Here is a 114,061-nt window from a genome sequence, read left to right as displayed (position 1 = left end):
CGAGATCGAGGTGCTCTACGGCGTCGTGCGCCGGCTGACCGAGTCCGGCGTCGCGGTCATCTACATCAGCCACCGCCTCGACGAGCTGTTCCGGATCGCCGACGAGGTCACCGTGATGCGCGACGGCGAGACCATCGGCACCTGGCCCATCGGGGAGCTCGACGTGCGCCGCATCGCCGAGCTGATGGTCGGCGGCGTCCTCGAGGACAGCGCGCCCCCGCGCACCGTGCCCGCGGGGGAGCCGCGCCTCGAGCTGGTCGGCCTGGGCCGCGACGGCGAGTTCCACGACGTCGACCTCGTCGTGCGGCCCGGCGAGATCGTCGGGCTCTACGGCCTCGTCGGCTCCGGCGTCGCCGAGATCGCCCAGGCCGTCTACGGCATCACCCACCCCACCTCCGGCGAGATGCGCGTCGACGGCCGGGCCGTGCGACCGGCCAGCCCGCGCCACGCCCAGAAGCTGGGCATCGCGCTGCTGCCCGCCAACCGCAAGGCGGAGGGGATGTTCTCCCACCAGGCGATCAGCTTCAACATCTCGGTGGGCCACCTGCCGCTGCTCTCGCGCTCGGGCTGGGTGCAGCGCCGCCGCGAGCGCCAGGTCGCCGACGACATGATCCAGCGGCTGGCGATCAAGACGCCCAGCCAGCGCCAGAGCATCGGTGCGATGTCGGGTGGCAACGCCCAGAAGGTCGTGCTGGCCCGCCAGCTCGTGCAGCGCCCCGAGGTGCTGGTCCTGGCCGAGCCCACCCAGGGCGTCGACGTCGGCGCCAAGGAGGAGATCCACCGCATCGTCACCGAGCTCGCCGACGAGGGCACCGCCGTGCTGGTGGTCACCTCCGACCTGCCCGAGGCGCTGCGCATCGCCGACCGCCTGCTCGTCGTGCGCGGCGGCACCACCACCCGCGAGTTCGGCCGGGGCGCGCGCCAGGTCGACGTCCTCGCCGCCGCCGCCGGCGCCGAGGACCCCGAGGACACCCGCCAGGAGGTCGGCGCATGAGCACCGGGACCCAGCCCGCACCCACGAGCCCCGCGACCGGGGGCCGCCGCGGCCGGCAGCGCATCATCGCGCCGGCCGTCTCCGGCCAGGAGGTCGTGCTGCTGGTCGTCATCGCCGCCCTGTGGGTGGCGCTGGGGATCTTCACGCCGGCGTTCCTCACCGGCGGCTCGATCCGGCCGCTGCTCATCGGCGTCGCCCCGATCGCGCTCATCGGCGTCGGCATGACCTTCGTCATCATCGCGGCCGGCATCGACGTCTCGGTCGGCAGCGGGCTGATGGTCTGCGGCGTGGTCACGGCCAAGCTGCTGGTCAACGCCGACCTGCCGCTGCTGCCCGCGATCGTGGTCTCGATGCTGGTCGGCGGCCTGCTCGGCCTGGTCAACGGGGTGCTGATCGCCTGGGGGCGGGTGCACCCGATCATCATCACCTTCGGGACGCTCAACATCTTCCAGTGGATCGGGCGCCAGGTCTTCGACTCCTCCACCGTCAACGGCATCCCCGGCACCTTCGACGTCTTCGGCCGCGGCGACGCCGGTCGCACCCTCGGCGTGCCGCACTCGTTCGTGCTGATGCTGGTCATCGCCGGCATCGCCTGGTGGTACCTGCGCCAGACCCCCGGCGGCCGCCACTACTACGCCATCGGCGGCGACCCGGTCGCGGCCGACCTCGCCGGCGTGAAGGTACGCCGCCGCACGGCGCTCGCCTACGTCCTCACCGGCCTCACCGTCGGCCTGGCCGCCGTGTTCACCATCGCCAAGGGCACCAGCACTCTCGACCAGTCGATCGGGTTCGGCCTCGAGCTGTCGGTCATCGCCGCCGTCGTCATCGGCGGCACCTCGATCGTCGGCGGCCGGGGGTCGGTGCTCGGCACCGTGCTGGGCGCGCTGCTCGTGCAGACCGTGACCTCCGGGGTCACCCAGCTGGGCTGGCCGAGCCAGCTCTCGAGCCTGTTCGTCGGCGTCTTCGTCATCGTCGCCGTCGGGGCCGATCTCGTCCGTGAACGTGCCAGGAGGGCCGCATGACCAGCACCTCGCCCGTGCCCACCACCACCTCGGAGCCCGGGGGCGACGCCCCGGCCACGCCTCCCGCCGAGCGCTCGCCCGGCATCGGCAGCAAGGTCCTCAGGGCCGTCCTGACCCAGCGCGAGATGCTGCTCGCGGTGCTGCTCGTCATCACCGTCGGCACCTTCCTCTACCTGTCGTGGGCGGGCTACCTCACCGCCAACTACGACCGCAGCTACATGGCCTCGGCGCTGATCGACCTGGTGCCGCTGGCGATGCTGGCCCTGGCCGAGCTGGTGGTCATCGTCAGCGGCCGCGGCGGCATCGACCTCTCGGTCGGCTCGATCGTCTCGCTCACCGCGATGGTCTTCGGGTTCGCCTACGGCCAGTGGGGCTGGTCGCTGCTCGCCTCGGTCGTCCTGGCCCTGGTGGTGGGCGCGCTCCTCGGCGCGGTCAACGGCGTGCTGGTGGCCTACCTCGGCTTCCCGGCGCTGATCGCGACGCTGGCGACGTACTACGCCTACGCCTCGCTGGCCGTGGTCATCAACGACCAGAAGCCGATCAGCGGCGGTGACATCGCCGCGATGTACTCCCTGACCCGCAGCGTCGAGATCCCCGGCCTGTCCGGCGTCGTGCCGCCCGTGCCGCTCGGGGTCTTCACCTTCCTGCTGCCGACCGTGGTCGTGGTCTGGCTCGTGGTCAACCGGCTCACCTACGGCCGCCGGCTCTTCGCGATCGGCACCAACGACGTCGCCGGCACCTTCAGCGGCGTCCACGTGGCCCGCACCCGGCTGCTGGCGTACGTCGCGGCCGGCGCGCTCTCGGGCCTGGTCGCGGTCTACCTGACCGCGCAGTTCGCCTCGGCCCGGCCCGACGCCGGCACCAGCGGCAACGGCCTGGCCCTGCCGGCCATCACCATCGCTGTCCTGGGCGGCGTCGCCATCACCGGCGGCATCGGCCGGGTCTCGGGCGTCGTGCTCGCGGCGCTTCTGGTGACCTGGCTCAACGCCGGGATCCTGCTCTACTTCGAGGGCAACCAGGGCACCCAGTTCCAGCTCCTCGCCCTGGGTGCGGTGCTCGTCTTCGCCGCCCTGCTCAACTCCTGGACGGTCCGACGCTACGGAGGCACCCGATGACCACGCTCCACCTGCCCGAGCTGGTCAGCGAGGAGCTGCTGACGCTCACCCGCGAGCTCGGCCGGCCCGACCGCGACCTGGTCATCCTGGCCGAGGGCAACACCTCGCAGCGCCTCGACGACGGTCGCGTGGTGGTCAAGGCCTCCGGCGCCCGGATGCGCGACGTCACCGCCGACGACTTCGTCACCGTCGACGTCGACCCCCTCGTCGAGCTGATCACCGACCCGTCCGCCACCCAGGCCGACCTGACCCGGGCGCTGGTCGCGACCGGCGTCGAGGGCGAGGGGGGAGCCCCGCGGCGCGGGTCCATCGAGACGCTGGTGCACGTGGCCGTCCAGGCGGTCGCCCCCGCGGCGTACGTCGGGCACACCCACCCCACCGAGGTCGTCGGCCTGCTCTCCAGCCCGGTCGCGGAGGAGGCGTTCGCGCGGGCGGCGTACTCCGACGAGGCGGTGGTGATCGGTCGGCCGCTGTTCGTGCCGTACGCCCAGCCCGGGATCGACCTCGGCCGGGTCTACCACCGCTGCCTGCTCGAGCACGTCGACCGCGAGGGCGCGCTCCCGCAGCTGGTGCTGCTCGCCAACCACGGGATCGTGGCGATCGCGCCGACCCCCGAGGGCATCGAGGGCATCTCCGAGATGGCGGTCAAGGCCGCCGCCGTGCGCCGGATCGCCTACAGCGTGGGCGGCCTGCGGGCCCTCAGCGACGAGGCGGTGGCGAAGTTCTTCGCCCGCGACGACGTCGCCGAGCGCCGCGGCAACCTCGCGGCCGGACGGCTCTGAGGTGACCACGCTGCTGCGGCCCGACCTGCGGGCGGTGTTCCTCGACGTCGGGGGCCCGATCTACGACGACGAGAACTTCGTGGCGGCCGTGCTGACGGCCCTCGACGAGGTCCGCGCGGAGCAGGGTCGCGGCCCCGTCGAGCGGGCCGACTTCCGCGCCGTCTACGACCGTGTCCGCGCCGCCCAGGGCGGGTCGCTGCGCGGTGCGCTCGCCGAGGAGCTGCTCGGCGACCGGGGGCTGCGCCAGGAGCTGCACGACCGGACCCGCGCCCACTGGGTCCACCCCGAGGGCACGATGCACGCCGACGTGCTGCCCTTCCTGCGGGCCGTGCACGGCCGCCTGACCGTGGCGATCGTGGCCAACCAGGAGCGCGCGGTGTGGGACGCGCTGCACCGCGACGGCCTCGGCGACCTCGTCGACGTGTGGGGGATCTCCGCGGTGGTCGGCCACGAGAAGCCGAGCCCGGAGTTCTTCGGCTGGGCCCTGGAGCAGGCCGGGGTCGCCCCGGAGCAGACCGTGCACGTCGGCAACCGGCTCGACACCGACGTCCGGCCCGCCCGGGCGCTGGGCCTGGCCACCGTCTGGGTGCTGCGCGGCGAGGCGCCCGACCACCCGACCCCCGAGCAGCTGGCCGAGCCCGACCTGGTCGTGCCCGGCCTGGCCGGCCTCGAGGACGCCCTGCTGAGTCCCGCGGCCCGACCATGAGCAGCGGCACCGGCGTCGTCCTCGGCGTCGACCTCGCGACCGCGGACGTCCGGGTGGTGGCCCTCGACGAGGAGGGTGCGGTCCTGGCCGAGCGCCACGCCGCCCTGCCGCCGGTGGTCACCGGCACCACGCCGTCGGGCGCCGAGGTGCGCGAGCAGCAGCCGTCCTACCTGTCGGTCGTGCTGCGCCTGCTCGCGGCCGTCGCGGCCGACCTGGCCGGGCGCGCCGCCGACGTCACGGCGCTCAGCGTCACCGGCACCTCCGGCACGCTCGTGCCCTGCGACCGCGCCGGGCGGCCGCTCGGGCCGGCGCTGCTCTACAGCGACGGCCAGGCGGTCGAGGAGGCGGACGCGCTGCGCGCCGCCGGCCTCGAGGCCACGCCGACCTCGCCGATGGCGCGCACCGGCCTGCTGGTGGCGCTCGGCGCCGAGCTGGTGCTGCACACCCCCGACGTGGTCCACGCCGGGCTGCTCGGACGGGTCGTGGCCACCGACACCTCCCACGCCCTCAAGGCCGGCATCGACCCCGTCGCCCGGACGTGGGACGCCCGCGCCCTCGAGGCGCTCCGGGTCCCGGCGACCGCGCTGCCCGACCTCGTCCACCCCGGCACCGTGCTGGGCCACCTGAGCGCCTCGACCGCCGCCGCCACCGGGCTGGGGGAGCAGGTCGCGGTCGTCGCCGGCATGACCGACGGCTGCACGGCCCAGGTCGCCGCCGGCGCGGTCGCGCCCGGCGACAGCGTGGGCGTGCTCGGCACCACGCTCGTGCTGAAGGCCGTCGCCGACCACCGGGTCACCGGCGTGGGCGGCGCGCTCTACAGCCACTACGCCCCCGACGGCTCCTGGTGGGCCGGCGGCGCCTCCAACGTCGGCGCCGGCCCCGTCCGCGACGAGCTCGGCGGCACCTCGCCGCGCGCGCTGGCCGAGCTGGAGCGGGCCGCGACGCTGGCCGGCCCGTCGTCGGCAGTCGTCTACCCGCTGCGCGGCACGGGGGAGCGGTTCCCCTTCGCCCGCCCCGACGCCCGCGGCTTCGTGCTCGGCGGCCCGGTCGAGGGGGTGGCGGCGTACCGCGCCTTCCTCGAGGGCGTGGCGCACGTCGAGCGGCTGGCGCTCGACGTGCTGCGCGAGCACGGCGTCGCGCCGACCCTGCACCACCTGGGCGGCGGCGGCTCGCGCAACCGGCTGTGGTCGCGGCTGCGTGCCACCGTGCTCGAGGTGCCCTGCGTGCTCGCCGGACGCGCCTCCAGCGCCCACGGTGCGGCCCTGGTCGCGCTGGCGAGCGCCACCGGCGAGCCCCTGGTCGACGTCGTCGCCCGGACCGCGACCACCGACCCCGACGACGTCGTCGACCCGCTCGAGGAGGAGCGCGAGCAGCTGCTCGACGGCTTCCACCGGCTCCGCGAGGAGCTCGACCACCGCGGCCTGCTCGACCCCCACGACCTCCCCGCACCCCGTCCCGCCTGAAGGAGCACCCATGCACACCGACCAGGTCCGCGCGACGCTCGCGCGACAGCACATCGAGACGCCCTCCTGGGCCTACGGCAACTCCGGCACCCGCTTCAAGGTGTTCGCCCAGCAGGGCATCCCGCGCGACGCCTACGAGAAGGTCTCCGACGCCGCGACCGTCCACCGCTTCACCGGCGTGGCACCCAGCGTGGCGCTGCACGTGCCGTGGGACCTCGTCGACGACTGGGGCAAGCTCCGCGCCCACGCCGAGGACGAGGGCGTCAGCCTCGGGGCGGTCAACCCCAACACCTTCCAGGAGGACGAGTACCGCCTGGGCAGCGTCTGCAACCCCGACCCCGCCATCCGGCGCAAGGCCCTCGACCACCTGCTCGAGTGCGTCGAGATCACCCAGCAGGTCGGCTCGAAGCACCTGTCGCTGTGGTTCGCCGACGGCACCAACTACCCCGGCCAGGACTCGATCCGCGAGCGCCAGGACCGGCTCTCCGAGGCCCTCGCCGCGACGTACGCCGCGATGCCGGAGGACATGACCATGCTGGTCGAGTACAAGTTCTTCGAGCCGGCGTTCTACCACACCGACCTGCCCGACTGGGGCACGTCGCTGCTGCACTGCCTGCACCTCGGACCGCAGGCCAAGGTGCTCGTCGACACCGGTCACCACGCGCCCGGCACCAACATCGAGATGATCGTGACCACGCTGCTGCGCGAGGGCCGCCTCGGCGGGTTCCACTTCAACAGCCGCTTCTACGCCGACGACGATCTCATGGTCGGCTCCGCGGACCCCTTCGGGCTGTTCCGGATCATGTTCGAGCTGGTGCAGTCCGACGCCGTCACCCCGGACGCCGGCGTGGCCTTCATGCTCGACCAGTGCCACAACATCGAGGCCAAGATCCCGGCCCAGATCCGCTCGGTGATGAACGTCCAGGAGGCGACGGCCAAGGCGCTGCTCGTCGACCTCGACGCCCTGCGGGAGGCCCGCGCGTCCGGTGACGTGCTGCGCGCCAACGGGCTGCTCATGGACGCCTACGCGACCGACGTGCGACCGCTCCTGGCACAGGTGCGCGAGGACCTGGGGATCGACCCCGACCCGCTCGCGGCGTACGCCGCCAGCGGCTACCAGCAACGCATCGAGTCCGAGCGCGTCGGCGGCGCCGCCGCGGGATGGGGAGCCTGACATGACCGAGACCACCCACGACGACCTGCCCACCGGGGTCCGCGAGCTGCTCGCGCGCTCCAACCGCCTCGGGTCGGACCCGACCGTGACCAACTACGGCGGCGGCAACACCTCGGCCAAGGTGCGCGCCACCAGCCCGGCCACCGGGCAGGAGATCGAGCTGCTCTACGTGAAGGGCTCGGGCGGCGACCTCGGCACGCTGCGCGCCGGCGGCCTCGCCGTCCTGGAGCGCGACCGGCTGGTCTCGCTCGACGCGGTCTACCGCGGCGTCGAGCACGAGGACGAGATGGTCGGGCTGTTCCCCTACTGCTCCTTCGGGCACGGCGGGGCCACGCCCTCGATCGACACCCCGATGCACGGCCTGGTCGACCTGCCCCACGTGGACCACCTGCACCCCGACGCCGTGATCGCGCTGGCGTGCGCCGCCGACGGTGAGGAGCTGGTGGCCAAGATCTGGGGCGGTGCCGTGGCCTGGGTGCCGTGGCAGCGTCCCGGCTGGGAGCTGGGCCGGTCGATGGCCGAGCTGTCGGCCGACCCCGACGTCATCGGCGCGGTCCTCGGCGGGCACGGCCTGACGGCGTGGGGCTCGTCCAGCGACGAGGTCGAGGAGCGGTCGCTGCGCATCATCCGCGAGGCCGCGGCGTTCCTGGAGCGCGAGTCGCGCGACGACCCGTTCGGCGCCGTGGTCCCGGGCCGCGAGGCCCTGCCCGAGGCGGAGCGGCGGGCGCGCGCCGCGGCGCTGTTCCCGCACCTGCGGGCCGTGGCCTCGGCCGACCGCCGCCAGGTCGGCCACTTCACCGACTCCGAGGCCGTGCTCGACTTCTGCTCGCGGGAGTCGCTGGAGCGCCTCGTCTCGCTGGGCACCTCGTGCCCCGACCACTTCCTGCGCACCAAGGTGCGCCCGCTGCTGCTCGACACCGCCGTCGACGCGCCGGTGGAGGAGGTCGTGGCCCGGCTCGGCGAGCTGCACGCCGCCTACCGCGAGGAGTACGCCGCCTACTACGACCGCAACGCCGGCCCGGCGACGCCGGCCATGCGCGGGGCCGACCCGGCGATCGTGCTGGTCCCCGGGGTCGGGATGTTCTCCTTCGGGGCCGACAAGCAGACCGCCCGGGTGGCGGGGGAGTTCTACGTCAACGCCATCCACGTGATGCGCGGCGCCGAGGGCGTCTCGACGTACGCCCCGGTCTCGGAGGCCGACAAGTTCGCGGTGGAGTACTGGCAGCTGGAGGAGGACAAGCTGGCGCGGCGGCCCAAGCCGAAGGCGCTCGCCGGCAAGGTCGCGCTGGTCACCGGCGGCGCGTCGGGGATCGGCCTGGCCACCGCCCAGCTGTTCGCCGAGCACGGCGCCAACGTCGTGGTCGCCGACCTCGACGCCGAGCGCTGCGCCTCGGTGGCGGCCGACCTCGGCAGCACCGACGTCGCCGTGGGGGTGGCGCTCGACGTCACCGACCCCGACGCGGTCCAGGCGGGGGTGGACGCGGCGGTGCTGGCCTTCGGCGGCGTCGACCTGGTCGTCAACAACGCCGGCATCACCCGCGCCGGCTCGCTGGCCGACACCTCGCTGGAGGACTGGGACCTGCAGTTCTCGATCATGACCCGGGGCTCGTTCCTGGTCAGCAAGGTCGTCGAGCCGGTGCTGCGCGCCCAGCGGCTGGGGGGCGACATCATCAACGTCTGCTCGAAGAACGCCGTGTTCGCCGGGCCCAACAACGTGGCGTACTCCTCGGCCAAGGCGGCCCAGGCCCACATGGTGCGGCTGCTCGCCGCCGAGCTCGGCGAGATCGGGGTGCGCGTCAACGGCATCAACCCCGACGGCGTGGTCCGCGGCAGCGGCATCTTCGCCGGCGGCTGGGGCGCCTCGCGGGCCGAGACCTACGGCGTGGCCGAGGAGGACCTGGGCAAGTACTACGCCCAGCGCACCGTCCTCAAGGTCGAGGTGCTGCCCGAGCACATCGCCTCGGCGGCGCTGGCACTGACCAACGGCACCCTGCCGATCACCACCGGCCTGGTCGTCCCCGTCGACTCGGGCGTCCCGCAGGCGTTCCTGCGATGACGGCCGAGCAGGGACCCCGCCACCGGCTCGGCATCCACTCGCTGGTGTGGGTCGGGGCCTGGTCGCCCGAGGAGGCGCGGCACGCCGTGTCCTCCTCGGCCGAGGCCGGCTTCGACCTGGTCGAGCTCGCGGCCCTCGACCCGTGGGCCTTCGACACCGACCTCACGGCCCGGCTGCTCGAGGAGCACGGCCTCGCGGCCGCGGTCTCGCTGGGGCTGGGGGAGGACACCGACGTCTCGAGCGAGGACCCCGAGCGGGTCGCGGCCGGGCGCCGGCTGCTGTCGCAGGCGGCCGACCTGGTGCGCGACGTCGGCGGCGACTACCTCGGAGGCGTGGTCTTCAGCCGGCTCGGGCGGTACGACGCCCCGGTCACCGAGCGTGGCCGGGCCCACTCGGTGGAGAGCATCGCGCTGCTGGCCGACCAGGCCGCCGCGTCCGGGATCACCATCGGCCTGGAGTTCTGCAACCGCTACGAGACCAACGTCCTCAACACCACCGCCCAGACGCTGCAGTTCATCGAGGACGTGGGACGCGACAACGTGGTGGCGCACCTGGACACGTACCACATGAACATCGAGGAGACGTCGTTCCGCGAGCCGGTGCTGGCCGCGGCGGCGGCGGGCCGCCTGGGCTACGTCCACGTGGGGGAGTCCCACCGCGGGCAGCTCGGCACGGGCAGCGTCCCGTGGCGGGAGTTCTTCGACGCCCTCGACGAGGTGGGCTACGACGGCACCATCACCTTCGAGTCGTTCTCCTCCCGCGTGGTGCACCCGACGCTCTCCTCGAACCTCGCCATCTGGCGCGACCCGTGGACCGACAGCGCCGAGCTGGCCCGGGGCGCCCGGAGCTTCCTGGCCGAGCACCTCGGCCACTGAGGCGAGGGGGCCTCGGGCGCCGAGGAGGCCGCCCCGGCGACCGTCTCGACGGGCGAGCGCGACGACATCGAGGCCACGGCGACGTACAGCTCGGCCGTCCTGGCGCCCCGTCGGCCGGTGTCGGTGCGAGGTGCAGGTCGTGGTGGTCGCCCCCTTCGAGACGGGCCTGACGGCCCTCCTCAGGGAGCGAGACGCTCGGGCCTGACGGCCCTCCTCAGGGAGCGAGACGCTCGGGCCTAACGGCCCTCCTCAGGGAGCGAGACGCTCGGGCCTGACGGCCATCCTCAGGGAGCGAGCAACCTCCGGCCCCCATGGAACGGACAGCTTTCGGTCCCTGAGGAGGGTCGCCCTGGCGACCGTCTCGAAGGGCAACGGGCGCGGACCCTCAGGCGTGCCGCGGTCCTGCGGGGCCGACCGGGACGTCGCCGGCGAGGGTGATGCGCCGCATGATGCGGATCTCGTCGTAGTCGCGGTTGGCGTAGTGCAGCGTGCTGCGGTTGTCCCAGATGCCGACGTCGCCGAGCTGCCAGCGGTGGCGCACGGTGAACTCCGGCTTGAGCAGGTGGGCGTAGAGCAGGTCGAGGATGGCCCGGCTCTCCGCGTCGGAGACGCCCACGACGTGCGAGGTGAAGCCGGGGTTGACGAACAGCCCCTTGCGGCCGGTCTCGGGGTGGACCCGCACGACCGGGTGCTCGACCGGCACCAGCTCGGTGACCTGCTCGCCGTCCCAGGTGTTGCCGCGGTTGCCGTGGCGGCGCAGGTAGGCACCCCACTCGCGCATGCCGTCGTGCACCGCGGTGAGCTGGTCGACCATGCCGCGCACGGGGGCCGAGAGCGACTCGTAGGCCTGCTCGGCGTCGACCCAGCTGGTGTCGCCGCCGTACGTCGGGAGCTGGACCGCGCGCAGGATCGAGCCGAGCGGCGGGCGCTCCATGAAGGTGACGTCGGTGTGCCACACGTCGGAGAAGGAGAACTCCGGGTCGGCGCTGTCGAGGTCGAAGATCTCGGGCAGCTCGACGGTGTCGCGCTGACCGACCACCGGGTGGCCCACGGTGACGTCGCCGAGGCGGCGTCCGAACTCGACCTGGTCGGCGTCGGTGAGGTCCTGGCCGCGGAAGAAGAGCACCTTCTGCTCGACGAGGGCCTGGCGCACGGCGTGCACCTGCTCGTCGGTGAGGTGGCGCAGGTCGAGGCCGATCACCTCGGCGCCGAAGCGAGGACCGAGCTTGTCGAGGACGAGGGGGGCCGCCGTGCGGGTCGGGCGGCTGGGTGCCTGGGTCATGGTGAGGACCTCCAATCGAGGGTAAACCTACTGATCTGATCAAGATACACGCATTGACCCGGACGGCGTGACCCGTCCACGACGGGGTGTCCCGACGCGGGCGCGGTCGCGCCTCCCTAGACTTCGGGTCACCCGACGAACGACGAGGAGGGTCCGGTGCGACTGGTCTCCACGGTCCGCGACGCGGTGCGCCAGCACCTGGTCGCCCGGACGGGCGGCATCGACCTCACCCGCCTGGACAAGGTCCCCGAGTCGCTCTCCTGGCCGCTGCAGCGCGAGGGCACCGCCCCGAGCGCCCGCCTGCAGGCCACGCGCAACGCCGACCCGGTGCAGCGCCTGGTCACGGTGCTGGGCCTCGAGGTCTGGCTGGTGACCGGCGACGCCGAGTCGCGCGCCGTCCTGGGCGACGCCACGTCGTACTCCACCGACATCCGGCCCTACCTGGGCCGCAGCGGCTCGCGCACGGACGGCGACATCGGGGGACTGGGCTTCACCGACCCGCCCGACCACACCCGGTTGCGGCGGCTGCTGACCCCGGAGTTCACGCTGCGCCGCCTGCAGCGGATGCGCCCGATCATCGAGCAGGTGGTCGAGCGCCAGCTCGACGAGCTCGCGGCCGGGGTCGGGCCCGACGGCGTGGCCGACCTGGTGCCGACCTTCGCCTTCCCGGTGCCGTTCCTCGTCATCTGCGAGCTGCTCGGCCTGCCCGACGAGAAGCGCGAGACCTTCCGCAGCCTGGCCACGGCCCGCTTCGACGTCACCGGGGGAGGCCCCGGCACCTTCGGCGCGATCGGCGGGTCGCGCGAGTTCCTGCTGGCCGAGGCCGCCCGGCAGCGCCACGAGCCCGGCCCGGGCCTGATCGGCCAGCTGATCCGCGAGCACGGCGACGAGATCTCCGACTTCGAGCTCGGCGGGCTGGCCGACGGCGTCTTCACCGGCGGCCTCGAGACGAGCGCCTCGATGCTGGCCCTCGGCACCGCGCACCTGCTCGAGCGCCGCGACCTGTGGGACCGGCTGGGGGAGGACCCCGCGCTGCCGGGGCCGCTGGTCGACGAGCTGCTGCGGCTGCTCTCGGTCGTGCAGGTCGCCTTCCCGCGCTTCGTCAAGGAGCGGGTCGAGGTGGGCGGCAAGACCATCCGCCCCGGCTCGGTCGTGCTGTGCTCGCTCCCGGCGGCCAACCGCGACCCCCACGTCGGGCGGGGCGACGACCTCGACCTGGGGTCGGCCTCGACGTCACACCTGGCCTTCGGCTACGGCTTCCACCGCTGCGTGGGCGCCGAGCTGGCCCGGATGGAGCTCAACGTGGCCTTCCCCGCGCTCGCCCGGCGCTTCCCCGACCTGGCCCTCGCGGTGCCCGCGAGCGAGCTCGACTACCGCGCGCTGTCGATCGTCTACGGCGTCGACTCGGTGCCCGTCACCCTCGGCTGACCGGCGCCGGCCCTAGGGCGCCAGGTCGCGGTAGGCCTCCGCCAGCCCGTCGGTGCCGGCCTTGAGGCGGGTCGTGTAACCGACGCGGGTCCAGGTCGGCCAGGTGAAGTCCAGCTGGGCCGGGGTGCCGTCGACGTCGAGCGACAGGTCGATGCCGTCGATGGTGACCCGCTCCGCCGGGCTGCCCTCGCCGAGCGCCAGTCGCGCCGACGGGTCGGCCAGGCCCAGCATCGACCACGGCAGCCGCACCTTCACCGTGCGGTGCGCGTCGTCGACCGTCCAGGTGGCCATCGAGTCGTAGTCGGGGTCCTCGGGGTCCCAGCTGCCGCGCACCAGCCGTCCGACCTGGTCGAACTCGGCGGGCCGGCCCTGCAGCGACCGGTTGGTGATGAGGGCGTAGTCGTGCCACTCCGCGTCGGCGTCGGGGCGGTACGGCACCCCGGGGGTGTCGAGCCGGATCGGGTCCAGGGCCTTGCGGACCTGCACCTGGGCGGTGTCGGCCTCGCGGTCCAGGCGCAGCCGGTAGTCGGCCCGCTCGGGGCCGGGCACCACGTCGGCGTCGAGGGCCAGGCGGGTCGGGGTGCGCTCGCGACCGGTGACCTCGAGGTGCACGAAGGAGTGGTCGCCCCACACGTGGACGTACTCCACCTCGCCGTCGGTCGGCACCAGCTCGGCCGCGGCGTCGGGCACCTGCTCGGTGTCGGTGGCGACCACGCCGAACCACTGCTCGTTGGTGAGCGGGTCGTGCCACAGCTGCCGACGCTCGGGGTCGGTGTGCTCCATCGTGTTCCAGGTCCGCTTGAACCACTCGTCCTCCCAGGAGAAGACGAACCCGCCCGCCAGCTTCAGCGACCTCATCATCCGCAGCATCGAGGCGTCCATGGCCATCGCCTCCTGCTCGGAGTGCGACCCCTGGTCGCGGCCGCGGGTGCCGTCGTGGGCGCTGCCGATCGAGGACGGCACGCCGAACTCGCTGACGACCAGCGGCATCCGCGAGGCGAAGTGGCGCTGCAGCGAGCGCAGGTAGCCGGCGTACCGGTCGGGCTCGCCCTCCCAGCGGGTGGCGTCGAGCCCCTTCTCGGAGCGCTGGAAGTCGGGGTAGTAGGGGTAGGCGTGGAAGCTGGCGAAGGTGCCGCCGGGCCACGCCCGCGTCGGCAGCAGGTGCATGGCGTCGACCGAGACGGCGTCCTCGCTGGCCAGCGGCTCGGTCGGGTGCCGCAGCGGGTCGGCGGTCGGCCAGTTGGCGGCGGCGATCGGGACGGAGACGCCCCGCTTCGCCTCGGCGGTGGCGAGCTGGTCCATGTGGCGCGCGATCCAGCGCTCGGTGGCGGTGGCGCCGCGCGGGGCGGCGAAGTAGCGCCCCGGGCGGTACGCCGCGCGCTTCATCGCGCGGTCGGTCTGGGCCACCCCGACCGGGTCCCACTCGACGCCCACGATCCACGACGCCACCCAGGGGGAGACGTCGGTGCGGTAGGTGCCGCCGGCGGCCCCCGGGACGGCCGGTCGGACCAGGTCGCCGTGGACGGCGTCGGAGACCTGCCGCAGCTCGCGGGTGAAGGCGGTGTCGATCGCGCGGGTGTAGAGCGTGCGGCCGGGCTGGTTGTAGTCCTCGAGCGGCAGGTAGACGCCCTGCACCAGGTAGAGCGGGCTGCTGGGGTGGGCCCGGTTGAAGCGGGCCAGCTCGTCGTAGAAGGCCGGCGGGTGCAGCGTGTAGCTGCGCACCACCCGGATGTGGAGCGCGTGCATCTGGGCGAACCAGCCGCGGTAGGTCGCGGCGTCGATGTGCTGGACCTCGCCGGGCTGGTGACCGGGGGTGGAGCTGCCCAGGTTGATGCCCGGCAGGAAGGTCTTGGCGCCCGAGCGGGTGTGCAGCGCGAACCCCCGTGGACCGGACTCGGCCAGCACCCGCAGGCCCTGGGCGCGCCGCGGTGCCGGCGCCCAGCTGGTGGCCGCGGGCGCGGCCCCGACGGACCCCGCGGACGGGGCGTCGTCGCCGGGGCCGGCGGCCCCGCAGGCGGCCAGCAGGGGAGCGAGGAGCAGCCCCGCCACGCCGGCTGCACCCACGGCACCCGCGCGGGGTCGACGCCACCGGGTCCCGGGTGGGTGCCTGGGTCTCGGAAAGCGCGTCATGGCGCCAACTTTAAGTGGTTTTGTCCGGGTGTGAACGGGGTTCGGTGCAGTCCAATCGGCGACTTGTCTAGACCGCGACGACACGCCCGTCGATTTGTTGTTCGTTCCTACTAGACCGCAGATGTGACGGCGGTTACGTTGTGCCGACCAACATTTACCGGTCGGTAGCGCAACGGTCACCTCGGAGTCACCCCGCGGCGCGCACCGGTCCGGTGCCCCTCTCCCTCATCGAAGGAGGCGATCTGCGTGAAGCGGATGCCTGTAGTTCTCGCCGCCGGGTCCCTCGGGCTCGCGCTCACCCTGACCGGCTGTGGCAGCAGCAGCGACAGCGGTGACAGCGGCAGCGGCGGCAGCGGTGCCGCCGCCGACGCCAAGATCGGCGTCATCCTCCCCGACACCGAGTCCTCGGTGCGCTGGGAGACCGCGGACCGTCCCGCCCTCGAGGCGGCCTTCAAGGACGCCGGCGTGGACTACGACATCCAGAACGCGCAGGGCGACGCCACCCAGATGCAGAAGATCGCCGACTCGATGATCACCAGCGGCGTGACCGTCCTGGCGATCGTCAACCTCGACAACGCGTCCGGTGCGGCCATCGAGGAGAAGGCCAAGAACCAGGGCATCGCCACGATCGACTACGACCGCCTCACCCTCGGCGGCTCCGCGTCGTACTACGTCTCCTACGACAACGAGAAGGTCGGCGAGCTCCAGGGCGAGGGGCTGCAGAACTGCCTCGGCCAGGACACCAAGGCCAACATCGTCTACCTCAACGGCTCGCCCGACGACTCCAACGCGACGGCGTTCGCCAAGGGTGCCCACACGGTCCTCGACGCCAACAGCAACTACAAGGTCGTCGCCGAGCAGGCCGTCCCGGGCTGGGACAACACCCAGGCCACCAAGATCTTCGAGCAGATGTACACCGAGAACAACGGCAAGATCGACGGCGTCCTCGCCGCCAACGACGGTCTCGGCGGCTCGGCGATCTCGATCCTGCAGAAGAACGGTGTCGCCGGCAAGGTCCCGGTGACCGGTCAGGACGCCACCGTCCAGGGCCTGCAGGACATCCTCGCCGGCACCCAGTGCATGACGGTCTACAAGTCCGCCAAGCAGGAGGCCGGCGCGCTGGCCGACCTCGCCATCGGCCTGGCCAAGGGCGACGAGCCCAAGGCCGACGGGTCGGTCACCGACTCCGAGGGCAAGCGCGACGTCCCCGCCGTGCTGCTCGACCCGGTCGCGGTCACCAAGGACAACGTCAAGGCCGTCATCGACGACGGTGGCGCCACGGCCGCCGACGTCTGCAAGGGCTTCGAGAAGGAGTGCACGGACGCCGGGATCAAGTGATCCAGTGATCCTCACCAGCTGACGCTGGGCGGGCCCGGTCCCCACCGGGGCCGGGCCCGCCCTCTGTCCGCCGCACCACCCCGCACCACCCGCACCGCGCCCCCGGCGCCGTGAGCCACCCGTCCCGCCCGTCCGTCCCGCCCCTCCCGCGGACCGACGGTCCCACCGCCCCGGAGGCGTGATGCCAGAACCACTGCTCGAGCTGCGTGGAGTCAACAAGAGCTTCGGACCCGTCCAGGTCCTCCACGACGTCAACTTCAAGGTCTACCCCGGCCAGGTCACCGCCCTCGTGGGCGACAACGGCGCCGGCAAGTCGACGCTGGTCAAGACCATCGCCGGCATCTACCGCGCCGACTCCGGCGAGTTCCTCTTCGACGGCAAGCCCGTCAGCATCCACAGCCCCAAGGACGCCTCGGCCCTCGGCCTCGAGGTCGTCTACCAGGACCTCGCGCTGTGCGACAACCTCGACATCGTCCAGAACATGTTCCTCGGTCGCGAGGCCCGCACCGGTGGCCTCATGCTCGACGAGCTCGGCATGGAGGAGCGGGCCCGCGAGACCCTCGCGTCGCTGTCGGTGCGCACCGTCAAGTCCGTGCGCCAGAGCGTCTCCTCGCTCTCCGGCGGCCAGCGCCAGACCGTGGCCATCGCCAAGGCGGTGCTGTGGAACTCCAAGGTGGTGCTGCTCGACGAGCCCACCGCCGCCCTCGGCGTCGCCCAGACCCGCCAGGTCCTCGACCTGGTGCGCCGGCTCGCCGACGCCGGTCTCGGCGTGGTGCTGATCTCGCACAACATGGTCGACGTCCTCGAGGTCTCTGACCGCATCACCGCGCTGTTCCTGGGGCGCGTCGCGGCCGACATCCCGGCCGCCGAGACCAACCACAGCCAGATCGTCGAGCTCATCACGGCCGGCCGCTCGGGCAACGTCGGAATCCCCGCCGCCACCGCGGCCGAGTCGGCCTGAGGAGGCAGACATGACCACCCACTCGGACAAGACCGCGGACCCCGGCGCTCCCGGCGCCGCCGGCACCGCACCCTCCGCCACCGGCACCGCCCCCACCCTCGCGGCCGCCGACTTCGCCAACGACAAGGCCAGCGCGTCGCTGGGGGAGTCCTTCCGCGACTACCGCGACCGCCTCCGCGGCGGCGACATGGGCGCCCTGCCCGCCGTCCTCGGCCTCGTCGCGCTGTTCATCGTGTTCTCCGCGCTGCGCCCCGACTCCTTCACCAGCGCGCTCAACATCGCCAACCTGATGACCCAGGCCTCGGCGATCTCGGTCCTGGCCATGGGCCTGATCCCGGTGCTGCTCCTGGGCGACATCGACCTCTCGGCCGGTGTCGCGGGCGGCATGGCGGCCGGCTTCACGGCCGTGGCCATCGACCGCAACGGCATCTCCTGGCCGCTGGCCGTGCTCATCGGCATCGCCGTGGGCGCCCTGGTCGGCCTCGCGATCGGCCTGCTGGTCTCCAAGCTGGGGATCCCGTCGTTCGTCGTCACGCTGGCCTTCTTCCTCGGCCTGCAGGGCGTCATCCTCAAGCTGATCGGCCTCGGCGGCACCGTCCCGGTGCGCGACGGCGTGCTGCGCGGCATCACCATCAAGTCGATGCCCCCGGTCGCCGGCTGGATCGTCGTGGTGGCGCTGCTCGCGCTCTACGGCGGCCTGCTGTTCTGGCGCCAGCGCCGGCTCACCCAGAAGAACCTGCAGCGTCCTCCGGCCTCGCTGGTGGCGGTCAAGTTCGGCGGGCTCGCCCTGGTCGTCGTCGTGGTGACCGTGATCCTGTCGCAGAACCGCAGCCGCGTGCCCACCTTCCAGATCGCCGGCATCCCCTACGCCGTGTTCGTCGTGGGCGCCCTGCTGATCTTCTGGACCTTCGTGTTCGGGCGCACCGCCTACGGCCGCCACATGTACGCCGTCGGCGGCAACACCGAGGCCGCGCGTCGTGCCGGCATCAACGTCGACCGGCTGCGGATGTCCGCCTTCGTCATCTGCTCCTCGATGGCGGCGATCAGCGGCATCATCACCGCGTCGTACGACGGCAAGGTCTCGCCCGGCTCCGGTGGAGGCAACGTGCTGCTGTACGCCGTGGGCGCGGCGGTCATCGGTGGCACCAGCCTCTTCGGCGGCAAGGGCCTGATCCGCGACGCCGTCATCGGCGGCCTCGTGATCGCCACGATCGACAACGGGCTCGGCCTGCTCAACCAGGCGGCGTACATCAACTACATCATCACCGGCAGCGTGCTGCTGCTCGCCGCCTCCGTCGACGCGGTCTCGCGTCGTCGCCGCTCCGCCACGGGGACGTGAGCGTGGCCGCCACGAGGCGGCGCGGGACGGGCACCAACCAGGAGGCTGTGCGACGGCACAACCTGGCCACGCTCCTCGGGCACGTGCACCACTCCGGTGGTGTCTCCCGCGCCCAGCTCACCGAGCGGATGGGGCTCAACCGCTCCACCATCGGTGACCTGGTGCGCGAGCTGGACGAGCTCGCGGTCGTCAGCCAGTCGGTGCCGGAGGCGGGGCTACACCCCCGCGCCGGCGCCGGCCGCCCCTCCCTCGACGTCAACCCCGACCCGGACTCCGTCTTCGTCCTCGCCGTCCAGCTGGGCGTCGACTCGATGGACGTCGCCCGGGTCGGGCTCGGCGGCGGCGTGCTGGAGCGGATCTCGCGCCCGACCCCGTCGGACCGCGACCCGGAGGTCGTGGTCGACGTGGTCGTGGAGATGCTGCGCCAGCTGCTGCGCTCGGCCGAGCCGGGCTCGCGGCTGGTCGGCATCGCCGCGGCCGTCCCGGGCGTGGTCAACGACGCCACCGGCCTGGTCCGCTTCGCGCCCAACCTGGGCTGGAGCGACGTGTCGTTCTCGCCGCTGCTGGCCAGCCGGATCGGCCTGCGGGTCCCCGTGCGGCTGGGCAACGACGCCGAGCTCGGGGCCCTGGCCGAGCACATCCGCGGCGCCGGCCGCCACAAGTCGCACCTGATCTTCCTCTCGTGCGACGTCGGCGTCGGCGGCGGCGTCATCGTCGAGGGCCTGCCGATGCGCGGGGCGAGCGGGTACGCCGGCGAGGTCGGCCACCAGCGCTTCGACAACGGCGGCGCCCGGTGCCGCTGCGGCAACACCGGCTGCTGGGAGACCGAGATCGGCTCCCACGCCGTCGCCGCGGCGGTCGGCTGCCCCGACGACGAGATCGACCGGCTGCCGGAGTACCTCCAGCCCGGCACCCGCGTCCCCCCGGAGCTGCGCCGCCTGGGCCGCTCCCTCGGCGTCGGCCTCGGCGGCCTGGTCAACGTCTTCAACCCCGAGGTCGTCATCCTCGGCGGCGTGCTGCGCTGGGTCTTCCCGCTGGTGCGCGACGACGTCCTGGACGCCCTCGACGCCTGGGCCCTCGAGGCCCCGGCCCGGGAGGCCCAGATCGTGCTCCCGTGGCTCGGCGGCGACTCGGTCATCGTCGGCGCCGCCGAGCTGGCCTTCACCGACCTGCTCGCCGACCCCGTCGGGGTGCTGGCCCGTGCCGAGGGTGCGCTCTCGACCGTGATGGGCGCCTAGGTCGGCGGGGTCACTGGACGTCCTTTTCGGTGACTGGACGTCCGTTGCAACACCCGTCCAGTCACCGATTACCCGGACGTCCGGGTGATCAGCGCGCCGGCAGCGACCGCCGCCCGGCGTACACGTCGTCGAGCGCGTCCAGGGCGGCACCGACCGAAGCGGCGTGGAGGCCGAGGCTGCTGAGCGCCACCCGCACGCCGGGGCCGGTGAAGCCGCGGGCCAGGGAGCGCTCGAGCGCGGGGACGAGCACGTCGCCGAGCGGCACGAAGGCGCCACCGAGGACGACCACCGACGGGTCGAGCCCGAGCACCAGGGCGGCGACGCCGCGCTCCATGGCCTCGGTGACCGGCCGCAGCAGGGTCTCGGCGTCGGGGAGGCCGGCGAGGCGGCGGGCGTACCCGACGGGGTCCTCGCCCGGATCGACCTCCAGCCCGCTCGCGGCGACCAGGGCCCGCTGCCCGGCCAGGGCCTCCCAGCAGCCCTCGCGGCCGCAGGCGCACGGCTGGGTGGTGCCGACGCGCAGGTGGCCGACCTCGCCGGCCAGCCCGCGGGAGCCGCGCAGCACCCGGCCCTCGGCCAGGATGCCGGCGCCGAGGCCGACGGTGCCGGTCAGGTAGACGAGGTCGCGGGTGCCGGCGGCGACGCCGCGCAGGCTCTCGGCGCGCACGGCGCAGTTGGCGTCGTTGTCGACGCTGACCGCCACCTCGGCGGACCCCGGGTCGTCCCCGAGCGCGTCGGTGAGCAGCGCCGCCAGGGGCACGTCGTCCCAGCCCAGGTTGGGTGCCTGCACGACCCGGCCGGCGGCCCGGTCGATGAGGCCGGGCACGGCGACGGTCAGGCCCAGCGGAGCCAGCCCCTGCCCGCGCGCCCGGTCGAGCTGCTCGCGGGCGAGGGCGACGACCTGCTCGACGGGCATCGTGGCCGAGGTGCGGGGGCGCTCCTCGAACCACAGCTCGCGGCCCGCGAGGTCGAGCGCGGTGACGGCGACGTAGTCGACGTTCACCTCGATCCCGAGGCCGGCGTGCGAGCGCCCGTCGAGCTCGACCGGGGTGCTCGGTCGGCCCCGGCCGGCCGCGGGGGACGCGGTGGCCTCGGCCACCGCGCCCAGCTGCTGCAGGTGGCCGACGATGGTGCCGACCGTGGCCTTGGCCAGCCCCGAGAGCCGGGCCAGGTCGGCCCGGCTCGCGGGACCGGAGTCGCGCAGCAGCCGCAGCACCGCGGCGGTGTTGCGGCGCCGCACGTCCTCGGTGGCCGCGGGAGCCGCGTCCACCAGCCGCAGCCCGGTGCCGCTCAGGAGCGGATGCCGTACAGGTGCTCGAGCGCCAGCTGGTCGAGGCGCTCGAAGGCCATCCCGCGGGCGCCGATGGTCTCGACGTCGGGGTCGGCGGCGTCGACCAGGGTCTGCCAGGTCTCGCCCTCGGCCAGCGTCGGCACCGACAGCTCGGGCAGGTGCGAGGCCTCGAGCGCGGCCTGGACCTCCGGGTCGGCCCGGAACGCCTGGGCCTTCTCGCGCAGAATCAGGTAGTTGCGCATGCAGGCCTCGGCCGAGACCCACACGCCGTTGTCGTCCTCGGTGCGCGGGGTCTTGAAGTCGAAGTGCACCGGGCCGTCGTACCCGCCGGCGAGCAGGGTGTCGACGATCCAGAAGGCGCCACGCACGTTGCCGGCGCCGAAGCGCAGGTCCTGGTCGTACTTCGGACCGTTCTGGCCGTTGAGGTCGATGTGGTAGAGCTTGCCCTGCCACATGGCCTGGGCGTAACCGGCGGCGGCGTTCATGCCCGCCATCTCCTCGTGGCCGATCTCGGGGTTCACGCCGACCAGCTCGGGCCGCTCGAGGCGCTCGATGAAGGCCAGGGCGTGGCCAATCGTCGGCAGCAGGATGTCGCCGCGGGGCTCGTTGGGCTTGGGCTCGATGGCGAAGCGGAGGTCGTAGCCCTTCTCGGTGACGTAGTCGCCCAGGACGTCAAAGGCCTCCTTGTAGCGGTCGAGCGCGACCATCACGTCCTTGGAGGCCTGCGACTCGGCGCCCTCGCGGCCGCCCCACGCGACGTACACCTTGGCGCCGAGCTCGGCGGCGAGGTCGATGTTGCGCATGGTCTTCTTCAGCGCGAACCGGCGCACGTCGCGCAGGTTGGAGGTGAAGGCGCCGTCCTTGAAGACCGGGTGGCCGAAGAGGTTGGTGGTGGCGGTCGTGACGACCATGCCGGTGTCGGTGAGCGACTTCTTGAAGGCGTCGAGGATCTTCTCGCGCTCGGCGTCCGAGGACCCGAAGGGCACCACGTCGTCGTCGTGGAAGTTGACGCCGTACGCGCCGATCTCGGCCAGCTTCTCGACCGCGCGCACGGGGTCCATGGCGGGGCGGGTGGGCTCGCCGAACGGGTCGCGGCCGGGGTACTGCACGGTCCAGAGGCCGAAGGAGAACTTGTCCTCGGGGACGGGCGTGTAGGTCATGGGGTGCCTTTCGGTGGGTCGTGCGGGGCGGTGGGGTGAGGGACGGGTGGGGCGTGGGGTGCAGGCGGCGGGTCAGGCGTGCCAGTCGGTGGTGCGCTCGCGCAGCCGGGCGTACGCCGCGGTGAGCTCGCCGGCGTCGGGGCCGGCCGACGGGTCGGCCAGCTCGGTGGCCGGGACCGGCCACTGCGGGGGCGCCTCGGTGCCGAGCAGGGCCCAGGCGGCCTGGCGGGCGGCGCCGAGGGCGACGTACTCGCCGGGCTCGGGCAGCGCCACGGGCACGCCGAGCACGGCGGGGGCCAGCGCCCGGACCGCCGGGTTGCGGGCGGCGCCGCCGATGAGCAGTGCGCGGGCGGGGGAGGCGTCGGACATGGCGTCCATGGCGGCCAGCGCGTCGGCCAGGCTCAGCAGCAGGCCCTCGACGTGGGCCCGGGCGAGGTCCTCGCGGGTGGTGCTGCTGGTGAGGCCGTGCAGGGTGCCGGTCGCGTCGGGGCGGGCCGGGGTGCGCTCGCCGTCGAGGTAGGGCAGCAGCGTCAGGCCGTGGGCGCCGGGGACCGAGGCCAGGGCCAGCTCGGCCAGGCCGGCGTGGTCGGTGCCGAGCAGCCGGGCGGCGAGGTCGAGGATGCGCGCGGCGTTGACGGTGCAGGCGAGCGGCAGGAACCGGCCGGTCGCGTCGGCGAACCCGGCCACCATGCCGGTGCCGTCGGCCGAGGGGCCGGACGCCACCATCGAGACCACGCCGGAGGTGCCGATCGAGACCGCGGCGTCGCCGGGGCGCAGGCCCAGCCCGAGGGCGGCGGCCATGTTGTCGCCGGTGCCGGGGGCGATGGCCACCGAGCCGTGGTGGCCGACGACCTCCGCCGGCTCCGCGACCCGGGGCAGCGCGAGCGAGCGGCCGGCGGCCTGCTCGAGCAGCTCGGGCAGCCAGGCGTCCTGGGCGGGGGAGAAGTAGCCGGTGCCCGACGCGTCGCCGCGGTCCGTGGTGGCCTCGTCGGGACGGCCGGCGAGGTGCCAGGTCAGGTAGTCGTGGGGCAGCAGCACCCGGTGGGCGCGGGCCAGCGCGTCGCCCGCGTGGTCGCGCATCCAGCGGAGCTTGGCGATGGTGATCGAGGCGTTGAGGACCGTGCCGGTCAGGTCGGCGCTGGCCTGGGCCCCGCCGAGCTCCTCGACGAGGTCGGCCGCGGCCCCGGCGCTGCGCATGTCGTTCCACAGCAGCGCGTCGTGGACCGGCTCGCCCTCGGCGTCCAGCACGACCGACCCGTGCTGCTGGCCCCCGATCGCGACGGCCTCGGCGCGGTCGAGCAGCGGCCCGGCCGCCTCGTCGAACGCCGCCAGCCAGGCCCGCGGGTCGACGGCCGTCCCCTCGGGGTGGCGGGCCGTGCGCTGCTCGACGACGGTGCCGTCCTCGGCATCCACCAGCAGCGCCTTGGTCGACTGGGTCGAGGAGTCCACACCGAGCACGAGAGCCATGGTCGGTAATTTATACGAGTCTTGAACTAAGTCAAGCGTGGGTGGGGGTTGGAGGGGTAGTCCGAGACGTTCGGCAGGTGAAAGGTCCGATTCGAGATGCCGAACGTCTCGGACTACCCCGCCACGGGCAGGAGACGCCCACCCCGGCCGACCCTCAGGCGTAGGTGGTCGTGCGCCGCCGCACGGGCCGCCCGATGCCGGCGCCGATGGCCTCGAGCTCCTCGACGGTCTTGGCGGAGCCGTGCTGGGAACCGGCCATCCGGGAGATGGTCTCCTCCATCAGGGTGCCGCCGAGGTCGTTGGCGCCGGCCCGGAGCATGGCGCGGGTGCCGTCGGTGCCGAGCTTGACCCAGCTGGTCTGGATGTTGCGGATCCGGCCGTGGAGCAGGATCCGGGCCATCGCGTGGACGGCGAGGTTGTCGCGCAGCGAGGGTCCGGGGCGCGCGACGCCGGCGAGGTAGATGGGCGCGCTGGTGTGCACGAACGGCAGCGGCACGAACTCGGTGAACCCGACGTCCCCGGCGGCCAGCGACTCGTCCTGGATCCTCGAGAGCACGCGCAGGTGGTTGACCCAGTGGCGGGGGTTGTCGACGTGGCCGTACATCATCGTGCTGGTCGTCGGGATGCCGACGCGGTGCGCGGTGCTGATGACGTCGATCCAGGTGCGGGTCGGCAGCTTGCCCTTGGTCAGCACCCAGCGGACGTCGTCGTCGAGGATCTCGGCGGCGGTGCCGGGGATGGTGTCGAGGCCGGACTCGCGGGCCTTGATGAGGAAGTCCTCGAACGACAGGCCGGTGCGGCTGGAGCCGTTGACGATCTCCATGGGCGAGAAGGCGTGCACGTGCATCTGGGGGACGCGCTTCTTCACCGCCGCGGCGAGGTCGAAGTACGCCGTGCCGGGCAGCTCGGGGTCGATGCCGCCCTGCATGCAGACCTCGGTGGCGCCCAGGCCCCAGGCCTCCTCGGCCCGGTCGGCGACCTGGTCGAGCGAGAGCGAGTAGGCGTCGGCGTCGGTGCGCCGCTGGGCGAAGGCGCAGAACCGGCAGCCGACGTAGCAGACGTTGGTGAAGTTGATGTTGCGGTTCACCACGTAGGTGACGTCGTCGCCGACGGTCTCGCGGCGCAGGTCGTCGGCGAGGCGGCAGACCTGGTCGAGCAGGTCGCCCTCGGCGGTCATCAGGGTCAGCGCGTGCTCGTCGGACAGGTTGCCCGGGTCGCGCTCGGCGGCCCGGAGCGCAGCCACGCCGTCGGAGGTGGCCCCCGCCGGGGCGGCGACGGGGGAGCCGGCCTGCTCGCGCAGCGACTCCCAGTCGCCGTAGACCTCGTCGAAGTCGGAGCGGCGGTCCTCGGAGCGGCCGGTGGTGTCGACCGAGGCGTGCAGGTCGATGCGGCCGGTGCCGGCGCCGGTGTGGGCGAACCCGCCGTCCGGCTCCTGCCAGGGCAGTCCGACCGGCTGCCGACGCCGCTCGACGACGTCGTCGTGGAGCAGGCCGTCGTCGCCGGCCAGGGCCGCGACGTGGCCCGAGACCCGGGGGTCGATCCACGGCTCGCCGGTCAGGGCGTACGACGGGTGCACGGTTAGCCGGGCCCGCAGCTCGAAGCCGGAGTCGGCGGTGACCTGGCGGAGCCGGTCGAGGCTGGGCCAGGGCCGCTCGGGGTTGACGTGGTCGGGCGTGAGCGGGGAGACGCCGCCCCAGTCGTCGACGCCGGCGCCCAGCAGCGCGCGGCACTCCGCGAGGTCGACCAGGTTGGGCGGCGCCTGCAGCCGGACCTGCGGGCCGAGCACGACGCGGGCCACCGCCAGCGTGGCGAGGTAGTCGTCGAGCGGCAGGTCGTCGCGGTGGCGCATCGCGGTGTCGGGCTTGGCGCGGAAGTTCTGGACGATCACCTCCTGCACGTGGCCGAACTGCCGGGCCACGCGGCGTACGGCGAACAGCGAGTCGGCGCGCTCCTCCAGGGTCTCGCCGATGCCGACCAGCACGCCGGTCGTGAACGGCACGGACAGCCGGCCGGCGTCCTCGAGCACCCGCAGGCGCACGTCGGGGTCCTTGTCGGGCGAGCCAAAGTGGGCCAGGCCCTTGGTCTCGAAGAGCCGCCGCGAGGTGGTCTCGAGCATCATCCCCATCGAGGGGGAGACCGGCTTGAGCCGGTTGATCTCCTCCCACGACATCACCCCGGGGTTGAGGTGGGGCAGCAGCCCGGTCTCCTCCAGCACCCGCACGGCCATCGCCCGCACGTAGGCCAGCGTCGAGTCGTAGCCCTGCTCGTCGAGCCAGGTCCGGGCCTCGGGCCACCGGTCCTCGGGCCGGTCGCCGAGGGTGAACAGCGCCTCGGCGCAGCCCAGCTCGGCGCCCCGGCGGGCGATGTCGAGGATCTCGTCGGGGGAGAGGTACGGCGCCTGGCCCTCGCGCTCGAGGTGACCCGGGGTGGTGACGAAGGTGCAGTAGTGGCAGCGGTCGCGGCACAGCCGCGTGACGGGCACGAAGACCTTGGGGGAGTACGTCACCACGCCCGGCCGGCCCGCCGCGACCAGGCCGGCGTCGCGCACCCGCGCCGCGACGGCGCACAGCCGCTCGAGGTCGTCGCCCCGGGCGGAGAGCAGCACCGTGGCCTCGGCCGGGTCGAGCGCAGCCCCGCGCTCGGCGCGGGCCAGGGCCCGCCGCAGCTGCTGCGGCGTCGGTGCCGGCGAGGAGGCCGGGTCGGACTGCTGGGTTGCCATCGCCTCCCAGGCTAGTCGCGGCCACCCCCGGAGGGTCAGGCCACCCACTCCTTGAGCCGGCGCACCAGCCCCACGGGGTCCTCGTCGACGGGGAGCACCTGCAGGTCGGTCACCCCGGCCTCGCGGTAGGCCTCGATGCGCTCGCGGACGTGGCCCTCCGGGCCGACCAGGTTGGTCTGCTCGAGCAGGGCCCGCGGCACGGCTGCCTCGGCCTCGCGCTTCTTCCCGGCCAGGAACAGCTCCTGGACCTGGTCGGCCTCGGCCTCGAAGCCGTACTGGCAGGCCAGCTGGTGGTAGAAGTTCTTGCCCTTCGCGCCCATGCCGCCGATGTAGAGCGCGGCGTGCGGGCGGGCCAGGTCGAGCCGGTCCTCGACGTCGTCGCCGACCGCGACCAGGCCACCGCCGACGACCTGGAGCGGCCCGAGGTCGGCCGAGCGGCGGGCGAACCCGGCGGCCAGGGCGTCGCCCCAGACACCGGCCGCGCCCTCGGGGCTGAAGAGGAACGGCAGCCAGCCGTCGGCGATCTCGGCGGTGCTCTCGACCGACCTCGGCCCCAGCGCCGCGACGTAGACGGGCACGCTGCTGCGCTCGGGGTGGGTGAGCATCTTCAGCGGCTTGCCGAGCCCGGTGCCCTGGTCGGCCGGCAGCGGCAGCGTGAAGCTGCGGCCGTCGTGGCGCACCACCTCGCGGCGCAGGGCGGAGCGGACGATCTCGATCGCCTCGCGGGTGCGGCCCAGGGGGCGGTCGTACGGCATGCCGTGCCAGCCCTCGACGACCTGCGGCCCGGACGCACCGAGGCCGAGGACGGCGCGGCCGCCCGAGACGTTGTCGAGGCCCGCCGCGGTCTGGGCGAGCAGGGTCGGCGTGCGGGAGTAGACGTTGAGGATGGCCGAGCCGATCCGCACCCGCTCGGTGCGCGCCGCGAGGTAGCCCATCAGGGTGGGCGAGTCGAAGCCGTAGGCCTCGGCGACCCAGATGGTGTCCAGGCCCGCCGCCTCGAGCGCGGCCACCTGGTCGGCGGCGGCGCGGGGGTCGCCGGAGTAGGACAGGATCGTCGAGAGCTGCATGGGGCGTGAGGCTAGTGCCTCACCCCTCGCGGGCGAGGCCCTCCACGACCTCGGCGCCGGGCAGCTGGGCCACGACGCTGCCGGGCAGCGCCAGCTTCGAGCCGCGGATGCCGCTGCCGATGACCGCGTCGGGGATCTCGACGACGCGCGCGTCGACCAGCAGCCGCCAGCCGTCGGGCAGGCCGACGGGCGTGATGCCGCCGTGCTCCATGCCCGTCTCGGCCACCGCGCGGTCGTGGTCGAGGAAGGACGCCTTGCGGACGTCGAGCAGCCGCTTGACCACGGTGTTGACGTCGGCGCGGGTGTCGGCGCGCACCAGGCAGGCGGCGATCCGCTCCTGGCCGTCGCGGCGGCCCATCACGACCACGCAGTTGGCGCTGGCCGCGAGCGGCACGGCGTACGCCTCGGTCATGGCGGCGGTGTCGGCCAGCGCGGGGTCGATGGCGGCGACGCGGACGCGGTCGGCGTGGGCGAAGGCGGCGAGCGCCTGCGCCACGGGCGGCCCGAGCAGGTCGGGGCGGCTCAGGGCGGGGACGAGGTCCAGGGATGCGGGCACGCCCTGCACCGTAACGAGGACGTTCTCCCCGTCGTCACCGGCCGTACACCTCGCCCGCGCACGCTCGGGGGCGTGGACTCACCCCTGGTCATCGGCCACCGCGGAGCGAGCGGTCACCGCCCCGAGCACACGGCGCTGGCCTACCGCCTCGCGTGGCGCAGCGGCGCCGACTCGGTGGAGCCCGACGTGGTCGCCACCCGCGACGGCGTGCTGGTGTGCCGTCACGACCTCGACCTGGAGAAGACCACCGACGTGGCCGACCGGCCGGAGTTCGCCCACCTGCGGCGCGAGCAGGTCGTCGACGGCGCGCGGGTCACGGGCTGGTTCGTCCACGACTTCGACCTCGCCGAGCTGCGCACGCTGCGCGCCCGCGAGCGCTGGCCCCGGCGCCGCCCCACGAGCGCGCGCTACGACGACCAGGTCGGGATCCTCACCCTGGCCGAGCTGCTCGACCTGCGCGCCCAGGAGTCGGCCCGCCTCGGTCGTCGCCTCGGCCTCCACGTCGAGCTCAAGCACGGCGCCCACCAGGCGCGCCTCGGCCTCCCGGTCGACGAGCTGCTGCTCGACCTGCTGCGCGAGCGCCACCTGACCTCGGCGCTGTCGCCCGTCACGGTGATGGCCTTCGAGACCCACCTGCTCAAGCAGCTGCGTGCCCGGGCCGACCTCGACCTGGTGCAGCTCGTGGACGCCGGCGTCAAGCTGCGCCGGCGCGGGCTGCACAAGCTCGCCGGCACCGTCACCGGCGTGGGCCTGCACAAGGACCACGTGCTGCGGCGCGACGAGCAGGGTCGCTACGACGGCCCCGGCGCCGCCCTCGACAAGGCGGTCGCCGCCGGCCTCGACGTCCTGGTCTGGACCCTGCGCAGCGAGAACCGCCACCTCTCCACCGACCTCCAGGTCCCCGGTCGGGGCCGCACCCACGGCCGCGCCGACGTGGAGGTCGAGCGCCTCCTCGGCCTCGGCGTCGACGGCCTGCTGACGGACTTCCCCGAGCTCGCCCACGGCGTACGCCGCGCCCGCGGCCTGGGCGTCGCCCGTCCCGCCCAGCTGGCCTGACCCCCCGCCGCAGCAGCCACTGGACGTCGTTTTCGGTGACTGGACGTCTGTTGCAACAGACGTCCAGTCACTGATCACCCGGACGTCCGGGTGATCAGCGCCGCTCCCGGCCCCGGCGTACGCCGCGCCCGCGCCCGCGGGCACCAACCGCCCGGCTGGCCTGACCCCCAGCCGCAGCGGCCACTGGACGGCCTTTTCGGCTACTGGACGTCTGTTGCAACAGACGTCCAGTAGCTGATTACCCGGACGTCCGGGTAATCAGCACCCTCCCCGCCCCCGAACACACGTCGGCCCCGCCCGGCAGGTGCCGGCGCGGGGCCAGGGGAGGCAAGGGGTCGGGCTACTCGTCCCGGAGCTCGCCGACGTCGTTGCGCAGCTGGCCGAGGATCCGGGTCAGCAGTCGTGACACCTGCATCTGGGTGACGCCGATGCGGCCGGCGATCTCGCGCTGGGTGAGGCCGTCGTAGAACCGCAGCGCGAGGATCTGGCGGTCGCGCTCGGAGAGGTGCTGGAGCACGGGCTGGAGCACCATGCGGGCCTCGGAGGCCTGGTGGTCCAGGTCGTCGAGGGGGAGCAGGTCACCCAGGCTGGTGAGGCCGTCGCCGCCGGCGGGGTGGTCGAGGGAGGCCGGCACGAAGCACCCGTCGCTGGAGAGCGCCTCGATGACCTGCTCGACGTCGTCGCCGAGCCGGTCGGCGATCTCCTGGGGCTGCGGCGAGCGGCCGAGCTCGTTGGCCAGCTCGGCGTCGGCGACGTTGATCCGGGCCTGCAGCTCCTGGATGCGGCGCGGCGGCCGGATCATCCAGCCGTGGTCGCGGAAGTGCTTGCGCAGCTCGCCGCGGATGGTGGGCACGGCGTACGACAGGAAGTTGTGGCCGGTCGTGACGTCGTAGCCGTTGGTGGCCTTCGTCAGCGCGAGCGCCGCCACCTGCTGCAGGTCGTCGAGGGGCACGCCGCGCGAGCGGTAGCGCTTGGCCTCGGAGTGGGCCAGGTCGAGGTGCAGCACGATCACCTCGTCGAGCAGCACCTGCCGCTCGGCCTCGGACATCGGCTCCAGCGCCCGGGTGAACAGCTCGCGGGTGCGCTCGGTGCGGGCGGCGCTGGCCGAGCTGCGCGCGGCCGAGATGCGGCTGCTGCGGCCGGACGTCGCAGGTGTGGGCCCGGCGCCGTCACCGGGGGTGGCGTCGACGTCGTCGGCCGCGGTGGCCGTCGGCTCCGAGCCGGGGGTGTCCAGCTGCTGCTCGGACGCCGCCCGGGACTGGAGGTCCTGGGCGTCGGCGTCCTGGGCGTCGACGAGGTCGACCACGTCGGAGGCGTCGAAGCTGTGCGCCTCGTGGGAGGGGGATCGAGGAGGAGACGTCGTGAGCGGGGGGCCCGACGACGAGGGAACTGTGGCGGTCATCCGCCCACCGACCTAGCTCTCCCGAACGGGAGACAGGGTCCGCGGGTGCGAGCACCCAGGTGTCAGGTCGTTGGTTTCAACCCCACGCCCTTTGTCGATACGACAACGCGTCATAGCAGCGTAACCCACCAGCCCGTCAAGACAACCCGCATCGCGCGACTTTCCCGGTCTGGACCGGTGCGGCCGTGTCGAGGCGTGGACTCACAGGCCCAGCGAGCGCCCGATGATCTCCTTCTGGATCTCGGTCGTGCCGCCGTAGATCGTCGAGATCCGGCTGTCGAGGTAGGCCTTGGCGATCGGGAACTCCATCATGTAGCCGTAGCCGCCGTGGAGCTGGACGCCCTGGTTGACCAGCTTGTTCTGCAGCTCGGTGGTCCAGTACTTCGCCATCGCGGCGTCGACCGCGGTCAGCTCGCCGGTGATGTGGCGGCGCAGGCAGTCCTCGAGGAAGGCCCGCGCGACCCTGGTCTCGGTGGCCATCTCGGCGACCAGGAAGCGGTTGTGCTGGAACTTGCCGATGGGCTTGCCGAACGCCTCGCGGGTGCGGGCGTAGGACAGGCACATCTCGACGATCGCCTCGCACGCCGCCACCGCCTGCGCCGCGATGATGAGGCGCTCCTGGGGCAGGTTCATCATCAGGTAGATGAAGCCCTGGCCCTCCTCGCCGAGGAGGTTCTCCTTGGGCACGCGCACGTCGGTGAACGACAGCTCGGCGGTGTCCTGCGCGTGGAGTCCGATCTTGTCGAGGTTGCGGCCGCGCTCGAAGCCCTCCATGCCGCGCTCGAGCACCAGCAGGCTGATGCCCTTGTGGCCGGCGTCGGGGTCGGTGCGCGCCACCACGATCACCAGGTCGGAGTTGATGCCGTTGCTGATGAAGGTCTTCGAGCCGTTGACCAGGTAGTGGTCGCCCTGGTCGACCGCGGTGGTGCGCACGCCCTGCAGGTCGCTGCCGGCCACGGGCTCGGTCATCGCGATCGAGGTGATGATCTCGCCCGACACGCACCCGGGCAGCCAGCGCCGCTTCTGCTCGTCGGTGCCCAGGCTGGTCAGGTAGGGGACGATGATGTCGGTGTGCACCGAGAACCCCGGGCCGCTCACGTTGGCCCGGGCCTGCTCCTCGGAGAGGATCACGTTGTAGCGGAAGTCGGCCACGCCCGGCCCGTCGTACTCCTCCGGGACGTCGAAGCACAGCAGGCCGGCCTCGCCGGCCTTGGTCCACAGCTCGCGCGGCACGATGCCGTCGCGCTCCCACTGGTCGTGGTGGGGGACGACCTCGCGCTCGTAGAAGGTGCGCGCCGTCTTGCGGAAGTCCTCGTGCTCGGCGGTGTAGAGGCGGGGGAAGGTCTCGGCCATGGGGTCCTCGCAGGTGGGACGGGGGAGCTCGATCACTGACAGCCCTACTGTTACAGCAGATGTGGCATCGAACAAGCCTCAGCGAGCCGGGTCGCGATGCTGCCAGTGCCACTGGCACAGTGGTGCGGTGAGCGCAGCAGCCCCCGATCCCGCCGGTCCGGCCGAGCAGGGCGGTCCCACCGCGACGGCCGACGCCGTCTACACGGTGGACGAGCTGGCGGCCGCGACCGGGCTGACCGTGCGGACCACGCGCTACTACGCCGGCCTCGGGCTGCTCCCGGCCCCGACGCGTCGCGGCCGGATGGCTTACTACACCCAGGAGCACCGCGCCCGGCTCGAGCTGATCCGTGCCCTCCAGGACCACGGGTTCACGCTGTCGGCGATCGAGAAGTACCTCGGCGGGCTGCCGGCCGACGCCGGCGTCGAGGACCTCGCGCTGCAGCGGGCGATGCTCACCTCGTGGGGCGGTGGCGCCCACGAGGTGCTGACCCGGCGCCAGCTCGAGGCGCGTGCGGGGCGGTCGCTCAGCGACGAGGACCTGACCCGGCTCCAGAAGATCTACGCCGTCCGGGCCTCGGGAGACCACTTCGAGCTGCTCCCGGCCTTCGACGTGGTGCTGCAGATGGCCGACCTCGACCTGCCCACCGACTCGATGGAGGAGGCCTCCGAGGCCATCAACCGCCACATGGAGTCGCTGGCCGACGAGCTCACCCTGATCCTGCGCCAGCGGGTGCTCAAGCCGTTCCGCGGCCGCGAGCACACCGGGGCCGACACCGCCGCCTTCGAGCAGACCATGGCGCGGCTGCGCCAGCTGACCCTCGAGGCGGTGGTGGCGGGCTTCCAGCGGGCGGCCAACGACGTCATCACCCGGTCGCTGTCCCGCACGTCGGGCGCACCCGACGGCCGCGACTGACTCAGGAGCGGGGCAGCACCGCCCAGAGCACGACGTAGACGATCGCGCCCACCGGGAAGGTGACCAGGACGGCGATCGCCGTCAGCACGCGGACCACCAGCGGGTCGATGCCGGCGTACGCCGCGACGCCGCCGCACACCCCGGAGACGGGGCCGCCCGGGGCGCGGGTGAGGCGGCGGTAGGAGGGCTGCTGGGGCTGGGTCTGGAACGGCTCGGTCATCGGTGCTCCTCGGGCTGCTGGGTGGGGAGGGTGCGCGTGGGGGTCAGGGGAGCGGTGTGCTCCAGGTCGTCGTGCAGGTCGTCGTGCAGGTCGTCGTGCCGGTCGGGCTCGTCCCACGGGTCGTCGTCGCGCCGGTCCTCGGTGGCCGGGGCGGCGGGGGTGGGGGGCAGCGCCTGGCGGCGGCGCCGGTTGCGGCCGCTGGCGAGGCTGGCCAGCAGGCCCAGGACGCCGGCGGCGACCAGGACGCCGGGCACCAGGAAGGCGACCTCGTCGGCGCCGATGGCGTCGCCGGCGACCAGGGCCCACACGGCGACGGTGCCGAGGAAGAGCAGCGCCATCACCAGGTGGGGGACCTTGACCGTGCGGTCCTGCGGGGGCCGGTCCGTGCGCTCGTCCATGGGGGTGCTCCTCGGGGTGGTGGGGTGGGTCGGGCTCGTGGGGCTCGTCGAGGTCACGGTGCTCAGCCGTTCTCGACCGTGATCTGGCCGGCGCGCGCGTCGACCTCGAGGTCCATCACCGGGGCGCCGTCACCGGTCGCGCCGCTCCCGCCCAGGGTGCGCCGCAGGGTGGGGTTGACGCCCTCGGCGAGCTGGCCGTCGACCGAGATGCTGCCGGCGTACGCCACCTCGGCGTCGACGCGGGCGACCACGCCCTCGGGGAGCAGCACCCGGGCCTCGCCGACGCCGACGTCGACGCGGACGGTGCGGCCGTCGAGGGCGGCGGGGTCGGGCAGGTCACGCAGGTCGAGGGTGAAGCGGCCGTTGCCGTCGGTGTACGCCGATCGCACGGCGCCCCCGTCGGTCGGCGCCACGTAGGTCTCGTCCGAGCGGACCGTCGAGCCGCCGGCGGCGTCGACGATGCTGGTGACCCCGAGCGCCAGGGTCGCCGCCAGGCCGAGGGCGACGAGGCCGCCGGGCCGGCCGACGAAGGCGCCGACCAGCAGCATCACGGCAACGACGCCGAGCGCCAGGGCGGCGTACGCCGAGACCAGGACCGACCCGTCGACGTCGACGATGCCGAGGACGCCGAGCGCGATCGCCACCAGCGCCACGGTGGGCCAGAACAGCAGCGGGCCGGTGCGGCGGGCGCGCGGCGGCGGGGGTGCGACGAAGGGCTGGGGCGGGGTGGGCCGTGCGGGCGGCGGGGTCCACGAGGCGCCCGACGCCCGGGCGGAGGCCTGGGTGGAGGCCTGGGTGGACGACTGGGTGGGGCCGGGCTGCCCGGCGACCGGGGCGGCCGGCCACGGCGCGGGCGGCACCGGGGCGCCGCGGTCGCTGCGCTGCCGGTAGGCGCTCACCAGGGCCACCACGACCAGCCCGACCACGATGAGGGGCAGCGGGAAGGTCAGGCCCCAGCCGTTGTCGGCGAAGGGCGTGCCCAGCACGATCAGCACGGCCAGCAGGCCGGCCGCGAGCAGCATCGCCCGGCGGCCGTCGGGGCCGATCTCGAGCGCCGCTCGGTCGCGGCCGTCCTCGGGGACGAAGATCCACGCCGCGACGTAGACGATCAGCCCGGCGCCGCCGAACAGGGCGGCGACGGCGAGCACCACGCGGACCACGGTGGGGTCGACGTCGAAGTGGCGGCCGATGCCGCCGGCGACGCCGCCGAGGTAGCGGTCGCCGGTCGTGCGGCGCAGCTGCCCGAGGTCGCGGACCCGGTCGCTGCCGACGTGGCGGTGCTCGCCGGTGGCCGGGGGCTGGTCCGGGGGGGTCGTGGTGGTGCTCGTCTGCTCGTCCATGTCCACCATCGTGGTCGCGCGGGGCCCGTCGCGGTATCGGGGACGACCCTGGTCCTGCCGGGGTCGGGGTCGGGGTCCCGCCTGAGGCGCCTCGGGGTCGTGGGGTGCCACGATGGGGGTGCCATGACGAGTCCTCCACCCCCCGTCGCCGCGCCCGGCCCGGCGGCGTACGTCCCGCGGCGGGCGCACCGCGCCACCGAGGACGCCGTCCTGGGCGGTGTCGCCTCCGGCCTGGCCCGCCACCTGGGCCTGCCGACCGTGGGGGTGCGGGCGGCGCTGCTCGTGCTCGTCGCGTGCGGCGGCTTCGGCGCGGTGCTGTACGCCGGCCTGTGGCTGGTGCTGCCGGCCCAGCGGTTCGCCGCCCCCGGCACCCCCGGGGGCGACGCGGCCACCCGCCAGGGACGTCGTACGACGAGCCGGGCCCGCCGCCTGGTCGACCACGGCCCGCTCGTGGCGGTGGGCGCGATCGCCCTGGGCGTGCTGCTGGCGATCACGCTGCTGACGGGGCGCACGCTGGCCGTCGCGCCGCTGGTGATCGGCGCCGGCGGCATCGCCGTGCTGTGGGTGCAGGCCGACCGGGCGCAGCGCGACCGGTGGCGCCACGAGGGCGCGCGGATCAACCCGGTGCGGGCCCTGGTCGGCGACGGCGGCTGGACGGCCTGGCTGCGGATCGCGGTCGGGGTGCTGCTGCTGATCTCGGCCGTCGTCGTGTTCGGGCTCCGCTCGGGCAGCCTCTCGGTCGCGCTCGACGTCGGGGTGGCCGCCGCGGTCGCCATCGTCGGCATCGGGCTGATGCTCGGGCCGTGGCTGCTGCGGCTGTCCTCCGACCTCAGCGAGGAGCGCGAGGCCCGGGTGCGCTCGGAGGAGCGCTCCGACGTGGCCGCCCACCTGCACGACTCGGTGCTGCAGACGCTCGCCCTGATCCAGCGCTCGGCGTCGGACCCCGCCACTGTCGCCCGGCTCGCCCGCGCCCAGGAGCGGGACCTGCGGTCGTGGCTGTTCTCCAGCGACGAGGTCGGCCCCACCACCCTGACCAGCGCCGTGCGCGAGGTCGCTGCCGAGGTCGAGGACGCCCACGGCGTGCCCGTCGACGTGGTCTGCGTCGGTGACGTCGAGCTGACCGAGCGCGACCGGCCGCTGGTGCTGGCCGCCCGCGAGGCGATGGTCAACGCGGCCCGGCACTCGGGCGCCGGTGCCGTCGACGTCTACGCCGAGGCCACGCCCGCCGCCCTCGAGGTGTTCGTGCGCGACCGCGGCCAGGGGTTCGACCCCGACCGCGTCCCCGAGGACCGGCAGGGCCTGCGCAGCAGCATCGTGGGCCGGATGACCCGCCACGGCGGCGACGCCGAGGTCCGCAGCACCCCCGGCCGCGGCACCGAGGTCCGGCTGTCCATGCCCCGGTCGTCCCCGACCGGTCCCACCGGCCCCGAGGCCCGTCGTACGCCCCAGGAGGGCTCGTGAGCACCCGCACCGTCGTGATCGTCGACGACCACGCCATGTTCCGCTCGGGCGTGCGCGCCGAGCTGGGCGCCAGCGTCACCGTGGTGGCCGAGGCGGCCGACGTCGACGAGGCGGTCGCCGCCGTGCTCGCCCACCGCCCCGACGTGGTGCTGCTCGACGTGCACCTGCCGGGCGGCGGCGGGGCCGAGGTGATGCGGCGCGCGGCCCTGGCGCCGCACCCCGACGGGGAGACCACCACCCGCTTCCTGGCGCTGTCGGTCTCCGACGCGGCCGAGGACGTGATCGGCACCATCCGCGCCGGCGCGCGCGGCTACGTCACCAAGACGATCACCGGGCCCGAGCTGGTGGCGGCCATCGACCGGGTGGCCTCGGGGGACGCGGTGTTCTCGCCCCGCCTGGCCGGGTTCGTCCTCGACGCCTTCGCCGGCACCATCGAGGTCGCCGCGGTCGACACCGACCTCGACCGGCTCACCGAGCGCGAGCGCGAGGTGATGCGCCTGATCGCCCGGGGCTACTCCTACAAGGAGGTCGGCGCCGAGCTGTTCATCTCCACCAAGACCGTCGAGACCCACATGTCGTCGGTGCTGCGCAAGCTCCAGCTCTCCTCGCGCCACGAGCTCACCCGCTGGGCCTCCGACCGCCGCCTGCTCTAGCGGGCCTCAGGAGTCGTGGCCGCGGCCCGACGCCGAGGTGGCGTCGGCGGAGGCCGCCGGGTCGGCGGTCTCGCCGGCGGGCAGCAGCGAGGCCCAGGTCGGGCGCCAGGCGGGGGTGCGCTGCTGCATCTCCCAGGTGAGGTCGCCGAGGGCCGGGCCCTGCGAGGGGTGGGTCGCGCGCCACCACGACGGCCAGCCGTCGAAGCACCGGTCGAAGTCGACCACGACGCCGTCGGAGACGACCCGGGCGAACAGCCAGGCGCCGTGGTCGGCGGCCGACTCCTCGCCGCGCAGCAGCTGCAGCACGGTCATCAGCGAGCGCCGGGCGGTGGCGGGCAGGCGGGTGCTGTCGACGGCCGGGACCAGCTGCTCCCGGCGCACCATCACGGCGTACTCGTAGGGGGTGGCGGGGCCGTGGACGGCGGCCCAACGGACCACCGACGGCGGCCGCTGCATCAGCATCCGGTCGGCCTCGGGGGCCTCTCGCATCTGGCGGTGGACCTGGTCGCGCAGCCGCACCGCGACGGCGCCCGGCGCCAGCAGCGGGGCCGGCGAGGCGGCAGCGCGGGCCAGGTCGAGCGCCGCGCGCACGTCGCGGGGCCGGGCCGGGCGCGACAGGTGCGCCTCGAGGCCGTCGGCCGACAGCGTGCCGGCGGCCACCCGGGAGGCCAGCCGGGGGTCGACGCTGAGCAGCGGCCGCAGCAGCTGCTCGACGCCCGGGTCGGCCACGGTCACCGCGGAGTCCCACTCGCCGTGGGCGTGCCAGGCCAGGAAGGTCGGGCGGCCCTCCTCGGTCGCGCCGCTCAGCGCCCAGGCGGGGGCGTCGCGGCGGGCGTCGGGCGGGGCCGGGGGAGCGTCGGCCGACCGGCCCCACAGCACGTGCCGCCGCAGCGAGCGCTGCAGCCGGAGCCAGGAGCCGTCGGCCAGGTCGAGGCGCACGACGCGGTGCTCGGGGTCGAACCCGCAGCGTGACCCGTCGGGAGGGGTCGGGCCGAGGGCGCGCTGGAGGACGGCGAGCGCGACCCACGACCACCACAGGTCGTCGGGCTCGGGGAGGCGCTCGGGATCCACGGGGACATTGTGCGCACCCCGGGGCCCCGCGTCACGACCCGCCGCGGAGCGAGACCGCACCGGGCCGTCGGGTCCGGAAGTCCTACTCCGCCACGGCGGCGAACGACGCGTCGATCAGCCACTCCACCGGGGCGCGGTCGTCGGTGTAGACGGGGCCGCCGTCGAGGCCGGGCTCGAGCCGGTCGGCGGCGGTGTCGGCCACCGGCCGGACGTCGGCGGGCAGGTCCGCCTCCCGCAGCTGCTCGCGGGGGTCGGCGTCGGAGGTGGTGGCCAGCAGCACGGTGTTGGTGTCGTCGACCGGGTCGCGCCACACGTTGGCCTCGCCGTAGACCGCGCGCATGGTGGCGGTCAGGACCTTCTCGAGGCGGTCGTTGCCGGGCACGTGCCCGACGTTGACGGTGACGGTGCCGCCGGGGTTCAGGCGGGCCCGGGTGACCTCGAAGAACTCCCGGGTGGTCAGGTACGCCGGGATGTAGGGCTGCCGGTAGGCGTCGAGCATGATGTTGTCGAAGGTGCGGTCGCTCTGCTGCAGCCACGGCCGTGCGTCGGCGGTGTGGGTGGTGATCCGGTCGCTGGTCATCCCGAAGTACTCGCGGCCGATCTCGCTCACCTTGTCGTCGAGCTCGACGCCGTCGACCCGGACGTCGGGGAAGTAGTGGGTCAGCCCGCGGGCCACGGTGCCGCCGGCGTTGCCGAGGATCGCGACGTCGGTCGGGCGGGTGTCGCTGGCGAACCCGGCCACGAGCATGGCGTCCCAGTAGCCGCCGAACAGGTAGTCGTCAGGCCGGTAGATGGAGTGGATGGCCTGGCCCTCGTTGAGCTCGAGCACCCGGGTGCCGGTGTCGGACTCGATGACGCGGGCGTACTGGTACTCCGTCTCGGCCTCGTCGATCACGCGGCCGGCGTCGGTGACGGTCTTGGTCGTGCCCGGGGGCACCACGATCAGCAGCGCGATGGCGGTGGTGACCACGATGCCGAGCACCCGGGCGGGGCCACGCAGCGCCGGCACGGAGACCAGCGCCAGCAGCAGCGAGAACACGAGGAAGGTCCGCTGGCTGCCGACCAGGGGGATCAGGACCAGGGTGGCGCCGAAGGTGCCGGTGAGGCTGCCGATGGTGCCGATGGCGTAGAGCCGGCCCGCGGTCTTGCCGGTGTCCTCGACGGCGTCGACCTTCAGCCGCACGGCGTACGGCGAGACCACGCCGAGCATCAGCACCGGCACGGCGATCATGGCGCCGACGCCGACCAGCGAGCCGAGGAACAGCCCGCCGGAGTACTCCGCGAAGGCGCGCACCGACTGCCGGAGGAAGGGTGCGGCCAGGAAGGGGACGGCCGCGAAGAAGACGCTGGAGGCCAGCACCCAGCGGGCCAGGCCCGACAGGGTGGGGTTGCGGTCGGCCAGCCGGCCGCCGAGGGCGTAGCCCACCGAGAGCGAGACCAGGGTGATGGCGATGGTGTTGGCCCACACGATGGTGCTGGCCCCGAACCACGGGGCGAGCAGCCGGGCGGCGGCGATCTCGGCGCCGAGGCTCGCGGTGCCGACCACGAAGACGATCAGCTCCAGCAGCCCGCGGGGAGGTCGGTGCGGGGTGGTGCCCGCGTCGGTCCTGGTCGCGCTGGTCGCCGTCACGCGGGCAACCTACCTGGGCGGCGGTGACGCCGAGCCCGTCGCGACCGGCCCCGGATCGACCCGACGGGCGGGCTGGCAGCGCGGGCACCAGTAGGTCGAGCGCTCCTGCCCGCGCGGCCCCTGGTCGCTGCGGCGCACGGTGGTGCCGCAGCGGGCGCAGGGCCCGCGGTGGCCGTAGACCCAGTAGCGGCGGCCCTGGGTGGTGGCGGCGCCGCCGGGTCCCCCGTCGCGGCGGCCCCGGGCGCCGGGGCGCGAGCGCAGGGCCACGGGGTCCTCGGTCGTCACCCGGAAGGGGCGGTCGCGGTTGGCCTCGAGCTGCTGCTTGGCCACCGCCACCACGGCCGCCAGGTCGGGGACCACGCCCACGGGGTCGGCCGGGTCGACGCCCGCCGCGAAGCAGACCTCGGACTTGAACACGTTGCCGATCCCGGCGAGCAGCCGCTGGTCGAGCAGGGCCTCCCCGAGCGGCCGGTCGGGACGGGCGGCCAGGCGCGCCACGGCGGCCTCGGCGTCCCAGTCGGGGCCGAGCAGGTCCGGCCCCAGGTGCCCGACCAGCCGGTCCTCGGCCTCCGTGCGGACCAGGTCGAGCAGCAGCGAGAACCCGACCGCCTCCGTCCCGCGGGTGCGCAGCACGACCCGGGCGGTGTGCCACGGCTTGCGCCAGCGGGCGCCGACCGGGTGCACCGACCAGGAGCCCTCCATCTTGAGGTGGCTGTGCAGCGTCAGCCCGGTGTCGAGGCGCACCAGGAGGTGCTTCCCGCGCGGCACCGTCTCGAGCACGGTCGCGCCCCGCAGGTCGACGGTCGCCAGCGACGGGATCCGCAGGTCGCTGCGGACCAGCTGCTGCCCGCTCAGCACCTGCAGCTTGCGCGCGGCGCGCACGATGCTGTCGCCCTCGGGCATCCTCAGCCCCGCACGCGCAGGCCGCGCGGGGTGGCGATGAACCCGGCCAGCTCCATCGCCCGGCGGACCGGCTCGGAGTCGTCGCCCAGGATGCTCGCGCCGTCGGCCTTCTCGACCACCAGGCGGCCCAGCGCACCGTCACGCACCGCCCGCCCGAGGGCCTCGATGGCCAGGGCCAGCAGCTGCTCGTCGGTGCGGTCGGCCCCGTCGGTGGCGAAGGTGAGCAGCGTCTTGCCGCCGCGCTCGACGTAGAGGGTCAGCTCGCCGTCGACCAGCACCACGACCGCGCCGGCCTTGCGTCCGGGCCGGTGGCCCGACTCCTGGGGCGGCCAGGGCAGCGCCGCGCCGTAGGGGTTGGCCGGATCGGTGGCGGCGAGCGCCACCGCCTGGGGCGGCACGGTGTCGCGGTCGCGCTGGGTGTCGCCGTGGGTGCGGAGCCGGTCGATCGCCCCGGAGGTGCCGAACTGGGCCGCGCCCAGCCCCTCCACGAAGTAGCCGCGGCGGCAGCGGCCGCTGTCCTCGAACGCCGCCAGCACCTTGTACGCCGCGGCGAACCCGCCCGGGGTCCGCTCGCTCATCACGGCACCGCGCGTCACGACGCCGTGGCGCTCCAGCAGGCTCTCGGCGATGGCGTGCATCCGCAGCGTGGGGTCCGTCTCGCGCTCGGGCAGCACGAACCAGCGCCCGGCCATGTCGGGCGGGGCCGCGCGCAGGGCGGCCGAGCTGAGGCGGGGCCGTCCGGGGCGGGCGCCACGGGTGCGGGGCGGCGTACGACGGACCTGGTGGGCGCTGCGACCGCTGCGGGTCAGCAGCCGCAGGGGGGCCAGGGTGTCGTTGCCCAGCCGGCCCGACCAGACCAGGTCCCAGATCGCGGCGGAGAGCGCCTTGTCGTCCGAGCTCCCGGCCGCCGTGGCCAGCTGGCGGAAGAAGAACGCGCCGCCGCCCTCCAGCGCGTCGAGCACGGCCTCGTGGCCGGGGGTGAGCTCCAGCTCGCCCACGTCGGGCAGGGTCAGCGGCGAGGAGTCGGCCAGGTGCAGCGAGACCCAGCCGTCGGCGCCGGGCAGGTCGCCGTGGCCGGCCCACACCACCTCGCCGGTGGAGGTCAGCTCGTCGAGCATGGCCGGCTGGTAGTCCGAGACCCGGGCCGGCAGCACCAGGGTCTCGAGCGCGCTGGCCGGCACCGCGCAGCCCGCGAGCTGCTCGACCACGGTCACGACGCCGTCGATGCCGCGCAGCCGGCTGGTCCGGCCGGTGGCCTGGGGGGACACGACGTGCTGCCAGGCGGGGGTGAAGCGGGCGAGCGCGGCTGGCTCGACGGGCTCGACCTCCTGGCGCAGCCGGGCGAGCGAGCGGCGCCGCAGCAGCCGCAGCACCTCGGCGTCGCACCACTCGGCGCCGCTGCCCTGGGGGCGGAACTCGCCCTCCATGACGCGGCCCTGGGCGGCGAGCCGGGCCAGGGTCTGGTGGCAGACCGCGACGCCGAGGCCCAGGCGGGCCGCGACCTCGGCGGCGGTGAAGGGGCCGTGGGTGCGGGCGTAGCGGCCGACCAGGTCGGCCAGCGGGTCCTCGACCGGCTCGGTGAAGACGTCGGGCACCCCCGGGGGCACCGGGACGCCGAGGCCGTCGCGCAGCCGGGCGACGTCCTCGACCACCGCGTGGCGCTGCTCGCCCGACATCAGCACGGGAACGACCCGGCGGGCGGAGACCAGCGACCCGATCCAGGTGGGCACCTGGTCGGGGTCCGAGCACCGGGCCCTGACCTCGTCGGTGGTGAGCGGGCCGAGCAGCCGCAGCAGGTCGGCGATGCCCTCGGCGTCCTTGGCCTGCCGGTGGGGCGCCAGCCGCTGCACCTCGGCCTCGACCTCGGCCAGCACCTCGGGGTCGAGGAGCTCGCGCAGCTCGGCGCGGCCGAGCAGCTCGGCCAGCAGTCCCTGGTCGAGGGTGAGGGCCGCGGCGCGGCGCTCGGCCAGGGGCGAGTCGCCCTCGTACATGAACGCCGCGACGTAGCCGAACAGCAGCGACTGCGCGAAGGGGGAGGGTCGCTGGGTCTGCACGTCGACCAGCCGCAGCCGCCGGTCGGCGATGCGCTGGTGCAGGGCCACCAGGGACGGCAGGTCGTAGACGTCCTGGAGCACCTCGCGGACCGTCTCGAGGATGATCGGGAACGACGGGTAGCGCGCGGCCACCTCGAGCAGCTGCGCCGATCGCTGCCGCTGCTGCCACAGCGGGGCGCGCCGGCCGGGGTCGCGTCGGGGGAGCAGCAGGGCGCGGGCGGCGCACTCGCGGAAGCGCGAGGCGAACAGGGCCGAGCCGCCCACCTCGTTGGTCACCAGCGGCTCGAGCTCGTCGGGCTCGAAGGCGACCAGCTCGGCCCCCGGCGGCTCCTGGTCGGTCTCGGGGATGCGCAGCACGATGCCGTCGTCGGTCGCCATCGCCTGGGCGTCGAGGCCGTAGCGCTCGCGCAGGCGCGCGTTGATGGCCAGCGCCCAGGGCGCGTGGACCGGGGTGCCGTAGGGGGAGTGGACCACCAGGCGCCAGTCACCCAGCTCGTCGCGGAACCGCTCGACGAGCAGCTGCTGGTCGTGGGGCACCGCGTTGGTGACCTCCATCTGCTCCTGGATCAGCGCGACGAGGTTCTGGGCGGCCCACTCGTCGAGCCCCGACGACCGGACCCGGTCGAGCGCCTGCTCGCGGGGCAGCGCCGACAGCTCGCGCGTGAAGGCGCCGATGGCCGCGCCCAGCTCGGCGGGACGGCCGAGGGTGTCGCCGGTCCAGAAGGGCAGCCGCCCGGGCTGGCCGGGCGCCGGCGCCACCAGCACCCGGTCGTGGGTGATGTCCTCGATGCGCCAGCTGGTCGTGCCCAGGGTGAAGACGTCGCCGATGCGGGACTCATAGACCATCTCCTCGTCGAGCTCGCCCACCCGCGAGGCCTTCTCGCCGACCAGGAAGACGCCGAACAGGCCGCGGTCGGGGATGGTGCCGCCGCTGGTGACGGCCAGCCGCTGCGCCCCGGGCCGGCCGGTCAGCTCGCCGCTGACCCGGTCCCACACCAGGCGCGGGCGCAGCTCGGCGAACTCGTCGCTGGGGTAGCGGCCCGAGAGCAGGTCGAGCGTCGCGTCGTAGGCGCTGCGGGGCAGCGTGGTGAACGGCGCGGAGCGGCGCACGACGTCGAACAGGTCGTCGGCCGACCACGCGTCCATGGAGGTCGCCGCCACGACCTGCTGCGCGAGCACGTCGAGCGGGCTGGCCGGCACGTGGAGCGCCTCGATGCCGCCCGAGCGCATCCGCTCGACCGCCACGGCGGAGGGGACCAGGTCGCCGCGGTGCTTGGGGAACAGCACGCCCCGGGAGACCTCGCCCACCTGGTGGCCGGCGCGGCCGACCCGCTGCAGCGCGCTCGCGACCGAGGGCGGCGACTCGATCTGGACCACGAGGTCGACCGCACCCATGTCGATGCCGAGCTCGAGGCTGCTGGTCGCCACGACGCAGGGCAGCCGCCCGCGCTTGAGGTCGTCCTCGATGATCGCCCGCTGCTCCTTGGAGACCGAGCCGTGGTGGGCGCGTGCGACCAGGGGAGCGGCGCCCTCGGATTGGCCCGACTGGGCCATCGTGTCCGCGGGGGTGCGGGTCGGGTCGGCGGCGTCCTCGGGGTCGAGGCCGGCCCGCTCGGCGGCCAGCTCGTTGAGCCGCGCCGTGAGCCGCTCGGCCAGCCGGCGGGAGTTGGCGAACACGATGGTGGAGGTGTGCTGCTCGACCAGGTCGAGCACGCGCGCCTCGACGTGGGGCCACAGCGACCCGGCCCGCGGGCCGTCGTCGCCGCCCTCGTCGCCGAGCTGGGTCATGTCCTCGACCGGCACCACGACCGTGAGGTCCCACTGCTTCTGCGACGGCGGTGCCACCACCTCGACCGGGGCCGAGCCACCCAGGAAGCGCGCCACCTCGTCGATCGGGCGCACGGTGGCCGAGAGACCCACCCGCTGGGCCGGCTTGTCGAGCAGCTCGTCGAGGCGCTCCAGGGAGAGCGCGAGGTGGGCGCCGCGCTTGGTGCCGGCCACCGCGTGGACCTCGTCGAGGATGACGGTCTCGACCCCGCGCAGCGCCTCGCGGGCCTGCGAGGTGAGCATCAGGAACAGCGACTCGGGGGTGGTGATGAGGATGTCGGGCGGCGAGGTCTGGATCCGGCGGCGCTCCTGCGCCGGGGTGTCGCCGGAGCGCACGCCGACCCGGATCTCGGGCACCTCGGCGCCGAGCCGCTCGGCGGTCTGGCGGATGCCGACGAGCGGGGCGCGCAGGTTGCGCTCGACGTCGACGGCCAGCGCCTTGAGGGGCGAGACGTAGAGCACCCGGCAGCGGTGCTGCTTGTCCTCGGGGGGCGGCGTGGTCGCGAGCCGGTCGATCGACCAGAGGAAGGCCGAGAGCGTCTTGCCCGAGCCCGTGGGGGCCACCACCAGCGCGTGCCGGCCCTGCGAGATCGCCTCCCAGGCACCCAGCTGGGCCGGTGTGGGTGCGGCGAAGGCCGCGCCGAACCACGCCTGGGTCGACTCGCTGAACTGGTGCACCTGCCCATCCTGCCGGAGGGCACCGACAGCCCCGGGCGAGGACGGGTCAGTCGGCGAAGCGCTGCTCGAGCGCGCGGACCTCCGGCAGGCCGATCAGGTCGGTGAAGTCGTCGAAGGTGGGCAGGGTGTCCATCACCGAGAGCGGCGAGCGCTCCTCGGCGATGGTGCGCAGCACGCCCTGGACGGCCGCGGTGGCCGCGAGCAGGGTGGCGATCGGGTAGAGCACGAGCGAGAAGCCGAGCTCGCGGACCCGCTCGAAGGGCAGCGGGGGCGTGCGGCCGCCCTCGGCCCAGTTGAACACGAGCGGGGCGACGCCGTGGAGCTCGCGGGCGACCGTGGCGATGTCGTCCTCGCTGGTCGGGGCCTCCACGAACAGCACGTCGGCGCCGGCGTCGGCGAAGGCCCGCGCCCGCTCGATGGCGTCGTCGAGGCCGTGGACCGCAGCGGCGTCGGTGCGGGCGACGAGCACCAGGTCGGGGTCGCGGCGGGCCTCGACGGCGGCCCGGATCTTGCCGACCATCTCCTCGCGCGGGACCACCACCTTGCCGCTCATGTGGCCGCACTTCTTGGGCATCACCTGGTCCTCGAGGTGCAGCGCGGCCACGCCGGCCTGCTCGTAGGCGCGCACGGTGTGGATCACGTTGATGGCGTTGCCGTAGCCGGTGTCGGCGTCGGCGATGACCGGCCGGTCGACGGCGTCGACGAGGCGCCGCACCTGGTCGACCATGTCGCCGGCGGAGAGCAGCCCGACGTCGGGGCGCCCGATCCGCGAGGCGCTGGTGCCGAAGCCGGTCATGTAGACCGCGTCGAAGCCGGCCTGCTCGACCAGCCGCGCCGACAGGGCGTCGTACGCCCCGGGCGCGATCAGGGGCTCGGGGCCGGCGAGCAGCTCGCGCAGCCGCGCGCGCGGCGTGCCGGACGGGGTCTCGGAGGTGCTGACCAGGTCTCCCACGACGGTTCCTCTCGACGAGCGCGACGCGCGGCCCCGCCCCGCACCGGGCCAACCTAGTGCGGGCACTGTCAGACCTTCCGATGACTTCGGCGGCCGGGACCGGTCTGAGGTGACGCACGGGCCGTCGGCGCCCGGTGGGAAGGTGGTCGCATGACGGACGCGGTGCGTGCAGAGGGCCTGGTCAAGACCTACGGCAAGGTCTCGGCGCTGGCCGGGCTGGACCTGGTGGTGCCCGAGGGCACGGTGCTGGGCGTGCTCGGCCCCAACGGGGCGGGCAAGACGACCGCCGTCAAGGTGCTCACCACCCTGGTGCGGCCCGACGCGGGCCGGGCCAGCGTGGCCGGGATCGACGTGCTGGCCGACCCGGCGGGGGTGCGGGGCCTGATCGGCGTCTCGGGCCAGTACGCCGCCGTCGACGAGTACCTCACCGGCTTCGAGAACCTCGACATGATCGGCCGGCTCTACCACCTCGGCGCCCGGGCCAGCCGCGCCCGGGCCCGCGAGCTGCTCGAGCAGTTCGACCTCGCCGACGCGGGCGACCGCGTCGCCAAGGGCTACTCCGGCGGCATGCGGCGCCGCCTCGACCTCGCGGGAGCGCTGGTCGCGCGGCCGCCGGTGCTGTTCCTCGACGAGCCCACCACCGGCCTCGACCCGCGCAGCCGCACCTCGATGTGGGAGGTGATCCGAGGCCTCGTCGCGGGCGGCACCTCGCTGCTGCTGACGACGCAGTACCTCGAGGAGGCCGACCTGCTCGCCGACAACATCGTCGTGGTCGACCACGGCCGCGTCATCGCCGAGGGCAGCGCCGACGAGCTCAAGGCGCAGGTCGGGGGAGAGCGGCTGCAGATCACCGTCAGCGACCCCGACCGGCTGGCCCGGGCCGAGGAGCTGCTCACGCCCCTGGCCGTGGGACCGGTCGTGCGGGAGGACGAGCGCCGCAGCCTGCTGGTCCCCGTCAGCGGGGGCGCCAGCCGGCTGGCCGACGCCCTGCGGCTGCTCGACACCGAGTCCGTCGCCGTGGACGACGTCGGGCTGCGTCGCCCCACCCTCGACGACGTCTTCCTCAGCCTCACCGGCCGCGACTCAGCGGCCGCCACCGAGCCCGGCCACCACTCCGACACGGAGGCCTCCGCATGAGCGCCCTGACCGCCTTCTCCGACGGCCTCGTCGTCGCCAAGCGCAACCTCATCAAGGTCAAGCGGGTCCCCGACCTGCTGGTCTTCACGACCCTGTCGCCGATCATGTTCGTGCTGCTCTTCGCCTACGTCTTCGGCGGCGCGATCGACCAGGGCGGCGACGGCAGCGGCTACCGCGAGTTCCTCATCGCCGGCATCTTCGCCCAGACCGTCGTGTTCGGCTCGACGATCACCGGCGCGGGCATCGCCGAGGACGTCCAGAAGGGCATCATCGACCGCTTCCGCACGCTGCCGATGTCGCCCTCGGCCGTGCTCTTCGGCCGCACCCTGTCCGACGTCGTCAACAACGTCATCGTGCTGGTGGTGATGTCGGCGACCGGCCTGCTGGTCGGCTGGCGGATCCGCGACGGGTTCTGGCACGCCCTGGTCGGCTACCTGCTGCTGCTCGTCTTCGCCTACGCCATCTCGTGGATCATGGCGCTGGTCGGGCTGCTGGTCCCCAGCCCCGAGGTCGTCAACAACGCCTCGTTCATCATCATCTTCCCGCTCACCTTCATCGCCAACACCTTCGTGCAGCTGGAGACCCTCCCCGGGCCGCTGCGCACCTTCGCCGAGTGGAACCCGATCTCGGCGGTGACGCAGGCGGCGCGGGAGAACTTCGGCAACGTGCCGCCCGGGGGAGGGCTCTCGACCCCGTCGTGGGCGCTGCAGAACCCCGAGCTCTACACCCTGATCTGGTCGGCCGTCGTGCTGCTCGTCTTCGTCCCGCTCACCTCGCGCCGCTACCAGCGCGCGACCAGCCGCTGACGCCGGTGGGCGCGAGCGGGCGCCGGGGGCGGCGGAAAAGCCGGTGCGGGCTGTCGGTGGGCGTGGCTAGGGTCGGTCGGCGTGACTGACTCCCACGCCGTCGCGGGCGACGCCATGATCCGGGCCCGCGGGCTGCGCAAGTCGTTCGGCGACTTCGAGGCGGTGACCGGCATCGACGTCGACGTCACCCGCGGCGAGGCGTTCGGCTTCCTCGGGCCCAACGGGGCGGGCAAGTCCTCGACGATGCGCATGGTCGCGGCCGTCTCGCCCGTCAGCGGTGGCGAGCTGCGGATCCTGGGCCTGGACCCGGCGACCGACGGCCCCGAGATCCGCTCGCGGATCGGGGTGTGCCCGCAGGAGGACACGCTCGACAACGAGCTCAACGTCTACGACAACCTCTACATCTACGGCCGCTACTTCGGCATCCCGCGCGCCGAGGTGCGGCGGCGGTGCGACGAGCTGCTCGAGTTCGTGCAGCTCACCGAGAAGGCGCGCGCCAAGGTCGAGGACCTCTCGGGCGGCATGAAGCGGCGCCTCACCATCGCCCGCTCCCTGGTCAACCGGCCCGAGGTGCTCCTGCTCGACGAGCCGACCACCGGCCTGGACCCGCAGGCCCGCCACGTCGTGTGGGACCGGTTGTTCCGGCTCAAGCAGCAGGGCGTGACGCTGGTGCTGACCACGCACTACATGGACGAGGCCGAGCAGCTCTGCGACCGCCTCGTGGTGATGGACAAGGGCCGGATCGTGGCGGAGGGGTCGCCGCTGCAGCTGATCAAGGAGCACTCCACCCGCGAGGTCGCCGAGCTCCGCTTCGGCACCGGCGAGCACGAGGAGGTCGCACCGAGGATCGCGGACCTCGCCGAGCGCGTGGAGGTGCTGCCCGACCGGATCCTGCTCTACGCCGCGGACGGTGAGGCCGCCATCGCCGCGGTCCACCGCCGCGGGCTCGACCCCGTGATGTCGCTGGTGCGGCGCTCCTCGCTCGAGGACGTCTTCCTGCGCCTCACCGGACGGACCCTGGTCGACTGATGAGCACCCGCACGCCGCCCCGCACGCCGGCCCCCCGCACCGCGTCCTCCCGCACCCTGGCCCCCCGCATGGCCGACTACTGGTGGACGGTCTACAAGCGCACCTGGAAGGGCAGCGTCGTCTCGTCGTTCGTGACGCCGCTGCTCTACGTCGTCGCGATGGGGGTGCTGCTGGGTGGGTTCATCCAGGGCGACCCCGACCAGCTCGAGGGGGCGACGACCTACCTGGCCTTCGTGGTCCCCGGCATGCTCGCCGCCCAGTCGATGCAGCTGGTCTTCGGCGAGCTGACCTACCCCGTGATGTCGGGGGTGAAGTGGCACAAGACCTACTTCGCGATGACGGCCACGCCGCTGGCGGTGCGCGACGTGGTGCAGTCGCAGGTCGCGTTCGTGCTGTTCCGGGTGGCGCTGACGTCGGCCGTCTTCTGCCTCGTGGTGGCGCCGTTCGGGGTGTTCGCGACCTGGTGGGGCGCGCTGCTGGCCTTCCTGGTGCAGCCGCTGGTGGCGCTGGCCTTCGCGACGCCGGTGTTCGCGCTCTCGGCCCACCTCAAGGACGAGACCGGGTTCTCGCTGGTGTTCCGGCTCGGCATGATCCCGATGTTCCTGTTCTCCGGCGCCTTCTTCCCGGTCGCCAACCTCTCGCCCGTGCTGGAGGTCCTGGCCCGGCTCACGCCGCTGTGGCACGGCGTCGACCTGACCCGGATGCTGACCGTCGACCGGTTCGACCCGCTGCTGGCGCTCGTCCACGTCGCCTACCTGGTCGGCCTGGCCGCCCTCGGCTACGTCCTGGTGCTGCGCTTCCTCGGACGCAGGCTCGCCTCGTGACGCCGGTGACGCGCGCCGCGGCGACCGCACAGGGCCACCGGCTGACCTCCCTGGGGGCGGTCGGGCTGCTGGTCCAGCGCAACTACGTCGTCTACCGCGGGGCCTGGTGGATCTTCCTGTCCGGCTTCCTGGAGCCGGTCTTCTACCTGTTCTCCATCGGCGTCGGCGTCGGCCAGCTGGTGCAGGGCTTCACCTTCCACGGCGAGGTCATCGGCTACGCCGCGTTCGTCGCGCCGGGGATGCTCGCGGCGTCGGCGATGAACGGCGCGCTGCTCGACTCGACGTTCAACTTCTTCTTCAAGCTGAAGTACGCCAAGACCTTCGAGCAGATGCTGGCCACGCCGCTGTCGACCCGCGACATCGCCCGCGGCGAGCTGGCGTGGTCGCTGCTGCGCGGCGGCGCCTACTCGCTGGCGTTCCTGCTGATCATGGTGGCGATGGGCCTGGTCGGCTCGTGGTGGGCGGTGCTGGTGCTGCCGGCCGCGCTGCTCATCGGGGTCGCGTTCGGGGCGGTCGGGATGGCGCTGACGACCTACATGCGGTCCTGGCAGGACTTCGAGTACGTCACCCTCGCGACGCTGCCGCTCTTCCTGTTCTCGGCGACCTTCTTCCCGGTGACGGCCTTCCCGGCCTGGCTGCAGTGGGTGATCGAGGCGACACCGCTCTACCGGGGCGTGGTGCTGGTGCGCGAGCTGACCACCGGCGTGCTGACGGTCGACTCGCTCGTCTCGGTGGTCTACCTCGGCCTGATGACCCTCGCCGGCATGCTCGTGGTCTCGCGCCGCCTCGACCGCCTGCTCCTCGGCTGAGGAGGGGGCGTGCCGCTGCTCGACCCGCTCCTGGCCCGCGTGCGCGCCGTGCGCGCCGAGGTGCGCGCCTGGAACGTCACCGCCCGGGAGGCGCACGACCACCACCCCGCCGACCGCCACGTGCCGCCCGGGGGTGCCCACTTCGTGCGGGCCGTCGACGTCGACGCCGACCCGGCGACGACCTGGCGCTGGCTGTGCCAGCTCAGCGTGGCTCCCTACAGCTACGACCTCGTCGACAACCTCGGCCGCCTCAGTCCCTCGAGCCTCACGCCCGGGGCGGAGCGGCTCGAGCTCGGCCAGCACTTCCTCATCGGCCCGGTCGTCGAGCTCGAGGTGGGCCAGCGGGTCGTCACCGCCGCCCGGGGCCTGGGCCGGCGGGTGTGCGGTCCGGTGGCGATGAGCTACGAGGTGGTGCCGGGACGCCTCACCCGCAGCCGGATCCTGGTCTGCCTGGCGGTGGGACCGCCGCGCGCGCCGCTGCGCGCGGCCGACCTCGCCTGGCAGCGGCTGCTGGGGGCCGGGGACCTGGTGATGATGCGCCACCAGCTGCACCGCCTGCGCGGGCTCGCCGAGGGCAGCAGCGACGGGTGACCGCGGGGTTGGCAGACTGCGGCCATGACTGACCGGCCCACGAGCCCGACCCCCCGCGTCGCCGTGATCGGTGGCAGCGGGTTCTACGAGTTCCTCGAGAACCCCACCACCGTCACCGTCGAGACGCCGTACGGCGCCCCCTCCGCCCCGATCGCGGTCGGCGAGGTGGCGGGTCGCCCGGTGGCGTTCCTGCCCCGCCACGGGAAGGGCCACCAGCACCCGCCCACCCAGATCCCCTACCGGGCCAACCTGTGGGCGCTGAAGTCCCTCGGTGTCGAGCAGGTGCTGGCGCCCTGCGCCGTCGGCGGCCTGCAGCCCGAGACCCAGCCGGGGACGCTCGTGGTGCCCGACCAGCTGGTCGACCGCACCACCCGGCGGGTGCAGACCTACGTCGAGACCGGGGCCTGCCACGCGCCCTTCGCCGACCCCTACTGCCCCGACCTGCGGGGCGCGCTGGTCGCGGCGGCGGGGGAGGGCACCCTCACCGAGGGCGCCATGGTCGTGATCGAGGGCCCGCGCTTCTCGACCCGGGCCGAGTCGCAGAGCTACGCCCGCGAGGGCTGGACCATCGTGAACATGACCGGTCACCCCGAGGCCGTCCTGGCCCGCGAGCTGGGCCTCTGCTACGCCACGATCGCGCTGGTCACCGACATGGACGCCGGGGTCAGCGCCGAGGAGTCGGTCGACCAGGCGCAGGTGTTCGCGCTGTTCGAGCGCCACATCGGGCGCCTGAAGGAGATGCTCGGACAGGTCGTGGCCGAGCTGCCCCCGGTCGGGTCCTGCGGGTGCGCCGACTGGCTGGCCGACGTGGACCTGCCCTTCGAGCTCCCCGGTCCCGACGCACGGACGGAGGTCTGAGGTGAAGGTCCTGCTGACCGGCTCCTTCGGCTTCATCGGCGCCGCCATCGACCGCCAGCTCACCGAGCGCGGCGACGAGGTCGTCCGGGTCGACGCCGTCATCCCCCAGGCGCACGACGGCACCGCGGAGGTGCCCGACGACGTCCACCGGCTCGACGTGCGCGACGCCGTCGAGTGGGCCTCGCTGCTCGACGGGGTCGACGTGGTCTGCCACCAGGCGGCCATGGTCGGCGCGGGCGTCACCGTCGCCGACATGCCGCTGTACGCCGGCCACAACGACCTCGGCACGGCCGCCCTGCTGGCCGCGATGCACGACCGCGGCGTCGACGCGCTCGTGATGGCCAGCTCGATGGTCGTCTACGGCGAGGGCCGCTACACCTGCGAGGAGCACGGCCGCCAGGCGCCCGGCGTACGCCGTCGGGCTGCGCTGGACGCCGGCGACTTCGACAACCACTGCCCGCACTGCGGGCGGGCGCTCGGCTGGGAGCTGGTCCCCGAGGACGCGCGGCTGGACCCCCGCAGCAGCTACGCCGCCAGCAAGCTCGCCCAGGAGCACTACGCCTACGCCTGGGTGCGCCAGGCCGGGGCGCGGGCCATCGGGCTGCGCTACCACAACGTCTACGGCCCCGGGATGCCCCGCGACACCCCCTACAGCGGGGTGGCGGCGATCTTCCGCTCCTCGCTCGAGGCCGGCCAGGCCCCGAAGGTCTTCGAGGACGGCGGCCAGATGCGTGACTTCGTCCACGTCGACGACGTCGCCCGGGCCAACCTCGCGTCGATCGACGCCGTGGTGGGCCGCGAGCCCGAGTCGTGGTCGGCGTACAACGTCAGCTCCGGCACGCCCGTGCCGATCCTGCGGGTCGCCGAGCTGCTCTCGCAGGCCGCCGGGGGAGCAGCTCCGCAGGTGACCGGCGACTACCGGCCCGGTGACGTGCGCCACGTGGTGGCCTCGCCCGAGCTGGCGGCGGCCGAGCTCGGCTTCCGCGCCCAGGTCACCCCTGAGCAGGGCATCGAGGAGTTCGCGTCCGCCCCGCTGCGCTGAGGCGTCGGCGGCGCGCTGGTCGGCGCGAAGAGCCACGCGGCTGGGGGCGTCCCACTACGTTGGTCGTCGTGGCTACCCCTGACGTGGTCTGTGACGTGGTGATCCCCTGCCGCGACGAGGCCCCCGCGCTGCCGGACCTGCTGGCCAAGGTGCCGGCCGGCTTCCGGCCCATCGTGGTGGACAACGGGTCGCGGGACGACACCGCCGAGGTCGCCCGCCGGCTGGGGGCGCTGGTGGTGGTCGAGCCGCGCCCCGGCTACGGCGCGGCGGTCCACGCGGGCATCGAAGCCGCGACCGCGGGGTACGTGGCCGTCATGGACGGCGACGGATCGATGGACCCTGCCCAGCTGCAGGGGCTGCTGGAGGAGGTCCGCAGCGGCCGCGCCGACCTCGCCGTGGGCCGCCGCCGCCCCGTCCGGGCCGGCGTCTGGCCCTGGCACGCCCGCCTCGGCAACAGCCTCGTGCTGTGGTGGCTGCGTCGCAAGATCGGGCTGCCGCTGCACGACATCGCCCCGATGCGCGTCTCCGGCCGCCAGGCCATGCTCGACCTCGGCATCGAGGACCGCCGCTTCGGCTACCCCGTCGAGCTGCTGCAGCGTGCCGGGCAGGCGCACTGGCGCTTCGTCGAGCAGGACATCGACTACCACCCCCGCGCCGAGGGCACGAAGTCCAAGGTCTCCGGCTCCGTCGTCGGCACGGTGCGCACCGCGCGCGACTTCGCCCGGGTGCTCTCGTGACCGGCGGCCACTGTCCGCCGGCGGTCGTGCTGGTCGTGGCCAAGGCCCCGGTGCCCGGCCGCGTCAAGACGCGCCTGGGCGCCGTCGTCGGCATGGAGGCGGCCGCCGACCTCGCCGCCGCCGCGCTGCTCGACACGCTCGAGGCCTGCTGGACGGCGTACGGCGCGGGGCGCTGCCACCTCGCGCTCGACGGTGACCTGGCCGAGGGGCTCCGCTCCGAGGACCTGCTCGCCGCCACGGCTGCCTGGACGGTCCATCCCCAGCGCGGCGAGGGTCTCGCCGAGCGTCTCGCCGCGGCCCACCGCGACGTCGCGTCCTCGGCCGGCGCCCCCGTGGTGCAGGTCGGCATGGACACCCCGCACGCCCCGGCTGCGGTGCTCCGCGGCGCGGGGGAGATGATGACCCACCAGGACGACGCGGTCCTCGGTCCTGCCCTCGACGGCGGCTGGTGGTTGCTCGGCGTAGCCGGCCCCCACCTCGTCGCCCACCTCCCGGAGGTCCCCATGTCCACCGACGCCACCGGCGTGCTGACCCGCGCCGCGCTCGAGCGCGCCGGCGCCCGGGTCCAGCAGGTCGACCCCCTGCGCGACGTCGACGAGGAGGCCGACGCCCTCGCGGCGGCGGCTGCCGCGCCCGACAGCCGGTTCGCCCGTGCGCTGGCGCACAGCCGGGGCGGGGTGGCCCGATGAGCACCGCCGAGTTCCTCCCGGAGTCCGAGACCCGGTCGCTGCGGGCCGAGGAGCCCCACGTCCACGCCACCTTCAGCGAGCTCTTCGCCGACGCCCTGCGCGGCGTGCCGTGCAGCGTGCGCGGGGTGTACGCCGACGAGGAGCTCCTCCCCGTCCACCACTGGCTGCGTCCCGCCGACCGCTCCGACCGCGCCCTGCTGCAGCTGTGCGAGGGCGCCACGATGGACGTCGGGTGCGGACCCGGCCGGATGAGCGCCTACCTGCGCGAGCTCGGCAACCACGTGCTCGCCGTCGACATCGTCCGCGAGGCCGTCGAGCAGGCGCGTCGTCGCGGAGTCCCGGCCCTGCGGCGCAACGTCTTCGACCCGATGCCCGGCGAGGGCCACTGGGACAGCGTGCTGCTCGCCGACGGCAACATCGGCATCGGCGGCTCCCCGATCGAGCTGCTGCGCCGCTGCGGCGAGCTGGTCCACCGGTCCGGCCGCGTCGTGGTCGACCTCGAGGCCCCGGGCACCGGCCTGCGCACCCACGAGGCGCGCCTGGTGAGCCAGGGTCGCCGCACCTCGCTGTTCCCCTGGGCCCAGGTGGGCACCGACGCCATCGAGCACGTGGCGGCCTCCGCGCACCTCGTCGTCGAGCGGCTCGGTGAGCACCACGGACGCTGGTTCGCCGTGCTCACCCACTAGGACCCCGGACCATGCCATCGATGGTGCCGATCCCGCGCGAGGAGTCGTTCAGCTCCCGGCTGCGTGACACCTCCGTCACGGCCCGGGTCGGCAGCTGGCTCGGCCTGTGCTTCGGCGTCTGCTTCCTCACCGGCCTCTACAGCCACTGGTACTACCTGGGCGCCGGCGGCCTCGTGCCGCCGACCGGCCCCACCTGGGGCTACCGCGTCACCCAGGGGCTGCACGTGCTGACCGGCATCGCGGCGATCCCGCTGCTGCTGGTCAAGCTGTGGTCGGTCTACCCGAAGCTGTTCGTGGCGCTGCCGCCGCTGCGCGACGTGCGCGCGGTCGTGCTCAGCGCCCTGGAACGGCTCTCGATCGCGGTGCTGGTCGCGGCCTCGGTCTTCCAGCTCGTCGTCGGCCTGGCCAACTCCGCGCAGTGGTACCCCTGGTCGTTCTCCTTCCGCGCCAGCCACTACGCCGGCGCCTGGGTGGCGATCGGCGCGCTGCTGGTCCACGTCGCGGTCAAGCTGCCGGCCATCCGCGAGGGGTACGCCGCACGGCTCGACGCCGAGCCGCCCTCGGGCACCACCGGTCCGAGCCGCCGCACCGTCGTGCGGGCCGCGCTGCTGGCCTCCGCGGTCGCCGTGCTCGCCAACGCGGGCGGCACGGTGCCGCTGCTGCGCCGGGTCTCGGTGCTGGCCGTCCGGTCCGGTGAGGGCCCCCAGGGCGTGCCGGTCAACCGCTCGGCCCAGGCCGCGGGGGTGACCACGACCGCGCGGGCCGAGGACTACCGGCTCACGGTCGCGGGTCCCGGCGGCGAGGTCGAGCTCACCCGGGCCGAGCTCGAGGCGATGGAGCAGCGCACCCACGACCTGCCGATCGCCTGCGTCGAGGGGTGGAGCGCCGGGGCGACCTGGACCGGCGTACGCCTGGGGGACCTGCTGGACCTCGTCGACGCCCCGGCCGACGCCGTGGTGCGGGTGCGCTCGCTGCAGACGCGGGGGTCCTTCGGGTCCTCGGAGCTGCCGCCGTCGTTCGCCCGGCACCCGCACACCCTGCTGGCGCTGCGGCTGCACGGCGAGGAGCTGAGCCTGGACCACGGCTACCCCTGCCGCCTGATCGCACCCAACCGCCCCGGCGTGATGCAGACCAAATGGGTCACCCGCGTGGAGGTGGTCGCGTGAGCGGCAGCGCCTCGCGCCGGGTGCGGCCCGAGGTGGCCGTGCGGGCCGTCGTGGGCCTGCTGGGCCTGGCCGCGGCGGCGTACGGCGCGGTGCTGCTGCTCGGGCTGGACGGCGCCGACCTGCTCGACACCGTGCTGTGGATGGCGGGCGGGGTCGTGCTCCACGACGCGGTCGTCGCCCCGCTGACGGTGCTCGCGACCGTGCTGCTGGTGCGGGTGGTGCCGGCGTCCTGGCGGACCTCGCTCACCGTCGGGCTGGTGGTCCTGCTGGGGGTCACGGCGACGGCGGTGCCGGTGCTGGGCCGCTTCGGCGCCCGGTCGGACAACCCGACCCTGCTCGACCGTGACTACACCGGGGGCTGGCTGCTGCTGGCCGCGGCGGTGCTGCTGCTCGCGCTGGTGGTGCCGGTCGTCGCGCGCCGGGTCAGAGCAGCTGGTGGACCAGGAGCCCCACGGCGCCGATGACCGTGCCGGCCACGGCGATCACGATCGGGCTGCGCCGGTCGCGCCCGGCCTCGGCCTGGGGACGTCGGGGCACCAGCGAGACCACCATCGCGACCAGGGCGAGCACGCCCACCAGGGACCCGACCACCGTCGGGACGCTGGGTCCCGAGCCGGAGCTGCTGACGGTGCCGGCGACGGTGTAGCAGACCGCGCAGGTGAGCGCGGCGGTGATGATGGCCGGGAAGGGGAGCGGTCCGGACCGCAGCTGCAGGAAGGCGGCGACCAGCAGCGCGACGGCGACGAGCACCACCACGACCGTTCCCAGCGACCCCATCGTGCTCCTCCCGGCAGTGGCCGGACCCGGCGTCCGGCCTGCCCATGGTCTACACGATCGGGGGTGGCGGCACGACCACCGGTGCCTCCGGTCGGGGCGGTGGGGGCGCTCTGGCAGCATCACCAGGGTGAGGCACACCGAGTTCTGGACGCGCATGGACGCCGCCCTCGGCGACGGCTACGCCCGGCTGTGGGCCGAGTCGCACGTGCTGGCCTCGCTCGGTGGCCGCAGCGCGACCGAGGCGCTGGACGCGGGGGAGGCGCCCAAGGTGGTGTGGCGCGCGGTGTGGGCCGAGCTCGGGCTGCCGTCCACCGACCGCTAGGCGGGCGTCCACCCAGCCGTCACGCAACCGTGATCCGCCAGGCCTCCCGGGCGGGGCGACGGCGCGGTTAGGGTCACCGGGTCCCGCTCGGGGATCCCACTCGGAGGATCAGGAGAACCAGTCCATGCCGCACCGCACGCGACGCCTCACCGGCGTCCTCGCCGCCGGGGCCCTGGCCCTGTCGACCCTGGCCACGCTCTCGACGCTCGGCGCGACCACGGCCGACGCCGCGAGCCAGGCGACGGCCAAGCCCGCCAAGCCCAAGCCGGGCAAGCCGAAGCCCGGCAAGCCCAAGCCCGGCCCCGGGTGGCCCGGTCAGCCCGGCCGCTACGAGAAGGTGCAGCTGCTGTCGTTCAACGACTTCCACGGCAACCTCGAGCCCCCGGCCGGGTCGAGCGGTCGCAACACCACCGGCTACACCGTGGCCGACGGCAAGCCCCCGGTGGCCACGACCACCGACGCGGGCGGCGCGGAGTACCTCGCCACTACGCTCGAGCAGGCCCGCCAGGGCCACCCGAACAGCCTCACCGTGGCGGCCGGCGACCTCATCGGCGCCTCGCCGCTGCTCTCGGCGGCGTTCCACGACGAGCCCGCGGTCGAGTCGCTCAACCAGCTGGGCCTCGACGTCAGCGCCGTGGGCAACCACGAGTTCGACGAGGGCTACCAGGAGCTCCAGCGGATGGCGGCCGGCGGCTGCCTCGACGACGGCGACGGCGCCAACAACCAGGACTCCTGCCCCGACGGCACCTTCGCCGGAGCCGACTTCGACTGGCTGGCCGCCAACGTGACGTACGCCGGCACCGGGCAGACGATCCTGCCGCCGTACGCCATCGAGCAGGTCGGCAAGGCCAAGATCGGCTTCATCGGCATGACGCTCGAGGAGACCCCCGACATCGTCACGGCCAGCGGCGTGGCCGGCCTGGAGTTCCACGACGAGGTGCAGACCGCCAACGCGCTGGTGCCGGTGCTGCGCCGCAAGGGCGTCAACGCCATCGTGGTGCTGGTGCACCAGGGCGGCACCCCGAAGAACGTCCAGCTCGGCACCGACCCGGCGACCGGCAAGCCCTACACGGTCGCCCCGGCGTACGACTACACCTGCGGCAAGGGTGGCTCCCTCGACCCGATCTCGCCGATCCTGCCGATCGCCGAGGGTCTCGACCCCGCCATCGACATGGTCGTCTCGGGCCACACCCACCAGCCCTACGTCTGCGACGTCGCGGACCCCGCCGGCAACCCCCGGCTCGTCACCTCCGCCTCGTCGTTCGGCCGCCTGGTCACCGAGACCAACCTGACCTACGACAAGGCCACCCGCGACATCGTCCGGGCGAGCGTCGAGGGCTCCAACCTGCAGGTCACCCGCACGGTGCCCAAGGACCCGGCGCAGACCGCCCTGATCGCCCGCTACAAGGAGCTGGTGCGCCCCATCGCCAGCAAGGTGCTCGGCACCATCGGGGCCGACGTCACCACCACCCCCTCGGCCACGGGGGAGAGCGCCCTGGGCGACCTGATCGCCGACGCCCAGCTCGCCGACGACTCGGTCGTCACGGGCGGCGAGGAGCCGGTGATCGCCTTCATGAACCCCGGTGGCATCCGCACCAACCTGGTCCGCGCCAACCAGGCGTACGACGAGCAGGTCGGCGAGGTCACCTACTCCGAGGCCTTCGCGGTGCAGCCGTTCAACAACTTCCTGGTCTCGATGAGCCTCACCGGCCAGCAGGTCTACGACCTCCTGGCCCAGCAGGTGACCGGCGCCAACGCGGCCAGCCGCAAGGTGCTGCAGGTCAGCGAGGGCTTCTCCTACCGGCTGACCCCGACCGGGGCGGCCGAGGGCAGCGTGACCCTGGACGGCACGCCGATCGACAAGGCGGCGACCTATCGCATCGTGACCAACAACTTCCTCTCCGACGGGGGTGACGGGTTCCCGGCGTTCAAGGACGGCACGGGCAAGTACTACGGCGGCCTCGACATCGACGCGTTCGCCGACCACCTGCAGTCGGTCTCGCCGTACACCCCGGGGCCGCTGGACCGGATCACGCAGTAGCCCCACCCGCTCCACGCAGCACCTCGCACGCCGGCCCACCGATCTCGGTGGGTCGGCGTGTCACGTTGGCGGTCGAACACGTGTTCGTACTACCGTCGTGTCCACAGGCAGGGGTCGGGACGTGGTTCTCCACAGCACGGCCAGCAGCACCGAGGACTGTCGGTGCCGGCCCCTAACGTCTGGCAGGACACGAGGTCAGACCCGCGCCGACCGGCGCACGAGAAACGAGGAAGTCCCATGGCTGCTGCCGCCAACAACCGTGACAAGGCGCTCGACGTAGCGCTGGCCAACATCGAGAAGCAGTTCGGCAAGGGCTCGGTGATGCGGCTCGGCGACGAGACCCGCGCGCCGCTCGAGATCATCCCCACCGGGGCGATCTCCCTCGACATCGCGCTGGGCCTCGGTGGTCTGCCTCGCGGTCGCGTCGTGGAGATCTACGGCCCGGAGTCCTCCGGCAAGACGACGGTCGCGCTGCACGCGGTGGCCAACGCCCAGGCCGCCGGCGGCATCGTGGCCTTCATCGACGCCGAGCACGCGCTCGACCCGGAGTACGCCCAGCGCCTCGGCGTCGACACCGACGCCCTGCTGGTCTCGCAGCCCGACTCGGGCGAGCAGGCGCTGGAGATCGCCGACATGCTGATCCGCTCCGGCGCGCTGGACCTGATCGTCATCGACTCGGTGGCCGCGCTCGTGCCCCGCGCCGAGATCGAGGGCGAGATGGGCGACAGCCACGTCGGCCTCCAGGCACGGCTGATGAGCCAGGCGCTGCGCAAGATGACCGGCGCGCTCAACAACTCCGGCACCACGGCCATCTTCATCAACCAGCTCCGCGAGAAGATCGGCGTCATGTTCGGCTCGCCCGAGACCACGACCGGTGGTCGCGCGCTGAAGTTCTACTCCTCCGTGCGCCTCGACGTGCGACGCATCGAGACGCTCAAGGACGGCACCGACATGGTCGGCAACCGGACCCGCGTCAAGGTCGTCAAGAACAAGGTGGCCCCGCCCTTCAAGCAGGCCGAGTTCGACATCATGTACGGCCTGGGCATCAGCCGCGAGGGCGGCCTGATCGACGTGGGCGTCGAGCAGGGCCTCGTCCGCAAGGCCGGCGCCTGGTACACCTACGAGGGCGACCAGCTGGGCCAGGGCAAGGAGAACGCCCGCACCTTCCTGCGCGACAACCCCGACCTGGCCAACGAGATCGAGAAGAAGATCCTCGAGAAGCTCGGCATCGGCGCCAAGGTCGACAAGCCCGCCGACGGGTTCAAGGCCGACGGCGGCATCGACCCCGACGGCATCGACTTCTAGTCGTGGTGGGGGAGCACGGCTCTCGGCGGGCCTCCCGCTCCCGGGGGCGGACCCCACGTGAGCCGTCCCCCGGGCTGGACACCGGTCCGGAGGCCGACCCCGAGTCGGTCGCCCGGACGATCCTGCTCAACCAGCTGACGGGCCGGGCCCGCACCCGGGCCGAGCTGGCGACCAAGCTGGCCGACCGCGAGGTCCCCGACGACGTCGCCGGTCGGCTGCTCGACCGCTTCACCGAGGTCGGGCTCATCGACGACGCCGCCTTCGCCCGCGACTGGGTCGAGCAGCGGCAGTCGGGGCGAGGCCTGGCCCGCCGGGCGCTGGCCCAGGAGCTGCGCCGCAAGGGCATCGACGACGAGGTCGCCCGCGAGGCGCTCGACGAGGTCGACGACGACGACGAGGAGCAGGCGGCCCGCCAGCTCGTGCGTGGCCGGATGCGCACGGTGGGCCGTCTCGAGCACGACAAGGCCGTACGTCGCATGGTGGGCATGCTGGCCCGCAAGGGCCACTCCAGCGGGGTCGCCTTCCGCGTCGTCAAGGAGGAGCTCGCTGCCCACGGCGTCGAGACCGCCGACGAGGGCCTCGACGGTCCGTGACGAGCAGCGTCGGCGTTCAGGCCGGCTGCCGGGCCGGCGAGGCGCGGCGGCGCCACCGGTCGGCGACCGTCCCGGCGTGCAACGTCCGCAGCAGTCGCTTCTCGACGAGCACGTAGAACACCAGCGCCCCCGCGACGGCTGCCACCAGCGCCAGCAGCACCACCGCGACCTGGGACGCAGTACCGCCCAGCGTCAGACCGGCCAGCCCCACCGTCAGCACCTTGAAGACCGCGACGTGGGTCAGGTAAAGCGAGTACGACACGTCCCCGAGGCCCACGAGCACGCCCGGCACCACCCAGCCGGAGCCGGCCTCCAGGCAGGCCAGCCCGTAGACGAGCAGCGTGAACGGGACCACCGTGACGATCACCACGGGCCAGTCCCCGTCGCCGGGGTAGGGGTCGGCCCCGAGCATGACCAGCGCCGCCAGGAGGACCGCGCCGCCGGCACCGAGGAGCGAGAGCGCCAGGGGCGCCCGGCGGTGGCCCGCGGCGAACAGCCCGCCGATGACCGCGCCGAGCATGAACTCGACGTTGAGGGGACTGGCCACGAGCTGCACCCACGGGTGCGTGGACGGCACCTGGCCCGCCGCCACGGTGACCATGCCCCAGACGGCCAGAGCGGGCAGCAGCGCCGCACGGGGGAGCAGCAGGGTGAGGGCGAGGACGACGTAGAAGTACATCTCGAACACCAGCGTCCACCCGACGAGCAGCAGCGGCAGCCCGTCCTGGGGCAGCAGCAGGAAGGACGCGAGCACGTCGGGCCGGTGCTCCTGGCTGTCGTTGACCAGGTCCGGCCGCAGCAGGTAGACCGCGAGGACGGCCGAGGTCACCACGAGGTAGGGCGGGTAGATCCGGGTGACACGCCGCCACAGGAAGTGGCGCGCTCCCGCGACGCCGTGGGGCACGCGGGCGGTGGTGACGAGCATGATGAAGCCGCTGATCACGAAGAACAGGTCGACGCCCGTCCGTCCCACCTCCTCGAGACGGACCCAGCCGGGTCCGCCCCCGAAGAGCGTGGCGTGCACGCCGCTGGTGCCGCCGACGTGGGCGAGGACGACCATGAAGGCCGCCACCGCACGAAGTCCCTGGATGTTCCTGACAGCCACTGGTTCCCCCCGAGGTCCCGAGCGCGTGGTGGGCGACCACGCTGAGGTCTCGCGAGTGTGGGCAGGTCAGGGCTGTGCCGGTGCGGCCCGCGGCGTGTCGGTCCCACGATGCGACCCTCCCGGGGAGGGGTCGTGTCCTTCCGTCTAGACCTCGTGCAGCGGCGCGGCGCGGACAGGCACACGATGGCCGGTCGGGCCGGGGCACCAGCCCGGAGCCGACCGGCGCGGTAGAGCTAGGACCCCGAGCCGAGCATCGGCTCCGGCCGGCGGTGCAGCCCCATGGCGGCGAACAGCTCGGCCTCGTCCTCGCCGAGCGTGCCGCACGCGTCGGCGGCGCGGGCCCAGCTGCGGTACATCGTGGTGTAGGAGAGCGCGTTGTGGACGTCGTCGCCCGAGGCCCACAGGCCCTCGCCGCCGTAGGTCAGCAGGGTGGTGCTCAGGGCGAAGTGCATCGACCCGTCACCGGGGTCGCGCAGCGTGTGACGGGTCTCCATCAGCACCCGGCCCTCGGTGAGGTCGAGGCGGTGCCAGACGGGATCCACGCTGGTGATGAGCGACCCCGGCAGCGTGCTGGTGCCGGTCGTGATCCAGGCCCGGAAGGGCTCGCGGCCGTGGCAGGGCGCGTGACCGTGGCGGCGGTAGACGACGTCCTCGCGGAACAGGTCGGCATAGGCGCCCCACTCGCCGCTGCGGTTGATCTCGGCGACCTCGCGAAGGTAGTGCTGCCACGCCTGCTCGAGCTCCCGCCGGTTGTGCACGGCCCCATCCAACCAGGGCGGTCGGCCCGTGGCGACCGTTTTGTCCCTTTCTGGCGGTTCCTCGCCAGAGGGCCGAGCCGGCCCCGGGGCCCATGGCGACCCCTGCGACAGCGGGGCCACGAGGGGTCCTAGAGTCGGCCGGCATGAGCCGCGTCCTGGACCTGCACCGCAAGAGCACCTCCCTGCCCGTGGTGGGCCCGCTGCTGGGGGAGCGGCTGTTCTCGTTCGCGTTCTCGCAGGTCGCGCCGTACTTCTGGAGCATCCGGCCGCGCTTCACCGTGATCGAGCCCAACCACGCCGAGGTCGTCATCCCCAAGCGGCGGGCGGTGAAGAACCACATCGGGACGGTCCACGCCATCGCGCTGTGCAACGGCCTGGAGGCGGCGATGGGCGTGCTCGCCGAGGCCAGCATCCCGGCCGACAAGCGCTGGATCCCCAAGGGGATGGAGGTCGCCTACACCGCCAAGGCCACCAGCGACATCACCTGCCACGCCGACACCGACCCCGAGCAGTGGACCGGCACCGACCCGGACGTGCCCGTGCGCGTCAAGGGAGTGCGCTCGGACGGCACCGTCGTCATCGAGGGCGTCATCCGGCTGTGGGTGACCCCCAAGCGCTGAGCCGCCTGCTCAGACCCCGCTGGGGGTGCCCTGCGCGCCTCCGGACGCCAGGGCGTTGGGCCCGACGCTGGTGGTGTCCAGGGTGGCGCGCTCGCCGACGTAGCGGCGCTGGACCCAGGTGGCGATGGCGGTCAGGACGAGGTTGACCGCGACGTACATCGCGGCGAGCACGAGCGCGGTCTGCACCTGGTTCTGGAACTCGGTGTAGATCGCCTTGCCCACCGCCGTCAGGCCCGGTGCGGCGATGTAGAAGCCGAGGCTGGTGTCCTTGAGGGCCACCACGCACTGGCTGATGATCGAGGGCAGCATGATCTTCACCGCCTGCGGCAGCAGGACCAGCGACATCACCTGCGACTTGCGCATCCCCAGGGCGTACGCCGCCTCCGCCTGCCCGGCAGGGACGGCGTTGATGCCCGCGCGGAACACCTCGGCCAGCACCGAGCCGTTGTAGAGCGTCAGCGCGATCACGACGCACCACAGCGCGCCGATGCCGTCGGCGCCGACGCCGTAGCTGAAGTAGAGGAAGACCATCAGCAGCAGCACCGGGACGGCCCGGAAGAACTCCACGACCAACCAGGCCGGTCCGCGGACCCAGCGCCGGTCCGAGAGCTTCGCGACGCCGAGGACCACGCCGAACACCACCGAGAAGACCACGGCCAGCGCGGCCATCTGCAGGGTGCGCAGCAGGCCGTCGAGGAGGGCCTGGAGGTAGGCCGGGGTGATGAACGGCTCCCACAGGACGTAGGCGAGCTGTCCCTTGGCGTCGAGGCGCAGCACCACGAGCGCGAGCAGGCCGAGCAGGGCGAGGACCGTGACGACCGAGTAGATCCGGTGGCGTCGCCGGGTGCGGGGGCCGGGGGAGTCGAACAGGACGTTGGCGCTCATGCGTGGGCCACCTTCCAGCGACGCTCGAGCCGGGAGGCCCCGAAGGACACGACCTCGACGAGCACGACGTAGCCGATCGCGAAGAGCAGGAAGATCGCCTCGCGCGCGTCGGCGTTGTTGTTGGTGAAGTAGCGCATCCGGGCGGTGGCCTCGAGCAGCCCGAAGGCGGCGGCGACCGAGGTGTTCTTCAGCAGCGCGATCATGACGCTGGCCAGCGGCGGGACGGTCGCGCGGAAGGCCTGCGGGAGGATGACCTCGCGCATGGTGCCGGCGAAGGTGAGCCCGATGGCGCGGGCTGCCTCGGCTTGTCCGAGGGGGACGGCGTTGACGCCCGAGCGGATGGCCTCGCACACGAACGTCGAGGTGTAGAAGCTGAGCGCGATGACGCCCTTGACGAGGAACGGGAAGTTGACGTCGATGCGCGGCAGCGCGATGAAGACGAAGATGAAGACGATCAGCAGGGGCGTGTTGCGCACCACCGTGACGTAGGTCGACACCGCCCCCCTCAGGATCGCGACGGGTCCCACGCGCAGCGCGCCGAGCAGGGTGCCCAGCACCAGCGAGATCAGGCCGGAGAGCAGGAACAGCTGGAGGGTCAGCCAGAAGGCGCGGAGCACCAGGTCGAAGTTGCTGAAGACGTCGTCCATGCGGGGCGGACCTCCTTCCTCGGTCGGTGGGTGGGGCGGGGGACGGCGGGGCCGCCCCGACGGTCCGGACTCGGCGACGGGGCGGTCACGCGGACCGCCCCGTCACCTCGTGCGGTGCGTGTCAGGCGTCGCAGGCGTCGAGCTTCGGCTGCTCGGGCGCCTCGGCGCCCGACTTGCCGAGCGTGGCGTCGAACGCCTTCTCCCAGTTGCCGTCCTCGAACGAGGTCTCGATCGTGTCGTTGATCCACTGGCACATCTCGGAGCTGTCCTTGCTGTAGCCCACCCCGTAGCGCTCCTCGGAGAAGGGCTCGCCGACGACCTCGAGCTCGTCGGGGTTCTGGGCGGCGTAGCCGAGCAGGATCGAGCCGTCGGTGGTCATCGCCTCGACGGTGCCGTCGAGCACCTGGTCGCGGCACTCGGAGTAGGTGTCGAAGCCGCGCGGCTTGGCGCCCTCGGCCTCGGCGTTGTCGAGGGAGGTCGACCCGGTCACCGAGCAGACCTCCTTGCCCTTGATGTCGGCCACGTCCTGGATGTCGCTGCCCTTCTTGACGAGCAGCTGCTGGCCGGTCACGTAGTAGGGCCCGGCCTGACCGACCACCTGACGACGCTCGTCGGTGATGGAGTACGTCGCGATGACCAGGTCGACCTCGCCCGCCTGGAGGTAGGGCTCCCGGTTGTCGGAGATGGTCTCCTTCCAGGTGATGCCGTCCTCGGGGATGCCGAGGGAGCCGGCGAAGATCTTGCCCATCTCGACGTCGAAGCCGGTCGGCACGTCGTCCGCCGCGCCCTTGAAGCCGAGCCCGGGCTGGTCGAACTTGACGCCGATGGTGATCTTGCCGGCGTCGGCGAGCTCCTTCATCTTGGTGCCGGCCTCGAAGCTGGAGGCGGCGTCCTTGTCGACCTCGACGTCCGCACCCCCCTGCGAGGACTGTCCGGCGTTGCCGCCGCAGGCGCTGAGCGCGAGGGCGAGCCCGGCGGTGGCGAGCACCGCCCTGGTCCTGGTGAATCGCATTGCTGTCTCCTTCTGTCCGGGCCGGTGACCCGATCCCTGTCCGGTGGTGGTGGCAGTGCTGCTGTCCCGAGAGAAGTGGGGGACGCCCGTGGCGCCGCTCAGTGGGTGAGGATCTTGCCGAGGAAGTCCTGGGCCCGCGCCGACCGCGGGTGGGTGAAGAACTCCTCGGGGGTGTTCTCCTCGACGATCGCGCCGTCGGCCATGAAGACGACCCGGTCCGCGGCGGTGCGCGCGAAGCCCATCTCGTGGGTCACCACGATCATCGTCATGCCCTGCTGGGCGAGGTCGACCATGACGTCGAGGACCTCCGAGATCATCTCGGGGTCGAGGGCCGAGGTGGGCTCGTCGAAGAGCATCGCCTTGGGCTCCATGGCCAGGGCGCGGGCGATGGCCACGCGCTGCTGCTGGCCGCCCGAGAGCTGGGCGGGGTACTTGTCGGCCTGGTGGCCCACGCCCACGCGGTCGAGCAGCTCGCGACCGCGCTCCTCGGCCTGCGCCCTGCTCCGGCCGCGCACCTTGATCGGCCCGAGGGTGACGTTCTCGAGGATCGTCTTGTGGGCGAAGAGGTTGAAGCTCTGGAACACCATGCCGACCTCGGAGCGCAGCGCGGCCAGGGCCTTGCCCTCCTGGGGCAGCTCCTGCCCGTCGAGGGTGATGCGGCCCTGGTCGATGGTCTCGAGGCGGTTGATGGTGCGGCACAGCGTCGACTTGCCCGACCCGGAGGGGCCGATCACCACGACGACCTCGCCCTTGTGGACGGTGAGCTCGATGTCCTGCAGGACGTGCAGCTGCCCGAACCACTTGTCGACGTGGTCGAGGACGATGAGCGGCTCGGAGGTCGCGGACGACGCGCGCCGGCGGCGTGCCGGCGGGGCGGTCGCGTCGGGGGTCTCGGGGTCGGTCATCCGGTGACCCTAGGGGGGCGGGGCGTCGGGAGTCGAGGTGAGCCGGGGTGGTGGGGTCGATCGTGACCGGGTGGTGACCTGCGGCGTGACGCGTGTCGCCCCGGTGTCCCACCGAGGTGGGTTTGTCCGCGCGACCCCCGGGCACTGGCAGGGGAGCCGACGATCCCCCGACACGAGGAGCACGACACGATGAGCAGCCTGGTGGGCACCCTGGTCCGCGGCACGATCTCCACGGCGTACGGCGCGGCGCGCCACCCCGTCTCCACCGCGACCCAGGCGGTCGGCCTGGCGCACAGCGCGGTCCGCCTCGGCCTGGGCGTCGTGCACGGCCGGATCCCGGGCGGCGAGCCCGCGAGCACCCCGCGCCCTCCGGCCCAGCGGCCCGACCAGCCCGGGCAGGCGTCGCCCTCCGGCTCGGAGCCGGCCGCCACGACCGCCACGACCGCCCCGTCCCGGCTCGAGGACGGGACCCCGATCCCCACGCCGGCCGAGGTGGCGGTGCGCGCGACCGGTCCGCTGCCGGGCGCGCCAGGCGAGGCCTTCGCGACCGAGCCCAAGGTCGCCAGCCGCGACGTCGCCCACGGCGGGTCCGCGACCGGCGACCGCGAGGCCGTCGAGGGGTTCCTCGAGGACATGGAGGCCGGCGAGCCCGAGTCGCCCATCGACGCGATCGGCTCCACGACCGGGACGCCCGAGCCCGGCGAGGAGGCGGCGGTGCTCTCCGAGGCCGAGACGCTGCAGCGCGGCGCCGAGCGCAACCCGGGGGAGTAGCCCGCCCGCCGCGACTCCGATTCGGGGCAGCGCCGGTGCCGCCGTACCCTGGGTGACTGTCATGGCTGAGCAACGCACCTACCAGGTCCGCACCTACGGGTGCCAGATGAACGTCCACGACTCCGAGCGCCTCACCGGCCTGCTGGAGACGGCGGGGTACGCCGCGGCGAGCGGCGACGAGCCCGCCGACGTCGTGGTGCTCAACACCTGCGCGGTCCGGGAGAACGCCGACAACAAGCTCTACGGCAACCTCGGCCACCTGGCGTCGGTCAAGAAGAGCCGACCGGGCATGCAGATCGCGGTCGGCGGCTGCCTGGCGCAGAAGGACCGCACCACCATCACCGACAGGGCCCCGTGGGTCGATGTCGTCTTCGGCACCCACAACATCGGCTCGCTGCCGGTGCTGCTGGAGCGGGCGCGGGTGGCCGAGGAGGCCCAGGTCGAGATCCTGGAGTCGCTCGACGTCTTCCCCTCGACGCTGCCGACCAAGCGCGAGTCGGCGTACGCCGCCTGGGTCTCGGTGTCCGTCGGGTGCAACAACACCTGCACGTTCTGCATCGTCCCGGCGCTGCGCGGCAAGGAGAAGGACCGCCGGCCCGGCGACGTCCTGGCCGAGATCGAGGCGCTGGTGGCCGAGGGCGTCAGCGAGGTCACCCTCCTGGGCCAGAACGTCAACGCCTACGGCGTGGAGTTCGGCGACCGGCAGGCCTTCTCCAAGCTGCTGCGCGCCTGCGGCGAGATCGAGGGCCTCGAGCGGGTGCGCTTCACCTCGCCGCACCCCGCGGAGTTCACCGACGACGTCATCGAGGCGATGGCCGAGACCCCCAACGTGGTGCCGTCGCTGCACATGCCGCTGCAGTCCGGCTCCGACGCCGTGCTCAAGGCGATGCGGCGCTCCTACCGCCAGTCGCGCTACCTCGGCATCATCGAGCGGGTCCGGGCCGCGATGCCCGACGCCGCGATCACCACCGACATCATCGTGGGCTTCCCCGGCGAGACCGAGGCGGACTTCGAGGCCACCCTCGACGTGGTGCGGGCCGCGCGGTTCGCCAGCGCCTTCACCTTCCAGTACTCCAAGCGCCCCGGCACCCCCGCCGCCGTGCTCGAGGACCAGGTGCCCAAGGCCGTCGTGCAGGACCGCTACGAGCGCCTGGTCGCCCTGGTCGACGAGATCGCCTGGGCCGAGAACCGCGCCCTCGAGGGCCGCGTCGTCGAGCTGATGGTCGCCGAGGGCGAGGGCCGCAAGGACGCCGCCACCCGCCGGCTCTCGGGCCGCGCCCGCGACAACCGCCTGGTGCACTTCACCCCGCTGGCGCCGGACGGCACCCCGGTCGACGTGCGCCCCGGCGACGTGGTCGAGGTCGAGGTCACCTACGGCGCCCCCCACCACCTCGTCGCCGACGGGCCGGTCCGCTCGCTGCGGCGTACCCGCTCGGGGGACGCGTGGGAGGCCCGCACCGCCGCGCCCGCCCCCACCGCCGGCGTCTCCCTCGGCCTGCCCACCGTCGGCGTCCCCGCGCCGCTCCCGGTGGTCGACGGCTGCTCACGCTGATCGGGGAGTCCTGCTGCCACCAGGTGGCAGCCAGGCTCCCCGGTGTGGTCGGGCGTCCACAGGTCGCAGATGGGACCTGGTCCGGGACGGTGGCCCGTTCCAGGCTGGTCGGGTGCCAGACGAGCGTGCCGACCTGCTGTGCCGGCAGGACGGCGTCGTCACGCGCGAGCAGCTGCGTGCCCTGGGCGCCGGCGAGCACGACATCCGGCGGTGGCTGCGCCGGCGTGACCTCGTGGTGGTCCATCCCGGCGTGTACGTCGACCACACCGGCCCGCTGACGTGGCGGCAGCGCGCGTGGGCCGCCACCCTGGCCGTGGGGCCGGCCGCGCTGCACGGGGTGTCTGCCCTGCGCGCGGCCCACGGTGTCGTGCGACCGGGTGGCCGCGAGGACGGCCCGATCCACGTGGCGGTCGAGCACGACCGGCGGGTGCGACCACCCGAGGGAGTGGTCCTGCACCGCACCCGAGGTCTCGGCGGGCGCGTGCGGTGGAGCGCCTCGCCGCCGTGCGTGCGCCCGGAGGAGGCGGTGCTCGACGTGGCCGCGGAGGCCCGCGACGACCACACCGCCGTGGCGGTGCTGGCCGACGCGGTCCAGTCGCGCGTCACGACGACGTCCCGGCTGCAGCAGGCCCTGGCGGGTCGGCCGCGGATGGCTCGGCGGCACTTCGTGGGGGAGGTCCTCGCCGACGTCGGCACGGGGGCGTGCTCGGTCCTGGAGCGTGCCTACCTGGTCGACGTCGAGCGGGCGCACCGCCTGCCCCGTGGCGATCGCCAGGCGCCCACGGTGGTCGGGCGGCCAGGGGCCAGGGACGTGACCTACCGGACCCGGGGTCTCGTCGTGGAGCTCGACGGCCGGCTGGGGCACTCGACGGCGGCCGACCGCGACCGTGACCTGCAGCGAGACCTCGACGCGGCGGCGTGTGCCGACCTGCGCACCGTGCGCCTCGGGTGGGGCCAGGTGCTGGGTCGGCCGTGTGCGACCGCCGGACTGGTGGCCACCCTCCTCGGCAGTTCGGTCACCCCGTGCCCGCGCTGCTCGACGACGGGGAGGACTGCTGCCACCGGGTGACAGTGATCCTCCCCGTCGTCGTGCGTGAGGTCAGGCGGGGGCTTCCTCGGTGGCGTCGACGTCGCGCTCGCCCTCGTCGGTCTCCTCGGGGTAGTCGATCTCGTCGGGGACCTCGCCGTCGGTCACCTGGGCCGACCGGGGCTGGTCGGGCGTGGTGGGCGGGAAGTCGTCGACGTCGGGCTGGATGGCGTCGGCCGGTCCGCCGGGGCCGGGCTCGGGGGCCGGGTCGACCGCGGGGGTGGGGGCCTCGGGCAGCTCGTCGCCGGTGCTGGTCACCGGTCGACCCCCGGGGTGCCACCGGGGGTGCCGTCGCCCATCGGGCCGGTGGGGGCCTTGGGCTCCTTGGCCGACGTCGGCGTGGCCGGGTCGCTAGGGCCGGCGGGGTGCTGGGTGCCGGTGCCGCTGGTGGGCGTGAAGCCGGTGCCGGTGGTGCCGCCGGTGCCCGTGGTGCCGAGGTCGTCGCCCTTGGTGCCGTCGAGGCCGTCGAGGCCCTGCTTGGCCTTGGCCACGCCCTGGCGGATCTTGTCCGAGTGCTTGCCGCCGGTCTTCTTGTCGACGGCGTCGGCGGCCTTGTCGAGGCCCTGGTTGATCTTGTCGCCGTGCTGGTTCACGGCGTCGCTCAGCTTCTTCTTCGCGTCGTCGAGAAAGCCCATCGCGATCCTCCCGGTGTGTGGCAGTGCTGTGCGCGGCGTACCCGCCGCTGGACCCCCCAAACTAGCGGTCGACACTAGGGGGGTGACCCCCTCCGCCCCGCCTCCCGCCGCGCCGGGCGCCGGCCTGCCCGTGGTGGCGGTCGTGGGGGCCACGGCGGCGGGCAAGAGCGACCTCGCGCTCGACCTCGCCGAGCGGCTGGGCGGCGAGGTGGTCAACACCGACTCGATGCAGCTCTACCGCGGCATGGACATCGGCACCGCCAAGCTGCCCGCGGCCGAGCGGCGGGGGATCGCCCACCACCTGCTCGACGTGCTCGAGGTGACCGAGCCGGCGAGCGTGGCGGAGTTCCAGGGCTGGGCGCGCGCGGCGATCGCGGACTGCCGCAGCCGGGGCGTGGTGCCGGTGCTGGTCGGCGGCTCGGCGCTCTACACCCGGGCCGTGCTCGACCGGTTCGAGTTCCCGGGCACCGACCCGGACGTCCGGGCGCGGCTCGAGGCCGAGCTCGAGGCCGAGGGGGCGCAGGCGCTGCACCGACGGCTGGCCGAGGTCGACCCCGCCGCGGCGGCCCAGGTGATGGCGAGCAACGGACGTCGCGTCGTGCGCGCGCTGGAGGTCGTGGAGATCACCGGCCGGTCGTTCACCGCCACCCTCCCCGTCCAGGCGTACGTCGACCCGCGCAGCGTCCAGGTCGGGGTCGACGCCGGCCGCGCGGTGCTGGACCGGCGGATCGGGGCCCGGGTGGACGCGATGTGGGAGGCCGGACTGGTCGAGGAGGTGCAGCGGCTGGTGGGCCACGGCCTGCGCGAGGGGCGTACGGCGGGCCGCGCGATCGGCTACCGACAGGTGCTGGACCTGCTCGACGGCGAGCTGACCGAGGCGCAGGCCCGCGAGCAGACGGTGACCGGGACCCGGCGCTTCGCCCGCCGCCAGGACAGCTGGTTCCGCAAGGACGACCGGGTCGCCTGGGTCGCCCACGACGACCCCGAGCGCGTCGACCGGGCGCTGGACGCGGTCGCCGCGACGGGCGCGCTCAGGTCCCGCTGAGCCGGTCGAGCTCGCGTGGCAGGTCGCGCATTCCCATGAGCGGGGAGAACACCACGATGGCCGCGGACAGCGCGCTGCCGGCGAGCGAGATCCAAAACACCGCCCGCACGCCGACGGCCTCGCCGAGGACGCCGCCGACGAAGGCGCCGACCGGCATCACGCCCCAGACGAGGAACCGGATGGAGGCGTTCATCCGGCCCAGGAGCGGCCGCGGGCACAGCCGCTGGCGGAAGCTGACCTGGGTGACGTTGTAGACGACCACGACGAAGGTCAGCACGAGGCTCGACAGCGTCAGGGCGACCATCGGCGGGATCACCGTGCCGGCGAGCGGCATCAGCGCCCCGGCCGGCAGCCAGAACAGCGTGCTGAGGGGGATGGTGCGGCCCTCGCCGACGACCCGGTTGATGGTGGGCGTGGCCAGCGCCCCGAGCAGCCCGCCGGCCGCACCGAGACCCATGGCCAGGCCGATGTGGCCCTCGTCGAGGTCGAGCTCGCGCAGGCAGAACAGCACGAGCAGGGCGCCGCTCATCGAGGAGAACAGGTTGCTCGTGCTGGTGCACGCCGTGATCCGCCACAGCAGCGGGTGCGAGAACACGAACGCCAGGCCCTCGCGCACCTCGACGACCAGCGGGCGCCGGTCGGCGCGGGGCGGAGGCGTGTCGACGTGGCGGATGCGCCGCACGAACAGCGCGGAGCCGAGGAAGCTCACCGCGTCGACCGCGACGGTGACGGGCGCGCCCACGGCCCGGATGAGCAGACCGCCGAGGCCGGGCCCGCCGATCTGCGCCACCGACTGCACCGCCTGCAGGCGGGCGTTGCCCGGCCCGATGTCGTCGGGCTCGACCAGGTCGGGCAGGTAGCTCTGGTAGGTCACGTCGAAGAACAGCGTCGCCGTGCCGACCACCAGCGCGACCACGAACATCTGCGGCAGCGTCAGCACCCCGGCCCACCAGGCCAGCGGCAGCGAGCCGAGGGCCAGCGCCCGGGTGACGTCGGCGGCGACCAGCACCCGCTGCTTGCGCCAGCGGTCGACCCAGGCGCCGGCGGGCAGCCCGATCACGAGGAACGCCAGGAACTCGCAGGTCGCCAGCAGCCCCATCTCGAAGGCGCTGGCGCCGAGCACCTTGACCGCGAGCACCGGCAGTGCCAGCACGCTCAGCTGGGTCCCGACCTGGCTGATGGCGTCGGCGAGGAAGAGCTGGCGGAAGTCGTGCTGGCGGAACAGGCTGGCGCGCCGGGTCGCGCTCGTGAGGCTCACCGGTGCATCGTGCGGAAGTGATTGGGAAAAGTCAATCAGTTAGCCTTCGCGTCATGGAGCCCGCGCCGCGTCCGGACCCGCCACCCGCGCCCCACGGCCGGCTGCCGGTCGGGACGCCCCGCCAGGCCTGGGGACGACGGCCCGCCGACGAGGCCGAGAGCCGGGCGCTGGCCTCGCCGCTGCGGCTGCGGATCCTGCGCCTGGCGCTGCACGAGCCGCGCACCAACGCCGAGCTCGCCGAGGCGCTGGGGATGCACCCCGCCTCGGTGCTGCACCACGTCCGGACGCTGGTCGACACCGGTTTCCTCGTCGCCCAGGAGGTGCGCCGCGGGGCCCGCGGCTCGCGGACCCGCCCCTACCTCGCCTCGGGCAAGTCGTTCTACGTCGACACAGGCGACCACGACCTGCGGACCGGCGGCCAGGACCTGCTCGTGACGACCTTCCTGCAGGAGGTGGCCGGGCTGCCGCCGGGCGCCCTGCAGACCTACCGGCTGGGGTTCCGGCTGGGGCCCGAGGACCTGGCGCGGGTGCGCGCCCGGCTGCACGAGCTGCTCGAGGAGGTCGCCGCGGCGCCGAGCGACCCCGACGGCGAGCCGTGGAGCCTGTTCGTCGGGCTGCACCCCGAGCCCGGGATGTCCGGTTCTGCGGGCGCGCAGGGTGGTGCACCACCTACCGTCGACCCATGACCGTGGAGCACGAGCTGCCCGTCCACCGCCCTCGCACGTCGGCCTGGACCGAGGTCGCCGACGTCGAGGAGCTCGAGGCGATCGTGGGCGTGCCGACCCCGGCCGCGGCCCACAAGGGCCGCCGGCGGCTGACCGACCTCGACGTCGCCTGGCTGCGCGCCGCGCCGTTCTGCGTGCTGGCGACGTCGTCGGCGGTGGGCGAGTGCGACGCCTCGCCGAAGGGCGACCCGGCCGGCTGCCTGGTCCACGTGATCGACGAGACCACCCTCGCGATCGCGGAGCGGCCGGGCAACCGCCGCGTCGACGGCTACCGCAACGTGCTGCAGAACCCCCAGGTCGGGCTGCTGTTCATGATCCCCGGTCGCGGCGACACGCTGCGCGTCAACGGGCGGGCCCGGCTGGTCAGCGAGGCGCCGTTCCTCGACGAGATGGTGGTCCGCGGCCACCGGCCTCGGCTGGCCCTGGTCGTGGAGGTCGAGGAGCTGTTCCACCACTGCGCCAAGTCCTTCCTGCGGGCCGGGCTGTGGGACCCGAGCACCTGGGACCCCGAGGCCGTCGTGCCGCGCCGCGCCGTGGTGGCGCACGCCCTCGAGCGGCCGGAGACCCCGGTCGCCGAGCTCGACGCCTACTACGGCCCGGCGTACGCCGAGCGCGTCTACGACTGACCCGCCACCGGTCCGAGGCTGAGCCCGCGGCCGGCCGGCTCAGCGACGGGCGACGAGGTAGCCGACCACCGCCGCCGAGGCGAGCAGCGACAGCGTCTCGCCGGTCGGGGCGGGCGCGACCAGCATCGGCAGGCTGGTGAGCAGCACGATGTCGAAGCCGCGCAGCGCGCTGCCGTAGAGGTTGGTCGGCACGCCCCCGGCCGGCGTCGAGACCAGGGGCCGGGAGTAGTCGGGCGGCCGTCCGGTCACCCAGCGCGCCGCAGCGGCCGTGGCGCCGGCGCCGATGGCCAGGCCGAGCAGCACGGTGTCGCGCACGGAGCCGCCGGCCACGTGGGTGGCCGGCCCCGTCGCCAGGCCGTACGCCGTCAGCACCGCGAGCGGGACGACCAGGTGGGCCGCCCGCGACAGGGCCGGCGGGAACGGCAGCGACCGCGCCATCGCCACCGATCGGGTCAGCACCCGCAGCCCGGTCAGCAGCGGCAGCGCCACCAGGAAGCCCACGAGCACGGCGACCACGACGGTCAGCCGGCCGGCACCCGACGCCGCGGCCGCCCACGGGACGACCACCACGGCAGCCACCCGCAGCAGCGAGGTCGGGCTGCGCCGCAGCCGCAGCAGGTCGCGGTGCACCAGCGCGAGCGGACCGCTGGGACCGCCGCGCCGGGGCACGACCGTGGCGCGGCGACGCCAGCGGTGGCCGAGCACGACGTCGTGCACCAGGGCCAGGTCGAGGTTGGCCAGCGCGCCGGACAGCCCGGGCGCCAGGCTGCCGCCGGGGGCCAGGGCGGTCAGCCGCATCGACGGCAGCCGGCGCACGGCGCGCCCCGCGGCGGCCAGGGCCAGCACGGCCAGCGCGACCACCGCGGGCCAGGCCCAGCCGGGCAGCCGGCGCACCGGCTCGAGGGACGGGACCACCCCGAGGGCGAGCGCGAGCAGCAGCCCGACCAGCCCGGCGGCGACCACGGCCTGGCCCGCGGCGGCGGTGCGCTCGCCCGGGGCGCCCGCGGCCTGGGTCGCGACCAGCAGCGCCAGGGTCGCGGCGGCCAGCAGCCCCCCGACGAGGGCCAGCACCAGCAGCGGGAGCCCGACGACCGAGACCAGCGCGAAGCCCAGCGCCGTCAGCGTCGCCCCGGCCGCGCCGCCCACCGCGAGGGTGGCCAGCAGCCGGGGCCGCAGCAGCGCGCCCCGGTCGAGGGGGGAGGGGAGCAGCCAGGACGAGACCGCCGGCGAGCTGTAGACCGGGCCGAACAGGCGACCCAGCACGACGACCGCCAGCAGCGCGGCCAGCACCGTCGCCCAGGGCAGCACGGTGCGTCCGGCACCGCAGCCCCGGCTGGTGCAGAAGGTGTCGGACAGGCGGCCCAGGTTGAGCACCACGTTGACGACCATCGAGCCGAGCAGCGCCGTCGAGAAGAGGGCGACGTAGGCGTCCTGCAGCACCTCCGACAGCGTCGCGTCGGCCCGGCCGCGCCGCCAGTGGCGCACCTGGGAGCGGAGCTCGCGGACCTCCGCGGCCGGCTCGTTCACGAGGGCCGGCCCAGCTCCAGGCTGCGGTCGGCGACCAGCTCGACCAGCCGCGGGGAGTGCGAGGCGAACAGCACCGCCAGACCCTCGGACTTCTCCCGCCGCAGCCTGGCCCCGAGCCACTCCAGGCCCTCGGTGTCGAGGCGCTGCTCGGGCTCGTCCAGCAGCAGCAGCCGGCGCGGGCGGACCAGGGCGGCCGCCAGGGCGAGCCGCCGCAGCTGGCCCGAGGACAGGGTGCCCGGCAGCTGCCCCGACTGGGCCACCAGCCCGACCTGGGCGAGGACGTCGTCGACGAGGTCGTCGGCGTCGGCGACCCGGTGGGCGCGCGCGAGCAGGTCGAGGTGCTCGACGACGGAGAGGTCGGGGAAGAAGTCCTGGTCGTCCATGACCACCGCGAGCGCGCTGCGCACCCGCGGGTCGCGCTCGTCGAGGGGGCGCCCGTCGAGCTCGACCGTGCCCGAGGTGGGCTCCTCGGTGCCGAGCACGCAGCGCAGCAGCGTCGACTTGCCCGAGCCGTTGGGCCCGGTCAGGGCGACCGCCTCGCCGGGCTGGACGTCGAGGTCGACCCCGTCGAGCACGACGGTCTCGCCGTGGCGGCGGGTCAGGCCCCGCAGGCGCAGGACGGGCACGCGGTCGGGCGCGGTCTTCGGCACCGGCCCAGTCTGGCCCCACCGCGTGCCGGTCCGACGCCGGGTCGCCGGCCGGTGGGGCGGACGTGACAGGATCGCGAGCCGTGAGCGAGTACTCCTTCGTCAAGGGCCACGGCACCGAGAACGACTTCGTCCTGGTGCCCGACGCCCAGGGCCGCCACGAGCTCACCCCCGAGCAGGTGGTCCGGCTCTGCGACCGGCGCGCCGGGATCGGCGCCGACGGCGTGATCCGGGTGGTCCGCACCGACGCGACCGACGACCCCGCGGCCGTCGCGGCCCGCGGCGAGGCGACGTGGTTCATGGACTACCGCAACGCCGACGGCTCGGTCTCGGAGATGTGCGGCAACGGCATCCGCGTGCTGGGCCGCTTCCTGGCCACCCACGCGGACGTCGACCCGCGCGACCCGCTGCCGGTCGCGACCCGGGGCGGGGTCAAGGTGCTGACCTTCGCCGACGGCCGGCACGACGGCGACGTCACCGTCGACATGGGCACGCCCGAGCTGCTGGGCGACACCGAGATCGGCATCGGCGAGCGCAGCTGGCCCGCGGTGCACGTCAGCATGGGCAACCCGCACGCCGTGGCGTTCGTCGACGACCTGGCCGACGCCGGTCCGCTGACCGAGGCGCCCCGCCACGACGCCGCCACCTACCCCGACGGGGTCAACGTCGAGCTGGTGGTGCGGCGCGGCGAGCACCACGTCGCCATGCGGGTCCACGAGCGGGGCTCGGGCGAGACCCGCTCCTGCGGCACCGGAGCCTGCGCGGTCGTGGTGGCCGCGGCGCGGGCCGACGAGGCGCCCCGCGGCACGGCGTACGCCGTCGACCTGCCCGGCGGCACGCTCAGCATCACCTGGACCGAGGACGACCGCGTGCTCATGACCGGGCCGGCCGTGCTCGTCGCCGAGGGCCTCACCGCGCTGTGACCCTCGTCGCCGCGTGACCCCGCCGCGGTCCTAGGATCCCGCGCATGGAGATCAACGCAGCCAGCGCCATCGTCACGGGAGCGGCCTCCGGCATCGGTGCCGCCGTCGCCCGCCAGCTCGCCGCCCGGGGCGCCCGGGTCGTCGTGGCCGACATCGACCAGGCCCGCGGGGAGGCGCTCGCCGCCGAGATCGACGGCGTCTTCGCCCCCGTCGACGTGACCCGCACCGAGCAGATCGTCGCCGCCATCGAGGAGGCCGAGCGCCTCGGTCCGCTGCGCGTCCTGGTCAACTCGGCCGGCATCGGCTGGGCGCAGCGCACGGTGGGGCGCGACGGCAGCTACGACTCCGCGGCCGACCTCGAGGCCTTCAGCCGGGTGGTCCGCATCAACCTCATCGGCACCTTCGACTGCATCCGGCTGGTCGGCACCGCGATCGGGCGCACCGAGCCGACCGCGTCCGGCGAGCGGGGGGCGATCGTCAACCTGGCGAGCGTGGCGGCCTTCGACGGCCAGATCGGCCAGGCGGCGTACTCCGCGTCCAAGGGCGGCGTCGTCGGCCTCACCCTCCCGGTGGCCCGGGACCTCGCGGCCGTCGGCATCCGGCTCAACACCGTGGCCCCCGGCCTCATCGACACCCCGATCTACGGCGAGGGCGAGGCGGCCGAGGCGTTCAAGGCCAAGCTGGGCGAGTCCGTGCTCTACCCCCGGCGCCTGGGCCGGCCCGACGAGCTCGCCAGCATGGTCGTGGAGTGCGTGACCAACTCCTACATGAACGGCGAGACCGTCCGCGTCGACGGCGGCATCCGAATGCCCCCGAAGTAGCTCGTGCTCCCCACCGAAGTCGATCAGACTTGGTGGGTCATGGTGTCGCGATGGATCCTCGCCCGCCCCTCCTGGCCGATGACCGCTCCGACGCCGGTGCTGGTGACCACCGGGGTCGGCCTCGCGCCGTCCTGCACCGCAGGACGTTGCTGGCGAGCGCCGCGGCGGGTGGGGTTGCCACCCTCGCGCCCTGGCGCGACGGGCCGGCCGTGGCGGCGGGCGAGGGTCCGATCCTCAGTCCTGGAGCGGGGCGGCCCCGGTCCGCCACGTCGAGGTGAGCCTCGACGGTCGGCCGCCGTTCACCTGGCGGTGGGCCGGTGGACACGCCGTCGCGGTGGGCTGCAGACATGACCTCCGCACCGTCCGGACCCTCCCGCCGACACCTGCTCGCCGGATCGGCCGGGCTGCTGGCCCTCGGGGCGGTGGGCTCGCCCGCCGAGGCGCGGGCCGTGGGGCGCACCGCGCCCGGCCAGCTGCGACGGGGGCTCGCGCTCACCGACGGCGTGCAGACCGGCGACGTGACCAGCCGGTCAGCCGTGCTGTGGGCCCGGGCGTCCGGGGAGGGCCGCCTGGTCGCCCGCGTCGGCAGCGGCCGGCAGCGGCGCGTGGTGCGGGGTCCCTGGGCCACCGTGCGCTCCGACCTCACCGCCCGCATCGAGGTGGCCGGGCTCGCGCCGGGACGCGAGCACCTCGCCGAGCTCTGGTTCGAGACGCCCGACGGCACCCGCGGCGAGGTGGGCCGCTCCCGGTTCGTCACGGCGTCGCACCGGCGCGAGGCGACGTCGTTCGTGTGGACCGGTGACACGGCGGGCCAGGGATGGGGGATCAACCCCGACCTCGGCGGCATGACGGCGTACGCCGCGATGCACGCGACGCGGCCCGACTTCTTCGTCCACGCCGGCGACACCATCTACGCCGACGGCCCGATCCTCGAGCGCGTGGTCGAGCCCGACGGCCAGGTGTGGCGCAACCTGGTGACCCCCGAGGTCTCCAAGGTCGCCGAGACGCTGGGGGAGTTCCGCGGTCGCCACCGCTACAACCTCCTCGACGACCACGTCCGCGCCTTCTACGCCGACACCCCCGTCGTGGCGCAGTGGGACGACCACGAGACGGTCAACAACTGGTGGCCCGGCGAGGTGCTCGACGACCCGCGCTACACCGAGAAGCGGGTCGACGTGCTGGCCGCGCGGGCCCGCCGTGCGTGGCAGGAGTACCAGCCGATCGCGGTCGGCCAGACCCGCGGCCGCGGGCGGACCGGCTTCGCCGAGGCACGCATCTACCGCAGGATCGAGCGCGGGGCCCACCTCGACGTCTTCTGCCTCGACATGCGCACGCACAAGTCCCCGAACACCGCCGGCCTGGAGGCCCGCGAGACCCCGATCCTGGGCCGGGAGCAGGCCGACTGGCTGGTGCGGGAGGTACGCCGCTCCACGGCCACGTGGAAGGTGATCTCGGCCGACCTGCCGCTGGGCATGGTCGTGCCCGACGGCACGGCGCAGGAGTCGATCGCCAACGGCGACCCCGGCGCACCTCTGGGGCGCGAGCTCGAGCTCGCCCGGGTGCTGCGCGGCCTCAGGGGCGTGCCCGGCGTCGTGTGGATCACCGCCGACGTGCACTACTGCGCAGCCCACCACTACAGCCCCGGGCGAGCGGCGTTCACCGACTTCGACCCGTTCTGGGAGATCGTCGCCGGGCCGATCAACGCCGGCACCTTCGGGCCCAGCCAGCTGGACGGCACCTTCGGGCCGGAGCAGGTCTTCGCCAGGGCGGCCGACTACCCCAACCAGTCGCCGCGCGGCGGCAACCAGTTCTTCGGCCACGTCGACATCGCCGCCGACGGGCTGCTCACGGTGTCGCTGCGCAACGCCGCCGGCACGGTGCTGTGGTCGCGCGACCTGGAGCCCGGACGCCACCGCTGAGGCCCCGCCCGCGGGGGACGAGCCCGCGGGGGACGACCCCTGGGGGACGCAGCCGCCTAGACGCCGTGGCGGGGGTTGCGGTCGCTGTCGTGGTCGTGGGTCCCGACCGGGTCGGGGTGGACCTCCGGACGCCCGTCGCGGGCCGATTGCTCGGGCAGCGGCTCGCCGTCGTCACCGGTGTCGGGGGCCTCGTCGGTGTGGGTCGGCGCCTCGTCGTATCGCACGCCGCGGTCCACGCCCCGGATCGACCCGGCCCGCTCGCTGCTGACGCCCATGCCGGAGTCGTGCTCGTCGGTCGGGTCGACGCTGTCGGCGCTCGGGTCGGACTCGGTCACCTCGGTGGCCGGGGTCTCGCCCGTGGCGGGGCCGGTCCGGTCGTCCGCGGGCCCGGTCACTGGCTCGGCTGCTCGGTCGAGGCCTCGGTGTTCTCCTGCTGCTCGGCCGTCTCCTCCGACGTCGTGTCGGGGTCGGGCTGCTCGTCCTCGACGGCGATGGTGCCGCCGGAGGTCGAGCCCGTCGCGGGGCCCTCGTCACCGGAGGCCTCGTGGCCGGCCGGCGGCTCGGTGCCCTGCCCGCCCGCGGCGAGGCCGGGGCCGTCGCCGTCCTCGGGGACGCCCGGGGGCGTCGACACCTCGGGACCGTCCGTGCCGTGGCCGCTGTCGGCGGGGGAGTCGCTCATGCGGTCCCGCGTACCCGGGCCCCGGCCCGCCAAACCGGGGCGGCAGGACGATTGCGGTCGTCGGTGCGGGGCACTTCAATGGCACGACGCGCCGTACCCCCGGCGCCGCTCTCGGGAGGCCCCATGTCGCGCCGCACCTCGTCCACCCGCCTCGTCGCCAGCGCGGCGGTGATCGCCACCGGCGTCGCCGGCCTCGCGCTCGCCCCGGCCGAGGCGGCCCCCGCTGCGGACGGGACGCACCGGGCCGCGCCCGCCCTCGCGGCCCCGTCGGGCGAGCGCGCCCGGCGCTACAACACCAAGACGCCCACCAGCGTCGGCTACGGCGGGGCCGTGACCTCGGTCGACCCCGAGGCGTCCCGGGTCGGGCTGCAGGTGCTGCGCTCGGGGGGCAACGCAGTCGACGCCGCGGTGGCCACGGCCGCTGCGCTGGGCGTCACCGAGCCCTACAGCGCCGGCATCGGCGGCGGTGGCTACTTCGTCTACTACGACGCGCGCTCAGGACGGGTCCGCACCATCGACGGACGCGAGACCGCGCCGGCCACGATGCCCCGCGACGCCTTCACCGACCCCGACACGGGGCAGCCCTACCGGTTCACCCCCGAGCTGGTCACCAGCGGTGTCGCCGTCGGCACGCCCGGCACGCTGGCGACCTGGAAGACGGCGGTCGACCGCTGGGGCAGGCGCAGCCTGGCCCGCGCGCTGCGGCCCGCCGCACGCCTGGCCGACCGGGGCTTCCTGGTCGACCAGACCTTCGCCGAGCAGACCGAGCAGAACCGCGAGCGGTTCTCCGACTTCCCCGCCACCTCCAAGCTGTTCCTGCCCGGCGGCCAGGCCCCCGAGCCCGGCACGGTGCTGCGCAACCGCGACCTGGCCGCGACCTACCGGCTGATCGCCCGCAAGGGCACCAAGGCGTTCTACACCGGACCGCTCGCCCGCGAGATCGCCCGCACCGTGCAGCGGCCGCCGACCGTCGCCGACCCCGAGCTGCCGGTCCCCCCGGGGTTCGTCACCACCCGGGACCTGGCGCGCTACCGCGTCTCCCACCAGGCGCCCACCCGGATCCGCTACCGCGGCTACGACGTCTACGGCATGGCGCCGTCCTCCAGCGGCGGCTCCACCGTGGGGGAGGCGCTCAACATCCTCGAGCGCTACGACGTCCCCGCCCTCGGCGACACCCAGGCGCTGCACCACTACCTCGAGGCCAGCGCGCTGGCCTTCGCCGACCGTGGGGAGTACGTCGGTGACCCCCGCTTCGTCGACGTCCCGCTGAACGACCTGCTCTCCGACCGCTTCGCCCGCGAGCGCGCCTGCGAGATCGACCCGGCTGCCGCCGCCACCAAGCCGGTCGACCCGGGCGACGTCAGCTCCTACGACGGAGTCTGCGCCGACGGCACCCGTCAGCGCCGGCCCGAGACCGACACCGAGAACATCTCCACGACCAACCTGACCGTGGCCGACCGGTGGGGCAACGTCGTGGACTACACCCTCACCATCGAGCAGACCGGCGGCTCGGGCATCACGGTCCCCGGCCGCGGGTTCCTGCTCAACAACGAGCTGACCGACTTCTCCTACGGCGCGACGTACGACGCGACCGACCCCAACCGGATCCAGCCCCTCAAGCGGCCCCGCTCGTCGATGTCGCCGACGCTGGTGCTGCGCGACGGGCGGCCGTTCCTGGCCCTGGGGTCCCCGGGCGGCTCGACGATCATCACGACCGTGCTGCAGATGCTCTTCAACCGCCTCGACCGTGGGATGAGCGTGCAGGAGGCGATCGCCGCCCCGCGCGGCTCGCAGCGCAACACCGCGAGCATCACCGCCGAGCCGGAGTTCATCGCCGCCTACGGGCCGGCCCTCGAAGCGCTCGGCCACAGGCTCACCCCCGCCGGCGACGCCTTCACCAGCGCCGCGCAGATCGGCGCCGCCACGGCGATCGAGTTCGGGTCGCGGGGCCGGCTGACGGCCGTCTCCGAGCCGGTGCGGCGCGGTGGTGGGTCGGCGCTGGTGGTGCGCACCCGGCGCTGAGCCGGGTGTGGGAGGTCGCGCCGCCGGTCAGTCGGTCGGGCGCAGCGGCGAGGGGGCGAGCGGGTCGTCCCCGTGGCCGGAACCCTCGCTCGGCAGGGCCGCAGCCAGGGCCACCGAGTCGACGGCGGCGGTGCCACCCGGCGCCGCACCCGCACCGGTCGCGACGTCCAGCGGCAGCGTGAGCACGATCGTGGTGCCCGGACCGCCCGGGCCCGCGGCGGTCCCCGGCCCGTCGTACGCCGCGATCCGGCCGCCGTGGCGGGTGACGGCCTGCCGGCAGATGGCCAGCCCCAGGCCGGTGCCGGGGTAGTCGCCGGTCGCGGCCGAGCGGAAGAAGCTGTCGAAGACCTTGCCGCGGTCGGCGCGGGGGATCCCGACCCCGTTGTCGACCACGCGGACCTCGAGGTCCTCGCCCACGACCTGGCCGGTGACGCGGACGTGGGGCCGCACGCCGGGGGCGACGTACTTGACCGCGTTGCCGAGCAGGTTGGCGAACAGCTGGCGCGTGAGCACCTCGTCGGCCCGCACCCGACCGAGGGGGCCGACCTGCACGAGGGGGCCGCCGGTCCCGTCGTCGGCCGGCGCGGGGCCGTCGTGACCCCGGTCGCCGCCCCCGAGGCCGAGGTCGCGCACGACGTCGACCAGCAGCGCGTCGAGGTCGAGGCAGGTGGGGTTCAGCTCGGCGCTGCCCGCCACGGTGTAGCCGAGCAGGTCGTCGATGAGCCGGTCCATCCGGGTCGCCGCCCCGTGGATCCTCTCCAGGCTGGCCAGGACCGCGTCGGCGGTGTCGTCCCGTCCCAGGGCCGCGAGCCCGGGGCGGGCCTCGGCGAGCTGGTCGCGGGCGACCTCGCCCCAGGTGAGGACCCCGGTCAGCGGGTTCTTCAGGTCGTGGGCCACCACACCGGCGAAGCTCTGCAGCACCCGGCTGTCGGCCCGCTCCCGGGTGACGTCGCGGAGCAGCACCACGGCCATCGGGTGCTCTGCGCCGGCCTCGTCGGGCTCGCCGTGGTGCAGCGGCACCGCCGTGACCGACAGGACGGTCTCGGCGCCGGTGAGCGGGTCGACCCGCACGACGTCGGTGGCCGGGACGCTCTCGCCGCGCAGCGCGCGGGCGTGCGGCAGCTCGCCGGGCGGCACGGCGCTGCCGTCGACGCGGGTGAGCCCGACGTCCGCGGGGTCGTGGACGTGGCGCCCGTCGGCGTCGGCGCCGCCGAGGGTGGCCGCCGCCGAGTTGGCCATCACGACGTGTCCCCACGAGTCGCTCACGCACAGCCCGTCGGTCAGGGCCTCGGTCACCGCGCCGAGCAGCCGCGCCCGGGCGGTGGCGCTCGACTCGGAGAGCCGCAGCTGCCGCGCGAGGGCCGCGCGCTCGGCGACCCCCAGGGCGAGCAGCAGCACCAGCGAGGTCGTCACGGCCGCGAACAGCTGCAGCGCCACCGCGCGCACGCTCGGGTCGGGCAGGGCCGCGAAGGGGCCCCAGCCGAGCAGGGTCACGACGACGGCGAGGGTCCCGAAGCCCAGGCAGTGCAGCGCGCCGACGCCGGGGACGAAGCGGAAGCCGATCCAGGCCGAGGTGACCAGCACCAGGTAGGTCACCGGCAGCTGCTGGTCGGCCCCGAAGACCAGGCTGCCGAGCCCGGTGGTGGCCAGCACGACCGCCGCGAGCTCGAGCCCGGCGCGGGCGCGGGGCTCGGCGGTCAGCGCGAGGCGCGGGGCGTCCGGATCCGGGCCAGGTCCGCGCAGGGCGAGCACGACGGCGACCAGGACGTAGAGGGCGCACGCGTTGCGGACCACCCAGACGGGGGTCGTGCTCCAGCTGAGCTCGCCCGTCAGCGCCCACGAGGCGGGGGTGCCGAGGGCCGACCCGACCACGGCGGCGCCGAGCGAGGCGGCGGCCAGGCGCAGCAGGTCGGCCGCCCGCTCGAGCCGGGGCCGCAGCGACGACGTCGGGCTGCGCCCCTCGGCCCGGGCCAGAGCCCAGCGCACCACGAGGGCCTGCACCAGGTTGGCGCCGGCGAGCAGCAGGGCCGCCGGCGGGCCCAGGTGCCAGAAGAACAGCGCGGTGGCCGCGGCCAGGAGCGCGCCGTCGAGCACGACCTCGCGGCGGGTGGCGCCGCGGAGCAGCCACAGCGCGGCCACGCCGGCGGCGGGCCAGAACAGCGCCAGCCCGGTCTCCGGGAGCACCACCAGACGCCCGAGCGCCATCACCGCGACGTAGAGCAGCGCCCACGCCAGCGAGCCGGCCGTGTGGCCGCGCACCGGTGCGCGGCGGAAGTCCGCCATGGCCCCAGTCTGAGGGGTGGGGGGCGCCACGTCTGCCGCACCACGAGGTGTGGACGAGAACTCGTTCGCACCCCAGACGGGGGCGGACTAACCTGGAGGGCGTATGACGAACGCACCCGAACCCTTCGACCTCGCCCACGAGCTGGCTGCCACGGCCACCTGGGACGAGGACCGCCACGACCACCCCACCCCTGTGGACCGCCCCGGCGGGCCCGACCGGTCCGACGAGCCCGCCCCGCCCGACACGTGGCCCGACGAGCGCGAGGAGACGACCGGCGAGGTCGACCTCGCCGCCCGCCACTCGCTGCGCCGCGTCGCAGGCCTGCGCACCGAGCTCGAGGACATCACCGAGGTCGAGTACCGCCAGCTCCGCCTCGAGCGCGTGATCCTGGTGGGCGTCTGGACCGACGGCAGCGTGCAAGACGCCGAGAACTCCATGGCCGAGCTCGCGCTGCTCGCCGAGACCGCCGGCTCCGAGGTGCTCGACGCGCTCTACCAGCGGCGCGACAGCCCGGACCCCGCGACGTACGTCGGCCGCGGCAAGGTGGAGGGCCTCGCCGAGATCGTCAAGGCGACCGGCGCCGACACCGTCATCTGCGACGGCGAGCTCGCCCCCAGCCAGCTGCGCAACCTCGAGGACAAGGTCAAGGTCAAGGTCGTCGACCGGACCGCCCTCATCCTCGACATCTTCGCCCAGCACGCGAAGTCGCGCGAGGGCCAGGCCCAGGTCGAGCTGGCGCAGCTGAGCTACATGAAGCAGCGGCTGCGCGGCTGGGGCGGCAACCTGTCGCGCCAGGCGGGTGGCCGGGTCGCCGGCGGTGCCGGCATCGGTGGCCGCGGACCCGGTGAGACCAAGATCGAGACCGACCGCCGCCGCATCAACACCAAGATCGCCAAGCTGCGGCGCGACCTGTCGCACATGAAGAAGACCCGCGACACCAAGCGCTCGGGCCGCAAGCGCCACGAGATCCCCAGCGTCGCGATCGCGGGCTACACCAACGCCGGCAAGTCCTCGCTGCTCAACCGCCTCACCGACGCCGGCGTCCTGGTCGAGGACGCGCTCTTCGCGACCCTGGACCCGACCACCCGCCGCACCGAGACCAGCGACGGCCGCGTCTACACCATGAGCGACACCGTCGGGTTCGTGCGCCACCTGCCCCACCAGCTGGTCGAGGCGTTCCGCTCGACGCTGGAGGAGGTCGCCGACGCCGACCTCGTCGTCCACGTCGTCGACGGCTCGCACCCCGACCCCGAGGGCCAGCTCGCGGCGGTCCGCGCCGTGCTCGCCGACATCGGCGCCGACAAGGTGCCCGAGCTGGTGGCCATCAACAAGGCCGACGTCGCCGACCCCCTGGTCATCGCCCGGCTCAAGCAGCGCGAGCCCCACTCCGTGGTCGTCTCCGCCCACACCGGCGAGGGCATCGCCGAGGCGTTGGAGGCCATCGAGGGCGAGCTGCCCACCCCGGCCGTCGAGGTCTCGGTGCTGCTGCCCTACGACCGCGGCGACCTGCTCTCCAAGGTGCACGAGCACGGCGAGGTGCTGGCGCTCGAGCACACCGGCGACGGCACCGTGCTGCAGGCCCGGGTCAACGAGGTGCTGGCCGGCGAGCTCGCGGCGTACGCCCCCGGAGCGGTGTCGGGCGCCTAGCCTGGCGCCTGTGCCCCACGACCCCACCCTCCCCGTGAGCCACCGGTCGTGAGGTCGGTGCTGCGCGGGGCGGCCGCGCTGCTGCTCGTGGGGCTGGTGCTGCTGCCCCTGCTGCGGACCGGCGACCCGGTGCCGGAGGCGCTGCGGGGCGCGACCGTGACCGACTACCGGGCGGCGTACGAGCTGGACGGGCGCGGCACCCTCAGCGCGGCCGAGACCCTCCGGGTCAGCCTCGGGGCGCCCCGGGCCGGCCTGGTCCGGGTCTTCGACCTCGCCGACCCGGGTGACGGCCGCGTGCGTCGGCTGCCGAGCGAGGTCACCGTCACCCGCGACGGGCAGGTCGAGGAGGTCGCGCTCGAGCGCACCGGGTCGACGTTGGTGGTGCGGGCGGGTGACCACGACCGGGAGCTGGGTGGCGAGCACGTCTACGTGCTGCGCTGGAGGATGCCCGGCGTGCTCGTCCCGGCCTCGGAGACCGACGACCGGGCCCGGCTGCGCCTCGACGCGCTGCCTGCGGGCTGGGGGATGCCGGTGCTGCGCTCGCGGCTCAGCGTCGACCTGCCCGGCCGTCCGGAAGCGGTGACCTGCCGCGTCGGCGACCGGGCCTGCCGGCCGCGGATCGGTGGCGCGGGCGTCGTCGTGACGACCGGGCGGCTCGACGCGGGTACGCCGGTGCGGCTCGACGCGGTCCTCGGCTCGCGCAGTCCGGAGGTCGAGCGGCTGCCGTGGCCGCTGCGGGTCACCCCCGTGCTCGGCGACCGCTGGTGGCCGCCGCTGCTCGTGCTCGTGCTCGCCGCGCTGGCAGCGTGGGCCGGGGTCCGGCTGGCCTCGCGACCGCGCGTGCGCCGGGCCCGGCTGGTGGTCCTGGGGGCCGTCCTGGCCACGGGCCTGGCCCTGGTGCTGGCGCCCTGGAGCCTGCTGGCGCTGGTCCCGGGCGGGCTGGCCCTGGGCTCGCTGCCGCTGCTGCTGCCGGCCCCGTCCACAGCCGGGGAGGGCCCGGGACGCCAGGCGCCCGCCGCGACATAGGGTGCTGCGGTGGTCGAGCAGCCGGAGGTCGGGACGAGCCGGGCGGCCGCCGACCCGGATGTCGCCGAGGTCCTCGCCGCTGCCGTGGCCGCGCTGGGAGGGCAGGAGCGCGCCGGTCAGGTCACCATGGCCGAGTCGGTGGCGCGGGCCCTGGAGACCGGGCGTCACCTGTTGGTGCAGGCCGGCACCGGCACCGGCAAGTCGCTCGGCTACCTGGTCCCCGCCCTGCTGCACGGCGACCGGGTGGTGGTCGCGACGGCCACCCTGGCGCTGCAGCACCAGCTCGTCGAGCGGGACCTGCCGGCGCTGACCGCGGCGGTGGGTGATCGGCTCGGGGCCGGTGACTCGTCGTTCGCGGTGCTCAAGGGCCGGTCCAACTACGCCTGCCTGCACCGCGTCCGCGAGGGCGTGCCCGACGACCAGGGGGCGCTCATCGACGCCGCCGACGTGGTCGAGGGCTCGCTGGGGGCCGAGGTGCTGGCGCTGCGCGAGTGGGTCGAGGACGAGGCCCGCGAGGGCGGCACGGGGGAGCGCGACCACGCCCCGCGCCACACCGACCGGGTGTGGCGCCAGGTCAGCGTCAGCCACCGCGAGTGCCTGGGTGCCTCCCGGTGTCCCTTCGGCCAGGAGTGCTTCGCCGAGCTGGCGCGCGAGCGGGCCCAGCGCGCCCGCGTGATCGTCACCAACCACTCGCTGCTCGCCATCGACGCCATCGAGGGCATCCCGATGATCCCGGCGTACGACGCGGTGGTGGTCGACGAGGCCCACGAGCTGGTGTCGCGGGTGACGCAGGCAGCCACCGACGAGCTGTCGGTGGGGGAGGTGGAGCGGACCTCGCGCCGCGCGGCCCGCTACGTCGAGGGCAGCCAGGCCGACGACCTCGGCGACGCCGCCGAGGCGCTGCTCGACGCCCTCGTCGAGGCGCCCGTGGGCCGGCTCGACGCCGTCCCGCAGGTGCTCGGCGACGCGCTGGCCCTGGTCCGCGACGCCGCGCGGGCCCTGATCAGCGCGCTGCCCAAGGAGCCCGCCATCGGCTCCGGCGAGCCCGCCGACCCGGGCGCCGCGCAGGCCAAGGGGTGGGCGCAGGAGCTGTTCGCCACCGCCGAGCGGATGGCTGCGGGCTCGGACCGCGACGTGCTGTGGGTCAGCGAGCGCGACCGGGTCCGCGGGGGTCACATGCTCCACGTGGCTCCGCTCGACGTGGCCCTGCCGATGCGCCAGGGACTGCTGGCCGAGAAGACGGCCGTCTTCACCTCGGCGACGCTGCGCCTGGGGGGCGACTTCGACGCCGTCGCCGGCTCGCTGGGACTGTGGGCCAAGGAGCGGGTGACGGCCGAGACGCCGGTCCCGGAGACGCGCGACGAGGACGACCTGACCCAGTCGTGGGAGGGCCTGGACGTCGGCTCGCCCTTCGACTACCGCCGGCAGTCGATCCTCTACGTCGCCCGCCACCTGCCCCAGCCGGGCCGCGACGGCCTGACGCAGCGCCACCTCGACGAGATCGCCGAGCTGGTCGACGCGGCCGACGGCCGCACCCTGGGGCTGTTCTCCAGCCGGCGGGCGGCCGAGGCCGCTGCGGAGCACGTGCGCGAGGTGCTGCCCCACCTGACGACGTTGGCGCAGGGCGACGCGCAGCTGCCCGAGCTCGCGCGGCAGTTCGTCGGCGACCCCCACACCAACCTGTTCGGGACCCTCAGCCTGTGGCAGGGGCTCGACGTGCCGGGGGACACCTGCCAGCTGGTGCTCATCGACCGGGTGCCGTTCCCGCGACCCGACGACCCGCTGATGTCGGCGCGCCAGCGGGCGGTCGACCAGCGCGGCGGCAACGGCTTCATGTCGGTGGCGGCCACGCACGCGGCGCTGCTGCTGGCGCAGGGCGCCGGCCGGCTGATCCGCACCACGACCGATCGGGGCGTGGTGGCCTGCCTCGACCCGCGACTGGTGACCGCGCGCTACGGCGGCTTTCTGCGGGCGAGCCTGCCCCCGATGTGGCAGACCGAGGACCCGGCGGTGGTGCGCCAGGCGCTGCAGCGGCTCAGCGGGGGCTGAGGCCCCCGCCGAGCAGACGGCTCACATGCGGCGCAGGACCGCGGTGACCTTGCCCAGGATCGTGGCGTAGGTGCCGTCGATGGGGTCGTAGGCCTCGTTGTGGGGCATCAGCCAGACCTTGCCGTCCTTCTTCTGGAAGGTCTTGACGGTGGCCTCGCCGTCGAGCATCGCCGCGACGACCTCGCCGTTCTCGGCGGTCGGCTGCTGGCGCACCACGACGTAGTCGCCGTTGCAGATCGCCGCGTCGACCATCGAGTCGCCCGAGACCTCGAGCAGGAACAGGGTGCCGTCGCCGACCAGCGACTTGGGCAGCGGGAAGATGTCCTCGACCCGCTCCTCGGCCAGGATCGGTCCGCCGGCGGCGATCCGCCCCACCATCGGGACCATCGTGGCCGTCGGCATGGCGTCGCCGGAGCCCGTGGGGTCGTAGGGGGACTCGTCGGCGCTGGCGATCGCCCGGCGCGCGGCCATCAGCTCGGGGATGAAGACCTCGAGCGCGCGCGGCCGGTTGGGGTCGCGCTTGATGAAGCCCTTCTGCTCCAGGACCCGCAGCTGGTGGGCGACGCTGGAGGAGCTCGTCAGGCCCACCAGGGTGCCGATCTCGCGGATGCTCGGCGGGTAGCCGCGCTTCTCGATCGACTCGCGCAGGGTGTTGAGGATGCGCTGCTGACGCGGCGTCAGTCCGGTCACGTCGGGCGCGGCGTCGGGGAGCTCCGAGACCGTGCCGCGGGTCGTGGTCTCGGTCTTCTTGCTGTCTGAGTCGCGCGTCGCCATGCAGGCAACGTAGTCCAGCAGGCGGCGGCACTTCAAACACCTGTTCGAAGTGCGTGTCGCGGCGCGTCGTCGGCGTGTCGCGTGATCCGTGGGGTGGGTGTGACGCACGAGGCGAACATTTGTTCGAGGAATGCTTGTGCGGCTCGAACACCTGCTCTAACGTCGTACACGTGTTCGATCGAACGTCTCTTCGAACCCGACGACGCCGAAGTGCTCCAGAGGCTGTCAGAGGTCGCCGCTAGACATGGTCCAGCACACAGCAGGGGTCGCCACCCACGTCGGGTCACGAGGACCCGGCACTTCCCCGAAAGAGGTTGATCGATGAGCACGCTGAGCATTGCCCCCGAGGTCGTCCCCACGTCCGGCACGACGGTCCGTCGCGCCGCCACGTCGCGGCACCTCCTTTCGGTCCCGTCCTTCGACTTCGCCTCGCCCGTCGAGGCCATCGGCCTCGAGCCGGCCGCCCGCGAGGTGGCCCCGGAGCTGCGCGTGGCCCCCGCCCCGGTGCCGCCGGTCGCCCTGGTCCCGGCCCAGCGCCACCCCGCGGTGGCCCCGGCCGCCGCCGCGGTCTCCCGGCACGCGGTGCGCCCGGCGCGGGCCGCCGTGCGCCTGACCCGCCGCGGTCGCGCCGTCATCACCCTCACCTTCGTCGGCATCGCCGTGGCCGCGCTCGTCACCCTCGGCGGCGGCTGGGCCGTGGCCAGCCTCGGTGGCGGCACCGCCGAGCCCGTGCGGACCGTCCAGGTCCAGCCCGGCGACACCCTCTACGACATCGCCAGCGACGTGGCCGCCCCCGGTCACGTCCGCGAGATGGTCTACGAGATCAAGGCCCTCAACGACCTGCCCTCCTCCACGATCTCCGAGGGCCAGAAGCTCGCCGTCCCCCGCGGCTGAGTCACCGGCCCGTCCGCCACGGGCCGCCATGACGTGCGACGACCTCTTCGACCCGGGTCGCCGCACGGGGGAAGAGACGGGGTGGGACCGCGCTGCGGTCCCACCCCGTTCGTCTGTCCTGGGGCCGCTGATTACCCGGACGTCCGGGTAATCAGTCACTTGGCGGGTGTTGCAACAGCCGTCAGGTAGCTGAAAAGGACGTCCAGTGGTGCCGAGCCGACGATGTCGTCGAACGGGCGGCCCCCTCGCTGAGCATCAACTGGGCCAACGTGTACGTCGCCATCACGGCCGACTCCAAGGCCGGGGGAGCGTCGTCCAGCACGAACGACCGCAGCGCGAGCAGCGTGTCCGACACGAGGAACGTCCAGCCGCCGGCCGCGAGCAGGCGTCGCGCGTCGACGGGCAGATCCGGGTCGAGGTGGGTGGTGGCGCCGGCGAGGACGGCGAGCAGCGCGGCGTACGCGAGGACGGGCGGGCCGAGCTCGGGCTGACGTCGGTGCGCGGCGTAGGCCAGGGGCGGTGCGGACACGACCCAGGTGGCGAGCGCGGCTCGCAGGCCGGGTGCCTGCCACAACGGTCGCGCGGCTCGCACCTGGTGCAGGCCGGCGAGGTACGCCGCGTGGCCGGCCGCAAAGCTGGCCATCCCCGCCAGGAACGGCGAGGTGCCCTTGCCGAGCAGGGCGACGTCCCCTCCCCACCCGCCGACCTGGGCCGCCAGCGTGGCAGTGCGCAGGGGCGACCCGGTGGCCCGGGGGTCGGTGGCGAGTGACGTGGCCAGCACGGGCATCAGCAACGGCTTGGTCCACCGGCGGGCTCCGACGTGGTCCGAGCGGCCGGCGAGCCAGGTGTCCAGCGACGCGACCGCCAGGTAGGCCAGCCGGGCACGGTGCGAGGTCCTGGTCGTCACGGGAGCAGTGTGGCCCCGCGAACCGCGCGGGACCAGCGCCGCGGAGCCCGTGGTCGGGCGCTGGTCAGCACGTCCTCAGCGCTGGCCCGACAGCGCCGGGCTGGCCTCGGCCACACGGAGCGGCGTCTGCGGCCCGGTCGTGGTGACGGTCCCGTCGACAGGCCGCAGCGGCCCGCCGTTGAGCGACCACTGCGCCGTCCAGGTGACCGTCACGCGGTGCTCGACGGTGACGCGGGCGTCGGCGTACCGGTGCACCACGTCCTTGCTCGGGTACGCCGCCCCCGGCGTCCTCGTCGTGCTGGTCGTCCCGTCGCCGTGGTCCCACACGAACGTGCTGGGCTCGATCTCCAGCCGGACGTCCTGCCCCAGCAGCGTGAGCTCGCGCGTCAGCGGCTCGGCCTGCGTGAAGAAGATGGTGTCGAAGTTGATGAGCGTCTTGTCGGCCGGCTGGCTCTGCGCCCGCAGCTCCGGCAGCGGGATCCTCCGGAACGCCGCCAGCACCATCGCATCGGTCACCTGGGGCGGGGGAGGGGCGGCGGCATTCGCCGCGGGAGCTGGCTCACCTGCTCCGGTGCACACGAAGCCCAGTGGGGTCTCACCAGCGGGGCTGATCTGCCACTGTCGGTACTGGGTGCTTCCCGGCGGACAAGTGTTGGGGCAGACGCCCGCGCCCGTGGCGGGATTCCCGACTCCTGAGTCGCAGGGGTTTCGGTAGTCATAGGTCACTATGGGCTGGCTGCTGTTCATCGCTGGCCTTTGCGCCCTTGAGATCTGAGGTGAAGCAGGGTTCTGCGAATCGATCAGTGATTGCTGCTTGGCCTCCTTGGTCCACGTTTCAAACGTGTTCGCCGGGCCTGGACGGACGTCCGTGTCGGCGGATGCAACTGGACAACATGCGAAGAGGAGCAGTGCCGTGATGTAGAGGAGTCGGCGCATCATGCTTCGGGATCCAAGGCTCCTACGCGCCACTCGCCGGCGATCCAACGAAGCTGAAAGGCCTTGAGAACGCGTTGTCCCCCTGGGGCCTTCTGAGTTGGGCTTCCAGCCTTGGGCTTGTACTCCTGAGGGGAATAGGCGACCCCTGCATCGATATATGCGATGTCACCCTGGATCGAATAGAACTTGAGGTAGCTCGGCTTCCACGCGCCGCCGCGGATGTATCCGCCTGACTTGTAAGTACGCTCGATTCCCCGCGCGATGGCCTCGCACTTAGTGCACTCGTCGGTGAACGTCTGTCGAAAGTTCGACACATCTCCGCTGTCCCCAGCGAAGGCCATGCTGGCCAAGAAGTAGGCGACCGTTGCTTTGGCGCCCGATTCAGACTTGGTCGACAGGCCTGCTGGAGGGGTCGGGGCCGCAGGCTCGGGGGTGGCGGTCTCCGTGGGGGGCGACGGCGTGGGCGCCGGGGCGGCCTCGGGAGGGCTCCCGCCGCACCCCGCGAGCACGGCCAGCGACACCACGCTCGTCACACTGGTCACCACGCGGCTCAGTCGACGCATCCTTCACCTCAACAGCTAGTCCCGAGAACGTCGAGACGGTATCTACCCAGGTCAGGGCGTCGCCACACCATCTTCCCGACCTGTGGACAACCTCGCGGGCGCAGCGTGCGGACAGACGATCAGTTCGCGGCCGGCGGCCGCTGGGCCACGCCTGGAGGGGCACCGGACGTGCCGAGCTGATCGTCGTCCGGCACGCTGACGACCGACCAGCAGCCAGCAGCCCGCAGCAGGGGCCTGGTCCTCAGCGCTCGAGCCGGCGGCGGCCGACCACGCGGGCGGGGGAGCGCGCCGCGGACCGCAGCCGGACGCCGAGCAGCAGCGCCGCGAGGAGCGAGGCGACCGCGCCGAGGAGGGCCACCACCAGGACCAGCCACGGGCTGCCGTCCCCGGCACGCAGCTCGCGACCGAGGTCGATGCAGACCGCGACGAGGACGAGCCACGCCGCGAGGGCCGCGAGGCATCCGAGGCCCAGCAGGGCGAGCCGGCGACGTCGCCGGCCGGCGCCCGGGCCGGGCTCGGCAGGGCGCCGGGTGCGCTCGGTGGCGCGGTGCCGCGCGGTGTCGCTCACGGCAGCCAGTGTGGTGGCTGACACTCCGTCGCGGTCCACAACCCCAGAACCGGGTGTGGAGGAGACGTCCGCACGGGTGACCTGGAGGTGGACACGCGGTGGACTACCGGACGCGCGCACCGAATTTCGAGACGGATCGCGGCGCTGACCTGCACGGATGACGGAACACGCCACAACCACCCAGATCGACACGCCGCGGTTGGTTGCACGGCGTCGGCGGCGCGGTCTACGGTTCACTACATCTAGTAGTTACACGGATGTAGTTATCCACATCTAGTCCCACAGGGCGGGTCGGGTTACTCACAGGGAACCCCCGTCGTCCACACGGAATCCACAGGCCTGACCACAGGTTGAACCCTCGAGAGGAGGGCCCGATGCACTGTCCCTTCTGTCGCAGCACCGACACCCGGGTCCTCGACTCGCGCGTCGCCGAGGACGGCACGGCGATTCGTCGCCGCCGCACCTGCCCGACCTGCGAGAAGCGGTTCTCCACGGTCGAGCAGATGCAGCTGGTGGTCTGCAAGCGCAGCGGGGCCACCGAGCCGTTCACCCGCGACAAGGCCGTCGCCGGGGTCCGCAAGGCCTGCAAGGGCCGCCCGGTCTCCGAGGGCGACCTCGCCCGGCTGGGCCAGGTCGTCGAGGACGTGCTGCGGGCCAACGGGCGCGCCGAGGTGCCGGCCCACGAGGTCGGCCTGGCCATCCTCGGCCCGCTGCGCGAGCTGGACGCCGTGGCGTACCTGCGCTTCGCCAGCGTCTACAAGTCGTTCCAGAGCGCCGCCGACTTCGAGAGCGAGATCGCGCTGCTGCGCACCGATCCGACTGTCAGTGGTCCCGGCCACGATGGGACCAGCGCCCCCGACGCGCTGGTCCCCACCCCTCAGCCCACGGGCTGACCACGAGCAGCCCCGTGCGCCGTGGGGAAGCGGCGCGCGGGGCCACCACGTACGACCAGATCCAGCACCACGAGCTACACCCATGACGACCAGCACGACGACGAGCACCACCACACCAGGGAGCAGGGGAAGATGACCGAAACGGTGAGCAGCACCGGCACAGCACGCGGACGACGCAAGGGTCTCAAGATCGAGCAGACCTTCTCGACGCCCGGCGTCCACCCCTACGACGAGCTCACCTGGGAGCGACGCGACGTCGTCCAGACCAACTGGAAGACCGGCGCGACCGTCTTCGAGCAGCGCGGCGTCGAGTACCCCGACTTCTGGAGCGTCAACGCCTCCACGATCGTCACCACGAAGTACTTCCGCGGCGCCGTCGGCACCGACAGCCGCGAGTGGAGCCTCAAGCAGCTCGTCGACCGGGTCGTGAAGACCTACGTCGCCGCCGGTCTCGAGCACGGCTACTTCGCCACCGAGAAGGACGCCCAGGTCTTCGAGCACGAGCTCACCTGGCTGCTGGTCCACCAGTACTTCTCGTTCAACTCGCCCGTGTGGTTCAACGTCGGCACGCCGAGCCCGCAGCAGGTCTCGGCCTGCTTCATCCTCTCGGTCGACGACTCGATGGACTCGATCCTCAACTGGTACAAGGAGGAGGGGTTCATCTTCAAGGGCGGCTCCGGCGCCGGCCTCAACCTGTCGCGGATCCGGTCCTCCAAGGAGCTGCTCTCCTCGGGTGGCACCGCCAGCGGCCCCGTCTCCTTCATGCGCGGTGCCGACGCCTCCGCGGGCACCATCAAGTCGGGCGGCGCCACGCGCCGGGCGGCCAAGATGGTCGTCCTCGACGTCGACCACCCCGACATCGTCGAGTTCGTCGAGACGAAGATGAAGGAGGAGGACAAGATCCGCGCGCTGCGCGACGCCGGGTTCGACATGGACCTCGGCGGCAACGACATCACCTCCGTGCAGTACCAGAACGCCAACAACTCGGTCCGCGTCAGCGACGAGTTCATGCGCGCCGTCGAGGACGGCACCGGCTTCGGCCTGCGGGCCCGCGACACCGGCGAGGTCATCGAGACCGTCGACGCCCGTGCGCTGTTCACCAAGATCAGCGAAGCCGCGTGGGCCTGCGCCGACCCGGGCCTGCAGTACGACGACACCATCAACGACTGGCACACCAACCCCGAGACGGGCCGCATCACCGCGTCCAACCCCTGCTCGGAGTACATGTCGCTCGACAACTCCTCGTGCAACCTGGCCTCGCTCAACCTGCTCAAGTTCCTCAAGGACGACGACACCTTTGACGCCCCGCTGTTCGCGCAGGCCGTCGAGCTGATCATCACCGCGATGGACATCTCGATCTGCTTCGCCGACTTCCCGACGGAGCCCATCGGCGAGACCACCCGCAACTACCGCCAGCTCGGCATCGGCTACGCCAACCTCGGCGCGCTGCTCATGGCCATGGGCCTGGGCTACGACTCCGACGGCGGCCGCTCCATGGCGGCGACCATCACCTCGCTGATGACCGGCGTCTCCTACAAGCGCAGCGCCGAGCTCGCCGCGGTCGTGGGCCCGTACGCCGGCTACGCCCGCAACGCCGACGCCCACAAGCGCGTCATGCGCAAGCACCAGGCCGCCAACGACGTCGTGCGCACCCTGCACGGCACCGACGCCGCCGTGCACAAGCTGGCCACCCAGGCCTGGGCCGACGTCCAGAAGCTGGGCGAGAAGAACGGCTTCCGCAACGCGCAGGCCTCCGTGCTCGCGCCCACCGGCACCATCGGCTTCATGATGGACTGCGACACCACCGGCATCGAGCCGGACTTCTCGCTGGTCAAGTTCAAGAAGCTCGTCGGCGGCGGCTCCATGCAGATCGTCAACCAGACGATCCCGCGGGCGCTGAAGAAGCTCGGCTACCAGACCGAGTCCATCGAGGCGATCGTCGAGTTCATCGCCGACAAGGGCCACGTCATCGACGCGCCCGGCCTCAAGACCGAGCACTACGAGATCTTCGACACCGCCATGGGCGCGCGCTCGCTCAAGCCCATGGGCCACGTCCGGATGATGGCGGCCTGCCAGCCGTTCCTGTCCGGCGCGATCTCGAAGACGGTCAACCTGCCCGAGTCGGCGACCGTCGAGGAGATCGAGGACGTCTACCTGCAGAGCTGGAAGCTCGGCCTCAAGGCGACCGCGATCTACCGCGACAACTGCAAGGTCGGCCAGCCCCTCTCGGACGGCAAGTCCGACCAGGCGAAGAAGGACCAGGGCCAGAGCGTCGACGCCCCCGTGGTCGAGACCAAGGTCGTCGAGGTCCACAAGCCGTTCCGCAAGCGCCTGCCCAAGAGCCGTGCCTCGCTCACCACCAGCTTCACGGTGGGTGGCGCCGAGGGCTACATGACCTCCGGTGCCCACGCCGACGGCGAGCTCGGCGAGGTCTTCCTCAAGCTCGGCAAGCAGGGCTCGACCCTGGCCGGCGTGATGGACGCCTTCTCGATCGCGGTCTCGATCGGCCTGCAGTACGGCGTCCCGCTGGAGACCTACGTCTCGAAGTTCACCAACCTGCGCTTCGAGCCCTCCGGCATGACCGACGACCCCGACATCCGGATGTCGCAGTCGCTCATGGACTACGTCTTCCGCCGGCTGGCGCTGGACTACCTGTCCTTCGAGGAGCGCTCGATGCTCGGCATCTACTCCGCCGAGGAGCGCCAGCGCCACCTCGAGACCGGCTCCTACGAGCCCCTGGAGGAGACCGGTGGGGCGGCCGAGCTGAAGATCGCCGAGGCCGCGCCGCAGGAGAAGGGCACCGGCAAGGACGTCGACAACCGCGCCGACGACCTCGAGACCAAGGACACCCACGGCGCCGAGGCCCGCGAGGTCCCCGCCAAGGTCACGAGCCACGAGGCCCGCACCTCGGCCGAGCTGCTCGAGAAGATCACCGGCAGCGCCATCGACTCGCCGCTGTGCATGACCTGCGGCACCAAGATGCGCCCGGCGGGCTCCTGCTACGTCTGCGAGGGCTGCGGCTCCACCAGCGGCTGCAGCTGACCGACGCCCCACGACGCCGGCCCGGTCCCTCCACGCGGAGGGGCCGGGCCGGCGTCGTACGTCGGCCGCGCCAGAGGTATCTGTGCCGAGGCCCGCCGTCCCCTGTGGGTGACGACCCCCATGCGACGGAGGCGCTGCGATGGCGACCCGCTTCAACCCACCTTCCACCTGGCCCGTCCCTCCAGAGGGCTGGAGCCCGCCGGCCGGCTGGCAACCGGACCCCTCGTGGGGGCCGGCGCCGCCGGGTTGGCCGCTGTGGGTCGACGACGAGCAGACGCCACGTCGGGGCAGGCGCCGGGCGCTCGCTGCCGCAGCTGTGGGCGTGGCCGTCGCCGGAGCGGTCGCGCTGCTGCACGCGATCGGGGCCACGTCCACGACGGAGCCGTCGGTGATCGGCCCGTCGCGGGCCGCGACCGACGCGAGCGGCACCCCGGCATCGCCTTGCCCCTCGACCGGCACGTCGTGCAGCACCAGGCGCTACGGCAGCGACCTCGGGGCCGCCGAGGAGTGGCTGACCGGGCTCGACCGTGGTGCGGGTGGACTCCTGCAGAAGACGGCCGGACCCGGCGGCCTGGTCGGGGGCGAGGTCGGCAGTCCCCGGCCGATGGCGGCAGCCTCCACCGACCTGCAGCTGGACGAGCTGGTGCGCCGGGAGCGGTCCTGCGCGGTCTACCGCGACGCCCCGCACCAGGTGGCGGTCGTGACCGACGCCGAGGACGCGGTCGCGGCGTACGTTATCGCCAACGAGGTGGTGGAGACACCCGAGGAGCTCCGGGTCGGTGCCAGCCTGGACGACCTGCGCGCCACCTACGCAGAGCTCCAGGTCGAGCAGGCCGGTGACGGTGGTTGGTTCGCGCTGACTGCGCCGCAACGTCGGTGGGACGACGTCGCTGACCAGGAGTACGACGCGTCCATGGCCTTCTGGGTCGGCAGCGACGAGCGGGTCCAGCTCTGGGCGGTGGGCAGGACCGAGTACGTGACGAGTGCCGACCTGTGTCCGGAGGCGGGGTCGTGAGGGAGCGGCACTTCAACCCGGCCCCGGGCTGGCCGGCACCGCCGCAGGGCTGGACGCCGCCCGCCGACTGGCAGCCGGATCCCGCGTGGCCGCCCGCTCCCGCCGGGTGGGTCTGGTGGGTGGACGGCGAGGGCCCCGACGAGCCCGCGAGGTCGGTGCAGCGGCGCGGCTACCAGCTGGGGTGGGTGGTGACCTACTGGTCGGCGACGGGCCTGAGCCTGCTGTTCCTGCTGCTGGCGGTGACGACGCCGGACGTGCCCGGCTCCACCGTCGCGGCCCTCGGGTTCGGCAGCACCGCAGCCCTCGCGGGGAGCACGCTCGCCACCCTGCTCCGGCGTGCCGGGGTGGCGGCGATCGACTTCGACGACGCGACGGCGCCGATGCGCGTGCTGGCCGCCGCCTGGGCGGTGCTCCTGGTCGCGATGCTGGTCGCCGTCGCGGTGGGCACCGGGTGGGGCGCGCGCGACAGCGCAGGACCGGAGGCGACCAGCTCCGTGCTGTCGGTCGCGGACCGGGTGGCGGCCCAGATCTTCGGGGTGGCCGCGCTGTTCGTGGTGGTGGGCGACGGCTACACCAAGCACCGCCGGCTGCTCGGACGGGCGTGAGCCGACAGCGCGGCCCCGGCGGGCTCAGCGCAGCACGGCCCAGGCGATCAGCTGGTCGATGCGCCGCACGTCGGCACCCTTGCCGACGTTGATCTTGATGTGGCCCGCCCGGGTCCACAGCTCGATCTCGGCGTTGACGTCGAGCAGGCCGTGGGCGTTCTCCGACGACCACATGTTGATGGCGCTGTAGGGCAGCGAGTAGATCTCGACCTTCTTGCCGCGCAGGCCCTGGGCGTCGCGGACGATGAGCCGCTTGGTGGTGAAGATGGCGGTGTCGCGGAAGGTGCGGAACGCCGTCACCGCCTGCTCGCCCTCGACGAGGACGCCCTGGACGTCGTCGGGCACGGGCACCTCGTTCATGAGCGTCCACGCCGTGATCGATGCGGTCTCCACGGTTCCTCCTCCGGTCGGGAGCACGGAGGCTGGCACGTCCGGTGGCCGATGACCAGGGGTGTCCGCGGGCCGGAGCGCGTGGACCGTGGAGGAGCCGGTCAGGCGGGGCGGGGGAGGTGGCGCTCGGACTGCTGCTGGCGCTCGGCCTCGACCTCGGCGCGGGCGTTCTTGCGCGCCCGCGCGAAGTAGGTCTTGGGGTCGCGCAGGATCTGCTCGACGCGCTCGTCGAGACGCTTGCCGGGGATCTTGATGGCCACGGTCACCCTCCTGTCCGTCACTCCAGTGTGCCCCAGTGGTGGGGCCGAATCTAGGTGGAACCACCGACACCGGTTCACGGGATGCTCAGCGCGACCGCGAGCACCCCGGCCATCAGCCGCAGCAGGGCCATGTCCTCGACGTCCAGCGTGCCGGGCTCGACGGCGTCCAGCGTCAGCATGCCGTACGCCGTGTCGCCCGCGATGACCGAGACGGAGATGAACGTGCGGTAGTCGCGCTCCTTCGACAGGTCCCACCCGGGCGGCGGGTCGGCCTCGACGTCCTCGCACAGCAGGTCCTCGTCGGCGAGGACCAACCCGATCGCGGCGTCGCCCGAGGGGGTGCCGGCCACGAACGTCGTCGTGGGGGAGCCGGACCGGCCGGCCGCGGAGTCGGGCTCCAGCGTGGTCGGGGGGCCGGCGTCGAGGCGGAACCAGCAGGCCCGGGCGCGGTCGGGGCCGATGAACTCGGCGGCGGTCAGCAGCACGAGCGGCACCGCCTGCGCGCGGCGCTGCTCGCGCACGGTGACCTCCTCCTCGAGCGCGATCGTGCCGAGCAGCCGCAGGATCGGGTCGAGCGCGTCGTTGAGCGCCACCCGGGTCTCGACGCGGGCCTCGAGCTCGCGCTCCTCGGCGGTCGCCTCGCTGCGCACGGCGACACGCTGGCGCCACAGCGGGACGCCCGCGGCGGTCGCGGTGGCGAGGATCTGGGTGACGACCAGGACGGCGAACCAGCCGCCGTTCGCCGTGCGCATCAGCGACGCGGCCAGCGGCGAGGCCGCGGCGGCGAGCACCACCACGACCAGCCACAGCGGCAGGCGACCCCGCCCACCGTCGTCCTGCGCCACGCCGACCACCCCTTCCCGAGGTCCTCATCATCACAGCCGGGTCGGACAGCCCGCGGCGGTGAGACACGGTCCGCTGGTCCTCCAAGTCCATCGGTACGGTGGTCATTCGGACCCTCCACCTCTCGGGAGCGCCATGTCCACCTCCACCAGCGGCACCGCCACGCCGACCCGTCTCGACCGCGTCCTGGGCACCGTCGAGCGCGTGGGCGACAAGGTGCCCCACCCGTTCGTGCTGTTCGCCTACCTGCTGGTGCTGGTCGCGGTGGCCAGCACCGCGCTCGACCTGGCCGGCGTCAGCGTCACGGTGCCCGGGTCGGACGACGCGACGCCCGTGCAGGGGCTGCTGACGCCCGACGGGATGACGTGGCTGCTGACCAGCTTCGTCGAGAACTTCACGAGCTTCCCGCCGCTGGGCAACGTCGTGGTGATGCTGCTCGCGGTCGGCGTGGCCGAGCAGAGCGGGCTGCTGAAGGCGGCCATCACGGCGTCGTTCTCCCGCGCCCCGGCCTGGGCGCTGCCGTACGTCGTGGCCCTCGTCGCCGCGCAGGGCCACGTCATGTCCGACCCCTCGATGATCGTGATCCCTCCGCTGGCCGCGCTGGTCTTCCTCGCGGCCGGGCGCCACCCGCTGGCCGGCATGCTGGGCGCCTTCGCCTGCACCACGGCCGGCTACTCCTCGGGCATCCTCATCGGCTCCCTCGACGCCCTGCTCGCCGGCATCACCACCAGCGCCGCGAAGATCGTCGACGGCCTGGAGACCACGCCGGTGACGATCGCGAGCAACTGGTGGATCTCGATCGCCACCGGCATCCTGCTCCCGCTCGCCGGAGGCTTTCTCATCGACCGGGTCATCGAGCCCCGGCTGCCGGCGTACGACGTGCCCGACGGCGACGAGCACACCCGGCTCGACGCCCGCGAGCGTCGTGGCCTGCTCGCCGCCGCGCTGGTCGGACTGGTGCTGCTGGTCGGCGCCTTCACGGCCTGGCTGGTGCCGGGCAGCCCGCTGCGCGGGGAGGGCGGCGACCTGGTGCCCTCGCCGTTCCTCGACGCGATCGTGCCGATGCTGGCGATCCTGTTCCTCGCCACCGGCACCACCTACGGCGTGGTCACCCGCGCGGTCGCGAAGGCCGCCGACGTGCCGGAGATGATGACCGAGGCGATGCGCGGGCTGGCGGGCTACGTGGTCTTCATCTTCATCGCGGCCCAGGTCATCGCGATCTTCACCTGGAGCGGCCTCGGCACGGTCATCGCCGTCGAGCTCGCCGAGGGCCTCGACGCGGTGGGCATCACCGGCTTCGGCGCCGTCATGGGGCTGGTGCTGATCGCCGCCGTCATCAACCTGTTCATCACCTCGGGCTCGGCGATGTGGGCGCTGATGGCACCGGTGATGGTGCCGACGTTCGCCCTGGTCGGGCTGGAGCCGGGGTTCGTGCAGGCGGCGTACCGCATCGGCGACTCGGTCACCCAGGTCATCACGCCCCTCAACCCCTACCTGATCGTGCTGCTGGGCTTCGCCCGCCGCTACGAGCCCGGCCTGCAGTTCGGGGCCCTGATGGCGCGGATGGCGGTCTTCGTGCCGGTGTTCTTCGTGGTCTGGGTCGCGGCGCTCGCCGTCTTCTACTTCACCGGGACCGACGTGGGTCCCGGGATGCCGATCCGCCTGCCCCAGAACTGACCCACCACCACGAGGAGACCGATGCCGCTCGACACCGTGGCCCTGCGCCGCGAGTTCCACGCCCACCCCGAGACCGCGTTCCGGGAGCTGCGCACGACCGCTCGGGTCGCCGAGGTGCTCGCCGACCTGGGGCTCGAGCCGCGCACGGGGGCGGGGGTGATCGAGCGCGAGGGCGTCGTCGACCACCCCGACGACGCCACCCTCGACGCGGACGCCGAGCGGGCCGTGGCGACCGGTGCGCAGCAGTCGTGGGTCGAGGTGGTCCGGCGCGACGGCAGCGCCTTGGTCGTCGACGTCGAGGGCAGCCGTCCCGGACCCGTCTGGGGCCTGCGCTTCGACACCGACGCGCTGCCGATCGTGGAGTCCTCCGAGGCCTCCCACCTGCCGCAGGCCCAGGGGTTCCGCTCGACCTTCGAGCGCGGCATGCACGCGTGCGGGCACGACGGGCACGTCGCGATCGGGCTCACGCTGGCCGAGCGGCTGCAGCGCGACCGCGACTTCGCCGGGACCGTCCGGTTCCTGTTCCAGCCCGCCGAGGAGGGCGGCCGCGGCGCCCGGGCGATGCTGCGCGGCGGCGCCTTCGAGGGCGTCGACCGGTTCGTCGCGCTGCACCTGGGGCTCGACCTGCCGCTGGGGCACGTGGTCGGGGGAGCGGTGGGCGCCTTCGCCACCACCAAGCTCCGGGCCCGCTTCACCGGTGTCGCCTCGCACGCCGCGGCCGCCCCCCAGGACGGGCGCAACGCGCTGGCGGCGGCCGCGGCCGGCACCCTCGCGGTGCTCGGCCAGCCCCGCTGGTCGACGACCGACACCCGTGTCAACGTCGGCACCCTGCACGCCGGCGACGGGGTCAACATCGTCCCCGCGTGGGCCGAGCTGACCGCCGAGACGCGGGCGCTGGACGCCGCGGTCCAGGAGGAGCTCTCCGAGCGGGTGACGCAGGCGCTGCGCGGCGCCGCGGCGGCGTACGGCTGCGAGGTGGAGGTGGTGCGCACCGGCGGCTCGGCGGTGATCCAGTCCGACGAGGAGGTCGCGGGTGCGGTCGCGGACCACGCCCGGGCGCTGGGCCTGGGCGCCGAGACCTTCGGTCCGATGGGCGGCAGCGACGACGCCAGCCTCTTCCTGGCCGACGCGCAGCGGCGCGGGGGCGTGGGCACCTACGTGATGGTCGGGGCGGACAACCCGGCCCCCCACCACCACCCGCTCTTCGACGTCGACGAGGCCGCCCTGGGGCACGCCACCGACCTGCTGGAGCGGCTGCTGCGCCAGGGGTGAGGCCGCGGGCTGCGGGCCGGTGCAGACCACGCCCGGGGGCCCGTTGACGAGCCCCGTCGTGGGCGACGACAGTCACCCTCCTCGCCGTCGCGGATCCCGTCGGCGGGCCGCAGCACAGCCAGGCACCACCGGGGGAGGAGCGCGGCCATGACGACCACCACGGTCTCCGGCGTCGACGTACGCGCGCTGCTGCTGGTGCACGACGCGCTGCGCCGGGAGTACCGCTGGATGCCCGACCTGGTGCGGGCCGTGCACGCCGACGACACCTCGCGGCTGCTCGTCGTCGCCGAGCACGTCCGGTGGGTCGGCCGGCTGCTGCGCCACCACCACGAGGTGGAGCAGCGGCTGCTGTGGCCGGCGCTGCTGCCCCGGCTCGCGGGGGCCGGGCGCGTGGTCCGCCGGATCGAGGAGCGGCACACCGAGGTGCTGACGGCCGACGTGCGGGCCGGCGAGGCGGTCGCGCTGTGGTGCGCGGAGGGGTCCGGCCGGTGCCGCGACTCGCTGGCCGACGCCCTCGAGGCCGTGGGCGAGGTGCTGGTCGCCGCGCTGGCGCTCGAGGAGGCCGAGCTGCTGCCGCTCGCGCGCCGCCACCTGACGCCGACCGAGTGGGTGCGGCTCGGCGAGCAGAGCGTCGGCGGTCTCGACCCCCGCCAGCTGCCGCTGGTGATGGGCCTGCTGATGCACCAGGCCGACCCCGAGGTGATCCGGGGCCTGCTCGGCCACGCACCGCTGCGGGTGCGCCGGGTGCTGCCCCAGGTCGCGCCCCGGGCCCGCGACCGCTACGTGCGCCACGTCTACGGCGGGACCGACCTCTCCCTGTGAGCCCTCCGGGGCGGTCGGGCAGGCTGGAGGTCCTCAGAGGGCCGCCCCGCGTGGCCGTCCGCCTCGACGTCCGGGAGCCACCGTGTCCTTCTCGTACCTGTCCCACCTCGAGTGCTCCGCCACCGGCGAGCGCCTCGACGCCGACGTCGTGCAGGGGGTCAGCGCCGCGGGCAAGCCGCTGCTGGCGCGCTACGACCTCGACGCCGTCCGGCAGGCGGTGACGCCCGAGGAGATCGCCTCGCGGCCGCACGACCTGTGGCGCTACCACGAGGTGCTCCCGGTGCGGGACCCCGCGCACGTCACCAGCCTCGGCGAGGGCATGACGCCGATCGTCCCGCTGCCGACGTACGGCGCCGCGATCGGCCTGCCCCACCTGGTGATGAAGGACGAGGGGCTGGTGCCGACCGGGTCGTTCAAGGCGCGCGGTGCGGCGGTCGGGGTCAGTCGCGCCCGCGAGCTCGGGGTGCGGGCCGTGGCGATGCCGACCAACGGCAACGCCGGCGCCGCGTGGAGCGTGTACGCCGCCCGCGCCGGGATGGGCAGCCTCATCGTGATGCCGGTCGACGCGCCGGAGATCACCCGCCGCGAGTGCGTGGTCGCCGGGGCCGAGCTCTACCTCGTCGACGGGCTGATCAACCACGCCGGGGCCCTGGTCAAGGCGGCCGTCGAGGAGCGCACCGGCTACCAGGAGGTCTCGACGCTCAAGGAGCCCTACCGGATCGAGGGCAAGAAGACGATGGGCTACGAGATCGCCGAGCAGCTCGGCTGGGAGGTGCCCGACGTCATCCTCTACCCGGCCGGCGGCGGGGTGGGCCTCATCGGCATCCACAAGGCGATGAAGGAGATGCAGGAGCTCGGCTGGATCGGGGAGCAGCTGCCGCGCCTGGTGTGCGTGCAGTCGACCGGCTGCGCGCCGCTCGTCGACGCCTTCGACGCCGGCCTCGACGAGAGCACCCTGGTCGAGGGCACCCACACCCTGGCCTTCGGCATCAACGTGCCCAAGGCGCTCGGTGACTTCCTGGTCCTCCAGGCGGTCCGGGAGTCCGGCGGCACCGCGATCGCGGTCAGCGACGAGACCATCCTGGAGGAGGTCGGCGCGCTCGCCCGGTCCGAGGGCGCCTGGATCTGCCCCGAGGGCGCGGCCTGCATGGCGGCGGCCCGGGAGCTGCGCGCCAGCGGCTGGATCGGGGAGCAGGAGCGCGTGGTCGTGCTCAACACCGGCACCGGTCTGAAGTACCCCGACACCGTCGGCGTCGACGTGCCGGTGCTCGCCCGCGACGGCCGGGTGCCCCCGGCCTGAGCCGACGCCGGGCCCCGCGACGGGCGTGACGGTCGTCGCACCCTGGCCCCGGTGTCGGTGCCCACGTCTAGATTGGTGGCTCCACCACCGGGGGGCGCAGATGAGCAGAGGCTTCGACGAGACGGTCGAGCGTGCCTGGCAGCAGTTCGAGCGGGACCTCGACGAGCGTCTCGAGGCACTGCCCGCCGACCTCGTGGTGGTCGGGCCCGTGGGCCTCGACGAGTCCGAGCAGCCCAGCCTGCGCGTCCAGGTCCTCGACGACCTCGTCCACGTCGAGGCCGTCCGCAACCTGCTGGGCGACCGCGACCACCTGTTCTCGGCCGAGCAGCAGCGCGCGCTCACGGCCCTGGGCTGGGAGGCGCCCGACCACGTCGACCACCCCGCGTGGTGGATCGGGGGCCTCCTCGACGACGCCGAGTCGCTGTGCCGCGTCCTGGCCGACACCTGGCGCTCGGTCTTCGGGGTGCTCCACCCCGGCTTCCTCGAGGTGGTCGACCCGGGCGCCCAGCCGCCGGACGCGGACGTCGACGAGATCGCCCAGCCCGACTCGCGCGAGGCGCTGGTCGAGCTGGTGGCGGCCTCGCTGGTCCCGACCTACGGGCACGACGTGAAGCGCGACGACGACGGCGACTTCCCGGTCTTCACGGGCGTGGTGCCGGTGTGGATCCGGGTGCTGCAGGACCGGCCGGTGCTGCGGTTCTTCAGCCACGTCGTGTGCGACGTCGGCAACCCGGCGCAGGCCCGGATCGAGATCGAGATCCTCAACCGCCAGGTGCCGCTGCTGAAGTTCCAGCTGGCCGGGGACACCGTGCTGGCCTCCTACGAGCTGCCCGCCGACCCCTTCGTGGCCCGCCAGGCCGTCGGCGTGCTCGAGCAGGTCTCCGACACCCTCAACGAGCTCGCCACCGACCTCGCCGACCGCGTGGGCGGGCAGCTGTTCTTCGACGCGGTCGAGGAGTCGACCGACGAGGAGTGACCCCTCGTCGGGGCCCGTGCGGGCCTCCCGCCAGCCCGGTGTCCGCCCGGGTGACCGGCGTCACGGCGGTCCGGCAGGATGACGCCATGGCATCCGAGGCACAGACCGGTCCCGCGTCCGACGTCCCACCCGGGGGTGGGCCGGGGCCCGGATCCGCGGGTCACGGACTCGTCTTCCCCGCCGACGACCACGGTCGGCGCAGCACCTCGGACGTGGGCCGGGCGGTGGTCGCCGACGCGCTGCGCGCCGCCGACCCGACCGGTGCCCGGGCGGCCGAGCAGGAGACCGCGTGGCGCACGGGCTACCTGCCCCACTTCCGTCGCCTCGTCGAGGCCGGGCTGGCCTCGCCCGAGGCCGCCGTGGGCATCGCCCGCGACGGCCTGGACTCGCTGCACGAGCGGATGCGCGTGGTGGACGACACCGGGGAGGAGCAGCGGCTGGCGAGCTGGCCGGCCGCGGCCGGCGGGGCCCTGCGCGGCGTCGAGGTCGTGGGCCAGGGCGAGGTCCAGCCCGAGCTGGTGCTGCCCTTCCACGGCGAGCGGCTGCGCCGCTCCGGGCTGCAGCGCCGGGTCGCGGCCTGGGTGGAGGCGGGCGTCGTGGAGCCCAGCGTGGGGCAGGCCGTCGACGAGGTGGTCGCCCACCCCGAGTGGCTGCGCCTGGAGGGCCACACCGTGGCCGTGCTGGGGGCGGGCGCCGAGATGGGGCCGCTGCCCTCGCTGATGCGCTGGGGGGCGCGCGTGGCCGCGGTCGACCTGCAGCGCACCGAGCTGTGGGAGCGCGTCCTGACCCAGGCCCGCAACGGCGCCGGCACCCTGGTGGTGCCGACCGCCGCCGACGACGCGGGCGTGCTGGAGCAGGCGGCGGGCGTCGACCTGCTCGCGGGCGTGCCCGCGCTCGAGACCTGGCTGGCCGAGCAGCCCGGCACCCTGGTGGTGGGCAACTACGTCTACGCCGACGGCGCCACCAACGTGCGGGTGAGCATGGCGGTCGACGAGCTGACGCGCCGGCTGCTGGCCGACCGCGGCGACACCGCGCTCGGCTTCCTGGCCACCCCGACCGACGTCTTCGTGGTGCCGGGCGAGGCGGTCGAGCACTCCACCCGCGCCTACGACGGTCGCTCGGGCCGGTCCAAGACGCTGGGTCGTCCGCTGCGGACGCTCTCGGGAGGCCGGCTGCTGCGTCGGCAGTACGTCGCGGGCTCCGACCCCGGCGTCAACGACTCGCTGGTGCCGCAGCAGGGGCCCAACTACGCGCTGGCCAAGCGGCTGCAGCGCTGGCGGGCGACGGTGTCGCGCCACGACGGCGTGACGGTGTCGATGAACGTCGCGCCGCCCACGCGGACGCGGTCAGTGGTGAAGAACCGTGCGCTCGCGGCGGCGTACGCCGGGGCGCACCGCTTCGGCGTGGAGGTCTTCGAGCCGGCGACGTCCAACGTGCTGATGGCGGCGCTGCTGGTGCACGACCTGCACACCGGGGGAGGCCCGCGCCACGACGCGCCGTGGCAGGACGAGGCGCACGCGGCCGCCCACGGCGGCCTGTGGCGCACGGCGTACGCCCCGAGGAGCGCGCTGGGCCTCGCCGCCCTGCTGGGGTACGGCGCGGCGCGAGGCTGACCCAGGAGGACCGGCCCTGGCGCGGGGGATGCCAGGGCCGGTCCGGTCCGGGGGGTGGTGTCAGCGGACGCCGATCTTGCGGGAGCAGGACGGCCAGGCGCCCCAGCCCTGCGAGGCCTTGATCCGCTCGGCGACCTTGACCTGCTCGCGCTTGGTCGCCTGGTGGGGCAGCCGCGCGAAGCGGGCGCCACCGTGGCCGCGCCAGGTGGAGGGGCTGATCTGGAGGCCGCCGTAGTAGCCGTTGCCGGTGTTGACGTGCCAGCGGCCGGTCGACTCGCACCAGGCGAGGCGCTCCCAGGTCCGCATGGTGGCGGCCTCGGAGGGGGCGGAGACGAGCACGGGGGTCAGCGTCACCAGGGCAGCGGCGAGCGACAGGGAGAGCTTGCGCATGACTGTTTCCTCCACGCGCCTGCGAGGTTAGCTGTCGGGTTCGGGCCGGAGAGCCCGGTCACGTGACGTGACTTCACCCCGAGGACCGCGTGCGGTCCGGGAAACGTGTGGGTTCCCCGCTCCTGCCCGATGAGTTCGGTGGCACCACCCGCGCGGACAGGACTCGGCGGTCGCGGATGGCGCGTCCCCACGGCTGAGGACGCGCCACCCTAACCCGACTCCGGGCGTCTCGTCTCGCTCAGCCGCGGGCGGGCTCGAGCTGCTCGTCGGTGGCCGCGTGGGCGCCCGGTGTGGCGGGGTCGGCGGTCTGGACCGCTCGCGCCGCCCGGAGCTTCTCGCCCTCGACGTCGACCCGGGGCAGGATCCGGTCCAGCCAGCCCGGGAGCCACCAGGCCTTGTCGCCCATGAGGTACATCAGCGCGGGGATCAGGGCCATCCGCACCACGAAGGCGTCGAAGAACACCGCGGCGGCCAGCGCGAACCCGATCGACTTGATGAGGGAGTCGGGCTGGAGCATGAAGGCGGCGAAGACCGAGATCATGATCGTCGCGGCGGCGACCACCACGCGGGCGCTGTTGCGGAACCCGTCGACCACGGCCTCCCGGGCGGTGGCGCCGTGCACGAACGCCTCGCGCATCCGGGTCACCAGGAACACCTGGTAGTCCATCGCCAGCCCGAAGACGATCCCGATGACGATGATCGGCATGAAGCTGACCAGCGGCTGGCCCTCGACCAGGCCGAAGAGCCCCTCCTGGAAGACCAGGACCGTGGCGCCCAGGGTGGCCAGCACCGAGAGCAGGAAGCCCAGCGTCGCCGTCAGCGGCACCAGCACGGAGCGGAAGACGAGCATCAGCAGCACGAAGGCCAGGCCCACCACGATCACGAGGTACGTCGGCAGCGCGCTGGTCAGCCGGTCGGAGACGTCGGTCTGGATGGCGGTGATGCCGGTGACGCCGACCGTGGTGCCCGACTCGTCCTCGATGCCCGACTGGCCGTCGCGCAGGTCCTGGAGGAGCTGAGTGGTGGCCTCGTCGTCGGGACCGCTGGACGGGGTGACCAGCACCTGGGCGCCGCTGGAGTCCTGGTTGGTGGCGACCACCTGGGCGTTGGCGACGTCGTCCTGCTGCGAGGCCCAGGCGGCGACCTGGCCGAAGGCGGCCTGCTTGGCCTGGGCGTCGCCGGGCACGTCGCGGGCGTCGACGACGAGCAGCAGCGGGGCCTCGCGGCCGGGGCCGAAGGCGTCGCTGACCAGGTCGGAGGCGCGGCGCTGGGTGGTGTCGGCGGCGGCCGAGGAGTCGGTCGGCAGGGCGAGCTGCATCGAGCGGACCGGCAGCGCCAGCGCCCCCAGGCCGATGACGACCAGGAGGGCCACCGCGACCGGCGTGCGGCCCACGAGGCGGGCCCACCGGACGCCGTTGTTGAGCGCCAGGCCGTCGGCGTCGCGGGGGTCCTGGCGACGGCGGACCTGACCGCCGAAGGCCTTCGACCTCAGCAGGCCGAGCAGCGCCGGCAGCAGCGTCAGGGCGACGAGCACGGCCATCAGCACGGTGCCGGCCGCGGCCAGGCCCATGCTGGTGAGGAACGGGATGCCCACGACCGAGAGCGCCGACAGCGCGATCAGCACGGTGAGGCCGGCGAAGACCACCGCGGAGCCGGCGGTGCCGACGGCGCGTCCGACGGCCTCCTGCCGGTCGTCGGTGTCGAGCAGCTCGGTGCGGTAGCGCTGCAGGATGAACAGCGTGTAGTCGATGCCGACCGCCAGGCCGATCATCGTGGCCAGGATCGGCGTGGTGGTGCCGATGGTGGTGAACGCCGTGGCCAGGCTGATGCCGAGCAGGCCCAGGCCCACGCCCACCAGGGCGGCCAGGATGGGCATGCCCGCGGCCACGAGCGAGCCGAAGCTGATCACCAGCACCACCAGGGCGACGGCGATGCCGACCAGCTCGCTGGTGCCGCCGGTCTCGGGGATCGCCTGCATCGCCGAGCCGTTGACCTGGGCGTCGAGGCCACCGATGCGGGCGCTCTCGAGGGTGTCGAGCAGGGCGTCGCGGGTGGCGGGCTCGACGTCGGCGACGGTGTCGACGTCGAAGTTCCACGAGATGGTGCCGACCCGGCCGTCCGAGCTCAGCGGCAGCAGCTCGCGGGCGTTGGCCTCGGCGACCCTGCGGGGCTGGCCCGCCTCGACGGCGCCCATCACGGCCTGCCGGAACTGCCCGTCGGCGGCGGCCACGGGGTTGACCAGCTGCGGCTCGGCGGGCATCTGGGGCAGCTGCTGGAGGTCGGCGACGAGCGCGTCGACCTTGGCGGCGTACGCCGGGGTGCGCAGCGTGCGCCCGTCGGGCGCCGAGACCACGACGGTGACGCTGGCCAGGTCCTCGGCGTCGGGGGTGTCGGGGAAGAGCTCCTTCTGGAGGTCCTGCGCCTGGAGCGAGGGGATGCCGGGGATCGAGAAGGTGTCGACCATGGGCTTGGAGATCGACGTGGCGAGCACGCCGATCCCGATCAGGGCGACCAGCCAGGCCGCGACGAAGACGGGCCAGCGGCGGAAGGCGGTGCGGCCGAGGCGGTAGAGCAGGGTGGCCATGTCTCTCCTCGTGAGGACGGGCGGCGGACGGTCTGTGGGGGAGCGGGCGGTGCGGGAGCGGGGCTAGGCCAAGAGCTCGTGTGCGGTGCGCAGCGTGCTGGTGAACAGGGGGCCGAGCTCCTCGCCGTGCTCGCCGGTGAGGTAGCGGTCCATGGCGACGTGGACGCAGGTGAGGACCAGGGCCAGCGCGACGTCGAGCCGCGCCCGGTCGAAGCGGTCGCCCTCGCGCTGCTCGACGTAGCCGATGCACGACTCGACGAGCTCGTGCATCCGCTGCAGCCCCAGCTGGATCAGCCGGGGGTTGCGCTGCATGACCTCGCGGCCCAGCGCGACCTCGTCGGGGCGCTCCGGCTGCTCGCGCAGCACGCGCAGCACGATCTCGGCGAGGTCGTCGACGAGGCTGCCGTGGGGTCCGCCGGCCACGAAGTCCGCGACGTCGTCGTCGCGGAAGGCGGGGATCGTCCCCAGGACGGCGTCGTCCTTGCCGGGGAAGTAGTTGAAGATCGTGCGCCGCGACACGCCGGCCCGCTCGGCGAGCTGGTCGAGGGTGAAGCCGTCGACACCGTGCTCGAGCGCCAGGCGGCGGGCGTGCTCGGTGAGCCGGCGAGCCGTCTCCCAGCGGCGCGACCCGGGGGCCGCGGCGAGGTGATGTGCACTCTGACTCACAGAGTGCATTTTGCACTCTGCCTGGCCAGGGTGCAAATCCGTGGCTGGTGACGGGTGCCACTGGCAAAAGCCGATAAAGTCAGTAGAGTTGGTCGGGAAGACTGCCGAGCTGAGGAGACCGCATGACGCTCGCCCTCGAGACCGACCCCCGCCCCGGTGCCGAGGCGCGCGGGTCCGTGGCGCAGGTGCTGGGAGCGCTGGCCGACTGCCAGGTCGTGGTCTACCGGGCGCTGGCCGACGAGCTGGGGATCGCGCTCGACGGCGTCGAGGTGACGGTGTCGACCACGCCGGCGGCCGGCGGTGCGGGGCAGGACGTCGGCCTCGAGGTGACGCTGAGCGGCCCGGAGACCGAGGAGCGGTACGCCGAGCTGCGGGCCGCCGTCGACGCCCGCGGGCCGGTGCTCGACCTG

General features: G+C 73.9%; 105 protein-coding genes and 1 riboswitch (2 of these 106 cut by a window edge). Of the genes, 61 read left to right on the top strand and 44 right to left on the bottom strand.

The features are described from left to right. The 9 genes in view from BLU55_RS08905 to BLU55_RS08865 are tightly spaced (at most 10 nt apart) and all read left to right on the top strand, a layout consistent with a single transcriptional unit that may run on beyond the window. A protein-coding gene (locus BLU55_RS08905; protein ID WP_197681139.1) for a sugar ABC transporter ATP-binding protein crosses the window boundary here: on the top strand, nt 1-994 show its 3' portion. Its footprint begins 575 nt before the window's first position; 994 of the gene's 1,569 nt are visible here — the last part of the coding sequence; its start codon lies off the left edge, out of view; the stop codon is at nt 992-994. Next, nucleotides 991-2,016, top strand: coding sequence for an ABC transporter permease (locus tag BLU55_RS08900; protein WP_091728613.1), 1,026 nt, complete (start codon nt 991-993; stop codon nt 2,014-2,016). Before BLU55_RS08905 ends, BLU55_RS08900 begins: the two co-directional genes overlap by 4 nt. Further along, the gene (locus tag BLU55_RS08895) at nt 2,013-3,131 is read left to right on the top strand and encodes an ABC transporter permease (RefSeq protein ID WP_091728610.1); all 1,119 of its coding nucleotides are present in this window, start codon (nt 2,013-2,015) and stop codon (nt 3,129-3,131) included. The genes BLU55_RS08900 and BLU55_RS08895 overlap by 4 nt, the downstream gene beginning before the upstream one ends. Continuing rightward, nucleotides 3,128-3,913: a class II aldolase/adducin family protein gene (locus BLU55_RS08890; protein ID WP_091728607.1), complete on the top strand. Its 786-nt coding sequence runs from the start codon at nt 3,128-3,130 to the stop codon at nt 3,911-3,913. The genes BLU55_RS08895 and BLU55_RS08890 overlap by 4 nt, the downstream gene beginning before the upstream one ends. Nucleotide 3,914: 1 nt before the next feature. Then, nucleotides 3,915-4,619, top strand: coding sequence for an HAD family hydrolase (locus tag BLU55_RS08885; RefSeq protein WP_197681138.1), 705 nt, complete (start codon nt 3,915-3,917; stop codon nt 4,617-4,619). Then, entirely contained in the window at nt 4,616-6,082 is a 1,467-nt protein-coding gene (locus BLU55_RS08880) for an FGGY-family carbohydrate kinase (protein WP_091728603.1), read from the top strand. The genes BLU55_RS08885 and BLU55_RS08880 overlap by 4 nt, the downstream gene beginning before the upstream one ends. Before the next feature lie 10 nt (nt 6,083-6,092). Further along, a complete protein-coding gene (gene rhaI / locus BLU55_RS08875; protein ID WP_091728600.1) occupies nt 6,093-7,256 on the top strand; it encodes an L-rhamnose isomerase in 1,164 nt (387 codons plus the stop codon). A gap of 1 nt (nt 7,257) precedes the next feature. Beyond that, a complete protein-coding gene (gene rhaD, locus BLU55_RS08870; protein WP_091728597.1) occupies nt 7,258-9,312 on the top strand; it encodes a bifunctional rhamnulose-1-phosphate aldolase/short-chain dehydrogenase in 2,055 nt (684 codons plus the stop codon). Continuing rightward, on the top strand, nt 9,309-10,187 hold the full coding sequence (locus tag BLU55_RS08865) for a sugar phosphate isomerase/epimerase family protein (RefSeq protein WP_091728591.1): 879 nt from the start codon (nt 9,309-9,311) through the stop codon (nt 10,185-10,187). The genes rhaD and BLU55_RS08865 overlap by 4 nt, the downstream gene beginning before the upstream one ends. Nucleotides 10,188-10,572: 385 nt before the next feature. On the opposite strand, the gene BLU55_RS08860 is transcribed toward BLU55_RS08865, so the two are convergent. Next, nucleotides 10,573-11,469 (bottom strand): TauD/TfdA dioxygenase family protein, encoded by an 897-nt coding sequence (locus BLU55_RS08860; protein ID WP_091728588.1) that lies wholly within the window; start codon nt 11,467-11,469, stop codon nt 10,573-10,575. A 156-nt stretch (nt 11,470-11,625) separates the two neighbouring features. Between BLU55_RS08860 and BLU55_RS08855 the strand changes: the two genes are divergently transcribed. Next, the gene (locus BLU55_RS08855; RefSeq protein WP_197681137.1) at nt 11,626-12,897 is read left to right on the top strand and encodes a cytochrome P450; all 1,272 of its coding nucleotides are present in this window, start codon (nt 11,626-11,628) and stop codon (nt 12,895-12,897) included. Between the two features lie 12 nt (nt 12,898-12,909). Here BLU55_RS08855 and BLU55_RS08850 read toward each other — a convergent pair whose 3' ends face one another. Further along, a complete protein-coding gene (locus BLU55_RS08850) occupies nt 12,910-14,946 on the bottom strand; it encodes a hypothetical protein (RefSeq protein WP_091728584.1) in 2,037 nt (678 codons plus the stop codon). A gap of 336 nt (nt 14,947-15,282) precedes the next feature. Here BLU55_RS08850 and BLU55_RS08845 point away from each other — a divergent pair, with 336 nt between their 5' ends. The 4 genes from BLU55_RS08845 (at nt 15,283) to BLU55_RS08830 (ending at nt 19,903) form a co-directional block, all read left to right on the top strand. Continuing rightward, complete coding sequence (locus BLU55_RS08845; RefSeq protein WP_091733653.1) at nt 15,283-16,365, top strand: sugar ABC transporter substrate-binding protein; 1,083 nt, start codon at nt 15,283-15,285, stop codon at nt 16,363-16,365. Between the two features lie 181 nt (nt 16,366-16,546). Further along, entirely contained in the window at nt 16,547-17,326 is a 780-nt protein-coding gene (locus BLU55_RS08840) for an ATP-binding cassette domain-containing protein (protein ID WP_172833890.1), read from the top strand. Nucleotides 17,327-17,336: 10 nt separating this feature from the next. Beyond that, nucleotides 17,337-18,665 (top strand): sugar ABC transporter permease, encoded by a 1,329-nt coding sequence (locus BLU55_RS08835; RefSeq protein WP_091728579.1) that lies wholly within the window; start codon nt 17,337-17,339, stop codon nt 18,663-18,665. A gap of 2 nt (nt 18,666-18,667) precedes the next feature. Next, nucleotides 18,668-19,903 carry an ROK family protein gene (locus BLU55_RS08830; protein ID WP_157682808.1) on the top strand — a complete coding sequence of 412 codons (1,236 nt, stop codon included), beginning with the start codon at nt 18,668-18,670 and terminating at the stop codon, nt 19,901-19,903. 88 nt (nt 19,904-19,991) lie between these two features. On the opposite strand, the gene BLU55_RS08825 is transcribed toward BLU55_RS08830, so the two are convergent. The 6 genes from BLU55_RS08825 to BLU55_RS08800 all read right to left on the bottom strand — a co-directional run bounded on the left by BLU55_RS08825 (nt 19,992) and on the right by BLU55_RS08800 (nt 28,163). Next, nucleotides 19,992-21,173, bottom strand: a complete 1,182-nt coding sequence (locus tag BLU55_RS08825; protein WP_157682807.1) for an ROK family protein — start codon at nt 21,171-21,173, stop codon at nt 19,992-19,994. A gap of 20 nt (nt 21,174-21,193) precedes the next feature. After that, nucleotides 21,194-22,354 carry a xylose isomerase gene (xylA, locus tag BLU55_RS08820; protein ID WP_091728573.1) on the bottom strand — a complete coding sequence of 387 codons (1,161 nt, stop codon included), beginning with the start codon at nt 22,352-22,354 and terminating at the stop codon, nt 21,194-21,196. Nucleotides 22,355-22,426: 72 nt separating this feature from the next. After that, nucleotides 22,427-23,821 carry a xylulokinase gene (gene xylB / locus BLU55_RS08815; RefSeq protein WP_091728570.1) on the bottom strand — a complete coding sequence of 465 codons (1,395 nt, stop codon included), beginning with the start codon at nt 23,819-23,821 and terminating at the stop codon, nt 22,427-22,429. Between the two features lie 154 nt (nt 23,822-23,975). Further along, nucleotides 23,976-26,540, bottom strand: coding sequence for a bifunctional FO biosynthesis protein CofGH (locus tag BLU55_RS08810; protein ID WP_091728568.1), 2,565 nt, complete (start codon nt 26,538-26,540; stop codon nt 23,976-23,978). Nucleotides 26,541-26,575: 35 nt separating this feature from the next. After that, complete coding sequence (locus BLU55_RS08805; RefSeq protein ID WP_091728565.1) at nt 26,576-27,607, bottom strand: LLM class F420-dependent oxidoreductase; 1,032 nt, start codon at nt 27,605-27,607, stop codon at nt 26,576-26,578. A gap of 19 nt (nt 27,608-27,626) precedes the next feature. Then, complete coding sequence (locus BLU55_RS08800; protein ID WP_197681136.1) at nt 27,627-28,163, bottom strand: YbaK/EbsC family protein; 537 nt, start codon at nt 28,161-28,163, stop codon at nt 27,627-27,629. 72 nt (nt 28,164-28,235) lie between these two features. On the opposite strand from BLU55_RS08800, the gene BLU55_RS08795 reads away from it, so the two are divergent. Then, a complete protein-coding gene (locus BLU55_RS08795) occupies nt 28,236-29,219 on the top strand; it encodes a glycerophosphodiester phosphodiesterase family protein (protein WP_157682806.1) in 984 nt (327 codons plus the stop codon). Between the two features lie 340 nt (nt 29,220-29,559). Here BLU55_RS08795 and BLU55_RS08790 read toward each other — a convergent pair whose 3' ends face one another. Both BLU55_RS08790 and BLU55_RS08785 read right to left on the bottom strand, forming a co-directional pair. Next, a complete protein-coding gene (locus tag BLU55_RS08790; RefSeq protein WP_231917119.1) occupies nt 29,560-30,621 on the bottom strand; it encodes a sigma-70 family RNA polymerase sigma factor in 1,062 nt (353 codons plus the stop codon). A 201-nt stretch (nt 30,622-30,822) separates the two neighbouring features. Continuing rightward, nucleotides 30,823-31,974, bottom strand: coding sequence for an acyl-CoA dehydrogenase family protein (locus tag BLU55_RS08785; protein WP_091733646.1), 1,152 nt, complete (start codon nt 31,972-31,974; stop codon nt 30,823-30,825). Nucleotides 31,975-32,101: 127 nt separating this feature from the next. On the opposite strand from BLU55_RS08785, the gene BLU55_RS08780 reads away from it, so the two are divergent. Continuing rightward, nucleotides 32,102-32,887, top strand: a complete 786-nt coding sequence (locus BLU55_RS08780; protein WP_231917118.1) for a MerR family transcriptional regulator — start codon at nt 32,102-32,104, stop codon at nt 32,885-32,887. Nucleotide 32,888: 1 nt separating this feature from the next. On the opposite strand, the gene BLU55_RS08775 is transcribed toward BLU55_RS08780, so the two are convergent. The 3 genes from BLU55_RS08775 to BLU55_RS08765 all read right to left on the bottom strand — a co-directional run bounded on the left by BLU55_RS08775 (nt 32,889) and on the right by BLU55_RS08765 (nt 34,845). Beyond that, a complete protein-coding gene (locus BLU55_RS08775; RefSeq protein WP_091728558.1) occupies nt 32,889-33,107 on the bottom strand; it encodes a PspC domain-containing protein in 219 nt (72 codons plus the stop codon). Then, nucleotides 33,104-33,505 carry a hypothetical protein gene (locus BLU55_RS08770; RefSeq protein WP_091728556.1) on the bottom strand — a complete coding sequence of 134 codons (402 nt, stop codon included), beginning with the start codon at nt 33,503-33,505 and terminating at the stop codon, nt 33,104-33,106. Before BLU55_RS08770 ends, BLU55_RS08775 begins: the two co-directional genes overlap by 4 nt. A 62-nt stretch (nt 33,506-33,567) precedes the next feature. Further along, nucleotides 33,568-34,845 (bottom strand): PspC domain-containing protein, encoded by a 1,278-nt coding sequence (locus tag BLU55_RS08765; RefSeq protein WP_172833889.1) that lies wholly within the window; start codon nt 34,843-34,845, stop codon nt 33,568-33,570. Between the two features lie 123 nt (nt 34,846-34,968). On the opposite strand from BLU55_RS08765, the gene BLU55_RS08760 reads away from it, so the two are divergent. Further along, nucleotides 34,969-36,306: an ATP-binding protein gene (locus BLU55_RS08760; protein ID WP_091728550.1), complete on the top strand. Its 1,338-nt coding sequence runs from the start codon at nt 34,969-34,971 to the stop codon at nt 36,304-36,306. Next, the gene (locus BLU55_RS08755; protein WP_091728548.1) at nt 36,303-36,959 is read left to right on the top strand and encodes a LuxR C-terminal-related transcriptional regulator; all 657 of its coding nucleotides are present in this window, start codon (nt 36,303-36,305) and stop codon (nt 36,957-36,959) included. The genes BLU55_RS08760 and BLU55_RS08755 overlap by 4 nt, the downstream gene beginning before the upstream one ends. A gap of 6 nt (nt 36,960-36,965) precedes the next feature. Here the strand turns inward: BLU55_RS08755 and BLU55_RS08750 are convergent, their stop codons facing one another. The 5 genes from BLU55_RS08750 to BLU55_RS08730 all read right to left on the bottom strand — a co-directional run bounded on the left by BLU55_RS08750 (nt 36,966) and on the right by BLU55_RS08730 (nt 46,074). Continuing rightward, entirely contained in the window at nt 36,966-38,030 is a 1,065-nt protein-coding gene (locus tag BLU55_RS08750; protein WP_091728545.1) for a hypothetical protein, read from the bottom strand. An 82-nt stretch (nt 38,031-38,112) separates the two neighbouring features. Further along, nucleotides 38,113-39,660, bottom strand: coding sequence for a spermidine synthase (locus BLU55_RS08745; RefSeq protein WP_231917117.1), 1,548 nt, complete (start codon nt 39,658-39,660; stop codon nt 38,113-38,115). Between the two features lie 9 nt (nt 39,661-39,669). Beyond that, nucleotides 39,670-40,563: a DNA-formamidopyrimidine glycosylase family protein gene (locus BLU55_RS08740; RefSeq protein ID WP_091728543.1), complete on the bottom strand. Its 894-nt coding sequence runs from the start codon at nt 40,561-40,563 to the stop codon at nt 39,670-39,672. A gap of 2 nt (nt 40,564-40,565) precedes the next feature. After that, nucleotides 40,566-45,122, bottom strand: coding sequence for an ATP-dependent helicase (locus BLU55_RS08735; RefSeq protein ID WP_091728540.1), 4,557 nt, complete (start codon nt 45,120-45,122; stop codon nt 40,566-40,568). A gap of 46 nt (nt 45,123-45,168) precedes the next feature. Next, a complete protein-coding gene (locus BLU55_RS08730) occupies nt 45,169-46,074 on the bottom strand; it encodes an isocitrate lyase/PEP mutase family protein (protein WP_091728537.1) in 906 nt (301 codons plus the stop codon). A gap of 150 nt (nt 46,075-46,224) precedes the next feature. On the opposite strand from BLU55_RS08730, the gene BLU55_RS08725 reads away from it, so the two are divergent. The 13 genes from BLU55_RS08725 to BLU55_RS08665 all read left to right on the top strand — a co-directional run bounded on the left by BLU55_RS08725 (nt 46,225) and on the right by BLU55_RS08665 (nt 56,912). After that, entirely contained in the window at nt 46,225-47,211 is a 987-nt protein-coding gene (locus BLU55_RS08725; protein ID WP_091728535.1) for an ATP-binding cassette domain-containing protein, read from the top strand. Then, nucleotides 47,208-48,017, top strand: coding sequence for an ABC transporter permease (locus BLU55_RS08720; RefSeq protein WP_091728532.1), 810 nt, complete (start codon nt 47,208-47,210; stop codon nt 48,015-48,017). Before BLU55_RS08725 ends, BLU55_RS08720 begins: the two co-directional genes overlap by 4 nt. A gap of 81 nt (nt 48,018-48,098) precedes the next feature. After that, a complete protein-coding gene (locus tag BLU55_RS08715) occupies nt 48,099-49,046 on the top strand; it encodes an ABC transporter ATP-binding protein (RefSeq protein ID WP_456237709.1) in 948 nt (315 codons plus the stop codon). Next, the gene (locus BLU55_RS08710; RefSeq protein WP_091728530.1) at nt 49,046-49,870 is read left to right on the top strand and encodes an ABC transporter permease; all 825 of its coding nucleotides are present in this window, start codon (nt 49,046-49,048) and stop codon (nt 49,868-49,870) included. Before BLU55_RS08715 ends, BLU55_RS08710 begins: the two co-directional genes overlap by 1 nt. Continuing rightward, complete coding sequence (locus BLU55_RS08705) at nt 49,867-50,679, top strand: ABC transporter permease (RefSeq protein ID WP_231917116.1); 813 nt, start codon at nt 49,867-49,869, stop codon at nt 50,677-50,679. Before BLU55_RS08710 ends, BLU55_RS08705 begins: the two co-directional genes overlap by 4 nt. Before the next feature lie 9 nt (nt 50,680-50,688). Beyond that, nucleotides 50,689-51,270 (top strand): hypothetical protein, encoded by a 582-nt coding sequence (locus BLU55_RS08700; protein WP_091728527.1) that lies wholly within the window; start codon nt 50,689-50,691, stop codon nt 51,268-51,270. Between the two features lie 24 nt (nt 51,271-51,294). Further along, the gene (locus tag BLU55_RS08695; RefSeq protein WP_091728525.1) at nt 51,295-52,128 is read left to right on the top strand and encodes an S-methyl-5'-thioadenosine phosphorylase; all 834 of its coding nucleotides are present in this window, start codon (nt 51,295-51,297) and stop codon (nt 52,126-52,128) included. Between the two features lies 1 nt (nt 52,129). Beyond that, complete coding sequence (locus BLU55_RS08690; protein ID WP_091728522.1) at nt 52,130-53,170, top strand: NAD-dependent epimerase/dehydratase family protein; 1,041 nt, start codon at nt 52,130-52,132, stop codon at nt 53,168-53,170. 68 nt (nt 53,171-53,238) lie between these two features. Then, nucleotides 53,239-53,907: a glycosyltransferase family 2 protein gene (locus BLU55_RS08685; RefSeq protein ID WP_197681135.1), complete on the top strand. Its 669-nt coding sequence runs from the start codon at nt 53,239-53,241 to the stop codon at nt 53,905-53,907. Continuing rightward, nucleotides 53,904-54,596, top strand: a complete 693-nt coding sequence (locus BLU55_RS08680) for a TIGR04282 family arsenosugar biosynthesis glycosyltransferase (protein ID WP_197681134.1) — start codon at nt 53,904-53,906, stop codon at nt 54,594-54,596. Before BLU55_RS08685 ends, BLU55_RS08680 begins: the two co-directional genes overlap by 4 nt. Next, nucleotides 54,593-55,282, top strand: coding sequence for a methyltransferase domain-containing protein (locus BLU55_RS08675; RefSeq protein ID WP_091728517.1), 690 nt, complete (start codon nt 54,593-54,595; stop codon nt 55,280-55,282). Before BLU55_RS08680 ends, BLU55_RS08675 begins: the two co-directional genes overlap by 4 nt. A 20-nt stretch (nt 55,283-55,302) precedes the next feature. Next, entirely contained in the window at nt 55,303-56,448 is a 1,146-nt protein-coding gene (locus tag BLU55_RS08670) for a molybdopterin-dependent oxidoreductase (protein WP_091728514.1), read from the top strand. Then, nucleotides 56,445-56,912, top strand: coding sequence for a hypothetical protein (locus BLU55_RS08665; protein ID WP_091728512.1), 468 nt, complete (start codon nt 56,445-56,447; stop codon nt 56,910-56,912). The genes BLU55_RS08670 and BLU55_RS08665 overlap by 4 nt, the downstream gene beginning before the upstream one ends. Here the strand turns inward: BLU55_RS08665 and BLU55_RS08660 are convergent. Next, nucleotides 56,872-57,225: a hypothetical protein gene (locus tag BLU55_RS08660; RefSeq protein ID WP_157682805.1), complete on the bottom strand. Its 354-nt coding sequence runs from the start codon at nt 57,223-57,225 to the stop codon at nt 56,872-56,874. The two genes, BLU55_RS08665 and BLU55_RS08660, sit on opposite strands and share 41 nt — an antisense overlap. A gap of 127 nt (nt 57,226-57,352) precedes the next feature. On the opposite strand from BLU55_RS08660, the gene BLU55_RS08655 reads away from it, so the two are divergent. From BLU55_RS08655 to BLU55_RS08640, 4 genes are all read left to right on the top strand, one after another. Next, nucleotides 57,353-57,547 (top strand): DUF3046 domain-containing protein, encoded by a 195-nt coding sequence (locus tag BLU55_RS08655; RefSeq protein ID WP_091728506.1) that lies wholly within the window; start codon nt 57,353-57,355, stop codon nt 57,545-57,547. A gap of 124 nt (nt 57,548-57,671) precedes the next feature. Further along, the gene (locus BLU55_RS08650) at nt 57,672-59,588 is read left to right on the top strand and encodes a bifunctional metallophosphatase/5'-nucleotidase (RefSeq protein ID WP_091728503.1); all 1,917 of its coding nucleotides are present in this window, start codon (nt 57,672-57,674) and stop codon (nt 59,586-59,588) included. A gap of 237 nt (nt 59,589-59,825) precedes the next feature. After that, nucleotides 59,826-60,893, top strand: coding sequence for a recombinase RecA (recA, locus tag BLU55_RS08645; protein WP_091728500.1), 1,068 nt, complete (start codon nt 59,826-59,828; stop codon nt 60,891-60,893). Between the two features lie 2 nt (nt 60,894-60,895). Beyond that, on the top strand, nt 60,896-61,486 hold the full coding sequence (locus tag BLU55_RS08640) for a regulatory protein RecX (RefSeq protein WP_231917115.1): 591 nt from the start codon (nt 60,896-60,898) through the stop codon (nt 61,484-61,486). Between the two features lie 16 nt (nt 61,487-61,502). Here BLU55_RS08640 and BLU55_RS08635 read toward each other — a convergent pair whose 3' ends face one another. Then, a complete protein-coding gene (locus tag BLU55_RS08635; protein ID WP_269457943.1) occupies nt 61,503-62,591 on the bottom strand; it encodes an acyltransferase family protein in 1,089 nt (362 codons plus the stop codon). Between the two features lie 233 nt (nt 62,592-62,824). Further along, complete coding sequence (locus tag BLU55_RS08630; protein WP_091728494.1) at nt 62,825-63,349, bottom strand: hypothetical protein; 525 nt, start codon at nt 63,347-63,349, stop codon at nt 62,825-62,827. A gap of 143 nt (nt 63,350-63,492) precedes the next feature. Here BLU55_RS08630 and BLU55_RS08625 point away from each other — a divergent pair, with 143 nt between their 5' ends. Beyond that, entirely contained in the window at nt 63,493-63,969 is a 477-nt protein-coding gene (locus BLU55_RS08625; RefSeq protein WP_091728491.1) for a hotdog fold domain-containing protein, read from the top strand. Between the two features lie 9 nt (nt 63,970-63,978). On the opposite strand, the gene BLU55_RS08620 is transcribed toward BLU55_RS08625, so the two are convergent. From BLU55_RS08620 to BLU55_RS08605, 4 genes are all read right to left on the bottom strand, one after another. Then, nucleotides 63,979-64,854, bottom strand: coding sequence for an amino acid ABC transporter permease (locus tag BLU55_RS08620; RefSeq protein WP_091728488.1), 876 nt, complete (start codon nt 64,852-64,854; stop codon nt 63,979-63,981). After that, nucleotides 64,851-65,501 (bottom strand): amino acid ABC transporter permease, encoded by a 651-nt coding sequence (locus BLU55_RS08615; RefSeq protein WP_091728485.1) that lies wholly within the window; start codon nt 65,499-65,501, stop codon nt 64,851-64,853. Before BLU55_RS08615 ends, BLU55_RS08620 begins: the two co-directional genes overlap by 4 nt. 121 nt (nt 65,502-65,622) lie before the next feature. After that, entirely contained in the window at nt 65,623-66,513 is an 891-nt protein-coding gene (locus BLU55_RS08610) for a glutamate ABC transporter substrate-binding protein (RefSeq protein ID WP_091728482.1), read from the bottom strand. A gap of 98 nt (nt 66,514-66,611) precedes the next feature. After that, a complete protein-coding gene (locus BLU55_RS08605) occupies nt 66,612-67,418 on the bottom strand; it encodes an amino acid ABC transporter ATP-binding protein (RefSeq protein ID WP_091728479.1) in 807 nt (268 codons plus the stop codon). A 189-nt stretch (nt 67,419-67,607) separates the two neighbouring features. Between BLU55_RS08605 and BLU55_RS08600 the strand changes: the two genes are divergently transcribed. From BLU55_RS08600 to BLU55_RS08590, 3 genes are all read left to right on the top strand, one after another. Further along, a complete protein-coding gene (locus tag BLU55_RS08600) occupies nt 67,608-68,189 on the top strand; it encodes a hypothetical protein (RefSeq protein ID WP_091728476.1) in 582 nt (193 codons plus the stop codon). A gap of 61 nt (nt 68,190-68,250) precedes the next feature. Then, on the top strand, nt 68,251-69,741 hold the full coding sequence (gene miaB, locus BLU55_RS08595) for a tRNA (N6-isopentenyl adenosine(37)-C2)-methylthiotransferase MiaB (RefSeq protein WP_091728473.1): 1,491 nt from the start codon (nt 68,251-68,253) through the stop codon (nt 69,739-69,741). Between the two features lie 112 nt (nt 69,742-69,853). Further along, a complete protein-coding gene (locus BLU55_RS08590; protein WP_157682803.1) occupies nt 69,854-70,810 on the top strand; it encodes a type IV toxin-antitoxin system AbiEi family antitoxin domain-containing protein in 957 nt (318 codons plus the stop codon). A gap of 30 nt (nt 70,811-70,840) precedes the next feature. Here the strand turns inward: BLU55_RS08590 and BLU55_RS08585 are convergent, their stop codons facing one another. Both BLU55_RS08585 and BLU55_RS20150 read right to left on the bottom strand, forming a co-directional pair. After that, on the bottom strand, nt 70,841-71,086 hold the full coding sequence (locus BLU55_RS08585) for a hypothetical protein (RefSeq protein ID WP_091728471.1): 246 nt from the start codon (nt 71,084-71,086) through the stop codon (nt 70,841-70,843). Beyond that, entirely contained in the window at nt 71,083-71,463 is a 381-nt protein-coding gene (locus BLU55_RS20150) for an antitoxin (RefSeq protein WP_091728468.1), read from the bottom strand. The genes BLU55_RS08585 and BLU55_RS20150 overlap by 4 nt, the downstream gene beginning before the upstream one ends. 82 nt (nt 71,464-71,545) lie before the next feature. Between BLU55_RS20150 and miaA the strand changes: the two genes are divergently transcribed. After that, nucleotides 71,546-72,508 (top strand): tRNA (adenosine(37)-N6)-dimethylallyltransferase MiaA, encoded by a 963-nt coding sequence (miaA, locus tag BLU55_RS08575; RefSeq protein ID WP_091728465.1) that lies wholly within the window; start codon nt 71,546-71,548, stop codon nt 72,506-72,508. On the opposite strand, the gene BLU55_RS08570 is transcribed toward miaA, so the two are convergent. Then, a complete protein-coding gene (locus BLU55_RS08570; protein ID WP_091728463.1) occupies nt 72,495-73,766 on the bottom strand; it encodes an MFS transporter in 1,272 nt (423 codons plus the stop codon). The two genes, miaA and BLU55_RS08570, sit on opposite strands and share 14 nt — an antisense overlap. Before the next feature lie 53 nt (nt 73,767-73,819). Here BLU55_RS08570 and BLU55_RS08565 point away from each other — a divergent pair, with 53 nt between their 5' ends. Together BLU55_RS08565 and BLU55_RS08560 are read left to right on the top strand one after the other, a co-directional pair. After that, entirely contained in the window at nt 73,820-74,452 is a 633-nt protein-coding gene (locus BLU55_RS08565) for a helix-turn-helix domain-containing protein (protein ID WP_091728460.1), read from the top strand. Continuing rightward, the gene (locus BLU55_RS08560) at nt 74,449-75,117 is read left to right on the top strand and encodes an MSMEG_1061 family FMN-dependent PPOX-type flavoprotein (protein WP_091728457.1); all 669 of its coding nucleotides are present in this window, start codon (nt 74,449-74,451) and stop codon (nt 75,115-75,117) included. The genes BLU55_RS08565 and BLU55_RS08560 overlap by 4 nt, the downstream gene beginning before the upstream one ends. A gap of 39 nt (nt 75,118-75,156) precedes the next feature. On the opposite strand, the gene BLU55_RS08555 is transcribed toward BLU55_RS08560, so the two are convergent. Together BLU55_RS08555 and ccmA are read right to left on the bottom strand one after the other, a co-directional pair. After that, a complete protein-coding gene (locus tag BLU55_RS08555) occupies nt 75,157-76,644 on the bottom strand; it encodes a DUF6297 family protein (protein ID WP_091728455.1) in 1,488 nt (495 codons plus the stop codon). Continuing rightward, nucleotides 76,641-77,294, bottom strand: a complete 654-nt coding sequence (gene ccmA, locus BLU55_RS08550) for a heme ABC exporter ATP-binding protein CcmA (protein WP_231917114.1) — start codon at nt 77,292-77,294, stop codon at nt 76,641-76,643. Before ccmA ends, BLU55_RS08555 begins: the two co-directional genes overlap by 4 nt. An 80-nt stretch (nt 77,295-77,374) precedes the next feature. Between ccmA and dapF the strand changes: the two genes are divergently transcribed. The 3 genes from dapF (at nt 77,375) to BLU55_RS08535 (ending at nt 80,954) form a co-directional block, all read left to right on the top strand. Continuing rightward, nucleotides 77,375-78,214 (top strand): diaminopimelate epimerase, encoded by an 840-nt coding sequence (gene dapF, locus BLU55_RS08545; RefSeq protein ID WP_091728450.1) that lies wholly within the window; start codon nt 77,375-77,377, stop codon nt 78,212-78,214. Nucleotides 78,215-78,258: 44 nt separating this feature from the next. Next, the gene (locus tag BLU55_RS08540) at nt 78,259-79,035 is read left to right on the top strand and encodes an SDR family NAD(P)-dependent oxidoreductase (RefSeq protein WP_091728447.1); all 777 of its coding nucleotides are present in this window, start codon (nt 78,259-78,261) and stop codon (nt 79,033-79,035) included. Nucleotides 79,036-79,382: 347 nt separating this feature from the next. Then, nucleotides 79,383-80,954 carry an alkaline phosphatase D family protein gene (locus BLU55_RS08535; RefSeq protein ID WP_091728444.1) on the top strand — a complete coding sequence of 524 codons (1,572 nt, stop codon included), beginning with the start codon at nt 79,383-79,385 and terminating at the stop codon, nt 80,952-80,954. Between the two features lie 56 nt (nt 80,955-81,010). Here BLU55_RS08535 and BLU55_RS08530 read toward each other — a convergent pair whose 3' ends face one another. Both BLU55_RS08530 and BLU55_RS08525 read right to left on the bottom strand, forming a co-directional pair. Beyond that, the gene (locus tag BLU55_RS08530) at nt 81,011-81,349 is read right to left on the bottom strand and encodes a hypothetical protein (RefSeq protein ID WP_091728441.1); all 339 of its coding nucleotides are present in this window, start codon (nt 81,347-81,349) and stop codon (nt 81,011-81,013) included. Next, the gene (locus tag BLU55_RS08525) at nt 81,346-81,633 is read right to left on the bottom strand and encodes a hypothetical protein (RefSeq protein ID WP_091728439.1); all 288 of its coding nucleotides are present in this window, start codon (nt 81,631-81,633) and stop codon (nt 81,346-81,348) included. The genes BLU55_RS08530 and BLU55_RS08525 overlap by 4 nt, the downstream gene beginning before the upstream one ends. A gap of 123 nt (nt 81,634-81,756) precedes the next feature. Between BLU55_RS08525 and ggt the strand changes: the two genes are divergently transcribed. Continuing rightward, nucleotides 81,757-83,655, top strand: coding sequence for a gamma-glutamyltransferase (gene ggt / locus BLU55_RS08520; protein ID WP_091728436.1), 1,899 nt, complete (start codon nt 81,757-81,759; stop codon nt 83,653-83,655). Between the two features lie 27 nt (nt 83,656-83,682). Here ggt and BLU55_RS08515 read toward each other — a convergent pair whose 3' ends face one another. Then, nucleotides 83,683-85,938: an ATP-binding protein gene (locus BLU55_RS08515; protein WP_091728432.1), complete on the bottom strand. Its 2,256-nt coding sequence runs from the start codon at nt 85,936-85,938 to the stop codon at nt 83,683-83,685. Between the two features lie 103 nt (nt 85,939-86,041). Here BLU55_RS08515 and hflX point away from each other — a divergent pair, with 103 nt between their 5' ends. The 3 genes from hflX to BLU55_RS08500 are packed head-to-tail and all read left to right on the top strand — an operon-like array spanning nt 86,042 to nt 90,661. Next, on the top strand, nt 86,042-87,586 hold the full coding sequence (gene hflX, locus BLU55_RS08510) for a GTPase HflX (protein WP_172833888.1): 1,545 nt from the start codon (nt 86,042-86,044) through the stop codon (nt 87,584-87,586). A gap of 48 nt (nt 87,587-87,634) precedes the next feature. Continuing rightward, on the top strand, nt 87,635-88,612 hold the full coding sequence (locus tag BLU55_RS08505; protein ID WP_157682802.1) for a DUF2207 domain-containing protein: 978 nt from the start codon (nt 87,635-87,637) through the stop codon (nt 88,610-88,612). A gap of 9 nt (nt 88,613-88,621) precedes the next feature. Continuing rightward, entirely contained in the window at nt 88,622-90,661 is a 2,040-nt protein-coding gene (locus tag BLU55_RS08500) for an ATP-dependent DNA helicase (protein WP_407938415.1), read from the top strand. 21 nt (nt 90,662-90,682) lie between these two features. On the opposite strand, the gene lexA is transcribed toward BLU55_RS08500, so the two are convergent. Beyond that, nucleotides 90,683-91,435, bottom strand: coding sequence for a transcriptional repressor LexA (gene lexA / locus BLU55_RS08495; protein WP_091728427.1), 753 nt, complete (start codon nt 91,433-91,435; stop codon nt 90,683-90,685). A gap of 321 nt (nt 91,436-91,756) precedes the next feature. On the opposite strand from lexA, the gene BLU55_RS08490 reads away from it, so the two are divergent. After that, nucleotides 91,757-92,329 (top strand): LysM peptidoglycan-binding domain-containing protein, encoded by a 573-nt coding sequence (locus tag BLU55_RS08490; RefSeq protein ID WP_091728424.1) that lies wholly within the window; start codon nt 91,757-91,759, stop codon nt 92,327-92,329. Nucleotides 92,330-92,510: 181 nt separating this feature from the next. Here the strand turns inward: BLU55_RS08490 and BLU55_RS08485 are convergent, their stop codons facing one another. The 4 genes from BLU55_RS08485 to BLU55_RS08475 form a co-directional block, all read right to left on the bottom strand. After that, on the bottom strand, nt 92,511-93,236 hold the full coding sequence (locus BLU55_RS08485; RefSeq protein ID WP_091728421.1) for a lysoplasmalogenase: 726 nt from the start codon (nt 93,234-93,236) through the stop codon (nt 92,511-92,513). A 75-nt stretch (nt 93,237-93,311) separates the two neighbouring features. After that, nucleotides 93,312-93,752: a hypothetical protein gene (locus BLU55_RS08480; RefSeq protein ID WP_157682801.1), complete on the bottom strand. Its 441-nt coding sequence runs from the start codon at nt 93,750-93,752 to the stop codon at nt 93,312-93,314. 419 nt (nt 93,753-94,171) lie between these two features. Further along, entirely contained in the window at nt 94,172-94,717 is a 546-nt protein-coding gene (locus BLU55_RS19440) for a DUF6318 family protein (protein WP_157682800.1), read from the bottom strand. Between the two features lie 259 nt (nt 94,718-94,976). Next, nucleotides 94,977-95,303, bottom strand: coding sequence for a hypothetical protein (locus BLU55_RS08475; RefSeq protein WP_091728414.1), 327 nt, complete (start codon nt 95,301-95,303; stop codon nt 94,977-94,979). A gap of 374 nt (nt 95,304-95,677) precedes the next feature. Between BLU55_RS08475 and nrdR the strand changes: the two genes are divergently transcribed. The 4 genes from nrdR (at nt 95,678) to BLU55_RS08455 (ending at nt 100,858) form a co-directional block, all read left to right on the top strand. Further along, nucleotides 95,678-96,196 (top strand): transcriptional regulator NrdR, encoded by a 519-nt coding sequence (gene nrdR / locus BLU55_RS08470; protein WP_091728412.1) that lies wholly within the window; start codon nt 95,678-95,680, stop codon nt 96,194-96,196. Between the two features lie 132 nt (nt 96,197-96,328). Then, entirely contained in the window at nt 96,329-99,238 is a 2,910-nt protein-coding gene (locus BLU55_RS08465) for a vitamin B12-dependent ribonucleotide reductase (protein WP_091728410.1), read from the top strand. A 322-nt stretch (nt 99,239-99,560) separates the two neighbouring features. Beyond that, nucleotides 99,561-100,253: a hypothetical protein gene (locus BLU55_RS08460; RefSeq protein WP_157682799.1), complete on the top strand. Its 693-nt coding sequence runs from the start codon at nt 99,561-99,563 to the stop codon at nt 100,251-100,253. Further along, the gene (locus tag BLU55_RS08455; protein ID WP_157682798.1) at nt 100,250-100,858 is read left to right on the top strand and encodes a hypothetical protein; all 609 of its coding nucleotides are present in this window, start codon (nt 100,250-100,252) and stop codon (nt 100,856-100,858) included. The genes BLU55_RS08460 and BLU55_RS08455 overlap by 4 nt, the downstream gene beginning before the upstream one ends. Nucleotides 100,859-100,882: 24 nt before the next feature. On the opposite strand, the gene BLU55_RS08450 is transcribed toward BLU55_RS08455, so the two are convergent. The 3 genes from BLU55_RS08450 to BLU55_RS08445 form a co-directional block, all read right to left on the bottom strand. After that, nucleotides 100,883-101,251, bottom strand: a complete 369-nt coding sequence (locus BLU55_RS08450; protein ID WP_091728402.1) for a PH domain-containing protein — start codon at nt 101,249-101,251, stop codon at nt 100,883-100,885. Nucleotides 101,252-101,349: 98 nt separating this feature from the next. Continuing rightward, nucleotides 101,350-101,508: a hypothetical protein gene (locus BLU55_RS19435; RefSeq protein WP_157682797.1), complete on the bottom strand. Its 159-nt coding sequence runs from the start codon at nt 101,506-101,508 to the stop codon at nt 101,350-101,352. Nucleotides 101,509-101,582: 74 nt separating this feature from the next. Beyond that, complete coding sequence (locus BLU55_RS08445; protein WP_157682796.1) at nt 101,583-102,353, bottom strand: GAF domain-containing protein; 771 nt, start codon at nt 102,351-102,353, stop codon at nt 101,583-101,585. 133 nt (nt 102,354-102,486) lie between these two features. On the opposite strand from BLU55_RS08445, the gene BLU55_RS08440 reads away from it, so the two are divergent. The 6 genes from BLU55_RS08440 to BLU55_RS19430 all read left to right on the top strand — a co-directional run bounded on the left by BLU55_RS08440 (nt 102,487) and on the right by BLU55_RS19430 (nt 110,011). After that, nucleotides 102,487-104,028, top strand: coding sequence for an AbgT family transporter (locus BLU55_RS08440; RefSeq protein WP_091728395.1), 1,542 nt, complete (start codon nt 102,487-102,489; stop codon nt 104,026-104,028). Nucleotides 104,029-104,049: 21 nt separating this feature from the next. After that, entirely contained in the window at nt 104,050-105,300 is a 1,251-nt protein-coding gene (locus BLU55_RS08435) for an amidohydrolase (RefSeq protein ID WP_091728392.1), read from the top strand. A 147-nt stretch (nt 105,301-105,447) separates the two neighbouring features. Next, the gene (locus BLU55_RS08430; RefSeq protein WP_091728390.1) at nt 105,448-106,122 is read left to right on the top strand and encodes a hemerythrin domain-containing protein; all 675 of its coding nucleotides are present in this window, start codon (nt 105,448-105,450) and stop codon (nt 106,120-106,122) included. 82 nt (nt 106,123-106,204) lie between these two features. After that, nucleotides 106,205-107,422 carry a threonine synthase gene (locus BLU55_RS08425; RefSeq protein WP_091728387.1) on the top strand — a complete coding sequence of 406 codons (1,218 nt, stop codon included), beginning with the start codon at nt 106,205-106,207 and terminating at the stop codon, nt 107,420-107,422. A gap of 100 nt (nt 107,423-107,522) precedes the next feature. Next, nucleotides 107,523-108,398, top strand: coding sequence for a T3SS (YopN, CesT) and YbjN peptide-binding chaperone 1 (locus BLU55_RS08420; protein WP_091728384.1), 876 nt, complete (start codon nt 107,523-107,525; stop codon nt 108,396-108,398). Between the two features lie 86 nt (nt 108,399-108,484). Further along, entirely contained in the window at nt 108,485-110,011 is a 1,527-nt protein-coding gene (locus BLU55_RS19430) for a hypothetical protein (RefSeq protein ID WP_197681133.1), read from the top strand. A 60-nt stretch (nt 110,012-110,071) separates the two neighbouring features. Here the strand turns inward: BLU55_RS19430 and BLU55_RS19425 are convergent, their stop codons facing one another. From BLU55_RS19425 to BLU55_RS20005, 3 genes are all read right to left on the bottom strand, one after another. Beyond that, entirely contained in the window at nt 110,072-110,401 is a 330-nt protein-coding gene (locus tag BLU55_RS19425; RefSeq protein ID WP_157682795.1) for a transglycosylase family protein, read from the bottom strand. A 1-nt stretch (nt 110,402) separates the two neighbouring features. Further along, nucleotides 110,403-110,552: riboswitch (cyclic di-AMP (ydaO/yuaA leader) on the bottom strand. 87 nt (nt 110,553-110,639) lie between these two features. Further along, complete coding sequence (locus BLU55_RS08410) at nt 110,640-112,985, bottom strand: MMPL family transporter (protein WP_091728382.1); 2,346 nt, start codon at nt 112,983-112,985, stop codon at nt 110,640-110,642. Nucleotides 112,986-113,048: 63 nt separating this feature from the next. Next, on the bottom strand, nt 113,049-113,651 hold the full coding sequence (locus tag BLU55_RS20005) for a TetR/AcrR family transcriptional regulator (RefSeq protein ID WP_157682794.1): 603 nt from the start codon (nt 113,649-113,651) through the stop codon (nt 113,049-113,051). A gap of 122 nt (nt 113,652-113,773) precedes the next feature. Between BLU55_RS20005 and BLU55_RS08400 the strand changes: the two genes are divergently transcribed. Further along, nucleotides 113,774-114,061, top strand: partial view of an OsmC family protein gene (locus tag BLU55_RS08400; protein ID WP_091728377.1) — the 5' portion only. It continues 12 nt past the right edge of the window; 288 of the gene's 300 nt are visible here — the first part of the coding sequence; the start codon lies at nt 113,774-113,776; the stop codon falls past the right edge of the window.

The organism is Nocardioides scoriae (assembly GCF_900104965.1).
Classification (GTDB): Bacteria; Actinomycetota; Actinomycetes; order Propionibacteriales; family Nocardioidaceae; genus Marmoricola; species Marmoricola scoriae.
The sequence above is the reverse complement of the archived record's forward strand: the minus strand, read 5'-3'. Positions and strand labels throughout refer to the sequence as shown.

Coding starts and splice junctions, on each gene's coding strand:
- nrdR (WP_091728412.1), top strand. CDS start 95,678: ATGCACTGTCCCTTCTGTCGCAGCACCGACACCCGGGTCCTCGACTCG.
- lexA (WP_091728427.1), bottom strand. CDS start 91,435: ATGGCGACGCGCGACTCAGACAGCAAGAAGACCGAGACCACGACCCGC.
- BLU55_RS08725 (WP_091728535.1), top strand. CDS start 46,225: ATGACGGACGCGGTGCGTGCAGAGGGCCTGGTCAAGACCTACGGCAAG.
- BLU55_RS08625 (WP_091728491.1), top strand. CDS start 63,493: ATGAGCCGCGTCCTGGACCTGCACCGCAAGAGCACCTCCCTGCCCGTG.
- BLU55_RS08565 (WP_091728460.1), top strand. CDS start 73,820: ATGGAGCCCGCGCCGCGTCCGGACCCGCCACCCGCGCCCCACGGCCGG.
- BLU55_RS08615 (WP_091728485.1), bottom strand. CDS start 65,501: ATGGACGACGTCTTCAGCAACTTCGACCTGGTGCTCCGCGCCTTCTGG.
- BLU55_RS08670 (WP_091728514.1), top strand. CDS start 55,303: ATGGTGCCGATCCCGCGCGAGGAGTCGTTCAGCTCCCGGCTGCGTGAC.
- BLU55_RS08420 (WP_091728384.1), top strand. CDS start 107,523: ATGAGCAGAGGCTTCGACGAGACGGTCGAGCGTGCCTGGCAGCAGTTC.
- BLU55_RS08900 (WP_091728613.1), top strand. CDS start 991: ATGAGCACCGGGACCCAGCCCGCACCCACGAGCCCCGCGACCGGGGGC.
- BLU55_RS19425 (WP_157682795.1), bottom strand. CDS start 110,401: ATGCGCAAGCTCTCCCTGTCGCTCGCCGCTGCCCTGGTGACGCTGACC.
- BLU55_RS08845 (WP_091733653.1), top strand. CDS start 15,283: ATGCCTGTAGTTCTCGCCGCCGGGTCCCTCGGGCTCGCGCTCACCCTG.
- BLU55_RS08895 (WP_091728610.1), top strand. CDS start 2,013: ATGACCAGCACCTCGCCCGTGCCCACCACCACCTCGGAGCCCGGGGGC.
- BLU55_RS08710 (WP_091728530.1), top strand. CDS start 49,046: ATGAGCACCCGCACGCCGCCCCGCACGCCGGCCCCCCGCACCGCGTCC.
- BLU55_RS08775 (WP_091728558.1), bottom strand. CDS start 33,107: ATGACCGAGCCGTTCCAGACCCAGCCCCAGCAGCCCTCCTACCGCCGC.
- BLU55_RS08890 (WP_091728607.1), top strand. CDS start 3,128: ATGACCACGCTCCACCTGCCCGAGCTGGTCAGCGAGGAGCTGCTGACG.
- BLU55_RS08535 (WP_091728444.1), top strand. CDS start 79,383: ATGACCTCCGCACCGTCCGGACCCTCCCGCCGACACCTGCTCGCCGGA.
- BLU55_RS08410 (WP_091728382.1), bottom strand. CDS start 112,985: ATGGCCACCCTGCTCTACCGCCTCGGCCGCACCGCCTTCCGCCGCTGG.
- BLU55_RS08620 (WP_091728488.1), bottom strand. CDS start 64,854: ATGAGCGCCAACGTCCTGTTCGACTCCCCCGGCCCCCGCACCCGGCGA.
- BLU55_RS08465 (WP_091728410.1), top strand. CDS start 96,329: ATGACCGAAACGGTGAGCAGCACCGGCACAGCACGCGGACGACGCAAG.
- BLU55_RS08610 (WP_091728482.1), bottom strand. CDS start 66,513: ATGCGATTCACCAGGACCAGGGCGGTGCTCGCCACCGCCGGGCTCGCC.
- BLU55_RS08560 (WP_091728457.1), top strand. CDS start 74,449: ATGACCGTGGAGCACGAGCTGCCCGTCCACCGCCCTCGCACGTCGGCC.
- BLU55_RS08660 (WP_157682805.1), bottom strand. CDS start 57,225: ATGGGGTCGCTGGGAACGGTCGTGGTGGTGCTCGTCGCCGTCGCGCTG.
- BLU55_RS08490 (WP_091728424.1), top strand. CDS start 91,757: ATGAGCACGCTGAGCATTGCCCCCGAGGTCGTCCCCACGTCCGGCACG.
- BLU55_RS08740 (WP_091728543.1), bottom strand. CDS start 40,563: ATGCCCGAGGGCGACAGCATCGTGCGCGCCGCGCGCAAGCTGCAGGTG.
- BLU55_RS08880 (WP_091728603.1), top strand. CDS start 4,616: ATGAGCAGCGGCACCGGCGTCGTCCTCGGCGTCGACCTCGCGACCGCG.
- BLU55_RS08810 (WP_091728568.1), bottom strand. CDS start 26,540: ATGGCAACCCAGCAGTCCGACCCGGCCTCCTCGCCGGCACCGACGCCG.
- BLU55_RS08770 (WP_091728556.1), bottom strand. CDS start 33,505: ATGGACGAGCGCACGGACCGGCCCCCGCAGGACCGCACGGTCAAGGTC.
- BLU55_RS08600 (WP_091728476.1), top strand. CDS start 67,608: ATGAGCAGCCTGGTGGGCACCCTGGTCCGCGGCACGATCTCCACGGCG.
- BLU55_RS08515 (WP_091728432.1), bottom strand. CDS start 85,938: ATGGCGGACTTCCGCCGCGCACCGGTGCGCGGCCACACGGCCGGCTCG.
- BLU55_RS08790 (WP_231917119.1), bottom strand. CDS start 30,621: ATGACCGCCACAGTTCCCTCGTCGTCGGGCCCCCCGCTCACGACGTCT.
- hflX (WP_172833888.1), top strand. CDS start 86,042: ATGACGAACGCACCCGAACCCTTCGACCTCGCCCACGAGCTGGCTGCC.
- recA (WP_091728500.1), top strand. CDS start 59,826: ATGGCTGCTGCCGCCAACAACCGTGACAAGGCGCTCGACGTAGCGCTG.
- BLU55_RS08860 (WP_091728588.1), bottom strand. CDS start 11,469: ATGACCCAGGCACCCAGCCGCCCGACCCGCACGGCGGCCCCCCTCGTC.
- BLU55_RS08695 (WP_091728525.1), top strand. CDS start 51,295: ATGACTGACCGGCCCACGAGCCCGACCCCCCGCGTCGCCGTGATCGGT.
- ggt (WP_091728436.1), top strand. CDS start 81,757: ATGTCGCGCCGCACCTCGTCCACCCGCCTCGTCGCCAGCGCGGCGGTG.
- rhaD (WP_091728597.1), top strand. CDS start 7,258: ATGACCGAGACCACCCACGACGACCTGCCCACCGGGGTCCGCGAGCTG.
- BLU55_RS19430 (WP_197681133.1), top strand. CDS start 108,485: ATGGCATCCGAGGCACAGACCGGTCCCGCGTCCGACGTCCCACCCGGG.
- miaB (WP_091728473.1), top strand. CDS start 68,251: ATGGCTGAGCAACGCACCTACCAGGTCCGCACCTACGGGTGCCAGATG.
- BLU55_RS08540 (WP_091728447.1), top strand. CDS start 78,259: ATGGAGATCAACGCAGCCAGCGCCATCGTCACGGGAGCGGCCTCCGGC.
- BLU55_RS08435 (WP_091728392.1), top strand. CDS start 104,050: ATGCCGCTCGACACCGTGGCCCTGCGCCGCGAGTTCCACGCCCACCCC.
- BLU55_RS08675 (WP_091728517.1), top strand. CDS start 54,593: ATGAGCACCGCCGAGTTCCTCCCGGAGTCCGAGACCCGGTCGCTGCGG.
- BLU55_RS08440 (WP_091728395.1), top strand. CDS start 102,487: ATGTCCACCTCCACCAGCGGCACCGCCACGCCGACCCGTCTCGACCGC.
- BLU55_RS08760 (WP_091728550.1), top strand. CDS start 34,969: ATGACGAGTCCTCCACCCCCCGTCGCCGCGCCCGGCCCGGCGGCGTAC.
- BLU55_RS08765 (WP_172833889.1), bottom strand. CDS start 34,845: ATGGACGAGCAGACGAGCACCACCACGACCCCCCCGGACCAGCCCCCG.
- BLU55_RS08840 (WP_172833890.1), top strand. CDS start 16,547: ATGCCAGAACCACTGCTCGAGCTGCGTGGAGTCAACAAGAGCTTCGGA.
- BLU55_RS08720 (WP_091728532.1), top strand. CDS start 47,208: ATGAGCGCCCTGACCGCCTTCTCCGACGGCCTCGTCGTCGCCAAGCGC.
- BLU55_RS08785 (WP_091733646.1), bottom strand. CDS start 31,974: ATGGCCGAGACCTTCCCCCGCCTCTACACCGCCGAGCACGAGGACTTC.
- BLU55_RS08650 (WP_091728503.1), top strand. CDS start 57,672: ATGCCGCACCGCACGCGACGCCTCACCGGCGTCCTCGCCGCCGGGGCC.
- xylA (WP_091728573.1), bottom strand. CDS start 22,354: ATGACCTACACGCCCGTCCCCGAGGACAAGTTCTCCTTCGGCCTCTGG.
- BLU55_RS08835 (WP_091728579.1), top strand. CDS start 17,337: ATGACCACCCACTCGGACAAGACCGCGGACCCCGGCGCTCCCGGCGCC.
- xylB (WP_091728570.1), bottom strand. CDS start 23,821: ATGGCTCTCGTGCTCGGTGTGGACTCCTCGACCCAGTCGACCAAGGCG.
- BLU55_RS08430 (WP_091728390.1), top strand. CDS start 105,448: ATGACGACCACCACGGTCTCCGGCGTCGACGTACGCGCGCTGCTGCTG.
- BLU55_RS08525 (WP_091728439.1), bottom strand. CDS start 81,633: ATGAGCGACTCCCCCGCCGACAGCGGCCACGGCACGGACGGTCCCGAG.
- BLU55_RS08865 (WP_091728591.1), top strand. CDS start 9,309: ATGACGGCCGAGCAGGGACCCCGCCACCGGCTCGGCATCCACTCGCTG.
- BLU55_RS08805 (WP_091728565.1), bottom strand. CDS start 27,607: ATGCAGCTCTCGACGATCCTGTCCTACTCCGGCGACCCCCGCGCCGCC.
- rhaI (WP_091728600.1), top strand. CDS start 6,093: ATGCACACCGACCAGGTCCGCGCGACGCTCGCGCGACAGCACATCGAG.
- BLU55_RS20150 (WP_091728468.1), bottom strand. CDS start 71,463: ATGGGCTTTCTCGACGACGCGAAGAAGAAGCTGAGCGACGCCGTGAAC.
- BLU55_RS08605 (WP_091728479.1), bottom strand. CDS start 67,418: ATGACCGACCCCGAGACCCCCGACGCGACCGCCCCGCCGGCACGCCGC.